Source organism: Bacillus nitroreducens (assembly GCF_964021195.1).
In genome coordinates this window covers 2211349-2326691 of record NZ_CAXHYI020000003.1, presented here as the reverse complement: position 1 = coordinate 2326691, position 115343 = coordinate 2211349, and the positions used below count along the sequence as shown (strand labels likewise).

At 37.1% G+C, this 115343-nt stretch carries 105 protein-coding genes, 1 tRNA gene, 1 riboswitch and 5 other annotated features (2 of these 112 only partly in view); of the genes, 9 read left to right on the top strand and 97 right to left on the bottom strand.

All coding sequences use genetic code 11. The annotated features are described in order from the left end of the window. The 19 genes from minD to ACWPVE_RS15010 all read right to left on the bottom strand — a co-directional run. Nucleotides 1-266: the beginning of a septum site-determining protein MinD gene (gene minD / locus ACWPVE_RS15100; RefSeq protein ID WP_453994691.1), read on the bottom strand. It extends 535 nt beyond the left edge of the window; the window shows 266 of its 801 coding nt (coding positions 1-266); the start codon lies at nucleotides 264-266; its stop codon lies off the left edge, out of view. 2 nt (nucleotides 267-268) lie between these two features. After that, nucleotides 269-961 carry a septum site-determining protein MinC gene (gene minC, locus ACWPVE_RS15095; protein ID WP_453994689.1) on the bottom strand — a complete coding sequence of 231 codons (693 nt, stop codon included), beginning with the start codon at nucleotides 959-961 and terminating at the stop codon, nucleotides 269-271. A 108-nt stretch (nucleotides 962-1069) separates the two neighbouring features. Next, nucleotides 1070-1579 (bottom strand): rod shape-determining protein MreD, encoded by a 510-nt coding sequence (gene mreD / locus ACWPVE_RS15090; RefSeq protein ID WP_453994687.1) that lies wholly within the window; start codon nucleotides 1577-1579, stop codon nucleotides 1070-1072. Further along, nucleotides 1576-2445, bottom strand: coding sequence for a rod shape-determining protein MreC (gene mreC, locus ACWPVE_RS15085; RefSeq protein WP_453994685.1), 870 nt, complete (start codon nucleotides 2443-2445; stop codon nucleotides 1576-1578). The genes mreD and mreC overlap by 4 nt, the downstream gene beginning before the upstream one ends. 271 nt (nucleotides 2446-2716) lie before the next feature. Then, a complete protein-coding gene (locus ACWPVE_RS15080; RefSeq protein WP_453994683.1) occupies nucleotides 2717-3739 on the bottom strand; it encodes a rod shape-determining protein in 1023 nt (340 codons plus the stop codon). A 234-nt stretch (nucleotides 3740-3973) separates the two neighbouring features. Continuing rightward, nucleotides 3974-4645: a RadC family protein gene (radC, locus tag ACWPVE_RS15075; RefSeq protein WP_453997564.1), complete on the bottom strand. Its 672-nt coding sequence runs from the start codon at nucleotides 4643-4645 to the stop codon at nucleotides 3974-3976. A 123-nt stretch (nucleotides 4646-4768) separates the two neighbouring features. After that, nucleotides 4769-5341: a Maf family protein gene (locus ACWPVE_RS15070; RefSeq protein WP_453994681.1), complete on the bottom strand. Its 573-nt coding sequence runs from the start codon at nucleotides 5339-5341 to the stop codon at nucleotides 4769-4771. A 216-nt stretch (nucleotides 5342-5557) separates the two neighbouring features. Further along, nucleotides 5558-6670: a hypothetical protein gene (locus tag ACWPVE_RS15065; protein ID WP_453994679.1), complete on the bottom strand. Its 1113-nt coding sequence runs from the start codon at nucleotides 6668-6670 to the stop codon at nucleotides 5558-5560. A gap of 446 nt (nucleotides 6671-7116) precedes the next feature. Then, nucleotides 7117-7932, bottom strand: a complete 816-nt coding sequence (locus tag ACWPVE_RS15060; protein ID WP_453994677.1) for a PRC-barrel domain-containing protein — start codon at nucleotides 7930-7932, stop codon at nucleotides 7117-7119. Between the two features lie 70 nt (nucleotides 7933-8002). Beyond that, a complete protein-coding gene (locus ACWPVE_RS15055) occupies nucleotides 8003-9517 on the bottom strand; it encodes a hypothetical protein (RefSeq protein WP_453994675.1) in 1515 nt (504 codons plus the stop codon). Between the two features lie 176 nt (nucleotides 9518-9693). Continuing rightward, a complete protein-coding gene (locus ACWPVE_RS15050; protein ID WP_453994673.1) occupies nucleotides 9694-10461 on the bottom strand; it encodes a pilus assembly protein PilO in 768 nt (255 codons plus the stop codon). A 1-nt stretch (nucleotide 10462) separates the two neighbouring features. Further along, the gene (locus ACWPVE_RS15045; RefSeq protein WP_453994671.1) at nucleotides 10463-11146 is read right to left on the bottom strand and encodes a PilN domain-containing protein; all 684 of its coding nucleotides are present in this window, start codon (nucleotides 11144-11146) and stop codon (nucleotides 10463-10465) included. Next, nucleotides 11147-12121 (bottom strand): type IV pilus biogenesis protein PilM, encoded by a 975-nt coding sequence (gene pilM, locus ACWPVE_RS15040; RefSeq protein ID WP_453994669.1) that lies wholly within the window; start codon nucleotides 12119-12121, stop codon nucleotides 11147-11149. 17 nt (nucleotides 12122-12138) lie between these two features. Next, nucleotides 12139-12894 carry a prepilin peptidase gene (locus ACWPVE_RS15035; protein ID WP_453994667.1) on the bottom strand — a complete coding sequence of 252 codons (756 nt, stop codon included), beginning with the start codon at nucleotides 12892-12894 and terminating at the stop codon, nucleotides 12139-12141. Between the two features lie 82 nt (nucleotides 12895-12976). Next, the gene (locus ACWPVE_RS15030; RefSeq protein ID WP_453994665.1) at nucleotides 12977-13456 is read right to left on the bottom strand and encodes a pilus assembly FimT family protein; all 480 of its coding nucleotides are present in this window, start codon (nucleotides 13454-13456) and stop codon (nucleotides 12977-12979) included. A 138-nt stretch (nucleotides 13457-13594) separates the two neighbouring features. After that, complete coding sequence (locus ACWPVE_RS15025) at nucleotides 13595-14800, bottom strand: type II secretion system F family protein (RefSeq protein ID WP_453994663.1); 1206 nt, start codon at nucleotides 14798-14800, stop codon at nucleotides 13595-13597. Beyond that, a complete protein-coding gene (locus ACWPVE_RS15020; RefSeq protein ID WP_453994661.1) occupies nucleotides 14793-15839 on the bottom strand; it encodes a type IV pilus twitching motility protein PilT in 1047 nt (348 codons plus the stop codon). Before ACWPVE_RS15020 ends, ACWPVE_RS15025 begins: the two co-directional genes overlap by 8 nt. A gap of 12 nt (nucleotides 15840-15851) precedes the next feature. Further along, a complete protein-coding gene (locus ACWPVE_RS15015; protein ID WP_453994659.1) occupies nucleotides 15852-17507 on the bottom strand; it encodes a GspE/PulE family protein in 1656 nt (551 codons plus the stop codon). 12 nt (nucleotides 17508-17519) lie between these two features. Beyond that, entirely contained in the window at nucleotides 17520-18848 is a 1329-nt protein-coding gene (locus ACWPVE_RS15010) for a G5 domain-containing protein (RefSeq protein WP_453994657.1), read from the bottom strand. 334 nt (nucleotides 18849-19182) lie between these two features. Here ACWPVE_RS15010 and ACWPVE_RS15005 point away from each other — a divergent pair, with 334 nt between their 5' ends. The 3 genes from ACWPVE_RS15005 to ACWPVE_RS14995 are packed head-to-tail and all read left to right on the top strand — an operon-like array spanning nucleotide 19183 to nucleotide 21409. Next, complete coding sequence (locus ACWPVE_RS15005) at nucleotides 19183-19593, top strand: type IV pilus modification PilV family protein (RefSeq protein WP_453994655.1); 411 nt, start codon at nucleotides 19183-19185, stop codon at nucleotides 19591-19593. A gap of 14 nt (nucleotides 19594-19607) precedes the next feature. Next, the gene (locus ACWPVE_RS15000) at nucleotides 19608-20024 is read left to right on the top strand and encodes a prepilin-type N-terminal cleavage/methylation domain-containing protein (protein ID WP_453994653.1); all 417 of its coding nucleotides are present in this window, start codon (nucleotides 19608-19610) and stop codon (nucleotides 20022-20024) included. 8 nt (nucleotides 20025-20032) lie between these two features. Continuing rightward, nucleotides 20033-21409, top strand: coding sequence for a DUF7305 domain-containing protein (locus ACWPVE_RS14995; RefSeq protein ID WP_453994651.1), 1377 nt, complete (start codon nucleotides 20033-20035; stop codon nucleotides 21407-21409). A gap of 48 nt (nucleotides 21410-21457) precedes the next feature. On the opposite strand, the gene ACWPVE_RS14990 is transcribed toward ACWPVE_RS14995, so the two are convergent. Then, nucleotides 21458-22768 carry a bifunctional folylpolyglutamate synthase/dihydrofolate synthase gene (locus ACWPVE_RS14990; protein WP_453994649.1) on the bottom strand — a complete coding sequence of 437 codons (1311 nt, stop codon included), beginning with the start codon at nucleotides 22766-22768 and terminating at the stop codon, nucleotides 21458-21460. Nucleotides 22769-22837: 69 nt separating this feature from the next. Further along, the gene (locus ACWPVE_RS14985; protein ID WP_453994647.1) at nucleotides 22838-25480 is read right to left on the bottom strand and encodes a valine--tRNA ligase; all 2643 of its coding nucleotides are present in this window, start codon (nucleotides 25478-25480) and stop codon (nucleotides 22838-22840) included. A 59-nt stretch (nucleotides 25481-25539) separates the two neighbouring features. Next, nucleotides 25540-25767: a binding site (T-box leader), on the bottom strand. Between the two features lie 220 nt (nucleotides 25768-25987). On the opposite strand from ACWPVE_RS14985, the gene ACWPVE_RS14980 reads away from it, so the two are divergent. Beyond that, a complete protein-coding gene (locus ACWPVE_RS14980; protein ID WP_453994645.1) occupies nucleotides 25988-26182 on the top strand; it encodes a hypothetical protein in 195 nt (64 codons plus the stop codon). Between the two features lie 13 nt (nucleotides 26183-26195). Here the strand turns inward: ACWPVE_RS14980 and ysxE are convergent, their stop codons facing one another. From ysxE to hemA, 10 genes are all read right to left on the bottom strand, one after another. Then, entirely contained in the window at nucleotides 26196-27233 is a 1038-nt protein-coding gene (ysxE, locus tag ACWPVE_RS14975) for a spore coat protein YsxE (RefSeq protein ID WP_453994643.1), read from the bottom strand. A 76-nt stretch (nucleotides 27234-27309) separates the two neighbouring features. Continuing rightward, nucleotides 27310-28533 (bottom strand): stage VI sporulation protein D, encoded by a 1224-nt coding sequence (spoVID, locus tag ACWPVE_RS14970; RefSeq protein ID WP_453994641.1) that lies wholly within the window; start codon nucleotides 28531-28533, stop codon nucleotides 27310-27312. Between the two features lie 388 nt (nucleotides 28534-28921). Continuing rightward, nucleotides 28922-30199, bottom strand: a complete 1278-nt coding sequence (locus tag ACWPVE_RS14965; RefSeq protein WP_453989956.1) for an IS110 family transposase — start codon at nucleotides 30197-30199, stop codon at nucleotides 28922-28924. A gap of 425 nt (nucleotides 30200-30624) precedes the next feature. Next, nucleotides 30625-31950 (bottom strand): group II intron reverse transcriptase/maturase, encoded by a 1326-nt coding sequence (gene ltrA, locus ACWPVE_RS14960; protein ID WP_453990916.1) that lies wholly within the window; start codon nucleotides 31948-31950, stop codon nucleotides 30625-30627. A 750-nt stretch (nucleotides 31951-32700) separates the two neighbouring features. Continuing rightward, the gene (gene hemL, locus ACWPVE_RS14955) at nucleotides 32701-33990 is read right to left on the bottom strand and encodes a glutamate-1-semialdehyde 2,1-aminomutase (protein WP_453994639.1); all 1290 of its coding nucleotides are present in this window, start codon (nucleotides 33988-33990) and stop codon (nucleotides 32701-32703) included. A gap of 81 nt (nucleotides 33991-34071) precedes the next feature. After that, nucleotides 34072-35061 (bottom strand): porphobilinogen synthase, encoded by a 990-nt coding sequence (hemB, locus tag ACWPVE_RS14950; protein ID WP_453994637.1) that lies wholly within the window; start codon nucleotides 35059-35061, stop codon nucleotides 34072-34074. Continuing rightward, nucleotides 35062-35865, bottom strand: coding sequence for a uroporphyrinogen-III synthase (locus tag ACWPVE_RS14945; protein WP_453994635.1), 804 nt, complete (start codon nucleotides 35863-35865; stop codon nucleotides 35062-35064). After that, on the bottom strand, nucleotides 35865-36797 hold the full coding sequence (hemC, locus tag ACWPVE_RS14940) for a hydroxymethylbilane synthase (RefSeq protein WP_453994633.1): 933 nt from the start codon (nucleotides 36795-36797) through the stop codon (nucleotides 35865-35867). Before hemC ends, ACWPVE_RS14945 begins: the two co-directional genes overlap by 1 nt. Then, nucleotides 36797-37645: a cytochrome c biogenesis protein CcsA gene (gene ccsA / locus ACWPVE_RS14935; protein ID WP_453994631.1), complete on the bottom strand. Its 849-nt coding sequence runs from the start codon at nucleotides 37643-37645 to the stop codon at nucleotides 36797-36799. Before ccsA ends, hemC begins: the two co-directional genes overlap by 1 nt. A 16-nt stretch (nucleotides 37646-37661) precedes the next feature. Beyond that, the gene (gene hemA / locus ACWPVE_RS14930; RefSeq protein ID WP_453994629.1) at nucleotides 37662-39011 is read right to left on the bottom strand and encodes a glutamyl-tRNA reductase; all 1350 of its coding nucleotides are present in this window, start codon (nucleotides 39009-39011) and stop codon (nucleotides 37662-37664) included. A gap of 250 nt (nucleotides 39012-39261) precedes the next feature. Here hemA and ACWPVE_RS14925 point away from each other — a divergent pair, with 250 nt between their 5' ends. Next, complete coding sequence (locus tag ACWPVE_RS14925) at nucleotides 39262-39747, top strand: LiaI-LiaF-like domain-containing protein (protein WP_453994627.1); 486 nt, start codon at nucleotides 39262-39264, stop codon at nucleotides 39745-39747. A gap of 94 nt (nucleotides 39748-39841) precedes the next feature. On the opposite strand, the gene ACWPVE_RS14920 is transcribed toward ACWPVE_RS14925, so the two are convergent. The 28 genes from ACWPVE_RS14920 to ACWPVE_RS14785 all read right to left on the bottom strand — a co-directional run bounded on the left by ACWPVE_RS14920 (nucleotide 39842) and on the right by ACWPVE_RS14785 (nucleotide 71247). Further along, a complete protein-coding gene (locus tag ACWPVE_RS14920) occupies nucleotides 39842-40564 on the bottom strand; it encodes an amino acid ABC transporter ATP-binding protein (RefSeq protein WP_453997562.1) in 723 nt (240 codons plus the stop codon). Nucleotides 40565-40592: 28 nt separating this feature from the next. Continuing rightward, nucleotides 40593-41255 (bottom strand): amino acid ABC transporter permease, encoded by a 663-nt coding sequence (locus ACWPVE_RS14915; RefSeq protein ID WP_453994625.1) that lies wholly within the window; start codon nucleotides 41253-41255, stop codon nucleotides 40593-40595. An 88-nt stretch (nucleotides 41256-41343) separates the two neighbouring features. Further along, complete coding sequence (locus ACWPVE_RS14910; RefSeq protein ID WP_453994623.1) at nucleotides 41344-42126, bottom strand: transporter substrate-binding domain-containing protein; 783 nt, start codon at nucleotides 42124-42126, stop codon at nucleotides 41344-41346. A gap of 214 nt (nucleotides 42127-42340) precedes the next feature. After that, nucleotides 42341-42922: a ribosome biogenesis GTP-binding protein YihA/YsxC gene (gene yihA, locus ACWPVE_RS14905; protein ID WP_453994621.1), complete on the bottom strand. Its 582-nt coding sequence runs from the start codon at nucleotides 42920-42922 to the stop codon at nucleotides 42341-42343. Then, a complete protein-coding gene (lon, locus tag ACWPVE_RS14900) occupies nucleotides 42919-45243 on the bottom strand; it encodes an endopeptidase La (protein WP_453994618.1) in 2325 nt (774 codons plus the stop codon). The genes yihA and lon overlap by 4 nt, the downstream gene beginning before the upstream one ends. 605 nt (nucleotides 45244-45848) lie before the next feature. Beyond that, nucleotides 45849-47528: an ATP-dependent protease LonB gene (gene lonB / locus ACWPVE_RS14895; protein ID WP_453994616.1), complete on the bottom strand. Its 1680-nt coding sequence runs from the start codon at nucleotides 47526-47528 to the stop codon at nucleotides 45849-45851. 540 nt (nucleotides 47529-48068) lie between these two features. Then, nucleotides 48069-49331 (bottom strand): ATP-dependent protease ATP-binding subunit ClpX, encoded by a 1263-nt coding sequence (clpX, locus tag ACWPVE_RS14890; RefSeq protein ID WP_453994614.1) that lies wholly within the window; start codon nucleotides 49329-49331, stop codon nucleotides 48069-48071. Between the two features lie 351 nt (nucleotides 49332-49682). Beyond that, a complete protein-coding gene (gene tig / locus ACWPVE_RS14885; RefSeq protein WP_453994612.1) occupies nucleotides 49683-50969 on the bottom strand; it encodes a trigger factor in 1287 nt (428 codons plus the stop codon). A gap of 203 nt (nucleotides 50970-51172) precedes the next feature. Further along, a complete protein-coding gene (locus ACWPVE_RS14880) occupies nucleotides 51173-52198 on the bottom strand; it encodes a tetratricopeptide repeat protein (RefSeq protein WP_453994610.1) in 1026 nt (341 codons plus the stop codon). Nucleotides 52199-52331: 133 nt separating this feature from the next. Next, on the bottom strand, nucleotides 52332-52919 hold the full coding sequence (gene leuD, locus ACWPVE_RS14875) for a 3-isopropylmalate dehydratase small subunit (RefSeq protein ID WP_453994608.1): 588 nt from the start codon (nucleotides 52917-52919) through the stop codon (nucleotides 52332-52334). A gap of 2 nt (nucleotides 52920-52921) precedes the next feature. Beyond that, nucleotides 52922-54349 (bottom strand): 3-isopropylmalate dehydratase large subunit, encoded by a 1428-nt coding sequence (gene leuC / locus ACWPVE_RS14870; RefSeq protein WP_453997560.1) that lies wholly within the window; start codon nucleotides 54347-54349, stop codon nucleotides 52922-52924. Between the two features lie 92 nt (nucleotides 54350-54441). After that, nucleotides 54442-55551 (bottom strand): 3-isopropylmalate dehydrogenase, encoded by a 1110-nt coding sequence (leuB, locus tag ACWPVE_RS14865; RefSeq protein WP_453994606.1) that lies wholly within the window; start codon nucleotides 55549-55551, stop codon nucleotides 54442-54444. Nucleotides 55552-55612: 61 nt separating this feature from the next. Beyond that, the gene (locus ACWPVE_RS14860) at nucleotides 55613-57157 is read right to left on the bottom strand and encodes a 2-isopropylmalate synthase (protein WP_453994604.1); all 1545 of its coding nucleotides are present in this window, start codon (nucleotides 57155-57157) and stop codon (nucleotides 55613-55615) included. Beyond that, nucleotides 57144-58172: a ketol-acid reductoisomerase gene (gene ilvC, locus ACWPVE_RS14855; RefSeq protein WP_453994602.1), complete on the bottom strand. Its 1029-nt coding sequence runs from the start codon at nucleotides 58170-58172 to the stop codon at nucleotides 57144-57146. Before ilvC ends, ACWPVE_RS14860 begins: the two co-directional genes overlap by 14 nt. A 172-nt stretch (nucleotides 58173-58344) precedes the next feature. Beyond that, nucleotides 58345-58863, bottom strand: a complete 519-nt coding sequence (gene ilvN, locus ACWPVE_RS14850) for an acetolactate synthase small subunit (protein WP_453994600.1) — start codon at nucleotides 58861-58863, stop codon at nucleotides 58345-58347. Continuing rightward, complete coding sequence (ilvB, locus tag ACWPVE_RS14845) at nucleotides 58860-60578, bottom strand: acetolactate synthase large subunit (protein ID WP_453994598.1); 1719 nt, start codon at nucleotides 60576-60578, stop codon at nucleotides 58860-58862. Before ilvB ends, ilvN begins: the two co-directional genes overlap by 4 nt. Before the next feature lie 86 nt (nucleotides 60579-60664). After that, nucleotides 60665-60921, bottom strand: a binding site (T-box leader). Between the two features lie 607 nt (nucleotides 60922-61528). Continuing rightward, a tRNA-Arg gene (locus ACWPVE_RS14840) sits at nucleotides 61529-61605 on the bottom strand. A 257-nt stretch (nucleotides 61606-61862) separates the two neighbouring features. Further along, a complete protein-coding gene (locus tag ACWPVE_RS14835; protein ID WP_453994596.1) occupies nucleotides 61863-62390 on the bottom strand; it encodes a metallophosphoesterase family protein in 528 nt (175 codons plus the stop codon). Beyond that, nucleotides 62387-62992, bottom strand: coding sequence for an XTP/dITP diphosphatase (locus tag ACWPVE_RS14830; protein WP_453994594.1), 606 nt, complete (start codon nucleotides 62990-62992; stop codon nucleotides 62387-62389). Before ACWPVE_RS14830 ends, ACWPVE_RS14835 begins: the two co-directional genes overlap by 4 nt. Before the next feature lies 1 nt (nucleotide 62993). After that, nucleotides 62994-63743, bottom strand: a complete 750-nt coding sequence (gene rph, locus ACWPVE_RS14825; RefSeq protein ID WP_453994592.1) for a ribonuclease PH — start codon at nucleotides 63741-63743, stop codon at nucleotides 62994-62996. Nucleotides 63744-64111: 368 nt separating this feature from the next. Further along, entirely contained in the window at nucleotides 64112-65182 is a 1071-nt protein-coding gene (locus tag ACWPVE_RS14820; protein WP_453994590.1) for a GerMN domain-containing protein, read from the bottom strand. A gap of 313 nt (nucleotides 65183-65495) precedes the next feature. Then, entirely contained in the window at nucleotides 65496-66290 is a 795-nt protein-coding gene (gene racE / locus ACWPVE_RS14815; protein ID WP_453994588.1) for a glutamate racemase, read from the bottom strand. 10 nt (nucleotides 66291-66300) lie between these two features. Continuing rightward, nucleotides 66301-66759, bottom strand: a complete 459-nt coding sequence (locus tag ACWPVE_RS14810; protein WP_453994586.1) for a MarR family winged helix-turn-helix transcriptional regulator — start codon at nucleotides 66757-66759, stop codon at nucleotides 66301-66303. Nucleotides 66760-66992: 233 nt separating this feature from the next. Next, nucleotides 66993-67217: a spore germination transcription factor GerE gene (gene gerE, locus ACWPVE_RS14805; protein ID WP_010678342.1), complete on the bottom strand. Its 225-nt coding sequence runs from the start codon at nucleotides 67215-67217 to the stop codon at nucleotides 66993-66995. A 152-nt stretch (nucleotides 67218-67369) separates the two neighbouring features. Further along, nucleotides 67370-67849 (bottom strand): acyl-CoA thioesterase, encoded by a 480-nt coding sequence (locus tag ACWPVE_RS14800; protein WP_453994583.1) that lies wholly within the window; start codon nucleotides 67847-67849, stop codon nucleotides 67370-67372. 192 nt (nucleotides 67850-68041) lie between these two features. Further along, nucleotides 68042-68800 (bottom strand): succinate dehydrogenase iron-sulfur subunit, encoded by a 759-nt coding sequence (sdhB, locus tag ACWPVE_RS14795; RefSeq protein WP_453994581.1) that lies wholly within the window; start codon nucleotides 68798-68800, stop codon nucleotides 68042-68044. A 1-nt stretch (nucleotide 68801) separates the two neighbouring features. Then, nucleotides 68802-70562 (bottom strand): succinate dehydrogenase flavoprotein subunit, encoded by a 1761-nt coding sequence (gene sdhA / locus ACWPVE_RS14790; RefSeq protein ID WP_453994579.1) that lies wholly within the window; start codon nucleotides 70560-70562, stop codon nucleotides 68802-68804. 76 nt (nucleotides 70563-70638) lie between these two features. Further along, nucleotides 70639-71247, bottom strand: coding sequence for a succinate dehydrogenase cytochrome b558 subunit (locus tag ACWPVE_RS14785; RefSeq protein ID WP_453994577.1), 609 nt, complete (start codon nucleotides 71245-71247; stop codon nucleotides 70639-70641). 398 nt (nucleotides 71248-71645) lie between these two features. On the opposite strand from ACWPVE_RS14785, the gene ACWPVE_RS14780 reads away from it, so the two are divergent. Then, on the top strand, nucleotides 71646-72101 hold the full coding sequence (locus ACWPVE_RS14780; protein ID WP_453994575.1) for a YslB family protein: 456 nt from the start codon (nucleotides 71646-71648) through the stop codon (nucleotides 72099-72101). A gap of 136 nt (nucleotides 72102-72237) precedes the next feature. Here ACWPVE_RS14780 and ACWPVE_RS14775 read toward each other — a convergent pair whose 3' ends face one another. The 15 genes from ACWPVE_RS14775 to zapA form a co-directional block, all read right to left on the bottom strand. Next, nucleotides 72238-73590, bottom strand: a complete 1353-nt coding sequence (locus ACWPVE_RS14775) for an IS1182 family transposase (RefSeq protein WP_453994573.1) — start codon at nucleotides 73588-73590, stop codon at nucleotides 72238-72240. Nucleotides 73591-73780: 190 nt separating this feature from the next. Beyond that, entirely contained in the window at nucleotides 73781-75025 is a 1245-nt protein-coding gene (locus ACWPVE_RS14770; RefSeq protein ID WP_453994571.1) for an aspartate kinase, read from the bottom strand. 87 nt (nucleotides 75026-75112) lie between these two features. Next, a riboswitch (Lysine riboswitch) is annotated at nucleotides 75113-75291 on the bottom strand. Between the two features lie 67 nt (nucleotides 75292-75358). Then, nucleotides 75359-77131: an excinuclease ABC subunit UvrC gene (gene uvrC, locus ACWPVE_RS14765; protein WP_453994569.1), complete on the bottom strand. Its 1773-nt coding sequence runs from the start codon at nucleotides 77129-77131 to the stop codon at nucleotides 75359-75361. Between the two features lie 155 nt (nucleotides 77132-77286). Next, nucleotides 77287-77601 (bottom strand): thioredoxin, encoded by a 315-nt coding sequence (gene trxA, locus ACWPVE_RS14760; protein WP_453994567.1) that lies wholly within the window; start codon nucleotides 77599-77601, stop codon nucleotides 77287-77289. Between the two features lie 335 nt (nucleotides 77602-77936). Further along, nucleotides 77937-79157, bottom strand: a complete 1221-nt coding sequence (locus ACWPVE_RS14755) for an ISL3 family transposase (RefSeq protein ID WP_082090051.1) — start codon at nucleotides 79155-79157, stop codon at nucleotides 77937-77939. 313 nt (nucleotides 79158-79470) lie between these two features. Continuing rightward, nucleotides 79471-80448: an electron transfer flavoprotein subunit alpha/FixB family protein gene (locus tag ACWPVE_RS14750; RefSeq protein WP_453994565.1), complete on the bottom strand. Its 978-nt coding sequence runs from the start codon at nucleotides 80446-80448 to the stop codon at nucleotides 79471-79473. Nucleotides 80449-80519: 71 nt separating this feature from the next. After that, complete coding sequence (locus tag ACWPVE_RS14745) at nucleotides 80520-81296, bottom strand: electron transfer flavoprotein subunit beta/FixA family protein (RefSeq protein ID WP_453994564.1); 777 nt, start codon at nucleotides 81294-81296, stop codon at nucleotides 80520-80522. A gap of 70 nt (nucleotides 81297-81366) precedes the next feature. Beyond that, nucleotides 81367-82140 (bottom strand): enoyl-CoA hydratase, encoded by a 774-nt coding sequence (locus tag ACWPVE_RS14740; protein ID WP_453994562.1) that lies wholly within the window; start codon nucleotides 82138-82140, stop codon nucleotides 81367-81369. Nucleotides 82141-82452: 312 nt separating this feature from the next. Continuing rightward, on the bottom strand, nucleotides 82453-83043 hold the full coding sequence (locus ACWPVE_RS14735; RefSeq protein ID WP_453994560.1) for a TetR/AcrR family transcriptional regulator: 591 nt from the start codon (nucleotides 83041-83043) through the stop codon (nucleotides 82453-82455). Nucleotides 83044-83241: 198 nt separating this feature from the next. Next, on the bottom strand, nucleotides 83242-84930 hold the full coding sequence (locus tag ACWPVE_RS14730) for a long-chain-fatty-acid--CoA ligase (protein ID WP_453994558.1): 1689 nt from the start codon (nucleotides 84928-84930) through the stop codon (nucleotides 83242-83244). Between the two features lie 339 nt (nucleotides 84931-85269). Beyond that, nucleotides 85270-85689, bottom strand: a complete 420-nt coding sequence (locus ACWPVE_RS14725; protein ID WP_453994556.1) for a DUF350 domain-containing protein — start codon at nucleotides 85687-85689, stop codon at nucleotides 85270-85272. Nucleotides 85690-85724: 35 nt separating this feature from the next. Beyond that, nucleotides 85725-88082: an endonuclease MutS2 gene (locus tag ACWPVE_RS14720; RefSeq protein WP_453994554.1), complete on the bottom strand. Its 2358-nt coding sequence runs from the start codon at nucleotides 88080-88082 to the stop codon at nucleotides 85725-85727. Between the two features lie 34 nt (nucleotides 88083-88116). After that, nucleotides 88117-89841 carry a DNA polymerase/3'-5' exonuclease PolX gene (gene polX / locus ACWPVE_RS14715; protein ID WP_453994552.1) on the bottom strand — a complete coding sequence of 575 codons (1725 nt, stop codon included), beginning with the start codon at nucleotides 89839-89841 and terminating at the stop codon, nucleotides 88117-88119. A 204-nt stretch (nucleotides 89842-90045) separates the two neighbouring features. Next, nucleotides 90046-90573 carry a CvpA family protein gene (locus tag ACWPVE_RS14710; RefSeq protein ID WP_453994550.1) on the bottom strand — a complete coding sequence of 176 codons (528 nt, stop codon included), beginning with the start codon at nucleotides 90571-90573 and terminating at the stop codon, nucleotides 90046-90048. Between the two features lie 6 nt (nucleotides 90574-90579). Continuing rightward, a complete protein-coding gene (gene zapA, locus ACWPVE_RS14705) occupies nucleotides 90580-90864 on the bottom strand; it encodes a cell division protein ZapA (RefSeq protein WP_453994549.1) in 285 nt (94 codons plus the stop codon). A 656-nt stretch (nucleotides 90865-91520) separates the two neighbouring features. Between zapA and rnhC the strand changes: the two genes are divergently transcribed. Next, a complete protein-coding gene (rnhC, locus tag ACWPVE_RS14700; RefSeq protein ID WP_453994547.1) occupies nucleotides 91521-92456 on the top strand; it encodes a ribonuclease HIII in 936 nt (311 codons plus the stop codon). 68 nt (nucleotides 92457-92524) lie between these two features. Here rnhC and pheT read toward each other — a convergent pair whose 3' ends face one another. From pheT to ACWPVE_RS14675, 5 genes are all read right to left on the bottom strand, one after another. Then, entirely contained in the window at nucleotides 92525-94939 is a 2415-nt protein-coding gene (gene pheT, locus ACWPVE_RS14695; RefSeq protein WP_453994545.1) for a phenylalanine--tRNA ligase subunit beta, read from the bottom strand. A gap of 14 nt (nucleotides 94940-94953) precedes the next feature. Continuing rightward, nucleotides 94954-95988, bottom strand: a complete 1035-nt coding sequence (gene pheS, locus ACWPVE_RS14690; protein ID WP_453994543.1) for a phenylalanine--tRNA ligase subunit alpha — start codon at nucleotides 95986-95988, stop codon at nucleotides 94954-94956. Nucleotides 95989-96146: 158 nt separating this feature from the next. Continuing rightward, nucleotides 96147-96379, bottom strand: a binding site (T-box leader). A 78-nt stretch (nucleotides 96380-96457) separates the two neighbouring features. After that, a complete protein-coding gene (locus ACWPVE_RS14685; protein ID WP_453994541.1) occupies nucleotides 96458-97018 on the bottom strand; it encodes a small multi-drug export protein in 561 nt (186 codons plus the stop codon). A gap of 43 nt (nucleotides 97019-97061) precedes the next feature. Then, a complete protein-coding gene (locus ACWPVE_RS14680; RefSeq protein ID WP_453997558.1) occupies nucleotides 97062-97754 on the bottom strand; it encodes a YwaF family protein in 693 nt (230 codons plus the stop codon). 41 nt (nucleotides 97755-97795) lie between these two features. Continuing rightward, complete coding sequence (locus ACWPVE_RS14675) at nucleotides 97796-98545, bottom strand: TrmH family RNA methyltransferase (RefSeq protein WP_453994539.1); 750 nt, start codon at nucleotides 98543-98545, stop codon at nucleotides 97796-97798. A gap of 122 nt (nucleotides 98546-98667) precedes the next feature. On the opposite strand from ACWPVE_RS14675, the gene sspI reads away from it, so the two are divergent. After that, nucleotides 98668-98877: a small acid-soluble spore protein SspI gene (gene sspI / locus ACWPVE_RS14670; protein ID WP_453994536.1), complete on the top strand. Its 210-nt coding sequence runs from the start codon at nucleotides 98668-98670 to the stop codon at nucleotides 98875-98877. Between the two features lie 53 nt (nucleotides 98878-98930). Here the strand turns inward: sspI and ACWPVE_RS14665 are convergent, their stop codons facing one another. Both ACWPVE_RS14665 and dut read right to left on the bottom strand, forming a co-directional pair. Beyond that, complete coding sequence (locus tag ACWPVE_RS14665; RefSeq protein WP_453994534.1) at nucleotides 98931-100016, bottom strand: M42 family metallopeptidase; 1086 nt, start codon at nucleotides 100014-100016, stop codon at nucleotides 98931-98933. Between the two features lie 81 nt (nucleotides 100017-100097). Continuing rightward, entirely contained in the window at nucleotides 100098-100535 is a 438-nt protein-coding gene (gene dut, locus ACWPVE_RS14660) for a dUTP diphosphatase (protein ID WP_453994532.1), read from the bottom strand. Between the two features lie 110 nt (nucleotides 100536-100645). Here dut and ACWPVE_RS14655 point away from each other — a divergent pair, with 110 nt between their 5' ends. Beyond that, complete coding sequence (locus ACWPVE_RS14655; protein ID WP_453994530.1) at nucleotides 100646-101041, top strand: sigma-w pathway protein ysdB; 396 nt, start codon at nucleotides 100646-100648, stop codon at nucleotides 101039-101041. A 15-nt stretch (nucleotides 101042-101056) separates the two neighbouring features. Here ACWPVE_RS14655 and ACWPVE_RS14650 read toward each other — a convergent pair whose 3' ends face one another. The 16 genes from ACWPVE_RS14650 to mutM form a co-directional block, all read right to left on the bottom strand. Further along, nucleotides 101057-101638 (bottom strand): TVP38/TMEM64 family protein, encoded by a 582-nt coding sequence (locus tag ACWPVE_RS14650; protein WP_453994528.1) that lies wholly within the window; start codon nucleotides 101636-101638, stop codon nucleotides 101057-101059. A gap of 70 nt (nucleotides 101639-101708) precedes the next feature. After that, nucleotides 101709-101975, bottom strand: coding sequence for a DUF1294 domain-containing protein (locus ACWPVE_RS14645; RefSeq protein WP_453994526.1), 267 nt, complete (start codon nucleotides 101973-101975; stop codon nucleotides 101709-101711). A 106-nt stretch (nucleotides 101976-102081) separates the two neighbouring features. After that, complete coding sequence (gene rplT, locus ACWPVE_RS14640) at nucleotides 102082-102438, bottom strand: 50S ribosomal protein L20 (protein ID WP_453994524.1); 357 nt, start codon at nucleotides 102436-102438, stop codon at nucleotides 102082-102084. A 38-nt stretch (nucleotides 102439-102476) separates the two neighbouring features. Continuing rightward, nucleotides 102477-102677, bottom strand: coding sequence for a 50S ribosomal protein L35 (gene rpmI / locus ACWPVE_RS14635; RefSeq protein WP_453994522.1), 201 nt, complete (start codon nucleotides 102675-102677; stop codon nucleotides 102477-102479). A 21-nt stretch (nucleotides 102678-102698) separates the two neighbouring features. Continuing rightward, the gene (infC, locus tag ACWPVE_RS14630; RefSeq protein WP_453997556.1) at nucleotides 102699-103217 is read right to left on the bottom strand and encodes a translation initiation factor IF-3; all 519 of its coding nucleotides are present in this window, start codon (nucleotides 103215-103217) and stop codon (nucleotides 102699-102701) included. Between the two features lie 65 nt (nucleotides 103218-103282). Further along, nucleotides 103283-103420: a sequence feature (ribosomal protein L20 leader region), on the bottom strand. Between the two features lie 127 nt (nucleotides 103421-103547). Then, nucleotides 103548-105479 carry a threonine--tRNA ligase gene (gene thrS / locus ACWPVE_RS14625; RefSeq protein WP_453994520.1) on the bottom strand — a complete coding sequence of 644 codons (1932 nt, stop codon included), beginning with the start codon at nucleotides 105477-105479 and terminating at the stop codon, nucleotides 103548-103550. 168 nt (nucleotides 105480-105647) lie between these two features. Continuing rightward, nucleotides 105648-105896 (bottom strand) — a binding site (T-box leader). A 77-nt stretch (nucleotides 105897-105973) separates the two neighbouring features. After that, nucleotides 105974-106825 (bottom strand): putative sporulation protein YtxC, encoded by an 852-nt coding sequence (gene ytxC, locus ACWPVE_RS14620; RefSeq protein ID WP_453997554.1) that lies wholly within the window; start codon nucleotides 106823-106825, stop codon nucleotides 105974-105976. A gap of 306 nt (nucleotides 106826-107131) precedes the next feature. Then, on the bottom strand, nucleotides 107132-108061 hold the full coding sequence (gene dnaI, locus ACWPVE_RS14615) for a primosomal protein DnaI (RefSeq protein WP_453994518.1): 930 nt from the start codon (nucleotides 108059-108061) through the stop codon (nucleotides 107132-107134). 23 nt (nucleotides 108062-108084) lie between these two features. Beyond that, nucleotides 108085-109482: a replication initiation and membrane attachment family protein gene (locus ACWPVE_RS14610; RefSeq protein WP_453994516.1), complete on the bottom strand. Its 1398-nt coding sequence runs from the start codon at nucleotides 109480-109482 to the stop codon at nucleotides 108085-108087. Between the two features lie 144 nt (nucleotides 109483-109626). Continuing rightward, on the bottom strand, nucleotides 109627-110085 hold the full coding sequence (gene nrdR, locus ACWPVE_RS14605; RefSeq protein ID WP_453994514.1) for a transcriptional regulator NrdR: 459 nt from the start codon (nucleotides 110083-110085) through the stop codon (nucleotides 109627-109629). A gap of 283 nt (nucleotides 110086-110368) precedes the next feature. After that, nucleotides 110369-110746, bottom strand: coding sequence for a cytosolic protein (locus ACWPVE_RS14600; RefSeq protein ID WP_453994512.1), 378 nt, complete (start codon nucleotides 110744-110746; stop codon nucleotides 110369-110371). 106 nt (nucleotides 110747-110852) lie between these two features. Continuing rightward, a complete protein-coding gene (gene speD / locus ACWPVE_RS14595; protein ID WP_453997552.1) occupies nucleotides 110853-111233 on the bottom strand; it encodes an adenosylmethionine decarboxylase in 381 nt (126 codons plus the stop codon). 639 nt (nucleotides 111234-111872) lie between these two features. After that, nucleotides 111873-112904, bottom strand: coding sequence for a glyceraldehyde-3-phosphate dehydrogenase (locus ACWPVE_RS14590; RefSeq protein ID WP_453994510.1), 1032 nt, complete (start codon nucleotides 112902-112904; stop codon nucleotides 111873-111875). Between the two features lie 203 nt (nucleotides 112905-113107). Beyond that, nucleotides 113108-113710: a dephospho-CoA kinase gene (coaE, locus tag ACWPVE_RS14585; protein ID WP_453994508.1), complete on the bottom strand. Its 603-nt coding sequence runs from the start codon at nucleotides 113708-113710 to the stop codon at nucleotides 113108-113110. A 30-nt stretch (nucleotides 113711-113740) separates the two neighbouring features. Beyond that, complete coding sequence (gene ytaF / locus ACWPVE_RS14580; protein WP_453994506.1) at nucleotides 113741-114376, bottom strand: sporulation membrane protein YtaF; 636 nt, start codon at nucleotides 114374-114376, stop codon at nucleotides 113741-113743. A 341-nt stretch (nucleotides 114377-114717) separates the two neighbouring features. Then, nucleotides 114718-115343, bottom strand: partial view of a DNA-formamidopyrimidine glycosylase gene (gene mutM, locus ACWPVE_RS14575; protein WP_453994504.1) — the 3' portion only. Its footprint extends 211 nt past the window's final position; only the last 626 of its 837 coding nucleotides appear in the window; the start codon falls outside the window, past its right edge; the stop codon is at nucleotides 114718-114720.

Below are 115343 nucleotides of genomic sequence, written 5' to 3'. Positions count from 1 at the left end.
GCTGGCAGTAAATAAAGATGGTCATCGAATCTTTTATCTTTTACTAAGGCTTGTTTAAGTTTACAACGACCTTGAACAACGTCAACTAAATCATAGATGATGCGGTTCTCTAAGCCCATGACAACATCTAAATTTCGAAGGCCAATATCTGTATCTATTAAACATACTCGTTTCCCCAGCACAGCCAAGGAAGTGCCTACGTTAGCTGACGTGGTCGTCTTACCGACTCCACCTTTTCCTGATGTAATAACAATAGCCTCTCCCACAGCTAGATTCCCCCTTCTAACCTCGTTAAATTAGGTCTTATATGAGTTAACTGTTGCAATCTATCGACTACAATTGTCTCATTTTCATCCACATACGCACATTCCATAATATTTTCCTCTGATTGGATGGAATCTGGCGCTCTATTCATTATATCACCAATTCGAAGCTGCGTTGGTTTCATCACGGACGCTGTAATAATAGCATCTTGTCTTCCATTGAAACCAGCATGTGCAATTCCACGCAAAGTTCCTAATATAAAAATATTGCCTCCAGCAATCACTGTCGCACCAGGATTCACATCACCAATTAGCATTAGGTCCCCGTCCACTTTAAGAACTTGTCCAGAGCGTACGACTTTAGCAACAGAAACGATTTCATTCTTCTTTTTCATCTCTTCTGCTTCTTGTTTTGTAATGACATTACTATCAATTTCATCTACTACTAGATGCTTTTTATTTCGAATAATAGAGCGTATTTCTTCTTCCTGATCTTGAGTTAATAAACGATTGCCAATTTGCACTTTAACAGGAACAATCGGTACATCATCATTCGTTTTACGATTCAAAGAAAGCTTGATCTCCAAATCCGAGATTAGTTCTTTAAATGAACATGAATCATCGAGATGCAACGTAAGTCCGTCTTTTGTCCCTTTTATTGTCACATATTGCTGTTTTTGTCCTTTCACGACGTTCACCTCAACGATATATACTTCAACAAGAGACTCCCTTTTTCCTGTTAAAATTCAAATTTTTTTACTGAGACTTAGTCAATCGTAATATGTACATTTGACTATAAAATCTACTTATTTTTCACTATGTAGCTTCCCTAGTAATTTTTTAAAAGGGTAAGCAAATAATAGGATAAAAATACTATTTAATAGAATTGTCGGTAACATGCGTATTTGAAGAAACCGTTCAACAGAAATCGCTGTTGTACCAATTACTAAATTCACTAGATACACACAGAATTCCAACGCAAAAACTCCGACAAGACTTAGTAATGAAATGACGAAGATATTTGTTTGCAAAATTCGACTTGCCCAGGAAATAAGATAGGCCATAATGGTATATAGAAACAAATAAACACCCAACACTTCTGTGTAAACAATGTCGTATACCATACCAAAAATCGCCCCATATAGAAGTCCCATGGCTTTATTATAATATACTGTAATAAAAGTAACTAAAATAAATAAAAACCGTGGAACATAAACATTTTCCTTATGGAAGATTTCAGCTGGTACTAAATCAACAAAGCTACTCTCAAGTAAAAAAACGAAAGATAAGATAAGGGGAAGAACGAAACGCCTCACGATTCTTCCTCCTCTTCGTCATCGTCGGGAACAATCATAGTTCTTTCAACAATTATAACATGATCGATCTCATAAAAATCAGCGGCGGGCTTGACATATGCTGTTTTTGTTAATCCATAATCATCAGGAACAACATCCATGACCTCACCAATATACAATTCACTAGGGAAAATACCACCTAATCCAGAGGTGAGTACCTTTTGGTCCTTTTCAATTTTGGCATCTGGTGTATTAATTTTAAAGAGAAGAGCTTCTTTCTCTTCGTCGTATCCTTCAATCAACCCCATGATTTTCGTTTCCCCTTGTATATAAGCAGAAATACGATTAATACGGTTAGGAGAACTTAATAACTGAATAGTAGACGTAAATGTATTTGCGTGCTTTACTTTGCCAATTAACCCTTTTGAGGTAACAACTGCCATGTCTACTTTTACTCCATGTCGCGTTCCACGATTGACCGTAATGATTTCATGCCACTGATCAGGGTTCCGTCCAATTACAGTCGCTTGAATTTTATTAAATTGACTAAGCGATTCCGTTTTTTCCAGTACTTCCCGTAATTCTAGATTTTCTTTTTCTAACTCTTGGACTTTCGCTTCTAACTGGCCAAAGGAGTCAAGCTTTTCCTTTAACAGCTTATTCTCTTCATATGTATCTTGAATTCGATTGATATTGTCAATAATTCCAGCGATGGCTTGAGACGGTTGATGAAAAATACTTTGGACCCAGCCAACCGAATCTTTTAAAAACTGTTCAGGCCAAGACAATTTGTTACGGTCCTGTAAGGAAAACCCAATTAATGCCACTAGAACGATGATGCAAACAAGTAAAATGATAAGACGTTTATTGAGAAAAAATTGTGGCATGTGTTACACCCTCTAACTAAACTTTTAATTTCAACACATAAAGTGGGGATGATTCATTCCCCACTGCATTACCGTCATTCCCACGCATTAATGTACAGTCACTCATCAATTCAATTGAGGAGTGAACTGTCCCTAAAATCCCGATTAAAATAAAGGAACAAAGACTAACAACGCTATTCTTTGTAACAACGTTATTTGAACCTACTCCTTTTGGGCCGCAGGCTATCCATCAATAAGGATCAAAACGACCCCTACTGATGTAAATGTTATGTTATCGCAAATCCTTTGATTTTCCCTTAAATAAATGAATATGGTCAAGTGCCTTACCAGTTCCAATTGCTACACAATCCAATGGATTTTCTGCAATCAGAACAGGCATACTCGTTTCTTCACTAATAACCTTATCTAAATTTCGTAAAAGGGCTCCTCCACCAGCTAGCACAATTCCCCGATCCATAATATCTGCTGCAAGCTCAGGTGGTGTCTTTTCAAGTGTATTTTTAACAGCATCAACAATCGCATACACTGTATCATGTAGTGCACGAGAAATTTCCTCCGCACTAATTTCAATTGTTTTTGGTAATCCAGTTAATAGATCTCTTCCTCGAATTTCCATATTTTCTACACCTTCGGGAGCACCCGCTGAACCAATTTCTACCTTAATCGCTTCGGCCGTGCGGTCACCAATCATTAAGTTATAGGTTTTACGGATATATTGAATAATTGCATCATCCATCTCGTCCCCAGCAATTCGAATCGACTGGCTTGTAACGATTCCTCCTAAAGAGATGATCGCAACTTCCGTTGTTCCACCGCCGATATCAACGATCATACTACCAGTTGGTTCCCAAACAGGAAGGTTCGCTCCAATGGCTGCAGCAAAAGGCTCTTCAATTGGGTATGCATCCCTTGCACCAGCTTGTCGTGTAGCATCAATGACCGCGCGCTGCTCAACAGCTGTAATTCCTGAAGGCACACAAACCATAATGTATGGTTTTCTTGATAGAAACCCTTTCGTTTTTACTGCCTGGTTTATGTAATATTTCATCATTGTTGCTGTTGTTTCGTAATCTGCAATGACACCGTCCTTCATTGGACGAAGTGCAACAACATTACCTGGTGTACGTCCGATCATATTTTTCGCGTCATTTCCCACTGCCACAATTTGTTTTGTGTCAGTTTGCATTGCAACTACAGATGGCTCTCTTACTGCAATTCCTTTACCCTTTATAAAAACAAGTGTATTAGCTGTTCCTAAATCTATTCCAAGGTCTCTTGTACCTATTCCAAACATATATGTATCTTCCTTTCTGATACGCAAAGAGTGTTAACATGCGAAAAACTCATAACCAATATTATATCGTACTAAATAAAAAATTAATAGTGGATGTTAAAAAAGTCGGCAAAAAATGATATATTGAATTTCTACGTGTTCAATTTCTGGTACTATAAGCTGTACGACTTGAAATTCCGATGTATTAGTCGGACATCAACGCAGCCCTTTTACCCTCTTTTTAACACATTAATGTTATACATAACCCTTTTCTTTAAGACTTACATATTTATGTTCACCAATGATCAAATGGTCCAAAAGTTCAATTCCGATTATCCTACCACATTCAACTAGTCGCTTTGTTACCTCTATGTCTTCCCTACTTGGTGCGGGGTCTCCACTAGGATGATTATGGGCACAAATGATGGATGCTGCTGACCTGCGAAAGGCCTCCTTGTATACCTCACGCGGGTGTACGATTGAAGCATTTAAACTTCCAATAAATACCGTTTGACGGTGAATTACCTGATTTTTGGTGTTTAAATACAGACACACAAAATGTTCTTGTGTTAAAAAGCGCATGTCTTCCATCACATATTTAGCACCATCCTCAGGAGACCTGATTACATATCGATCCTCATACTGAAGTTTGCCAATTCGGTGGCCCAGCTCAATTGCAGCCATAATTTGAACGGCTTTTGCTGTTCCAATTCCCTTAATTGATGTGATTTCTTCAACTGACGCATCCTTTAATAATCGCAATCCTTCGAAATGATGTAATAAGCGGTTAGAAAGTTGTATAACAGATTCTTCCTTTGACCCTGTCCGAAGAAGAATTGCTAATAGTTCATGGTTTGAAAGAGCTCCTGGACCATCGGAAATCAGACGTTCCCGTGGCCTTTCCTCTTGAGGATAATCACGAATCATTAGTGCAGATGATTTCAATTAGGTTCCTCCTATCTAATGAGAATAGATACTTGGACCTCACCCACAGGTATTGTGAAAGACTAACCCTTGTAATTTTAGACTATTATAGGATTCGTTCGTTTATTATAAGTGCCCCTTAAATCCAAGATTACGCAGTTCACGAAGTGTTCGTGACACTGGCAATCCTACTACAGAGAAATAGTCTCCTTTAATGTGTTTGACGAGTGCAGATCCAAGTCCTTGAATTCCATATGAACCTGCTTTATCCTTTGGTTCGCCTGAAGCAACATATGCTTTAATTTCCTCATCCGTTAGATCCCAGAATGTCACTTCTGTTCTTTCGAAGAATGTTTTTTCGGTATCCTTAAAAAGGATTGCAACTCCTGTTACGACTTCGTGTGTTTGATTTGAGAGAGTTTTTAAGGTGTGTATTGATTCTTGTTCGCTTTTAGGTTTTCCTAAAAATTGGTTTTGAAACACGACAGCTGTATCCGCTGCAAGAATATAGGAATCTGGGTATTGTTTTGAAATTGCTTTTGCTTTTTTATAGGCAATTGTCATAACTTTATCCTCAGGAGTAAGAGTTTCGTCAATGGATTCATCAATATTACTGACGGAAACATCGAAGGAAAGTTTCACATTTTTTAGAAGTTCTTTTCGTCGTGGAGAACCTGAGGCTAAAACGAGGTGTTGCATGTTTTTTCACCCTTTTTTCATTATTTTCAGATTGGAAGATACTTGTTTATCGTATCAAACAAAACATCACTCGACAATTATATAAAATTGAATTTTATAGATGATTTATTGTTTGAGTTAATTTGTCGATTTATGTAAAACATGAGAAATTCAAGACATAAAGAAGGAAAGGGTAAATGCCCCCTTTCCCTTTTACTATGCAAAATTGAATTTTGGTTATTGTATTTTTGAAACCCAAACCGTATAGTTTTGAAATGCATTCAAGAGTGATTGCTGTGATTGCCACAATGACTTTTGGTCACTATTATTCGCAAATGCTTTTATTTGAGTAAAGGCCGTCTCAATTTCAGAATGGAATTTCTTAAGATCGTCATGGAGTTTATCCGTATTCTTTTCTTTTACAGCATTTATTTGCGTTGAGAGATTTTCTAACTGCCCCTTATCAAGTGCACCAGTACTAAATGCTTCTGACGATAAGGCTACTAATTCTTTATAAACTGGAAGACTCACTTTGATTGCTTCGGAATCGCCTTGTCCTGCATTTGAGTATGAACCGCCAGGAACTTCAAACGTTTTCGCAAAAAAATCTGGAAAAGATTCTTGATATTCGTTTTTTATCCCACCAACCGAACCTTGCTCATTGCCGATACCTGCAATGACAAAAAACGCGCCATCCATTTCTACAGAAGTAGCAGCAAAACCTTTTGCTTTAATATCGCTTACGGTTGTATTTGCTGATTCAGCAGTAGAAAACTTACCACCCTGAATGATCCCAGCTGAAAAAGTTTCTAAATCAATTGCAGCTTGACTGTTTGCAGGAGTCTCTTCCTCGTTTCCTGTAGCAGGTGTTTCTCCATTAGAAGTCGAAGGTTGAGATGGAACTTCCGTCTCATTCGGTCCTGCATTCACATCATCAACTACTTTTAAAATCATAAAACCAAAGCCTGTCCCTAGGATAATCGCTAAAGCAATAGACACAACAAGTTGTTTTAGGGTAAATAGCTGAAATCCTGCAGTAATTTTGGGTTTTTTCGGTTTATTTGGTTTAAACGGAACTTTACTCGGACCTTTTGTTTTTGGATGGCGTAAATCTTCAATCGGAATTACCGGTATATCTTTTTCCTTTGAGGTTTGGCTTTTTAAGCTTTCATCTGGAAGTACCCAAGTAAAGTCATCCTCTTCTTCCTCATGTGCAGCTGCAACCTCTTCATTTTCAATAACAATACGAGGTTTTTTTGTTTCGACAAAATCAGTCTTTTCTTTCTGCTCCTTCTTAACCTTTGGCTGTTTGCCGTTAATTTTAATCGAAATCTGTTTGTGCTTGTCCATTTTATCACCACCTATTAAGGTACGTGTTCAAAAAGGAGGATGAAAATGACCATGTCGATAAAAACGACACTACAGCATTATCAATACTTACATGTTACGTATGTCGAAAGTTTAACGTAATGTAAGCTTTATGGGCCGATTATGTATGCCATTAAATACATAAGATTGGCATAGACAGCCAAGCGTCCTACAATAGAGGTGTTCACTTCAACGTTTGACACAGGAAATGTCAACTCTTAGTCAAAGTTCCTCTAATGATGAGCCATTTTCATCAGACTTTTTTGAACATCCTTAAGGAAACGACCTATTTTTTGTCAATGCTACCATAAGAATAAAAAAAAAGAACAAGACATTTGTCGTCTTGTTACTAAAGGTTTTCGTCAAATACTTACAAATATTTATTTTTGATGGTTTTAAAGTCCTAACATCCTTTGTGTATATAGCTTTTATTCTTCTATATTCATTGATAATTCAACAAAAACACTTGGTCCTTGATCCTGCGCTTTCATAATATCATCTACGGATAGATGCGTTCCAGCTGGAATTAATACATTTCCTTCATTGTCCAAGATGTCTTTCTTGACCACTTTTCCGTACAGGAGATCAACTTGTTTTAAACGTAATGCTTTAGCTTCAGACTCTTCATGTTCATCAATAGAAGCATTTATTTCGTCAAAAGGATTTTTTTCAGTAGTTGATTCTGGTAGGATCTCTTCAATGATTTCTTCATGTACAATGTCTTGAGTAGTTTCTTGTTTCGGATTTTCTAAGTACTCTACCGATTCAAGGAATTTAGCTGATGCATCTTCCTGCACGATAATAATATCTTTACCATATGTAAGTACAGATTCAGAAGGTAGCACCACTTCTTCTCCCGAAACATTTAATAATGTTCCTAATATGTTACCCGTTTCGTCGTCGATGTAATATTCAATAACTTCCCCTAATAACTGCCCTTTTCGTGTCATTACCTTCGTATTTGTAATTTTGATTTTCTTATTTACAAGTGAATTTGCAATCGGTATCTCATTAAGATCGATAACAGAGCTATCACTTTCAATGGTAACCGCATACTCACCGATTCCAACAACTCTTTTAAATGGAATAGCTTTAACACTAACTTGCCAATCTTCGTGTTCAATTGTTAGAAAGTCTACTGAACCTTTTTCGGGATTAATCACTAAAGATTTTACTTTTCCAATTTCAATTCCATCTATAATACTAATAATCGGTAACCCAACGATTTCAACACTTTTTTTCATTACATTCACCACACCTATTCATGTTTACGGCTGTTTTATTACATTTTACCATGCTTTTCGCCATTATTCGTCATATTCCGCAATATTCTTTTAACAAAAAGTTAACTTCCTGTAAAATAACAGGATATTTCTCAAATCGGTTCATATTTTGAGAAATTAAAGTAGATAATTCATCATATTTTTTCGTTTCTAGGTAATGTTCAATTAATAAACTAACAAACGTATAATATTCATGATCTGAAATTTGTGGATGCAGATGGTCCATGATTAATTTCTCATATTCTTTACTAGTTAATTGATTTCGAGACAGTTTAATTTGAGACACCATTGTGTGAAAGAGTAATTGTTTCGTCTCTTTATTGGTATTGGTAAATCCTGGTTGTTGTTCCTTAGTCGTTTCTTCCTCAATGGAATCAATACCCTCTATAGTCATTGTTTCATTTTCTAACGGTTCGATACTCGCTATATTTGTTATATCTTCATCTTTCATTTCACTATTATCCATGAAGGATTCTGAAGTAGGTTGAGTAGGATGTACGACCTCTACTTCAATCTCTTCCATTTTTGTAAGTTCTGTATCATATATTTTCTCTTCTGTATCTGATTCAAGACCGTCTAGTACAGACTCTTCAGTCACTGATAACTCAATATCTTCTAATTGACCTTCATACGATTCTTCGACTTTATTTGAGTTGTCTACATCATGAACCTCGGTTTCGTTCATTACTTGTAAACTATCAATTTCACTATCGTCAAGTTCAAGTTGTGGATTACGTAAATCTTCAAACTCCATTTCGTCTAGTTCCACACTCAATTTCGAATCACTATCTGAAATAGTAATGACGCCATTGTTTTCCTTGTTTTCGTGATTGCTATTTTCTAATTCAAGTTCTAATTCTTTAAGTAAATCATCTAAATTAGATTCATTACTCGTAATCTTGTCGTTATTGACTACGCTATTATGTATGACCTCTTCATCCATTATTAACTCTTCTGGCCTGTTTTCATCAAGGTTTTCTACATGTAAAACATCCTCTAAAAGTTCCTCTTCCTTCGTTTCACTTTGTGAGACTGCGGAAATTTCTAGACTTTCATCTATCGGTACCTCAGAAACATCGGCTGGGGATACTTGACCCGTTTCTATCGTATCCACTGGAACGTATGAGGAAACTTCTTGATTTCCCAAGAACTCTGCTGGTAAGGATGATGAATCTACCTGTCGAGTTTCAAGTAACATTTGATCAACTTTCGGTGAACCTTTGCTACGAATTTCATCTTCTATCCCATCTTCCAGTTCAAATTTAATCACTTTATCCTCTGAACGTTGATTTTTTTCGTTATTTTCAAATAATTGACTTCCGAATCGGGTTGCCAATATATAGGTAAAACCTATTGCTAGCAGTATTAACACAATCCCAGTCTGCCATACACCTAGGATAGTTCTTGCAGCTATACCGACCATAAAAACAATAAAAGCAGATATAAGAATGAGTAATTTTCCCCTCTTTGAAAAGCCAACAGGCAAAAAATATATGATCGGGAGTATGATAAGAAGTGAAATAATTCCAAACACAAGATCTTCCAAGCTGTTCTCACATCTTTCTTTAATTTCTTAAGTGAACATACATTCTTTAAATCCAACAATTTACCTAGAATTAAAGCGACTCCTAGTTATTTTATACCAATAAAATCTTTTTATAAAGATATACTACGATAAATCCACTAAAAAACGAGACAATTCATGCCTCGTGCCATATAAGATTATTCATTATCATCCTCTAATCCAGTAGCTAAAGGATTTTTCTTATTACCAGGTGGAGGAACCGTGAGCTTTGGTGCCTCTTCTGCCAATTCTTGATATTTAGGTGCGTAAAACGCTGAGATGGTTACATTGTAAACAAGTGGTCCCGGCACTTGCTCGATCGAAGTTAGTTCAGATGTACCAGTGAAACTTAAAGCGTCTACTTTTGTTATTCTAGTTTGATGTTCAACCGCAGAGAGAAACTTTTCTAGTTCTTTATAATTAGGAGATTCAACACTTAATGTTACCGTTATTAAGCTTAATCCATCTACAAGTTCTGGATCTATTGCATTCTCTTCCTCCGTTGAGGAATTCTCATTAGTAGAAACCTCCTGATTGGTATCTGTTGTATTTTCAGTAGCAGTTTCTTCAACTTGATTCTCAGAATCAGTGAATACAAACTCACTCTCACTATAAGACATACTTGTAACTTTACTTTCTGATAACGTTTCAGCTCGTTCAATGTCTAAAATAATTTGCTCAACTAACGGAATAACTGGTAGTTTCTTTTGAACCTCAGTTGAACTTACAATTGGTTCATCGGTAGCTTGTTTTTGGGATACCAACTCTAACAATCTTTGTTCAGTTTTAAGACTATTTTCTAGCTGTGAAATTTTTTGATTAACTGGACTTACGAATAAAAAATAAGCTAAATAGGCGATCCCAAGGATAACAACGATCGATAAAAGTAAAATAGTGAACTGTTTTCTTGATAATTGGAGAGTCATATTAATTGCCCTCCTTCTGTATGCTATTGAATGCAGCTTTATTAATCGTTAGTTCAAATTGAGCAAAATACCTTGGTAAGACGTTTTTATTTTCATCCGTTTCAGTCTGATCTTTTGGTGAGAGAACATTTTTGTTTTCCTCGTTCGCCTCATCCTTTGTCTCATTATTTTGTGTGTCTTCATTGTCAACCTCTGTATCTTCCATCAATTGACTAGTCGATACAGAAAACAACTGAACTGATTCAAAGTGGCTCGATTCATTAAGCGATGCTAGATAGTGTGCTACTTCAGCATTTGTGTCAAATTGAACTTGTAAGGATACGAAATCAGTATCCGTATATGAGAAGGATTGAACAAATCCTCTTTCTGGTAATAATTCTGTTATATGATTTAAAATGGGTACTGTTTCAACAAAATAAGCATCTGCCCATTCTGCTGTTTTTTCTAACTGAAGCACACTACTTGAGTGGTTTGATAGTGTTCCTTCCTGTTCAGCAGCCATCCGAGCGGCTTGGATCGTTGCAAGTTGGTTTTGAAGATCCTCTTCAATTGCATTCGCTTTATTTAGTTGTAAAAATACAAAAAGAAAACTAACGAAGACAAACATCGTAATGATTATCCCAAGTAATAGATTCGTTCTATTTTTATATTCTTTTCTTGGAAGTAAATTAATATCTACAAGCATCTATTGCACCTCTTTGAGTGCTAATCCTAATGGCAAATAGTAGTGGGCAGGTAGCTGTTCAATTTTTGAAATAGAACGAACTGGGATTTCATATCTTTGATTTAGGATTGACATGATGTAAGAAAGATATGGATGGTCCCCACTTATTAATATTGTAGAAACCTTTTCCTTCCCTTGAGTTATATTAAAACTATAGAAATTCATGACATGCTCAATTTCCTTTAGCAGCTCATCAATCATAACCTCTAGTTTACTACGATGACCATTCCATATAATATCAGCGATGGTATGGGAGTGATTTTGTTGAATATCCCAATCATCTATTGATGTCTCTAACGAAATATGTCTCGTAAATAATGGTATATCCTGGTGGAAGATACTTAAATTAACTGATTGTAAATCAAATTGTATAAGTAATGTGTGCTCTTCTTCATTCGTTTGATCACAAAAATGAAAGAGACGATACATACAAAGTGGTGAAATATCAGCAGCTATTGGCTTTAGATCTACCTCCTCTAATAGAGCAGAGTACTCATTTGCAACGTCTTCTGGTGCAGCAAATACAAGGACCTCTTTTCTCTTTTCATCCTCTGATAGCTTTTTAAAATCTAAAACAGGTTCCTCAAACGGAAGGTGAATCGTTGTTCCTAACTCCAAATAGATATACCCAATAATTTCATCATCTTTTACCTCATTTGGAATCGAAATTCTACGAATCACAACAAAAGGATCTGGGATGACAAATTGAACACGATTACGTTTGATTCCCCAATCTGAAACACATTCATCTAGTATGAGGAGTAAGGTGTCCCGTTCAATAATCCGCCCATCTTGGACAATACCAGGTGGTAAGTATTTTTCACGAAACTTTTGAACAGTAATTGGGCTTGTCTGCTTTACACCGACATATCGAATCACATGATCCTTTATAATAATATTTGCCATTTTGTTTGATGAAAAAAGTGTAAATGCCATATGTATCCCCTTAATTATCAATGTACAATAAATTCTATATACCAGGTTATAAAGTCTTGACCAAAGTAATAAGCAATTAGAGTCCCGACGACGATAGAAGGACCAAAAGGCATCGGTTTGCCTTTCTTAACTTTTCCAATAGTCATACCAAATAGTCCAATAACTGTACCAATGATCGTAGCGAAGAAAAACGATAGAAGAACGAGTTTCCATCCTAATACGAGCCCAAGCACAGCATAAAGCTTAATATCTCCACCACCCATACCACCTCTACTACCAACAGCGATCAGATAAAGTAGGAGAAATCCAACCGCACTGCCCACAAGCATATCCCACCATGGGTCTAATGGGATAAATAGGCGTTCTAGTACGAAAACGGGTACAAAAAATAACAGCACTTTATCAGGAATGATCATGTAGGTAATGTCTGAAACGAAGATGATCATTAACAGTGAAATCAAGGTCCAAGCGACAATCAATTCTTTTGACCATCCCACCAACAATGGTGAAATCGTAAAAAGAATTGCTGTAACAAGTTCAAAAGAAGCATAAATTGGTGAAATACGAGTCTTGCAATTTCTGCATTTTCCACCTTGGAATATGTAAGAGAAGACTGGGATTAATTCGACTGCTGTAAGCTGATGCTTACAAGTCGGACATGCTGATCTGGGACGAACGATGGATTGACCAGCTGGTATGCGTAGGCCTACTACATTAAAGAAGGAGCCTAGAACTAAGCCTATAGTAAAAATATACAAATATATTATAAACATAGATTTCCCTTTCACTTTAAGAATAAGCTAGTATAGATAAATAATTGCTATACTAGCTGTAAACTGTTAAAAGTACTACTATTTAATTATCTTTCACAACTCCTCGTTCCAGAGCAGTCTCTCCTGTTAGAGGAATGTTTCTTTTACTACCTACTAATTTTACAGAATAATTTAAATTACCACTAGTGTTTGCTATTTCTACATATGAACCCTCTGTTGGTGGAGTATCTGTTATACCATCTGTTCCTCCCTTTCCAGCTGTATAGGTTCCGCCATCTGGATCTTTTTCAATATCAATTAATCCTTCTTCTTCTAAGTATTGTAATGTAACGTATTTTTCTTTACCCGAATCAGGTTTAATATTATCGTTACCAGCAATTGCAAGTTTCGCTGAGTTTATCATTTGCTGAGCATTTGCAACATGTGCATCTGCCCTCGAATTATCAATTAATTTACCTATACTAGGAACTGCTATTGCTGCAATAATCCCTAAAATAACAACAACTGCTAACAATTCAACTAAAGTCAAACCCTTTTGATTCTTTAAATGCTTCTTCAACATTCTTTTCCTCTCCTTTTATTAACTAGTCCATTTATACCGTTATTATAATAGTAACCTGTGTATAAAGCACTATATTCTTGTTAGTTTTTTGTAAATTTTGAACAATTTTTGTCATTAATTGCAACTTTCACTGTCAAATCATTGTATTTGGTTAAAGATATCAAACATCGGTACAAGGATAGCTGTCACAATAGTCCCTACTATACCACTTAGGAATACGATCATGAGGGGTTCGATTAGGGACTTCAACTGATCTGTTGTATTTTCAACGTCATCCTCATAGAAATCAGCTACTTTCCCTAGCATTTCATCGAGTGAACCCGTACTTTCACCAATGGCAATCATGTGCGTAATAAGTGGAGGAAACACCCAATGTTTTTTCATAGGTTCCGTCATGGATTTCCCTTGTTCAAGTGACTTCCTAGATTGTTTGATAACCTCAGCAATCACCTCATTTTCAACTATCGTTTCCACCACTGCTAGTGCCTGTAAAATAGGTACAGAGCTACTTAACATAGAAGCCAATGTTCTTGTCATTCGTGCAAGCACAGCTTTTTGCATTAGTGTTCCGAAAATCGGCATTTTTAATAATAAAAAATCAAGATAATACTTTGTTTCTTTTCGTTGTTTAATGACCATGAAAAATAAAAAAAGAAGAATCAAGAATAGAATGACAAGCCACCAAAATTTCTGCATGAACACACTAGCATTTAAGACAAATTTTGTTATTGCGGGAAGTTCTGCACCAAAGTCAGCAAACATATCAACAAACGTTGGTACAACAGATACTAGTAAAAAGATGACCACAGCAATCGCGACGATCGCAATCACTGATGGATATGCCATTGCAGACTTTACTTTTTGCCTTGTTTTATTTTGCTTTTCATAATAATCTGCTAGGTTTTCAAGAGTGTCGTCGAGATTTCCTCCAACCTCACCTACACGGACCATATTGGTAAAGAGCGTTGTAAAAATTCGTTTATGCTTTGCTGTAGCCGCAGAAAGGGAAATCCCTTCCCTTAAATCTACTTCTACCTCTAGTAATGCATTTTTTAACGGTTTACTGCTTGTTTGATTCGCCAAAATGTTCATTGTATCAACAATGGATACTCCTGCTTTAATTAAGGTGGAGAACTGTCTCAAAAAAATGACAAAGTCTTTCAGTTTTACTGGATTGCCAATAGTGATTTCTTTAGTAAGTAGTGTTTCAGGGAGTTCATTAATACTGATCACACGAATCCCTTTTTGCCTGAGATTTGCGACTGCATCCGTTTTGGAGGTACCTGAAATTGTGCCAGATTTTTTCCCGAATTTATCTCTACCTTCATACTTATACCTAGGCATTGGTTGTTCCCTCCTGCAAATATGGCTCGGCAACATCCTTTGCTACTGTCCCCGCACGAACTAATTCTAGCAGGTCATTTTCCAGGGTGTGCATTCCTTCTGCACGACTTGTTTGCATGACATTTTTGATTTGGTGGTTTTTCTCATTACGAATCAAATTCGCAACCGCAGCATTATTTAGCAGTATTTCAGTTGCTGCTCTTCGACCTTTTCGATCAACTGTCGGAAACAGTCGTTGGGAAATCACACTAACAAGAACATTTGCAAGTTGGATTCTAATTTGTGGTTGTTGTGAAGGTGGAAATACATCGATAATCCGGTCAATTGTTGACGGTGCATTCACTGTATGTAATGTCCCCAACACAAGATGACCCGTTTCAGCTGCTGTGATGGCAGTATGGATCGTTTCTAAATCTCTCATTTCCCCCACAAGAATGACATCTGGATCCTGTCTAAGAGCTGCACGTAGACCGTTTGCGAAGTTAAGTGTGTCACTTCCAATTTCCCGCTGTTCAATGATACTTGCACCATGCCTATGCAAATATTCAATTGGATCCTCCAACGTAACAACGTGTTTACTCATCGTTTGGTTAATGAATTGTATCATAGCTGCTAATGTCGTTGATTTTCCACTTCCGGTTGGACCTGTTACAAGTACCAAGCCTTGTGGCTTTTGACATACTTTCTTTAGAACTTGAGGGAGTTTTAAATCCTCAATGGTTGGAATCGAAGTTGGGATGACTCGAAAAGCAATTGCTAGAGTTGTTCTTTGTTTATAAACATTTACTCGAAAGCGCGAGACTCGTTCGATTCCATATGAAAAATCAAGCTCTCCCTTTTCTTTGAAATAGTCCCACATATCTTCAGGAACTATGGCTTTAGCGATTTCTTCAATCATTGCTGGCCTTATTATGTCTTTTCCATATCTCTTTAAATCACCATTTATTCGAAAAATGGGTGGAACACCAGCGGTGATATGAATATCAGAAGCTTTCAATTCATGTGCTGAACGTAATATTTTATTTATTTGATCTTTCATTTTACTCTCCACCTATTCAGCAATGGTAACTCTAAGGATTTCCTCAGTTGTTGTAATTCCTTGTTTCACCTTTAATAGACCATCATCAATCAAAAAGATTGTCCCATTTTTGACCGCTACTTCACGTAGCTTAGAGTAGGACTCTTTATTCATAATCATTCGTCTTAACTCATTATCAATCACTAACAATTCATGAACAGCTACTCTACCTTTATATCCTGTTTCATTACACGTTCCACACCCTTTACCTCGATTCACTTTATCAACGGTGATTCCTCGTTTTGCAAAGATTTCTTGTTCACGGATGGTTGGTTCTTCTAATTGTCCACAATCTCGGCAAACACGCCGAACTAATCGTTGAGCAACTACACCTGACAAGGATGAAGCTACAAGAAAAGGTTCGACCCCCATATCAATCAATCTGGTGATCGTTCCAAGGGAATCATTTGTATGTAGTGTACTTAATACCAAATGTCCTGTAAGCGAGGCTCTAACCGCAACATCTGCTGTCTCGCGGTCTCGAATTTCCCCCACCATAATGATATTTGGATCTTGACGTAATATTGCACGCAACCCATTAGCAAATGTCATCCCAACATTCGCATTAACTTGGATTTGGTTTATTCCTTCGAGTTGATACTCGACTGGGTCTTCAACGGTAATTATATTTACATCCTCTGAGTTTAACTGGTTTAAGGCTGCATAAAGTGTTGAAGATTTACCCGATCCAGTTGGACCTGTTATTAATACAATTCCAGTCGGCTGCTGAATCAACTTCTTGAACCGTTGTAAATTCACTTTATTAAAACCTAACTGAGAAAGATTATTTAAAGAACTACTTAAGTCTAGAACCCTCATGACTATCTTTTCGCCATATACCGTTGGTAAGGTCGATACCCTCAAATCAATATGATGGGCTTCCAAACCTACTTTAATCCGCCCATCCTGTGGGACACGACTTTCGGTAATATCCAGGTTTGCCATAATTTTAATCCGTGCAGTTAATACATTTTGCATGCTACGTGGTAACGCTCTTTCAGTGCGCAAGACACCATCTACACGATAACGAAGGACGACCTTTGTTTCATGAGGGTCTAGATGAATATCACTTGCACGCTGCTGTACAGCATTTTGCAGGATTTGATTGACTAATTTAACAACAGGTGCATCCTCATTTGTAATCTTTTCTTCTTGTATGTCAGTTGGAGCCTCATCAAGGAATTCTTTTACACCATCATCTAAATCATAGAACTTATTAATCGCCCGTAAAATCTCATCCTTTGAAGCAATCGCAGGTTCAATATGAAAGCCTGTCCTTAGACGCAAATCTTCAATTGCATAAAAGTCCATTGGGTCTGCCATTGCGACATATAGCTTGTCCCCTTCTTTTCGGAGAGGTATAAGTTGATATCTTCTTGCCATTTCTCTAGGAATTAACGAGATGAGTGACGTATCAATTGGATAACGGAATAAACTTACATGCGGTATACCCAATTGAAATTCTAGCACCTCAATCAGTTGCTGCTCTGTTATCAATCCTTGTTGAAGAAGTACGTCACCGAGCTTTTGTGATTCCGATTTATTTTTAAGAGCTTGTTGCAATTGCTCTTCTGTTATTAGCCCTGCCCCAACCAGTAAATCTCCCAAACGTTTTCGAGTATTCCGCATGGTATCCCCTCCCTAAGATTTTTGCAAATGCAATGGATCAGGATCTTCCCAAAGGTCTGTTTCAGAGTTATCTTTAGAATTCTCTTCTCCGTTCTCACTTAACGGATTTTCATTCGGTAGATTCGGATCTACATCAGGATCTGTTCCATTCGAATCCTCATCTAGAGAATTCGTTTGTTGCTCCTTCTCAGGAACTAGAATACTTTGAACTTCAATGATTGGAATTGGTGGATAATAATCTTGTGCAACCAAAACACGTTGTTCTAATTGCCCTCTTTCTTTGATAATGCGATATATTTTTCCTACTTTGCCTTCTACACCTTTTTGTTTCACAATACTTTGGCCTCTTTTTAAGGTACTATCAAATTGCTTAATTTTTTTGGGATCAAATGACTCCTCATCTTTGATTACAATACTGATTTCTTGTGGCATTTCAGCACCTGTAAGTTGTACCTCGAAACCTTTGTCTATTAAGGAAAAATTAAGTTTATATTCGTATGGATTTTTATTGTAAATGATAAGATCCTTCTTTTCCTTCTCAATCATCGCTTCATGACCAAAAGCTGCATATGAGGGTAATTTATCACTTACATGGCGTTCAACTATATCAAAATTCGTTGATAATATAGTTGAATAGATACCTGTTGCAATTATGCTTAATGTCTCATTGGAATATTTATTTAATACATCATTTTCTAACAGTAATTTTGACAAGGAAAACGGACTATTTGCGGGAATTGTTACATTCCCGAACTCCTTAACCCATTTCATTAGACCACTTTCATCGTTTATATGGTTTATGGTAACTTGTGATACTACATTACCTTCATTTACCGTTGTATAATGTCCAAGGTTAAAAGCTAATTCCCCTGGATGTAATGTTTGGGCTGGTTGCTGCAATTCGCTTTTCAACTTCTCCATATCGATTTCCTGCTCATTATTCTGTTTCAGTTCATTGACTACTTGGTTAAGTACATTTTCATTGATAGTTGCCAGCAAGGGATTCTGTTTCCCAGCCTCAGCAGTATTTATGCTGTTAAGAATATCAAAACTAAATACTTGACGTTTCTCTAATACATACACTTCTTCCTCACCTGAAATAATTGAAAGTTTGCCCACGTCATACCATGTTTCGATATCACTTAAGATGTATGTTTTTGCTTCCTCTTTTGTTAAGCTTGATACGTCTACTGGTCCAATCTTTGTACCTTTTTCGAAAATACCATTTGCAAAAAAGGCATGGTATGTAGTTGCTCCAACGGTCGAGAAAAGTGAAATACATAATACACTGATTAAGAGTAAACTAAAAATTTTCACCAGAATTTTCTTTTGGATTCGCATATTTCTTCCCCTCACAACCAACCGTATTGTTATAAAAATCAAACGTAACTGTAATTAAATTGTAGTGTCCCCAGTTAAATCACATGATTATCTGTTATGGGTATAAAGTCTCTTAGTAATTTATTCCTATACTCATCTTCATTCTATCTGAAAATATGAAAATACAAAAGTAGCATTTACATACATTTTGTAGTAATTTGTTGATTGTTGTAAATTTGTAAAAAAACTTTAATCTCCTATTGCTGCATATTTAAAATAATGTCGTATAATAATCTAAAATAGGTAATTAGTCATGTAATAAAAAATTTTATGGTATAAAGGGTGATGATTAGAAATGGATAAACTCTCTTTTAAATCAGTATTATCTGATAAGGGGATAAGTTTAATTGAAATACTCGTTTCAATCGTCATTCTTTCCATTATCGTTGTCTCTTTCATAACTTTATTTGTGCAATCTGCAAAAACGAATCGAGTTTCAGAGGATATTATTGATGCAACTTATGTTGCTCAAAGTACGATTGAAAATATTTATAATATAAGTAAGTCTTCTACAAGTTATAATGGCAAAAATGTAGTAGACGAAGATGCTTGCAAGCCTAGCTGCCAGTTCATAAAGAACGAAAGTGGATATGAAATACAGATAACGATTGAAAATAATGACTTACATACAGTTCTAGTAGAAGTTTATAATCGTACAACTGGCAGAAAGGAAGCCCAGATGGAAACACTATTAAATTGGAAATAATAGAGGGTGTTTTGATGACAAGAAATAATAAAGGGATTACATTAATTGAATTATTAGCAGTTCTAGCCCTTTTATCTATGGTTCTTCTTTTAGCGACTTCAGTTCATCTTTTCGGCCAAAAACAAATGTCGAATCAAACCTCTCAGATTGAAAACCAGGCGAATGTTCGATTAGCGATTAATATTTTGACCAAAGAAATACGAAAAGCTAATAGGACGGAAGTTTCTAATAATGTTCTAACAATTAACAATACAGATACTTATACCTTAGAAAAAAATGAAATCACAAAAAATGGAGTAGCCATCATTTCGTCAATTAAGGACCTAAAAATAAGTAAAGATGGCAATAAAATTAAAATTGACGTCACAAGTATTCCAGATAAAAACAATCAAGAAGTAGGTTTATCGACGGAGATTTTTATAAGAGAGTAGGTGAAGCCGTGATAAAAAGGGAGAGACTTCACAAGTATATTCAAAATGAAAATGGTGTTGCCTTGTATGTTGTATTATTAGTGCTAATTGTCATCTCTCTTTTGGGACTGGGAATCATGGGATTGGCAGTAAATAATGTAAAAATGAGTTCCAATGAGCGGAATCATCAATCAGCATATTATATTGCTGAAGCAGGTGCAACCAAGGTTTTAAGTAATATTAGTAAAAATGCATGCACAACTGATTTTGAAGAACAATATTTGAATAAAGAGATCCAATATGATTCATTTAAAGAATCTTTTGGTGAGAAACCTAAGGCATCTATTACGATAAAACCACTCGCTAATGAAACATATCTTTTAAATTCAGAAGGAGAAATTGGAAAAAGCAAAAGAACAGTTGAAAGTACATTTAAAATAAATTGTGAAGAAGATGGTAAGGTACCCATCGAAATATTAAGTGACCTTGCTGTTTTTTCTCACGGTGAAATGAATCTAATTTCAACTGTTACAGGAAATATCGGTACAAATTCAACTGCTAATGGGTCCATATTTATTGATTGGGGTATGGCAAATTATACAGGAGTGATCAATCTAGCACCTGGCGCAAATCCCAATAATATTATTGATACTGCATATACAATGTCTGGTTTAAAACCAACTTTCAATCATATGCCAGAAGCTAGGTTATATACACTCCCAGATTTCCCTAACTATCCAGAAGGTCTTCCAAGACATCCCAATATTTATCTTAGTGGAAATATGAAAGAAATAATCAATTTAACTGAAGATCGTTTTTATAATGAAATCAAATTAGCTTCTGATACAAGTCTTACATTTTATCTCAATCAAGACCGAATGATTCGAGTAAAGAGTTTGGAGTTACCTCAAGGACATATAAATATTACTGGTAATGGAAAATTAACATTATATATAGAAGATCAATTCATTATGACAGGTAGCAGTACAATTAATAAAAATGAACCGAGTGACAAATTAAGTATTTTTTATAAAGGAGCAAAGAAGCTCGACTTTGCAAATGATATTAGAATAAACGGTTCTCTTTATACCCAAAATAGCGACCTTAATTTAGGTGGAAGTGGCGCTATTACCGGGCATATTTTATCTGGGGGGAGTACTATTACTGTCGGTGGTGGAGCCAATTTAAAAAGCAGAGTCATTTTAGCACCTAGCGCGTTTGTTCATGTAAAGAACGGAACTGTTAAAGGGTCCATTATTTGCAATACTTTTAAAATCGATGGTGGAGGTAGAGTCATATTTGAGGACTTCGGTGAGGATGAATTAATCCCTTATTATCCTCCAACTGAAGGTTCAGGTGGCTCAAATTCACTCATTCAAATAGAGCCGATTAGGGAAAAAGGTTGAATAACGATAGCCCAAGAATATTTGCTTTCAAATAATCTTGGGCTTTTTTTATCCATTCTTTTTTACAAGATATGATCTTACTTCGGCAATAAAATAAAGGGATCCTGTTACCACTAACACTGCATTTTCTTCTGAGGCAACATGTTCAATCTCATGATCAAGTGCCTCATGCCAATTATCAATAGTACGTATTTTTTCACCACGCGATGAATTTTCATAAAGTTCGCTAGTCTTCGCTGCTCTCGGAAATTCGAAGCTTGTGAATGTTAAAGTGTGTGCGACCTCTTCAAGCTGTTCAATCATCACATGTAGTTTTTTGTCTGCTAAGGCACTAAAAATCAGATGTACTTTTTTATCGCTTAAATGAGTCTTGATCGTATCTACTAAACATTTAACTCCTTCGGGATTATGTGCACCGTCTAAAATCACTTGTGGCTCTTTTGAAATTTCTTCAAATCGACCTATCCATTTTGTTTTTGCTAACCCTGCCACAAGCTGGCTATCCCTTACCTGCAAGACACCATTCGATTGTAAGATCTGAACTACTATCACTGCAATGCTTGCATTACGAACCTGATGTGCACCTTTCATTGTAATGGTAAGATTCTGAAACGTTTTATTATGTGCTTTCAGAGTAAACGTTTCCCCATTATTTGATTGATGGTTAAGAATAAAGAAGTCTTGTTCTAATTGATAGAACGGACTCTTCTCTTCTTTTGCTTTGTTAAAAATAATATCGATTGCTTCTTCTTGACTGACGGCTGATACGACAGGAATATTCTGTTTGATAATGCCCGCTTTTTCACTGGCAATCTCCTCTATTGATTCACCTAGTATATTCATATGATCCAAACCAATACTCGTGATAACGGATGTGAGCGGCTTGATGATATTGGTTGAATCAAATCTTCCCCCTAGCCCTACTTCCATTATGACAAAATCTATATCTGCTCGTTCACCAAAGTAATAAAGGGCCATTGCAGTTATTACTTCAAATTCAGTTGGTCCACCAAGCTCTAATTCTTCTAGCTCTTCGGCTAATGGTTTTATTGCATTTAATAATGAAACAATTTCATCATCTGAGATCGGGTATCCGTTGACGCTGATTCGTTCATTAAACGTTTCAATATAAGGCGACGTAAATGTCCCAACCTTATACCCAGCTTCCTGTAGGATATTTCGTAGATAGCTAACAGTTGAGCCCTTACCGTTTGTTCCTGCCACATGAATGGCTTTTATCTTATTTTCCGGATGTCCTAACCGCTCCATCATCCATTCCATCCGAGACAGTCCAGGTTTTATACCTAGTCTTAATCTTCCATGAATCCATGATAGCGCCTCTTCATATGTATGTATCATATGCGTTCCTCCACATATCTTTTGAATAAAGGAAAGACGAATCTGTAAAAAGATTCGCCTCTTATTCCTCTAGCCTTTTAATTCAGCAATACGTTCACGTACAGTTTCACGCTTTTCTAGATAATCTTTTTCTTTCGCTCGTTCTTCATCTATTACTTTTTGAGGAGCTTTCTTTACGAAACCTTCATTACCAAGTTTCTTCTGTACTCGTTCAACCTCTTTATCAAGCTTATCTAGTTCTTTTTCTAAACGTTTAATTTCTTCATCAATGTTGATGAGTCCTTCAAGTGGTAGGAATAATTCCGCACCTGTTACTACTGATGTCATAGACTTTTCAGGTGAAGTAATTTCAGTTGCAATGACTAGTTCACTCGGATTACAGAATCTTTCTAAGTAAGAGCGATTCTTTTCTAACTGTGCAAGCACTGTGTCATCTTTCGCCTTAATATGAAGTTTGATTTGCTTACTCATTGGCGTATTTACCTCTGCACGGATATTACGAACAGAGCGAATGATATCGACTAATAGACGCATTTCTTGTGCAGCTTGATTGTCAGACTGTTCACTATTAACTTCTGGCCATTTTGCAATTGTGATGGATTCGCCATAATGCGGCAGGTTTTGCCATATTTCCTCGGTAATAAACGGCATGAATGGATGAAGCAATCTCATTGTGTTGTCTAATACATAAGCAAGAATCGATCTAGTTGTATGCTTCGCTTGCTCATCCTCCCCATATAATGGAAGTTTTGCCATTTCAATGTACCAATCACAGAAGTCATCCCAAATGAAGTTATATAAAACTCTTCCAACTTCACCAAATTCATATTTATCAGCTAGCTTTGTTACGGATTCAATTGTTTCATTCAAACGAGTTAGGATCCACTTATCTGCAACTGACTTTTCACCACTAAAGTCAATGTCCTCATACTTTAGGTCACCCATGTTCATTAAGGCAAAGCGCGATGCATTCCATATCTTATTAGCAAAGTTCCAAGTCGCTTCCACTTTTTCCATGCTAAAGCGTAGGTCCTGACCAGGTGAACTGCCAGTTGATAAGAAGTAACGTAATGAATCGGCACCGTACTTTGCGATGACATCCATTGGATCGACACCATTTCCTAGTGACTTACTCATTTTACGACCTTCTGCATCACGAACAAGACCGTGAATGAGAACGTCTTTAAATGGACGCTTACCTGTAAATTCTAATCCTTGGAAAATCATTCTAGATACCCAGAAGAAGATGATATCATAACCCGTTACGAGAGCGTCTGTTGGGTAGTAGCGCTTAAAGTCTGCTGCTTCCTTATCAGGCCACCCCATCGTAGAAAAAGGCCATAATGCAGAGCTAAACCAAGTATCTAGTACGTCTTTGTCCTGTTCCCAGTTTTCAATATCTGCTGGTGGTTCATGGTCAACATATACCTCACCAGTTTCTTTATGGTACCAAGCAGGTATTCGGTGTCCCCACCATAGTTGACGTGAAATACACCAGTCACGGATGTTCTCCATCCAGTGAAGATATGTCTTTTCGAAACGTTCTGGAACAAAATGTACTTTGTCTTCTTGCGATTGTAGCTTAATTACTTCGTCCGCTAATGGCTGCATTTTTACAAACCACTGTGTCGATAGGTATGGCTCAACAACAGCTCCACTTCGTTCACTATGACCTACTGAATGTAAGTGCTCCTCAATTTCGAATAGTACGCCTTCTTCTTGAAGATCCTTTACAATCTGCTTTCTGCATTCAAATCGATCCATACCTTGGTATTTACCAGCATTGGCATTCATTGTTCCATCTTCATTCATGACTAGGACACGCTCTAAGTTATGGCGATTTCCTACTTCAAAGTCATTCGGGTCATGTGCAGGTGTAATTTTTACAGCACCAGAACCAAATTCCATATCAACATAGTCATCACCAACGATTGGGATTTCTCTTCCAACGATTGGGAGGATGACTGTTTTACCAATTAAATGTTTGAATCGTTCATCATCTGGGTGAACTGCAATCGCCGTATCACCAAGCATTGTTTCAGGACGAGTTGTCGCTACTTCAATTGACCCGCTTCCGTCTGCTAGAGGATAACGCATATGATAAAATGCGCCTTGAACATCCTTATAAATAACCTCGATGTCAGAAAGGGCTGTTTTTGTTGCTGGATCCCAGTTAATTATATATTCACCACGATAGATAAGGTCTTTTTTATATAGGGTAACGAATACTTCACGAACTGCTTTTGATAATCCTTCATCAAGAGTAAATCGTTCTCTTGAGTAATCTAATCCAAGACCTAATTTAGACCATTGCTCACGAATATGGCTTGCATACTCCTCTTTCCATTTCCACGTTTCTTCAACAAATTTCTCACGACCTAAATCATAACGTGACTTTCCTTCCTCACGAAGCTTTGCCTCCACTTTTGCTTGGGTTGCAATCCCCGCATGGTCCATACCTGGTAACCAAAGAACATCATAGCCTTGCATTCTTTTAATGCGAGTAAGGATATCTTGTAATGTTGTATCCCACGCATGCCCAAGGTGTAGTTTTCCTGTTACGTTTGGTGGTGGAATTACAATTGTATATGGCTTTTTCTCAGCATCGTCTTTTGCTTCAAAAAACTTTCCATCCAACCAATATTGATAGCGTCCCGCTTCAATCGCTTGCGGGTCATACTTTGTTGACAATGTCTTTTCAGTTCCTTCCACAGAAATTCCTCCTTAAACTTACTTCAATCTGAATAAATAAAAAACTCCACTCATCCTACTAAAAGGACGAATGGAGTGTATTCGCGGTACCACCTTTTTTCATAGACAAATAACTCATCTATGCTCTCAAGAAAAGATAACGGCTTTTCACCGGCTTTTACTACTTTTGTTTCATAAAAGCTACTTAAGGGCGACCTTCCATCGATACGTTCCTAAGAAATCTCACAGCTATTGATTCCTCTCTCTGAAGGGGTTTTCGATGTACTCTTCCCTCTCATCGTAAATGACACTTATGTAATTTTAAAACTCATATAAGTTTCTTTAATGAATTTTACTACTTATTTTGATGAATTTCAATAGGTATTGTCATAAGGATAGCCAAGATTATTATACTTTATTCTCCTTCATGTATTTTGTTACAGATTTATAATATTGTCCTGATTAGGAACTAATCTGGGTTTTCAGTCATATTTTAGTTATAGGATTCCTTTGAAAGGAGAGAGCTACATGAAAAGACATCCTTTTAGAAAATATTCGTATCCACACTGGCTACGAACTTGTAGAGATGTGTGTCACCAATTTATTATCCCAGTCACAATTGTTCAAGCTGTTCGAACCATCTTTCTTCCGACATCGTTTGATGTACTCTTTTTAGCCATCTTAATTTTACTTGCTATAGCATTCTATTTAGATATGATTTAAAAAATCCCATACTTTATTCTGTATGGGATTCTTCTTCCTGCTCTTTTCTTTTTTCTTCAGCTTCCAATAGTTTCACTGAGACAAACTCAATATTTTTCATTTGCCAATAGGCTCTTTGTAACAGTTGGACATGCTCCCGTTCTGATTTCGTTTGTTTATGTTCGATGTAATAGCGTACGCACCGATATAGACTTTCTGGATAAGCCAAATAACTTAAAAAAAGATGAAATTCTTCTTCCCTTAATGGACAACGACTTTGATAGGTATCAATCCACTCAAGGCAATCAGTACAATGAGTTGGAAAGGTTTTAAGGACCTTATAATAAAGACTGACTAAATCATTGCTTGGATTTGCATATCCAGCCTTTTCAAAATTTGATAGATAGCCTCTTCCTTGTTCATCGTATAAAAAATGGGAATCTGATAGATTATTAAGCGTGAGTGCGGTACGATAGGATTTCTTCTCCAGCATCAATTCTTGCCATTTCCCTAGCTGTGTTCGTGCAAACGAAGCGGCTAGACTTGACTCATAAAAATAAGTACAGAACTGCAGTTCAAATGGAGACATATACCACTTACGCTCTGCCTCTTCAACAAATCCTTCTAAAAACTGATTCCGTTCTTCCCATTTTTTAATGACTTCGTCGTAGTGTTTCGTAATCTCATTGTCATCGTGAATTTGTTCTTTTCTCATTGTTGTAAGGTGAATCCTTGCAACCTCTTTAAAAATGGAATGATAATGATCCCCACGGTATTCAGGAGCATTTCTTTTAAGCCATGGCATGAGGTAATGATATCTCTGATTATGGTAGACAATGTATCTCCCTTCAACCGTTGGGTAGATAGGCACTGCCCTTGTATAGCCTTGATGGAATAATTGCTGTAGAAAAGTAGGAAAGGATGGATTGATTTTATGTGAAACAGATTTCAAAGCATAAACTCCTTTGTCCGTCACAATTTTGGTTACTTTTCCAAGCTGTTCTAATGATAAGGGTTGCAGATTATACTTTTTTAAGATGGGCCCGATTTGACTACTATCATTTTTATTCATTGGGCCATCACTCACTTTCTACAAATTTAGGTTATAAAGAAAACAGGGCGAGGTTTTCCTCACCCTATCACTGCTTTTAATGATTAACATGGACAGGAATATATAAGAGCTGTCCTTCCGAAACAGAATCCGTGTTAAGCGAATTAACACGCACTAATTGTTGTACGCTTATTTCATATCGTTCTGAAATTTTTTCTAGTGTATCTCCATTTTGAACAATACATATTTTCATTGTCGTATGATCATCTACTTCATCTCTACCAAAAATACTCGTGAGTAATAAATCATTTTCGTCTCGTTTTACTGATTCCTCCGCCTGTTCCTCTCTTTGTGCTTTTTGACCTTCTTTATCTTGTACGGCAGTAGGACTCTTTTTGTCTTTGTCATCCTTATCAGAACCAAAGGATAGATGGTTATCGTGTCTAGCCTTTACCTCAAATGAAGGCGTTAAGACCGGCTGAATGTTTTCTTCTTCTTCATCTTCTTCAATCGCTTCGATAATCTCAACCTCATCTTCTTCCTGATAGACTTCTTTTCTAGCTTCTACTTCAAATGGAACAAATAAATCTGCGTCAGTCTCATCCTGTTGCTCACTTGTTGCAATGACTTCTTGCTCCTCATTATGTAGCACTACTTCCTCTTGGTTTTGCAGCACTACTTCACTTTGTTCTGTTCGGCTTTCTTTATCCCCTTCATTTGAAGCCGTATTCTCTTCTTCAGGTGGACTACTTCTAACTAGTTCTAATTCCTCTTCATCAGATTGCTCCGCCACCACTTGTGGTGCTTCTTCTTCTGATTTTCCAACAACTTCTGCATCTTCTTTTGGTCTTTCGGCTACTATTGAGGTAATTTCCTCTTCCCGTTTTTCTTTTTGTGGTTGAGTTACACCTTGAATACCACTAATTGATAAATCAGCAACAATTTGTAAACAACCACGCTTTGGAATTTCATAATCAAATGTTTCAATCGAAACATACACTTCATCCAAGCTTTGAACACGGTTTTGTGGTATTGTAATATCGACAGGGAAACGATGGTTTAATTCACTAATCCCATCTTCACGTGTAAGTACTTCATTCACGAGTCGTACTGATGCAAAATCACGCTCTTCCTCTTCGTGAATGTTGTCATCTATTCGATATTCACCTGTAAGCTGCAATGCACCGCGAATGGACACGTACTGGTCATGCTCTTGTATGACAATATCGGGGTCAAGTGATATTGAAATGAGCTCTGAGACTTCCTGTCCCTTTTGAAACCATACTGATTCCTCAACTGAAAAGCGTAAGTTTTCAGACATCGCTATTCCTCCCTCTATAAATGTTGATTTACCAACGGTTTGATCCGTTAGTGGGGTGTCAAAAAAATATTTTTCGACACAATTCCTAACAGTATTTTTAAAATATGTGAAACTATTCCAATACATGGGTACGCTACGCGGTCACTACTGGATAATGCTGGTAAGTAGTGCTAGGGAATTATACGATGCACAATGGATCTCTGCGTAGCTTATGATGACGTACCCTCCCATGTCTCTTGGCATCTAAGTGCCTACATTCCTTCGTTCGGTCTAGTCATAAGGCAGAGGCTAGCGAAGCTCCTTTAGGGACTCTAGGTCGAATGGAAAAAAAAGTGCCAGCTTCTCCGTGTCATCCTGATGTCTAAGTCTAATTTAGGGGTGTAAGGACTTATACAGCCTCTTCGAGACCAGGAATATCCCTCATCATTCGCTGTGCGTCAAACGCTTTGTGCTTCGTGCAAATCCCGTGTAATACTTTTAATAGTTTTCCGCATAGAACCACGATGGATTGCTTCTTACGTAAAGGATTAACCTGACGGTTTGTGTAATACTCGTGTAGCTTTTTGAAAGCTTCATTGTGACGAATCATGGGCATCATTACTCGGAACAGGAGGGCACGTAGTTTCCTTCTGCCTCGTTTAGAGATGCGTTTTTGTCCTTTATGCAGTCCAGAGGAATTTTCGCGTAACGTTAATCCCGCAAGTTTGATTAATTGGCGTGGATTCTCGTAGTCTGAAAAGCTTCCTATTTCGGCTAATAGATCGACAATAGTGTTATCTCCAATTCCTTCAACCGTTGATAGCCATTCGTATTCTACTGATGTTTTTACAAGTTCAACTAAGCGTTGAGTAATGCTTTCAATATCTTTTTCTAGTTGATAGTAACGGCGGACAAGTGTGGTGATTTCAATTCGAGCCATCTCATGTCCTTCTGTTACTCCGATAGAATTAGCAGCGACTTCAATAAGGCGCACTGCTTTAGGCCTTTGGGGAGATTTAAGCCCCTCAACCTTTCGATAAAGGGATAAAACTTCATCGGGTTGTTTCTGTTGAAGATCACTTGGAAATGGAGTACATTCAAGTGCAGCCAAAGCCATTTTTCCGAATGACGGAAACACCTGAGTGAATTCAGGGAAATAGCGATCTAACCAGCGAATCATCATGTTTTTGACAGCGCCTAATTCCTCAGTCAGCTTACTTTTGAAAGTTGATCCAACGCGAAGTTCAGCTTCCATACCTTTTAAGATACGGGGATAGCTGAAGCGACCATCTTTTACGAGACGAGCAATCACTAATGCATCCTTACGATCATGTTTAGTCGGAAGATTATCATCCAACTCTTTTGACCGTCTGACATGCATTGGATTAACCATTACCAAAGGTATGCCTCGTTCCTCAAGGAAGTAAGCTAAATTCAGCCAATAGTGGCCAGTTGGTTCAATCCCAATGATAACCTCTGTTTTTTCGTTTTCTTCCATTGCATCCAGAACGCGTTTATAGAAATAATCGAAACCATTTCCAGCCTGGGATACGGAAAACGATTTTTGGAGCACACGGCCGCGATCATCAACAAAGCAAGCAAAATGTGTTCGCTTAGCAATATCGATTCCGACCACTAGTGTTTTTTCAGTGACTTGATTAATTTTTTGATTTTGTTTAAAATCCATTATGGAGTCCTCCTTGGTTAACAAATTAGGGGTCAATTTCTGCAGATCTTGACACCCCGTATCATACCAAGAGGGCTCTTTTTTGTTCAAGTCCCCGAAAATCCTTCTAACAGGAATGCTCCTTTCAGTCCCCTTCTACACAGATTTACTATGACATTACAATTTTTATGATAAATTCTAGGCATTTATGATACTTTCTTTAAATAAATGAAACTTTCACATACTGTAGGTTCTGCATCTTTTACTAATTGTTTTAATTTTATGTACGGGTTTTACTGTAGTTGTCCAGATTCTTTTAACTTACACAGAATTTTTGCATGGATGTAACTAACTAGCCCTGAACAAAATAGAGTAGGCGCATGAATTTATTCATGCGCCTCTCACAGATCCGTACGTGCGGGTCATCGCATACGGCTCCTCCATGATTATCCCCGTTGGGGATGATGTTCATTGTAAATATCCACTAAAGATATGAGACCAATTTCTTTAAACCATTCATTTGGAAGTGCTACATGCACTGGGGTAGACATAGAACTTCTCCAAGCATACATGCGCAACTGTGGAAGTTCTCCTTTCCACTTTCTTCTTCGTAGTTCTCTGTGCAATTTTCTTATCTTTCGCCAGCTCCTCAATTGAACGGACCGTAGTCTCCTCCGAATCCACTTGTCAAACTCCGTAAATAGAGTCTTGGAATGCCAGTATCCGAAGTAGTTAGCCCAGCCACGCAGGTATGGATTAAGTTTCTCTTTAATTAGCTTCTCCATGTTTATTGTTTGATTTCGCTTTGTAATTTCCTTTACCTTATTCTTAAATTTCTTTATCGATTTTTCTGACGGCTTAACCCAATAACCTTGTTTAAATTCATATCCTAAGAATACAAAGGATTCTTTCATATTATCAACAATCTTAGTCTTTTCAGGATGTACAGTTAAACCGAGTTTTTGTTCAAGAAATCGAGTAACGGATTTAAGTACTCTTTCTGCACCCTTTTGTGATTTACAACAGATGACGAAGTCGTCTGCATATCTCGTAATGCGATGTCCACGCTCCGTCATTAATTCATCTAACGGATGCAAGTATATGTTCGCAAGAAGCGGACTAATAACACCACCTTGCGGAGTACCTTTTTCATTTAAGTGGAAACTTCCACCTTCCATGATTCCTGCTTGGAGGAAACTCTCAAGTAGTCCAATGACACTTCCATCCACTATTTCTTCTCTAACCAGTGACATTAGTTTGTCATGTGGAATTGTGTCGAAGTATGATTTTAGGTCTGCATCAATTACATACACATAACCATCCAATAAATCCTTTCGGATTTTATCCAATGCCATATGTGCACTTCGGTTCGGTCGAAAACCAAAACTACAATCAAGAAATTTAGCTTCAAAGATTGGCTCTATTATTCTGCGTACAGAAGCCTGTACTATTCGGTCTCTCACGGTTGGGATACCTAGAGGTCTTTTTGAACCATCAGCCTTTGGAATATATACTCGTTTCACTGGTCTCGGCTTATATGTCTTATCTCGTAATTCACGTTGAAGGATTTGTACATTATCCTCCACACCAAATTCAAAAGCCTTAATTGTTACTCCATCTATCCCTGCGGCACCTCGATTTCTTTTAACCTCTTTAAAGGCTTCCTCCATGTTTGGCATTGCCCATATTTTATCTATAAGACTATACCACTTTCTCTTTTGTGGAATCCTTACTCCCTCACGAAAACCTTGTTTGCCTTCTTTTCCGTTCATGTTCCGTATCTTTCCTTTCAGTCTGATGATTGACTAGCCCAATTTCCGCAATATCAACAGGTCCACAAAGTACTGCGCCCCCATACGGTCTACCCTTCTGTTCGACCCCGATTCTATGGATTTGTCCTATCGGTTTCTGTATGGACATGACGTATTCTAAGATAACTCGGTTTTTTTTCTTCCATGGACAGACGGGCTTCGCATAGAGTCCCTACCTTTTGGGTTAAGGCTCCTCTTAATAACTTGTATTAAGTCACTCACCATTGCGACCTTTCCGGTAAGCTTCTTCACTACTATCCCCTGCTCTGACTTCTCACCATTCATAATCTTATCTTATCCATCACGGACTTGAATAAGGGTTACCGTATTTCGGAAACGATGAGACCTCCTTGGGTCACGTCATCGGGCTTTCACCTGAATCCAGTCCTCTTAACTAACAGAGCCCTCTTGTGGCTTTGGACACTCCCTTCTTTTGCAGGGTTATCCGACTCTGCCAGCCAACATGGTTAGATTGTCACCTGTTCCAGGTTTTGCCTTCAAGTCCTCTGCACATTGCCTCACGGCAATGCACTACTTGTCAGCTATACACTTCCGCCACTACGGTGTGTTCAGGACTTTCACCTGTTAGTCCGATGCGCTGCCAAGCGCACAAAAGGCAGACTCATATTTTTATGAGTCTGCCTTATCCATATATTTACTAAAATTTATAGTGGTTTCTCTTGCACTGTACTTAACAAAATAGGACGTCGATTACCCTTTAAGTTTTGAAAATGCTTTTTCAGCGGCTTGAATAGTTTTTTCAATATCTTCATCACTATGTGCAGTTGATAGGAATAGTCCTTCAAATTGAGATGGTGGTAGAAATACTCCTGCATTTGCCATTTCACGATAGTACGTAGCAAAGTACTCTAAGTTAGATGTTTTTGCTACATCATAATTAATGACTTTCTCATCTGTAAAGAAGAAACCAATCATCGAACCTGCTCGGTTAATGCAATGTGGGATCTCGTATTTCTTAGCAGCTTCAGTAAGACCAGCTTCAAGTCGATCCGCTTTTTTCTTGAATTCAGTGTAGTGATCTGGTGTTAGCTGTGAGAGAGTCTCATAGCCAGCAGCCATTGCTAATGGATTTCCAGAAAGTGTTCCTGCTTGATAGATTGGTCCAGCTGGTGCGATATTTTCCATAATGTCTGCACGTCCACCATATGCACCAACTGGCAATCCTCCACCGATTACCTTACCAAGGCAAGTGAGGTCTGGTGTAACACCATAGTAGCCTTGAGCACAATGATAATCCACACGGAATCCAGTCATTACCTCGTCAAAGATAAGCAATGTGCCATTTTGAGTTGTGATTTCACGTAGTGCTTCAAGGAATCCAGGTTGTGGCGGAACAACTCCCATGTTTCCTGCAACTGGTTCTACAATTACGCCAGCAATATCTTCACCGAATTGCTCGAATGCATATTTTACAGCTTCTAAATCATTATATGGAACAGTAATTGTATTTTTTGCGATTCCTTCAGGAACTCCTGGACTATCAGGTAAACCTAGTGTAGCCACACCTGAGCCTGCTTTAATTAATAGTGAATCACCATGACCATGGTAGCACCCTTCAAATTTTAGAATTTTACTGCGACCAGTATAACCTCTTGCTAGGCGCAATGCACTCATTGTTGCTTCCGTACCAGAGTTAACCATACGAACAACTTCAATGGAAGGAACTCTTTCAATGACAAGCTTTGCTAATTCATTTTCCGCTAATGTAGGTGCACCAAAGCTAGTACCTAATTCCGATGCTTTTTTTAGTGCTTCAACGACTTGGTCATTCGCATGCCCGTGAATGAGTGGTCCCCATGATAAAACGTAATCTATGTATTCATTACCATCGATATCGTATATTTTGGAACCTTTCCCTCGCTCCATAAAAATTGGGTCCATGTTTACGGACTTGAAAGCACGAACAGGGCTGTTTACTCCACCTGGCATAAGCTTAAGAGCGTCCACAAAAGCCGCTTTTGATTTTTCATAACTTCTCATCTTCGTATCCCCTTTCTTTTGTAGCTTGTCCCCACTGAAGATAAAAACATTACTACAGTGGGAATTGATATCAAATGTGTATTATTTCTGTTCTTGTAACCAACGAGCAACGTCTTTTGAGTGATATGTAATAATTAAGTCAGCACCAGCACGTTTCATACCAGTTAGCATTTCCATGACAATATCTTTTTCATTAATCCATCCGTTTTGAGCAGCAGCTTTGATCATTGAATATTCGCCACTCACATTGTAGGCAACCACTGGCGCATTAAAATGATTTTTGACATCACGTACGATATCTAAATAAGATAATGCTGGTTTTACAATTAAGAAATCAGCACCCTCTTCAATATCAGATTCTGCTTCTCGTAATGCCTCTAAGCGATTCGCATAATCCATTTGATATGTTTTACGGTCACCAAATGAAGGAGCACTCCCCGCTGCATCACGGAATGGGCCATAAAATGCAGATGAATATTTAACAGCGTAAGACATAATTGGAACATTTTCAAACCCTGCTTCGTCAAGACCATGACGAATCGCTGTTACAAATCCATCCATCATATTGGATGGAGCAATAATATCTGCACCAGCTTTCGCCTGACTTACGGCTGTCTTTGCTAATAATTCAAGTGATGGATCATTTAGAATCTGTCCGTTCTCGATAACCCCACAGTGGCCATGTGATGTATATTCACAGAGACAAGTATCTGCTATAACCACTAATTCTGGATATTTTTCTTTTGTTAGTTGAGTTGCTTTTTGAACAATCCCATGATCATGAAAAGCCCCTGTCCCTACTTCATCTTTTTCATTTTCATGTGGTACACCAAATAAGATGACTGATTTAATGCCTAACGCTACAATCTCATCAAGCTCTTGTTCTAGTAAATCTAAAGAGATATTATATACACCTGGCATTGATGCAACTTCTACTTTTTTATTTTCACCTTCTGCAATAAATAGAGGGTAGATTAAGTCATCTGTATGTAGATGGGTTTCACGTACTAACGCTCGAATGTTTGCAGTTTGACGTAATCTTCTATGTCTAGCAAATTGTAACTTTTCCATCTATTCTTCTCCTCCTTGCTCTTTTAAATAAGCAATGATATCTGTTAATAAATAATCTACTGTATAGTTTGCAGGACAGATATGAATCGGAACTTGTAAGTTATCTGCACTCTTTTTTGTTTCAGGTCCTATACAAGCAAATATCACGTCTTTTGTCCATTCTTGCCAATCCGATTGTTCCACCATTTTATGAAATTGTTTCACTGTCGATGGACTTGTAAAGGTTATAATATCTATTCGCTTTTCCTTTAACAGCTTTATTAAGCGCTCTTTTTCACGAGCATTTCCAACTGTCTCATAGACAATTAAATCGGTAACCTGCGCACCATGCTTAATTAGTTCTTCAACCAAATAGGATCGACCTAGATTTCCTCGTGCGAGTAAAAAGCGAGCACCCGATTTTACAAAAGGTCTTAAACGATCAAACAAACCTTCTGCTATAAATTCATCAGGTACAAGCTCTGCTTTATGACCTTTCGAGTTCAAGGCTTGTTCTGTCTTTGTGCCAACTACTGCAATTTTTGGCAACGGTAGCTTATGGTCTTCTTTTTCATTCACACAATCATAATAATCGAAAAAGCAATCAACACCGTTTTTGCTTGTAAAAATGAGCCAATCAAATGTATGTATATTTTTTATAGCTTCCTCTATTCCTGCTGATTCTTCTGGTTTTTGGAAAGTAAGCAATGGAACTTCAATTGAAGTTCCACCAGCTTCAATGATTTTACGAGAAAATTCGGCGGCTTGCTTTTTACCTCTTGTATTTAAAATTGTTTTGCCTAGAAGAGGTTGTTCGCCTTCCATTACTGGTTAAGCTCCTCTTTTACTTGGTCGATTAATTTTTTCGCACCAAGTTCTGATAATTTATCGGCTGCTTGATGTCCAACCTCAATTGGATTAAATCCGTATACTTGTTCTTTGTAAATCGTTTTTCCATCAGGAGATCCAACTAATACGGTTAAAGCAATTTCTTGATCGTCTGACATCGTCGCATAAGCTGCAATTGGAATCTGACATCCACCCTCCATCTTATGTAGGAAAGCACGCTCGGCTGCAACTGTTTTTTCTGTATACTCATCATTAAATTTAGATAATAATTCTAAAACTTCCACATCATCTTCACGACACTCAATGGCAAGTGCTCCTTGACCGACAGCAGGTAAGCACACTTCTGGTTCTACAAACTCTGATACAACCTCATCAGACCAGCCTAATCGTTTTAAGCCAGCTGCAGCTAAAACGATTGCATCATAATCTTCGTTTTCAAGCTTTGCTAGTCTTGTATCAATATTTCCACGAATCCATTTAATTTCGATATCGTCTCTTTTTGCTAACAGTTGTGCACTTCTTCGTAAACTGCTTGTTCCAACGATTGCCCCACTTGGAAGTTTATCAAATGGTACATTCCCTTTCGAAATAATCACATCTCGATGGTCCTCACGTTTCGGAACACAACCAATGATTAAACCTGCAGGCATTTCAGCAGGCATATCCTTCATACTGTGGACTGCCATATCAATTTCCTTATCATACAAGGCTTGCTCAATTTCTTTTACGAAAAGACCTTTTCCACCAACTTTAGATAATGTTACATCCAGAATTCGATCTCCTTTTGTAACAATTTCTTTCACCTCAAACTCATATGGGACACCAAGATTCTTAAGTTGCTGAATTACCCAGTTTGTTTGTGTAATAGCTAATTTACTTCTTCGAGAACCTACAATTATTTTTCTCATCATGTACCTCCTGTGTATGTATGCCAGAAATGGAAACTAGATAAGCTTCCAAACAAAAAGAAATTAATAAGTAATAGTAAAAATGCCCCTATATTCCAATAGGCAATTGTCTTCCCTTGAAGCTTTTGTACGACCCTTTTATATAGGTACCAAGAATAGATAAGTAGAACAAAAAAGGACCCTAATACTTTTGCGTCATAGAAATAAAAATTTTCCACCTTTATAAAAGCCCAAAGCACACCTAAAATAAGTGATAGTAAAAGCATGGGCACTCCAATGAGGTTCAATACATATGCCATATGATCAAGCTTCGATAAATCGTCAAGACGAAGTAGACGCTTTCCCCATTTTTTCTGTTTTAATAGATTGTGCTGAATTAAATACAAAATGGAAAATATGAACGATATCGAAAAAGCTCCATAAGACAGAATGGCGATTATGATATGTATTATGAGCAGTTCTGAGATGAGTTGACTTTCTACTGCACTTGAACCATGCTGTCCAGGAGCAAATGTGTGTAATGCCATCATAAAGAATCCCAATAAATTTGTAAAAAAAACAATGAAATCTACTCTTAAAAATTTATTTAAAATTAATGAGAGAGTAATCAAAACCCAAGAATAAAAATATAGTCCTTCTATCATGGACAGAATCGGCAACCTGCCCGTATCCAGCATTCGAGTAATTAGAAAAATCGATTGAATTAACCATACAAATGCAAGTAACCAGAAGGCAATCTTATTCACCTTCCGGTTATTATGAAGAAAGTCTATAAAATAAAGTAGGACACTAAGGCAATAGAGTATTACAGTGAACTCATGTAACCTCATTACATTCATCTCTACCATACCCATTTTCTCCTCATTATGACTGTAGAGAAGGCTGCTGACTACTTGCCACTTTGTTCAACTTACCTTTTTCCTTCTGCATCCCATACTCAGAAACAACAGCTTCTTCGATATCAAAAATTTTCATGAATAATCCTAGAGACTCGTCTGCATTCGGTTGTGCAGCAAGTTCTTTTGCTTGTAAAATAGGATCTTTTAATAGCTGATTAATGATACTCTTTGTATGCTTGTTTAACACTTTTTTCTCTCGTTCAGAAAGATTAGGTATTTTGCGTTCAATGCTCTCCATTGTCTCAGCCTGAATGGCTAATGCCTTATTACGTAGTGCTGATATAACTGGTACGACACCTAACGTATTTAACCAATTCTTAAATTCAACAATTTCAGCTTCAATCATCAATTCAATTGCTTCAGCTGCAACTTTACGCTCTTGAAGATTGGCTTCCACAATTCCTTCTAAATCATCGATATCATATAAAAAGACACTTTCTAAATCTGCTAATTCTGGGTCTAAATCTCTTGGTACGGCGATATCCACCATAAACAAAGGTCGACCCTTTCTCATCCGCTCAACATCCTGCATCATGTCTTTTGTAACTACATAGCCTTTTGCACCAGTTGAGCTAATTAATATGTCAGCGTCCACTAGTGCACATTGCAACTCTTCAATAGCCTTTGCTTCACCTTGGAATTTCTCAGCAAGGTTTTTTGCTTTTTCAAATGTGCGATTCATAACTGTCACTTTACCTACACCTGAACCGTGTAAGTTTTGAACAGCTAATTCACCCATTTTACCTGCACCTAATATGAGTACTTTTTTATTTGCAAGATTACCGAATATTTTCTTCGCAAGCTCAACTGCTGCATAACTTACTGAAACAGCATTTGATCCAATTTCAGTTTCAGAATGTGCACGTTTTGCTAGTGTAATCGATTGTTTAAATAGGTGATTAAAAACTGTCCCTGATGTTCCTTTTTCTTGCGCAGACAAAAAGCTTGAACGAACTTGTCCAAGTATTTGTGTTTCACCAAGAACCATTGAATTCAGACCACTTGTAACTCGAAATAAATGTTCAACAGCACCATCATCTTCGAAGATATTTATATATGGTGTGAATTCTTCTTTGTCGATCCCAAACCATTGTGAAAGGAAATCTTTTATATAGTAGCGTCCTGTATGGAGTTGGTCGACAACAGCATATATTTCTGTTCGATTACATGTTGAGACAATTACATTCTCTAATATACTTTTTTTTCCTTTCAATTCTGCCATTGCTTGTGCAATGCTTTCTGAATCAAAAGTTAATTTTTCACGTATTTCGACAGGGGCTGTTTTATAATTTAGTCCGACCATTAATGTATGCAAATCTCTCACCCCAACCTTTTAATAATGAATGGATCATAATTCGTCCACAAAAACTATTACTATTATACCATGTCCGATGAAAACGATTTTCGAAAAAAGTGTGAACAGTTTCATTTAACCTATGCTAAGATAAATGAATAATAAGATAAGTGTATTTCATGCGTTTTTATATAGAGTAATTTATAATGACTTCAATGGTTACATTAACAAAAAAATATTGTCAAATCAAGTAAGTAGCACGGGGGATCTTATGAAAAAAAATACGATGTTTACTGGTATCATTCTTGTCGGCATTGGTAGTTATCTACTACTTCAACAGTTACACCTACCAATATTTACTACCTTCTACTCGTGGCAAACACTCGTTATCATTGTGGGCCTTGCATTTTTATTTCAAGCCTATATAGAAAATAATCCGAGTAGCATACTTCCTGGTATCATCTTAACTGGTTTTGGATTTCATTTTCATAGTATCAATCAACTTAGTTTTTGGCCAAAACAATCAGGCACACTATTATTAATTGTTGGGATTGGAATGTTGTTAACCTACTTTAAGACTAAAAGTGGTTTAGCTCATAGTGTTGTTATCATACTTATTGCCTTACTCTTTCTGAACTATAGCCGATTTATGGGATGGATGGGGGTTTTTGAAGGTGGTTTTTCCTATATTATAACCTATTGGCCCCTTCTACTTGTCGGTATCGGTTTTTATTTATTATTCTTTAAGCGAAAGTAATTTATACCAATCTACCCATGAGGAAAATCTTCTCGTGGGTTCTTCATTAAAAAAGGTACCTCAAGTTTCATTCCTTAAGATACCTATCCTCCTATTATAGAATTGAGTTGAGAAAATCCTTCGTTCTTTGTTCCTTTGGTTTTTCAAAAATTTCCTTAGGCTTCCCCACTTCAACAATTTTTCCATCATGCATGTATATGACTCGGTCCGCTACCTCTCTAGCAAAGCCCATTTCATGGGTAACAACAACCATCGTCATACCTTCATTTGCCAATTGCTTCATTGTATTCAGTACCTCACCAACTAATTCTGGGTCAAGGGCAGAGGTTGGTTCATCAAATAACATGATTTCAGGTTTCATCGCCAAGGCTCTGGCAATAGCAACGCGTTGCTTTTGGCCACCTGACAATTTTGATGGATACACATTCACTTTATCAGCTAATCCGACCTTACCGAGAAGCTCCTTGGCTTGTTTCATTGCTTCTGGTTTTGGTATCTTTTTAACATGTGTAGGGGCCTCAATCACATTATCAAGTACAGTCATATGAGGGAAAAGATTAAAGTGCTGAAACACCATCCCAACCTTTTGCCGAATTTCGTTTAGGTTATGGCTATGAGGTTCTATTTTTTCATCCTTAATAATAATTTCTCCACTTTCCTTGATTTCTAAAAAGTTCAAACAACGTAGCAACGTACTCTTACCTGAACCACTTGCTCCTATTAAACAAACAACTTCACTTTCTGTCACGGACATATTTATATCTTTTAGTACATGTAAGTCACCGAAAGATTTATTTAAATTGGTGACCTTTATCATGTCTTTCTTTTCCATTATTTCACCTTCCTTATTTGTCACTAGCAGCCAATTTTTTCTCCAACATCCCAACGAGTATAGTAAATAGAAGCACAAGAATTAAATAATATATAGCGACTATTAGCAAATACGTCATATAGTCAAAGTTATTTGATCCTAATGTTGTAGAAACATTGAAGAGCTCGTTCAAGCCGATAAATGCGGCAAGTGAGGAATCTTTTAATGCGATTATAAATTGATTTCCTAGTGGTGGTATTGCTCTACGAAACGCTTGAGGGAGTATGATTCTTCTCATGGTTAACATTTTACTCATCCCTAAAGACTGCCCTGCCTCCATTTGACCGCTATCAATAGATTGAATAGCCCCCCTAAAAATTTCTGCAATATATGCCCCATTATGGAACGCCAACCCTAAAGTTACCGACCAAAACATCGAAATATCTAAAGCCGATAAACCAAAATAAAACACAAAGATTTGAACAACTAAAGGAGTGCCTCTCACTAAATAAATATAAAGGTCTGCGATCCTTACTAAAATGGCTCTCCCAGAAATTTTCAAAAACGAAAATAGTAAACCAATGAAAACTGCGATTATAATAGCAACAATCGTGACTTGCAGTGTAATGAGCATTCCTTTAAAAAACACTGGATAGGATTCAATTAATTGCTTGGTAATATGACTAAACTCTGGCAATTTCTCTCAACTCCTTTATAAAAGTACTCACATTAGAAAAAGAAACGAATGCGTAGGAAAAACACATTCGTTTCGATGATGTATTTATTCATTCTTCAGGATTCGTCGTTATATCTTCGTTGAAGTATTTTTCACTTATTTTCTTCAATGTTCCATCTTCTCTAAGTTTTTCAAGTGCTTCATTGATTTTTTTCAATAATTCATCATTATCTTTTGCTACCGCAACCGCTTGTTCACTCAAACCAAGAATATCTTTCCCCTCAATTTCCACACCGTTCCCGATGGCTTCTTTTCCCGTTAAGAAGTCTGTAATAACCGCATCATGTTTACCGATAGCCAATGCTTCTAATGCAGTAACGTCACTGTCATATTGGATGACATTCCCTGTTACCTCTTGCGCCGTTTTTGCATATGTAGATCCTTTTGAAACGGCAACTTCTAAATCTTTCAGGTCCTCTAGGCTTGAAAGGTCACTATCTGGTCTTACAAATATTTGCGGGCCAGAATAATAATAAGGAGTTGAGAAATTCACATGCTCAGCACGCTCTTCTGTTATCGTGTGACTAGCAACCGCTGCATCAAACCTCCCTGTCTTTACGCCTTCTACAATACTGTTAAATTTAAATCTCTTTTGATTAGCTTCTAAGCCCAATTCCTTCGCAATTGCTTCTGCTACTTCAATATCAAAACCTGTCATAACACCATTTCCATCTGTAACACTAAATGGATTGTATTCACCAGATGAAGCAAACGTAAACTTTCCATCCTCGACTAATTTCATTCCATTTGAAGAAGATTTCTCACTACTACATGCACCCAACACACCAACAATTAAAAGTAAAACAAAAATAGAAGTCAGCCTCTTTTTCACTTTATTTTCCCCCTTTCTATCTCTACAAATTGATTTGATGATTTACTAGTAGAGAATACCTATCATTCCTTATATCCTTATTAGTCCTACCCCTTGCATATAACCTAATCGGTAAATTAAGCCTTGAATCCCGATTATTCTACATGCATTTTATATAATAAATCCAGATAAATAAAAAACAGCTAAGGCGTCAATGCCTTAACTGTTTCTTTCATTACATATAAGATTGTAGAACAGACCATGCTTGCTCTTTACCTAGACCAGTTTCTGATGAGAATTTAATGAGATGGTCATCTGGCTCAAGCTCAAGTGTTTCCCGTACGACCTTAAGGTGTTTATCCCATTTTCCTTTTGGTATTTTATCAGCTTTGGTTGCGATAACAACCACAGGTAGTTCGTAATGCTTTGCAAAATCATACATCAGAACATCATCACTTGTTGGTGGGTGACGTAAATCAACGATTAAAACAACAGCTTTAAGTTGTTCACGGGTTGTTAAATACTTTTCAATCATTTTGCCCCATGCTTCTCTTTCTTTTTTAGATACCTTTGCATACCCATAACCTGGAACATCGACAAAATGTAGTATTTCATTTATCAAATAAAAATTTAATGTTTGTGTTTTACCTGGTTTTGAAGATGTACGTGCCAAAGCTTTACGATTAATCATTTTATTGATAAACGAAGATTTCCCAACATTCGAACGTCCTGCTAGTGCGAATTCTGGTAAATCCCCCTCTGGATATTGTTCTGGTTTAACGGCACTTATAACGATTTCTGCACTTGTAACTTTCATACTTTCCCCTCTGTTAATGCGTGTTTTAGTACCTCATCTAAATGTGAGACTGGAATAAACTCAATTTCTTCCCTTACACTTGCTGGGATATCATCAAGGTCTTTCTCATTTTCCTTTGGAAACAAAATTTTGGTTAACCCAGCTCGATGAGCACTTAATGACTTTTCCTTTAGCCCACCAATTGGTAGAACGCGCCCTCGTAAAGTAATTTCACCCGTCATACCTACTTCCTTACGAACCGCCCTACCCGTTAATGCAGATATAAGAGCAGTAGCAATCGTTATACCCGCTGATGGACCGTCTTTTGGAACAGCACCTTCTGGCACGTGAATATGGATATCATTTTTCTCATTAAAATCTGGATCAATATCTAATTCCTTTGCCTTCGAACGAATATAACTAAAGGCAGCTTGTGCGGATTCTTTCATGACATCACCTAGTTTACCTGTAAGAACAAGTTTACCTTTCCCAGGTACAATCGATACTTCGATTGACAGAGTGTCACCCCCGAAGGCTGTATAGGCAAGACCAGTAGCTACACCAACCTGATCCTCAATTTCTGCCTGCCCATATCGGAAAACTGGTTTACCTAAAAACTCAACAATATTTTTCTCAGTGATTACTACACGCTTCTTTGCACCAGAAACGATAATTTTGGCAACCTTGCGACAAATTTTCGCAATTTGACGTTCAAGTCCCCTAACACCCGCTTCTCTTGTGTGATGACGAATGATAATTAGCAACGCATCCTCGCGTAATTGTAATTGTCCCTTTGTTAAACCATGTTCTTCAAGCTGTTTTGGTAATAAATGATCCTTAGCAATATGCACCTTTTCAAGCTCTGTATAACCCGCAATCGTAATAATTTCCATACGATCACGAAGTGGTCCTGGAATGGTTGCTAAATTATTTGCTGTAGCAACAAACATAACCTTAGATAAATCATAAGGCTCTTCAATATAATGGTCACTAAAGTTAAAATTTTGTTCTGGATCCAACACTTCAAGCATAGCAGATGACGGATCCCCTCTAAAATCGTTGGACATCTTATCAATTTCATCTAATAAAAAGACTGGATTAATTGTTCCTGCCTTTTTCATTCCTTGAATGATACGACCAGGCATTGCCCCTACATATGTTCTGCGGTGGCCCCTGATTTCAGATTCATCACGAACACCCCCAAGAGAAATACGTACAAATTTTCTCCCTAGTGATTTAGCAACTGATTTTGCTAACGATGTTTTACCCACCCCTGGTGGTCCAGCTAAGCAAAGAATAGGCCCTTTTAAGGAGTTTGTTAATTGTTGTACAGCTAAATATTCCAGCACTCGTTCTTTGACCTTTTCAAGACCAAAATGGTCCTTTTCAAGGATTTCTTCTGCACGATGAATATCAAGTCGGTCTTCGGTTGCTTTTGTCCATGGTAATGAAACCAACCATTCAATATAGTTCCGAATAACTGCACTTTCCGCAGATGTTTGTGGGATTTTTTCGTAGCGGTCTAGCTCCTTTAATGCCACTTTTTTCACATGTTCTGGCATTCCAACTGCTTCAATTTTCTCTTTAAGTGAGGAAATTTCTCCGGTTTTCCCCTCTTTATCTCCCAATTCTTTTTGTATTGCCTTCATTTGTTCACGAAGATAATATTCTTTTTGGGTTCGTTCCATTGAACGTTTAACACGCTGACCAATTTTCTTTTCAAGACTCAGAACTTCTTTTTCATTATTGATGATGGTGATAACTCTGTTCATTCTTTCACGAACATCAATTGTTTCAAGGATCTCTTGTTTTTCTTTTAGTTTGAGTGGAATATGGGAGGCAATAATATCAGCCATTCTTCCAGGTTCCTCAATATCTTGTACAGACGTGTATGTTTCAGCAGTAATTTTCTTCGATAGTTTTATGTATTGTTCGAAATACTCCAGCATCATTCGCATAAGGGCTTCTGTTTCAACGTCTTTTGATTCGTCTTCTTCAAATGTTTTAACTTTCACCGAATAGTAGGTCTCATTATCATAGGTTTCCATAATTTCTGCACGATGAAGACCTTCGACTAAGACACGAATTGTTCCATTCGGTAATTTTAACATTTGTTTAACTTGTGTTAATGTTCCAATGTTATAAATATCGTCCACAGTTGGATCGTCAATTTCCACATCTTTTTGGGTTGTTAAAAATATGATATGGTCTTCTACCATTGCTTTTTCCAATGCTTGCACCGATTTGTCACGGCCAACGTCTAGATGCAAGACCATTGTAGGATAGACGAGCAATCCGCGAAGTGGTAAAAGAGGAACAATGATTTCTTTTTTTCTTTTCATTGCTAACACCTCAAAATTGAATATAGTTCTTAAAGTAGATGTTCAAAAAGCCTGGTAAAAAAGACACATTGATATAGGTACTTCGACTAATAGCCGACACATCCTGTGAAAGCTCGTTGGCTTGCTGATATCGTTCCTCACGTATTTTTTAAAAATTACGCTCCATTACTCACAGCTACGTCACCTTGGACTTCGGAAGCACAGGACGTCGCGTACTTGTCGACGAGGTCCTTTTTTATCTTCCTTTTTGAACACGTTCTTAAATGTAAATTTTATCTTATTTAAATGCTAGTGTCTATTTTAGGGATTATCCTTTTAAAATAATACAACTGGACAAGGTTCTAAAGCTTCCTGTGGGGTCTCATGTCTCACTTTTCTGAGATGGACAATGAGAAGCTTCCTTAAGTAATCCCACATACGAAGAAAATACTTGCATTTTCGAGGATTACCGCCTTCTGCTTAAATCAACTGGGTTTACACAATATATTATCCGAAAGCTACTATCTATTGAAAACAAAAGAACTAACAAAAATGAAAACATAAAAAAGACTTCGACGTTCTTTTTATAGTATGTCGAAGTCTACCTAATTTAAACGATTAATGTCTTAAACGGATTCGGTCTTTGAATAGTTCGTAGATGCTGGTATAATTGATTGCTTAGATTGCTTCTGGCGTTCAGGTGTTTTTATGGCAATCTCAAAGACTTCTTCCAGGCTCGTAACTGGAATGATTTCGATTCCCTCAATATCCATCAAAATGGATTGCATATTTTCTTGTGGGATGATGACCTTTTTTGCCCCAGCTTGTTTTGCTGCCTTTATTTTTGGTACCACTCCACCTATTGGTTTTACATTTCCATGAATACTGATTTCGCCAGTCATCGCCACCTTGTGGTCTACTGGGAACTTGTGTATAGCTGAATAGATGCCTGTAGCCATCGCAATTCCAGCAGAAGGTCCATCAATTGGAATACCACCTGGGAAGTTAACATGAATGTCATAATCATGAGCTGGAACACCCATTGAACGAAGGACCGTAATGACATTTTCAATAGAGCCCTTTGCCATACTTTTTCTTCTGATTGATTTCCCACGATCCCCAATACTTTCTTCTTCAACGATACCTGTTATGTTAATTGTTCCTTTATCTTTTGCAGGAATGACGGTTACCTCAATTTCTAGCAATGCCCCTGTATTTGGACCATATACGGCTAATCCGTTAACTAAACCGACTCGTGCACTCGGATAAATCTTTTTATCATAGCGTGGGGTTAACTGACTGGAATGGAGAACCCATTCAATATCTTCATCCCTTATAAAATCACGATCCTCTGATATCGCGATTCCAGCTGCAATTTGAACCATATTTACCACTTCACGGCCATTTCGAGCATAGGAAGCAAACGTGGAAATCCCCTTATCCGTTGCCTTCATATTTACCTTATCAAGGGCTTTTCTCGTTACAATTGCTAGTTCATCTTGATCTAATTCACGGAAAAACACCTCAAGGCAACGCGAACGGATCGCTGGTGGTATTTCACTTGGAGTACGCGTTGTTGCACCAATCATCCGGAAATCAGCTGGTAATCCATTCTTAAAGATATCATGAATATGCGTCGGTATTTGTGTGTTTTCTTCACTATAATATGCACTTTCAAGAAATACTTTGCGATCCTCCAACACCTTAAGCATCTTATTCATCTGAATCGGGTGTAGCTCTCCAATTTCATCAATAAATAAGACACCACCATGTGCATGTGTAACTGCACCTGGCTTCGGCTGGGGTATACCGGCTTGTCCCATTGCACCTGCGCCCTGATAGATTGGGTCGTGGACAGAACCGATCAATGGGTCGGCTATTCCACGTTCATCAAATCTTGCAGTTGTTGCATCTAACTCTACAAAAACAGCTGACTGTTTAAATGGAGATTTAGGATTACGCTTTGCTTCTTCCATTACTAGTCGAGCTGCAGCTGTTTTACCTACTCCTGGTGGTCCATAAATAATAACATGTTGAGGATTCGGCCCACAAAGTGCTGCCTTTAAAGCTTTAATACCATCCTCTTGTCCAACAATATCTGAAAAACTAGTTGGTCGTACCCTCTCAGCTAATGGTTCTGTTAAAGAAATGGACCTCATTTTACGAAGTTGCTCCATTTCTTTTTTAGACTCTTTATCTATAGATACCTTTTGTGTTCGTTGATTTTTAAGGAGATTCCAAAAGTATAGCCCAATGATGATCCCAAAAAATAGCTGTACGAATAAAACAATACCTGTCCAACTCATATTATTCCTCCTGCTCTCGAAGATAGACTCTACTTGCTATTATCTCCTGAGTAAAGGAGGAATAAACCAATTTTGACGGATTTTTGAATAGCCATTTAGCTCTAATTAATAAGTAAACACAATCTTCGGAAACCAATAATAACCTTCTTATTGGATTTTTGTAAAATATGTACGCTTCCTATACCTAATAAGAAGAGGTGAAAATCTATCCGTAAAAAAAGCTTGAGGAGCTCAACAGAACGATTTTCATATTAACGATATCCTGAACCAAGCTGCTTAGAGAGAATGAAAAAGTTATAGGAGACAGCCAACATTTTAGGCTGCTAGAGAGAAAGTAGTAGTATTATTTTTGTAGCAAAGCTTGAGTACACCGAAAAAATATGAGGTTGAAGAAACACTATACAATAAGGTATTGAAAAATGAATCAAGTACATGGGCTAAACATAGGAATATGATTTTAAAAAAACAAACGAAAAGCACATTACTTACCTTGTGTTAATAAAAAATCCCAAGGTATATCATACCTAGGGATTTTTACTCTTATGCGGAGATTTCTTTGTATTCAATAACAGTACCATCATCTAAAAGAAGCTTTGGAGATGTATTTTTTGCCACAGTATCTCCTGTGATGATGCATTTCTTTATATCATCTCTTGATGGAAGGTCAAACATTACATCAAGCATGATTCCTTCGATAATGGAGCGCAATCCACGTGCTCCTGTTTTTCGCTCAATTGCTTTTTTCGCAATTTCTTTCAGAGCATCCTCTTCGAATTCTAACTCAACCTCATCTAATTCAAGCATTTTTTGAAATTGCTTTACTAAAGCATTTTTAGGTTTTGTTAGAATATCAACTAATGCATCCTCATCTAGTGGCTGAAGGCTTGCAATAACTGGAAGACGTCCGATAAATTCAGGAATTAACCCAAACTTTAATAAATCTTCTGGTAATGATTTAGAAAGAAGAGTTTTTTGATCTAATTCTTCTTCCACAATGCTAGAACCGAATCCAATTACTTTCTTACCTAGACGACGCTTGATAATCTGCTCAATGCCATCAAACGCTCCACCAACAATAAACAAGATATTTGTTGTATCAATTTGAATAAATTCTTGATGTGGATGCTTTCTTCCACCTTGTGGAGGCACACTAGCTACGGTTCCTTCAAGAATTTTTAATAATGCTTGCTGTACACCTTCACCAGAAACATCACGTGTAATAGAAGGATTTTCTGATTTACGTGCAACTTTATCGATTTCATCGATATAAATAATGCCTTTTTCAGCCTTTTCAACATCATAATCCGCTGCTTGGATTAGTTTTAAAAGAATGTTTTCTACATCTTCTCCAACATATCCAGCCTCTGTTAATGAAGTTGCATCTGCAATCGCAAATGGCACATTTAATATACGAGCCAAAGTTTGTGCTAACAATGTCTTCCCACTACCAGTAGGTCCAATCATACAAATATTACTTTTAGATAGCTCAACATCATCAATTTTGCTGTTTGAATTTATACGTTTATAGTGGTTATAAACTGCAACAGCTAAGGACTTTTTGGCAGCGTCCTGCCCAATTACATATTCGTCAAGGATTTCTCTAATTTCTTTTGGTTTTGGTACATCTTTGAATTCAACTTCTTCCTCAGTACCTAATTCCTCTTCAACGATCTCAGTGCATAGTTCGATACATTCATCGCATATATAAACGCCAGGTCCTGCAACTAATTTACGAACTTGATCTTGCGATTTACCGCAAAAAGAACACTTAAGCTGACCCTTTTCATCATTAAACTTAAACATTATGTCACCCCTTATTTGTTTCTTCTCTCTACACTATAGGCCTAATTTATATTTACTAGGCAATTTTTTCATTGGCCCTTACTTTTAGTTCCAATTCTTTGTCATTATGTATTGCACATTGTACCATATTTCTCTTTGGATAGGTAATAATAACTCTTTTCTTCCATTTATGTAAGTATGTTATGTTGAAATTGCCTAACGAAATATGTGCTAGTCCGCCCTCCTTTTTCAGTGTTCCCTTTTTCTTAAGAATAAAACTACTACGAAATGCTTATTGTATGTACTACTTCCAAGTTTTGGGTATAAAACAAGGCACGATGATATCGCGCCTTGATATTCCCTTATTAATTATTATGCAACACTTTTGCTATTTTCTACAAGAAAATCGATTGCTTTTCTAATTTTTAAATCTTCTTTGATTCCGTCTACGCCACCAAGCATTTGCTTAAGCTCTTCAGCAGAAACACCGTACATGCTTGACATTGATTCAAGTTCTGCGTTGACTTCTTCTTCAGTAACCTCAATATTTTCAGCTTTAGCAATAGCTTCTAACGTTAGGTTAACACGTACGCGCTTGCCAGCATCTTCTTTCATTTGCTCACGTAAAGCATTTTCATCTTGACCTGAGAATTGGAAATATAAGTCAAGGTTCATACCTTGCATTTGTAGACGTTGTTCGAATTCACGAACCATGCGATCTAATTCAGTGTTAACCATAGCTTCTGGAATGTCGATTTCAGCATTTTCAGATGCTTTTTCGATTAAAGTATCTTTAAGGTTGTTTTCAGCGTCACGTTTTTTCGTTTCTTCTAAACGAGTTCTTGTTTTAGCTTTTAACTCTTCTAAAGTTTCAACTTCATCATCAACATCTTTTGCGAATTCATCATCAAGCTCAGGAAGTTCTTTTCCTTTAATTTCATGAACTTTTACTTTGAATGTCGCTGGTTTACCTGCAAGGTTTTCAGCATGATACTCTTCTGGGAATGTAACTTCTACATCCTTTTCAGCTCCTGCTGCAACACCCACTAATTGCTCTTCAAAACCAGGGATGAATGAACCTGAACCAATTTCTAATGAATGGTTTTCAGCTTTTCCACCTTCAAATGCTTCTCCATCTACGAAACCTTCGAAATCAATTACAACAGTGTCGCCATTTTCAACTGTACCATCTTCTTTAACAACAAGTTCAGCATTGCGCTCTTGTAATTGTTTGATTTCTGCTTCCACTTCTTCATCAGTAACTGTTTCGTCTAACTTTTCAACTTCAAGACCTTTGTACTCGCCAAGTTTCACTTCAGGCTTAACTGTTACTTTTGCAGTGAAAATAAGGCTTTTGCCTTTTTCAATTTGCTCAACATCAACTTCTGGACGGTCAACTGGCTCAATACCAGTTTCTTTAATTGCATTTTCATATGCATCTGGAAGTAAGATATCGATTGCATCTTGATATAGTGATTCAACACCAAAACGCTTTTCAAACATTCCACGAGGCATTTTACCTTTACGGAATCCAGGTACGTTTACTTGCTTAACTACCTTTTTGAATGCTTCATCTAAGCCTTTGTTAAATGTCTCTGCGTCAACTTCAATAGTTAAGACACCTTGGTTTCCTTCTAATTTTTCCCACTTTGCGGACATAATTCTTTCCCTCCAACTATCTATTTACTAACTATTTAGTTTGATATGTAAACTTGTCATTTATTACCATTTAATAGGTAACCTAGCATTTTACAACCATTATATTATAACATAGAATAGACACCTTTCAACAGATAGAATATTTTTATATTGTTAGAAAGTTTACCCAATAAATCCTAATAATAAAATCTATACTGATTCTTTTATTCAATTAAAGAGAATCTTTCTACCATTTCTAGCTTTTCAAGTGTATGCTTAATTTCAAATAAACTTACATCATAATTTTGCTCAAGTGTATGAGTTTCGATTTCAAATCCTTGTAATTCTGCACTATATAAATGTAAAGCTGCAGCGTATGCAGAAGGGTCTTCTTCTTCCAATGTAAATGGATAGAGCACAAATAGATGTTGTAACCAAATCGCTTTAGCTGTCTCAAATAGAGTAGGGTTTTCATTTTGCAAGTTCTCATCTAATAGTGATAGAACTCGATTTGTAAAAGGTGTCATAGATGGGTCTACTAAATTTGAAGGGTTTACCTTCATGGTGTTCCCTAATTTCTCCACTTCAATTTCCTGATCGACTTGATTTGAAACAAGTAATTGAATAATGATTGTTTTTACAACTGGATGTTTCGTAGGCATCGATAAAAACGGAACAAGAATGTCAAGATATTTCCGTACATTCAAATCCTTCAAGGATTGGACAGCGGAAATCTGCTTTCCGATTATTTCTTCATTATATAAGGTATTCTGTATCATTTCCTCTACATTCTCATCCGAGTTATCTTCAATCTTAACGTCATCTTTGAACAGCATTCTTTTACTTAATTCTAACAGCTGTGACAAGTGCTCAACATATTCGGGAGGGACTGAACCTTCCTCGAATACCGCTTCAATCGTTGATTTCACTTCATCGTATTGACCTAATTGAATAAGAATGGTTACATAAATTTGAAGCACATGAAAATAATCGCCGACATCTTCTTTCAGCATGGCTAAACAATTTTCTTTTGCTTGCTCTAAGTCTCCTAATTCAAAAAGACAGAGTACGATACCTAGTTCAATTTCATGGTTGCCCTTTTCAATCGTCTGTGCTTGTCTTAATAATGTTAATGCCTCATTAAATTGTTTGTTTTTTAGAGAATCTAGCCCTTTTTCAATTAACCTTTCCTTTAATTTAGGAAAGGGGATCACTTTATCATCATTTGTATTTATAGATTTTTTTTCCATAGAGTTTTTCCAACCCCAAATCGTTTTTCTTTCTTGAGCTATAAGTTTACCAATGATAAAAAGAGAAAACAATAGGAGCTGCATTGTGTTATGCAAAAAAATAGACAAAGTCAAGTTGACTTTGTCTATTTTTTTAGTTTGCTGCTCTCATTTCATATTCTCTAATTTGTTGCTCATAGGATAAAGTTTTATCAATTTCATCCCAACCATTGATCAACATTTCCTTCCAGTAGGCATCAATTGTAAATTCTGTTTTAAAACCTTTTGAATCTACGATTGTTTGCTCCTCTAACGAAATAGTACATTGATAATCAGCAGCTTTTGCTTCTTTTAGTAGATATTCTATGATGCTTTTGTCTAAAACAATTGGAAGCATTCCATTCTTCAAGCAGTTATTGTAGAAAATATCTGCAAATGAAGGAGCAAGAATCGCCTTAAAACCGTAGTCCTGTAAAGCCCATGGAGCATGCTCACGTGAAGAGCCGCATCCAAAGTTCTCATTCACTACTAAAATGCTTGCCCCTTCATTCTCTTTACGATTTAACTCAAAATTTGGATTTGGACTTCCATCCGCTTCAAAGCGCCAGTCGAAAAAGGCATATTTTCCAAACCCAGTTCGTTCAATACTTTTTAAAAATTGCTTCGGGATAATTTGATCGGTATCGACATTGCTTCGATCCATTCCTGCAACTTTACCTTTATGTGTAATAAATGGTTCCATAATTATGCCTCCTCCCCTGCTGCTACTTTTTGAATTTTACGAACATCTACAAATCTTCCATATATTGCTGCTGCCGCTGCCATAGCAGGACTTACTAAATGCGTACGAGCACCCTTTCCTTGTCGTCCTTCAAAGTTACGGTTAGACGTAGAAGCACATCTTTCCCCAGCAGGTACAACGTCAGGGTTCATACTTAGACACATACTACATCCAGCATCACGCCATTCAAATCCTGCTTCACGGAACACATCAGCAAGACCTTCTTCTTCAGCTTGTTTCTTAACTTGTTGTGATCCTGGAACTACCAATGCTCGTACTTTTGGAGAAACTTTTTGACCGCGAATAATTTCTGCAGCTTCTCTTAAATCTCCAATTCGTGAATTCGTACAGGAACCAATAAAGACATGCTGTATTTCAATCTCGTTAATCGGAGTTCCTGGGGCTAAGTCCATATACTCATAGGCACGTTCTGCAGATCTTTTATCAACTTCTGAATTGAAATCCTCAGGATATGGAACTGTATCATCAATGGTTACACTCATGGACGGGTTTGTTCCCCAAGTAACAGTTGGTAAAATCTCATCTGCATGAATTTCTAGAACTGTGTCATAAACTGCACCTTCATCCGTCGCAAGTGCCTTCCATCTTTCCACTGCTTTATCAAACTCTTCACCAGCAGGACTATATTTTCTTCCTTTTAAATAGGAGAAAGTCGTTTCGTCTGGACTAATTAATCCAGCTTTAGCTCCACCTTCAATGGACATATTACAAATCGTCATTCTTTCTTCCATTGACATGTTTCGAATCGCTTCACCTGTGTATTCTATAACATGCCCTGTACCAAAATCGATACCAAACTTACGGATGATCGATAAAATGACGTCTTTTGCATAGACACCAGGTGACAACGTTCCAATTACATTCACTTGCATCGTTTTCGGTTTTTGTTGCCATAGTGACTGGGTTGCAAGAACATGTTCTACCTCGCTTGTCCCAATACCAAATGCTAATGCTCCGAATGCTCCATGTGTAGATGTATGGCTATCACCACATACAATTGTTTTTCCTGGCTGTGTCAATCCAAGTTCAGGTCCAATTACGTGAACAATTCCTTGTTCAGGACTATGAAGGTCTGCTAAAGGAATATTAAATTCCTTACAGTTTTTTTCTAGAGCGCTCATTTGTTTTGCTGCAATCTCATCCTTTGTCTGGAAGCGATCACTTGTAGTAGGCACATTATGGTCCATTGTTGCAAATGTTAAGTCAGGCCTACGAACTTTTCTATTTTTTAGACGTAACCCTTCAAAGGCTTGTGGTGAAGTTACTTCATGGACAAGATGTAAGTCAATGTACAGAAGACTTGGTTTCCCCTCTTCATGATTGATAACGTGCTGATCCCATATTTTTTCAATAATTGTTTTCGGTGCCATTAGTATCTTCATCCTCCTTTTTTACTGTTTTTGAAAAGACGAGCTCGGTATATACCGAGCTCTAAGTGGTTTTTGCTTGCATAAAAATCGTCTTATGCATAAGCAGACATAATATTAGAAATTGCCCCGTCTTCAACTAAGGCTTCTTTAATTTTTTCCACCATCTCAGTTGTTGAAATTGCTTTTTCTGTTCTCGCAACATCTGCGGTACGGTAACCAGTATTTAATACTTCATCCACCGCTTTTTCTATTGCTTTTGCTTCGTCCTCTAAACCAAATGATAATCGTAACATCATTGCGGCAGATAATATTGTTGCAATTGGATTTGCAATATCTTGACCTGCGATATCTGGAGCAGAACCATGTATTGGTTCATATAGACTTGGTCCATCTGTAGATAAACTTGCTGAAGGAAGCATTCCCAAAGATCCTGTTAACATTGATGCTTCATCACTTAAAATATCACCAAACATATTTTCAGTTACAATTACATCAAATTGTCTAGGATTTCGGATAAGCTGCATTGCTGCGTTATCGACAAGCATATGTTCTAAGGTTACATCAGGGTACGAAATTGCTACTTCTTCTGCTATTTCACGCCACATTCTACTTGATTCCAAAACATTTGCTTTGTCTACGGATGTTACTTTCTTCTGCCTTGACGAAGCCATTTCGAACGCTTTTTCGATGATTCGCTTCATTTCAGAACGTTTATAAGAAAGAGTATCAACAGCTGTTTCCTCTCCATCTACTACCGATCTTCCACTTGGCTTTCCAAAGTAAAGTCCACCTGTTAGTTCCCTTACAATTACGAAATCTGCGTTCTCGATTACTTCTTGTTTAAGTGGAGATGCATCTAGTAAACTATTAAAACAAGTAACAGGTCGTACATTTGCATATAAGTTTAATGCTTTACGAATTTGTAATAATCCTTTTTCAGGACGTAGATGTGGAGGATTTGAATCCCATTTCGGTCCGCCCACAGCACCTAATAATACCGCATCACTTTGTTTACATATCTCCAGTGTTTCCGCTGGAAGAGGAGTGCCTTCAGCGTCGATTGCTGCACCACCTATTAACGCGTGTTGAAATATAAACTCGTGATTGTATTGTTCGGCAACGGCCTTCAACACTTCGATTGCCCCTTTTGTCACTTCTTTACCAACGCCATCTCCACGAAGTACGGCAATACTTTTCTTCATTTTGACTCCTCCTCTTGTTTCTTTTAAACACTGAAAATAGATAAATAGAATTTAATAAGGTTTAAACTCCAACCTTTTCAAGTGATTTTTTATTCTTTTCAACTGCTAGCAGTCGATTTACTGCGTTCACATACGCTTTTGCAGATGCTTCAAGGACGTCTTGAGCTGATCCTCTTCCACTGCTTTCGACATTGTCATGCTTCACTTTAACGAAAACTTCAGCTAGAGCATCACGGCCAGCACCAACTGATTGAATTCGATAGTCGTCTAAAGTAATCGTGATACCGAAGCAGCGCTCGAGTGTATTATAAAGTGCTTCAACACTACCTGATCCAGTAGCAGCTTCTTGAATTTGATTTCCATCACGATCTGTTAACGTAATAGTTGCAGTTGGAACTTGATTTGTACCGTATTGAACCTGCAGTGATGTTAATTGGTACAAATCTTCTACGTTTGCTACCTTTTCATCGACTAATAACGTGATTAAATCTTCATCTGTAATTTCTTTCTTTTTATCAGCTAAATTTTTAAATAACTTAAATACGCGGTTCACTTCTTCATCTTCTAATGTATATCCCAATTCAAAGATACGATTGCGGAATGCGTGTCTTCCGGAGTGCTTTCCAAGCACCATCGAATTAGATTTAACTCCTACTAATTCTGGAGTGATTATTTCATAGGTTGTTTTTTCCTTTAACACACCATCTTGGTGAATTCCAGATTCGTGTGCAAAAGCATTTCTCCCAATAACGGCTTTGTTTGGTGGAACAATCATACCCGTTAATTTACTCACTAAATCACTTGTACGTTTGATCTCATCCAGCTTAAGTCTAGTATTTGCTTTATAGAAATCTTGACGAATGTGTAGAGCCACTGCAACTTCTTCTAAAGAAGCATTTCCTGCTCTTTCACCGATACCGTTAATCGTACCTTCCACTTGTAAAGCGCCATGTTCAACAGCTGATAGTGAATTCGATACCGCCATTCCCAAATCATCATGACAGTGAGTAGAAAGAATGACTTTATCTATATTTGGAACATTTTCTAGTAAATAAGAAAACATTTTTCCATATTCCTCTGGAGCACCATAACCAACTGTATCAGGTAAGTTAATGACATTCGCTCCCGCATCAATAACCTCTTTTACAATTTTAGCTAAAAACTCTAATTCCGTTCGGCTAGCGTCTTCAGCAGACCATTGAATAATCGGGAAGAATTTTGATGCATATTTTACACTTTCTACAGCAGATTGAATCACTTGGTCGGGTGTCTGCCTAAGTTTATATTTTCTATGGATAGGGGATGTAGCAATAAAGGTGTGGAGACGAGGCTCCGCTCCACCCTTTAAAGCTTCCCAAGCAGCATCGATATCGCCTTTTACCGCTCTTGCTAAACCCGTAACAGAAACATTTTTGATGGTTTCAGCAATTTGTTTAACTGACTGAAAATCACCTTCAGAGGCAGCTGGAAAACCTGCCTCCATAACATCCACATTGAGTCGTTCCAGTTGCTTAGCTATTTCAAGTTTTTCATGTTGATTTAAATTTACTCCAGCAGACTGTTCGCCATCTCTTAATGTAGTGTCAAATATATTAATTTTCCGCACGCGCACCCACCACTTCTTTCTGTTGTCTTTGCTTCACGAATGGCATCATTGCACGAAGCTTCTTACCAACAACTTCAATTTGATGTTCAGCTTCTAGTTTATTAATTGCATTGAATTCTGGGCGATTTGCTTGGTTCTCTAAGATCCAACCCTTAGCAAACTTACCTGTTTGGATATCTTTTAATACTTCTTTCATTTCTGCTTTAACAGCGTCATTTACGATACGTGGTCCAGTTACGAAATCTCCCCACTGAGCTGTATCAGAGATTGAATATCTCATTCCAGCTAAACCATCTTCATACATTAAATCAACAATTAGTTTTAATTCATGTAAACATTCGAAGTATGCAACTTCTGGTTGGTAACCCGCTTCTGTTAAAGTTTCGAATCCTGCTTTAACTAACGCAGATACTCCACCACATAGAACTGCTTGCTCACCGAATAGGTCCGTTTCAGTTTCTTCTCTAAATGTAGTTTCTAGAACACCCGCTCTAGCAGATCCAATACCTTTTGCATATGCTAATGCGATGTCTTTTGCGTTTCCAGTTACATCTTGCTCAATTGCAAATAATGCTGGAACCCCTGCACCTTCTGTATAAGTACGACGTACTAAGTGTCCTGGTCCTTTTGGAGCTACTAAGAATACGTCAACGAAGCTAGGAGGTACGATTTGGCTAAAGTGAATGTTAAAACCATGTGCAAATACTAGTGCATTTCCTGGCTTTAATCCTGGCTCGATTTCTTCTTTATATACTTTTGGTTGGTTTTCATCTGGTAGTAATACCATAATAACGTCCGCTTGTTCAGCAGCCTCACTTACAGAATAAACTGGAAGTCCATCATTTTTTGCTTGCTCAAATGATTTACCTTGACGAAGACCAACAATTACATCAATGCCACTTTCGCGTAAGTTTAATGCATGTGCGTGTCCTTGTGAACCATAACCAATGATTGCAACCTTTTTATTTTGTAGTGCTAGCTCATTTACATCTCCGTTATAATATACCTTTGTCATTTTAAAATCTCTCCCTTGTTAGAATTAAATTATATATATTAATGTGATTAATACCCTTAGTAATGTTGTTCAAAAAATCTGATGAATATGACACGTCGAGTTTCTTTGTTGGCTTATTTTATGTCTGACGTTTTTGTCGACGTGTTCCTCTTCACCGCCCTTTGAACAGTATTTAAACTATTGAATAGGACTTTTGATTTGATGCTGTTTTTTGGTTACCTCTTGTGAATGCAGTTGTACCAGTACGGGCAACTTCTTTAATACCGTATGGCTTCAAGAGGTCAATTAGAGCTTCTACTTTATCAGATTCTCCCGTAACTTGGATAACCAGGCTATCCTTACTGACATCAATAATCGTTGCACGAAAAGGATCTATTAAACTATAAATCTCATTTCTATTTGATGGACTGGATGCTACTTTAATGAGAGCTAGCTCCCTAGCCACAATGGCTTGATTTGTAATATCCATGACCTTAATAACATCTATTTGTTTGTTTAATTGTTTCGTGATTTGTTCTACAACACTTTCCTCATCAACATGTATAACAAATGTCATTCTCGATAGACCTTCTGTTTCGGAATGTCCTACAGTAATACTTTCAATGTTATAGTGACGCTTTGTTAACAGGCCAGTGATTCGATTTAGGACACCTGCACGGTTATTTACGAGTAATGTAATAATTCGTTTCACAACTTAACACCTACCATTTCGTGGTGACCCTTTCCTGGTGCTACCATCGGGTATACATTTTCAAAAGGTGTCACACTAAAGTCCATTAGAACAGGTCCTTCATATTCGAGTGCTTCTTTCAACACTTGTTCTGCTTCTTGCTCATTTGAAGCTTTCATTCCTTTGATTCCATATGCGTCAGCTAATTTCATAAAGTCTGGTTGATTAGGAATTAAGGAGTGTGAATATCTTTCTTTGTAGAAAATTTGCTGCCATTGTCTAACCATTCCTAGTGCTTTGTTGTTAAGTATGACAATTTTGATTGGTAGATTTAGTTCTTGAATGACTGAAAGTTCTTGTGAAGTCATCTGGAATCCACCATCCCCTAGGATAGAAACAACTGTTGAAGATCTTTCTGCTAGTTGAGCACCAATACTTGACGGTAATCCAAAGCCCATTGTTCCAAGTCCACCTGATGTTACCCAACGATTCGGTTTTGAAAATTGATAATATTGGGCTGCCCACATTTGATGCTGTCCTACGTCCGTTGTTACAATTGCCTCACCGTTTGTATATTGGTAAATGAGTTCAACCAACTTTTGTGGTTTTAGCTCATCTTCAGATGGTTTGTAAACAAGTGGATATTCTTCTTTCCATCCAGCAAGTTTTTCCCTCCATTCTAGAGAGTTACCAGGCTTTCCATTTTGGTGAATCAAGCTCTTAAGAACTTCCTTTGCATCACCAACAACTGGAATTTTAGTTGGTATATTTTTTCCAATTTCAGCAGGATCAATATCAATATGAGCCACTGTTGCATTTGGTGCAAAGTGTTCCAAATTCCCTGTTACCCTGTCATCAAATCTTGCGCCAATACTAATTAATAGGTCGCATTCATGTAATGCCATATTCGCTGTGTAAGTTCCATGCATCCCAGCCATTCCTAAGTAAAGTGGGTGATCAGCAGGGAGTCCGCCTAGACCTAAGAGTGTATGGGCTACTGGAATATTTTGTTGTTCAACGTATTCTCTTAACTCCTCCGCTGCTTTTGCAAATATAACCCCAGCACCAGCTAGAATAACTGGCTTTTTCGCTTGGCTTACCGCTTCAACAAGCTTACGAATTTGAAGGTGATTCGGATGAATGGTTGGTTGGTAACCAGGCAAATGAATTTCTTGATCATATTCAAATTCTGCTTCTTTAACTGTCATGTCTTTTGGAATATCAATTAATACAGGTCCTGGTCTTCCAGAAGTAGCAATGTAAAATGCTTCTTTAATAATCTTTGGTAGGTCTTTAACATCCCTTACCTGGTAACTATGTTTTGTAATTGGCATTGTAATACCAAGTACATCTGCCTCTTGGAATGCATCGGAGCCAATTACTGTAGTAGCAACCTGACCTGTAAATACAACAAGTGGAATTGAATCAATCATTGCATCTGCTAATCCAGTAACAATATTCGTAGCACCTGGTCCAGAAGTTGCAATAACGACACCTGGTTTTCCTGAAATTCTTGCATACCCTTCAGCTGCGTGTATACCACCTTGCTCATGTCTTGTTAGGACGTGAAATATACCAGAATCATATAAACTATCATAAATATTTAGTACTGAACCACCAGGATATCCAAAAATGACTTCTACGTTTTCCCTTTTTAGTGCTTCGATTAGCATTTGGGAACCATTCATTTTTGTAGAAGCTTTTGCTTGTTCTTCCACTTTTGCATTTACGCTCATTTTTTCTTACATCCCTTCCTTAAAGAAAATAATAGTTAGATGAAAATAAAAAAACGCCAATCCACCCACTAGACCAATTTCTTGGTCGAAGGGGTGAAAAGGCATTTGTCACTTTTCACGGTACCACCCTTGTTCACGATCAAAATAGATCGCCTCAGGAACAACATATGTTGTTCTTTTGATAACGGGTGAGCTGTTACCAAACACCCGGCTAGCCCTACTAAAAATTTCAAGCTAACACTCCGAGGTGAGTTCATCATACGGGATAACACCGGCTTCCACCAATACCGGCTCTCTGTTGTTATCTTTACGTAAGACTACTTATCCTCTTCAACGTTTATGAATATTCAATCTTTTTGAATTGTGCTTTTATAAAGCAATATGCTATCTACGTTTCTTTAATACCTAAAAACTTAAACGCTTTACACTATTGAAAACTAAGTTTACAAAAAATAATCCATATGTCTTCCTCAACCAGAAGGTTAAGGTGTTATATTTAGACTGTAATTATATTAATCATATCCTCTTTTGTGAGTAGAATATGTTTTATATTGAGACCTATATTACTCTCATTTTTTCTAGGAGTCAACACCATTTTAGAGAATTGTTTGATTATTTTGATTTGCGAATCTCATTGTACACGCTTACAACTTTGATATTATGCGGTTTTTTTGAATTGAAAAATTTCTCGAAAAATTTGCGAAAAAAAGTGAAGTTTATTTAAGCTTAATTAACTTTCATTAGTTTACCTGTAATGAAAGAATAGAGGTTGTTAGGGAAGATCTATTCCTCTATTTAAAAAACTTTTTTAATGCGAATATTGTTATTATTAACACAATTTACAATCACCGAATCAATAAGTATATTCATTAGCACATACTCTTTTAGAAAAAACAAAAAAACACTTCAATTCATTTTTAATGAAAAGAAGTGTTTGGATTATTATGTAATGGCGTCCCAGGAGAGATTCGAACTCCCGACCGACGGCTTAGAAGGCCGTTGCTCTATCCAGCTGAGCTACTGGGACATTATAGTAATTTGTTTGCTACAACTCATTAGCGACATTTTTTATTATAGTCACATAGGAATCATATGTCAACACTTTTTGTTTATTTTTTTATAAAGTTTTTTAACTCACTTTATTATTGTAACATAAAGTAAAACTTCCGTCAGTAGAAGATACTATTCATCCCCCCTACTGACGGTTTGGTTGAGGCCTTTTTGATGTGAGTGTCACTTGATGTGCCGCATTTTGTCTCTTCTCGTTATGATAACATAATAGTCTTATTGCCCGTTAAAACGGGGTAAGTTTACCGTTGTTGATAATTCTTCAACCACATTTCCTTCACGATCATAAAATGCGATGTCTACTTTATTATCCGCGATTTCCAGTATAATATATGTTTTCTCCCTACGCTTAACTGGGATGTGATAACTCCCTGGGTTTATAAACAATGCATTTTCTATCATTTCAGCACCTGCAATATGAGAGTGCCCAAAACAAACAATTTGTGCCCCTACTTCCTGAGCACGATATGTAAGATTCATTAAAGACATTTTGACATTATATAAATGTCCATGTGTTAAGTACACCTTAACCCCATTTATAAGAATTACCATTTCATTCGGATATTCCGAGTCAATATCGCAATTTCCTCTTACAGCAGAAAAACCTCTCATTTCTTCGGATTGGAAGGGTAACTCAGAATCTCCAAGATGGAGCATAAATTCTACTTCATCTTTATGACGTTCTTTAACATCAAGTAATTCTTTCGTTAGCCCATGTGTGTCACTAATTACAAGTACCTTCATCTTTGAAACTCCTCACGATCTTTTAGTAAAACATCTAACTTCCTAAGTGCATGACCACGGTGACTGATTTTATTCTTTTCATCTTTTGACAATTCAGCCATCGTTTTCTCTAGTTCAGGTACATAAAAAATCGGGTCATAACCAAATCCATTATCTCCAACAGGCTGTTCAGTAATCTGACCCTCACAAGTCCCCTCTACGATTTGGGTTTTCTCTCCAGGTATTGCTAGAGCCAAAGCACAATGAAACCTAGCTGTTCGTTTTTGTTTAGGAACGCCCTTTAACTCTTCTAAAACCTTATTTAGGTTATCAAGATCACTTTTATGCTCACCCGCATATCTTGCTGAATAGACACCGGGCTTCCCATCAAGATAGTCAATTGAAAGTCCAGAATCATCTGCAATAACTGGTATATGAAGTTTCTTTGCAATTTCCTCAGCCTTTATTTGGGCATTTTCTGCAAAGGTGACACCCGTTTCCTCGATATCCTCAATAGTCGGATAATCAGCCAAAGATTTTACATTTACACCCCTACTCATAAATAAGGTTCTAAATTCTTTTACCTTCCCTTGATTTTTCGTAGCAATCATAATTTCTTTCATGTTAGGTATCCTTCTTTCCAATTAAGTTGCTTACATCACCTAAAGCTTCCTTCTGAATTTGTATCAACTCATGAATTCCTGTTTCAGCTAATTCTAATAAGGTTTGTAGCTGATTACGGGAAAAAGTCGCTTCTTCTCCTGTTCCTTGAAGTTCAACAAATTCTCCTTCTCCCGTCATGACTATATTCATATCAACATTTGCAGCTGAATCTTCTATGTAATTCAAATCAAGTATTTCTCCTATTTGAGGATCTACCCCGACAGAAATTGCCGCTAAAAAATCCGTAATTGGAAACGAACTCATTTTTTTATCTTGGTAGATTTTATGTACAGCTAGAACCATTGCAACAAATGCTCCCGTAATTGATGCTGTTCTCGTACCCCCATCAGCCTGGATGACATCACAATCAATCCAGATTGTTCTCTCACCAAGCTGTTCAAGATTCACAACTGAACGTAAAGCACGTCCTATTAAACGCTGAATCTCCATCGTTCTACCCGAAATCTTTCCCTTAGTCGATTCTCTCATATTCCTCTGTTCAGTTGCCCTCGGCAACATTGAATATTCCGCTGTAATCCAGCCTTTTCCAGAGCCTCTCATAAATGGAGGAACCCTTTCGTCTAGACTAGCATTACAAATCACTCGTGTATCCCCAACTTCTATTAAAACAGACCCTTCCGGATGTTTAACATAGTTCAATTCAAACTTAACTGGCCTTAATTGATTTGTAAGGCGTCCATCTACTCTCAAAAACAAAAACCTCCTGTGTATTCAGTAACAAGGTGGGCTACCTGCAGCCCAACCTTCCAGTATATAGTATAGCAAAATTTTCGATATCCTATCGACATGCATTAGAAAAAGGACATGAACTCTGTTCACATCCTTACAGACTGTTGTCAAACACTCGCATACTTCGTTGCTAACCTCACTCGTCCTCATGAAGACAACTTCTATTCGCGTCTTCGATCGGTGAGCGCGCCTTGTCTGACAAGCGTTTTCAAGACAGTCTGGGAAAGTAAATCTTACTCGTGTTTCCTATAAAAATGTGTAGACAAAGTCAAGTTTGACTTTGTCTACACTCTGAAAAGGACGTGAACTCTGTTCACATCCTTATATTTCTAAAAACTTCCTGTATTCACGTTTGATGGTCGAGTAACTGGTTCAGTAAGGGACTTCCCATCCTCAGTTACAACATCTTCACTTCCATTAACTGTAATCGCAACACCTTCAACCTCAGGTTGTTCCGTTAATGATAGTACTAATGAGTTAATAGTATGCTTTGAAATCATTTTCTCATTAAAAGCACCAAAGATAGCCTCGTTAAAGTCTAGTGTAACTTTCCCTTCTTCCATTTTTGCACCTAATAGTTTTGCATCCTGATGGATATCACTAATTAGATGTGAGTTCATGCCTGGCCCTTCGATTAGCGCATTTACTACTGCCGTAACGTTATCAACACCAGTATTTTCAATACGTTTCGTTACTGGGACATAGTACTCTGCTTCTTCGTTTTGCACATAGAAATATAATGTCACTGGGCGACTATTTGTGATATCCACAACACCACTGTTATCAATGTTAATTCCGTCAGCCCTACTTAAATCCGCAGGAATTGGAGTTCCATTTACTGGCATTTCATCTAACGGATAACCATTGACGCTAATCACGACATTGTTTACATTATCAAATTGGGTTAAAGTCCACGTGATTGCTTGCAGAATTTTTTCCTCATCTTCAGGATTATACGTTCCGAACTCCTTTGAGAAATCAGCCGTTAACGTACCATCTTTTAAGTTAACATCTACAACTGTATCCTGTGGAATAACCGCTCTAAATCCATCTGGTAACATTTCATTCAATGGACCACCTGCAACTAAATATTCAAGAACTTGTCTTGCAGCCGAATCAGTCTTTGGAAGATCTACAGTATAAGGAACCACCAGTCCGTTGTCATCAATAAGATAGAGGTCACGTTTTACTGTTTCAGTAGTTGCCTCTTCTTGACCATTGTTCTCCTTATCTTCAGCAGCAGGGTTTTCACCTTTTGCTACAGTTTCATCCACCGTTTGGTTTTGTGGCGGATCCATCTGTGAGACCTCTTCCCCTCCACCAAATAAGCCACATCCTGAAAGTAATACGGTTGAAGTAACAACTGTGGCAACTATTGTAGATTTTGTAATTTTACGCATTCTTTTCCCTCCTAAGGCAGTTTGTACTACTATGTATACGAGCCCTTTTTTCAAATTAGACCGCTTTTTCATGAAAAAAATGGACAATATGTTTTGATATCAAAAGTGAATAAGGAGGTTTATTATTACTCTTCATTTAGATCTCCAATAAAAGCAAAACCTAAAAAATGATTCTCTGTGTCACACTCCAAGTTGTTCACCTCGGACTAAAAGAACAGTTAAAGTCACAATAGATACTAGCCAGATTAGCTTTCATCTTTCATCTTAAAATCATTTGAAGACATAAAAAAAATGCCCCCACTAGGGGGACATTCTACACTTTGACAGATTTCACATTATAGACAGGCTCTTCAAACCAATTGGTTGCAATTTGCTGGAAGATCTCTTTTTCACCTGTTGTAAGGAACATGTGACCTTTTTTAGATGGTTTGCTATTTAGCATTCCACTATAGAATAGCACTGTACTCACTTCTCGGGCAGTTTCAGCACCTGAATCAATCAGTTTAATTCCATCGCCAAGATAGGATTTGATTGTATCGTGAAGAAGTGGATAATGCGTACAACCTAATATCAAGGTGTCGATTTCTTTAGTTCGTAACACCTCGAGCGATTCTGCCACAATTCGTTCAGCATTAGGGCCAGCAAACTCACCAGCTTCTACAATTGGAACAAAACGAGGGCACGCAAGACTTTCGACAAGAATTTGATTGTTAATTGATTTCAGTGCATCTTCATAAGCACAACTTTGAATTGTATTCACAGTCCCGATAACACCAACATAATTATTTTTTGTAACCTTAAGGGCGGTCCTAGCTCCTGGGTAGACTACACCGATTACTGGAATTGAAAGTTCTGCTTGGATTTCATCTAATACTAAAGCAGTTGCCGTATTGCATGCAATAACAAGCATTTTGATATCATGTGACAATAAATAGTTCGTCAGCTCCCATGTAAACTGACGAACTTCCTCTTTAGGTCTAGGTCCGTATGGACATCTGGCGTTATCACCTAAATATATAATCTCTTCATTTGGTAATTGTCTAATTATTTCCCGAGCAACGGTCAAACCGCCAACTCCAGAATCAATAACTCCGATTGGTCTATTCAAATACTTCGCCTCATTCTACTCGCATTTCTTGATGTAATTTTCTTAGACTCTTTTCTAGTTGGATTACTTCTTCCTCAGAGAAGTTTTTCATTATTTCACTTAAATAATCTTGTCGCTTCTTTATTACTTCTTCTATGATGCGCTCCCCTTCTTCCAATAAATGAATTCGAACGACACGTCGATCTTTTGGGTCTTTAACACGCATAACTAAATTATTTTTTTCCATTCGGTCGACAAGATCTGTTGTTGTACTGCATGCTAAGTACATTTTATTCGATAATTCCCCGATTGTCATATCCCCGTGTTCAAGTAACCATTGGAGGGCGATAAATTGTGGTGTTGTAATTGTGTAGTTACTTAAGATTTCTCGGCCCTTTTGTTTCAGTATTCCTGAAATAAAACGAAGAGATTTCTCAATATCTGCGATAATCTGGAAGTCTTTTGTTTCATTGCTCTCTTGAACGGTCATTACATCCCTCTCCTAGTAGGTTAGTGTATGATTAGCCAACTGTTACGGTTGAACGCACTGTAACAGTTGATAATTATCTATTGTAAGAATTTTTCTTTTTAAAAAAAGATATAGTATTCTTATTTTCTACTTTTTTTTCACAAAAAGCAAGTTGAAGTTATTTAGGTAATATGTAGATATTGACTAAATAAGTAACCGGCTACCTTACTTTGCGTAATGGTAGCCGGTAATACTTAAAGTTCAAGTTCTCCCATACGAAGGAGCTCTACAACTGCTTGAGAACGCCCCTTTACTCCCAGCTTCTGCATCGCATTCGATATGTGGTTACGAACTGTTTTTTCGCTTATGAATAACTCACTTGCGATATCTTTCGTTGTTTTATCTTGAACTAGTAATTCAAAAACTTCTCTTTCTCTCTTTGTTAGTAGCGGTTTTGGTTGAAACTCTTTCTCCTTCAAGTATTGTAACCCTCCTTGCTAAGGTTCGAGCTGAACTACTGGATGGGTATATATTTAGTCACAATATAGTATGAGAAGGAGAGTGGTACTGTGACTGGTAAAAGGTTGATATGTAGACTTTTTTGCGTCCATTTTTTGATCTACTGGTCTTTTTATTCTACTTCACTCATACAATTTAGGTTAGCTGCATTTGTAAACATTTGCTTTATATCTTCTGACCATGGTTCACTTTTTCCTGTTGACTTTGACATCTGAACAAGTGTACTCCTACCGACAAAACAAATGCTACCCTCATTGTTCTTCGCCATATAATGGATATCCATTGATGATTTTCCGATTTGATGAATTTTCACATACAATTTTAGCTGTTCATCAAAAAAGACTTGCTTAAAATAATCACATTGTTGGCTTGCAACTACTGGGATTGTTTCACTCGATTTTGTCGTCCACTTCTGCATAAATCCTAAATGGTTAAAATATTGAATCCTTGCTTCTTCAAAATAGGTAAAGGGTACTGTGTTATTTAAATGTCCAAACATATCTGTTTCAGAAAAACGTACCTTAATAGGTTGATAAAATTCAAATGCTGTTTCCCATTTCTCAATATCATCGACATACGATAGATGCTTCATTCCAATAGCTCCCTTACATAAGATTATTCAATTTGAAGGAAAGTGGTACCTTATTCTAACTATGAAAACAGGGAATTTTCGCCTAATTTAATGAGGAAAATTGTAATCGATTGGTGTGTAAAAAGGAATTCCCGAAAATGTATTTTAAAAAAGCACCCCTTACTTTTAATGTAGGAGTGCTTCTGATATCTATTAGACTTCGTCACTACCAAACATATTTCTGAATGCTTGGATGGATGTGTCTCTGTTTAGAGCTGCAATTGATGTGGTGAGTGGAATACCTTTTGGACAAGACTGTACACAGTTTTGTGAGTTACCACAGTTTGCAAGGCCTCCGTCACCCATAATAGTCTCTAAACGTTCACCCTTATTCATTGCACCAGTTGGGTGTGCGTTAAATAGACGGACTTGTGATAATGGTGCAGGCCCAATGAAATCAGACTTGTCGTTAACATTTGGACAGGCTTCAAGACATACACCACATGTCATACATTTAGATAATTCGTATGCCCATTGACGTTTTTTCTCAGGCATACGTGGACCAGGACCCAAATCATACGTTCCGTCGATTGGAATCCATGCTTTTACTTTTTTCAATGAATCAAACATTCTACTACGGTCGATTTGCAGGTCACGAACGATCGGAAATGTTTTCATCGGTTCTAGCTTAATTGGTTGTTCAAGTTGATCAATAAGTGCAGAACATGATTGACGAGGTTTACCATTGATAATCATTGAACATGCACCGCAAACCTCTTCTAAACAGTTCATATCCCATGTAATTGGGGCAACTTGTTTTCCGTCGATATCAACTGGATTACGACGAAATTCCATTAACGCTGAAATAACATTCATATTTTTACGGTATGGAACCTTAAATTTTATTACATATGGTTGAGAATCTGGAGTATCCTGACGAGTTACATGAAATTCAACAGTTTTTTCACTCATCTTACTTTTCCTCCTTCTTCTTAGTATAGTCACGTTTACGTGGTGCGATTAATGACGTGTCTACTTCTTCATAATGGAATGCAGGTGCAGAATCTTTACCAGTAAATTTAGCCATAGTTGTTTTTAAGAATTCCTCATCATTACGTTCAGGGAATTCAGGCTTATAGTGTGCCCCACGGCTTTCATTACGGTTATAAGCACCAATTGTTATGACACGTGCAAGTTGTAACATATTTTGTAATTGACGAGTAAATGTAGCACCTTGGTTGCTCCACTTAGATGTGTCATTGATGTTAATATTTTTGTAACGTTCCATAAGCTCTTGAATCTTTTCATCCGTCTTTAATAGCTTGTCATTGTAACGAACAACTGTTACATTATCAGTCATCCATTCACCAAGCTCTTTATGCAAGATGTAGGCGTTTTCTGTACCATCCATCGACATAATGTCGTCCCATTTTTCTTGCTCTTGTTTTACATAACTATCATACACAGTTGAAGAAATAGAATCAGATGCTTTCTTCAAGCCTTGGATGTATTTAACCGCATTAGGACCAGCAACCATACCACCGTAAATTGCTGATAATAATGAGTTCGCACCTAAACGGTTTGCTCCGTGTTGTGAGAAATCAGCTTCTCCAGCTGCGAATAAGCCAGGTATATTTGTTTGTTGATGATCATCAACCCATAATCCACCCATTGAATAGTGAACAGCAGGGAAGATTTTCATTGGTACTTTACGTGGATCATCACCCATGAATTTTTCATAGATTTCGATAATCCCACCTAGTTTAATATCAAGCTCTTTTGGATCTTTATGAGAAAGATCTAGATAAACCATGTTTTCCCCATTGATACCCAGCTTCAAATCAACGCACACATGGAAAATTTCACGTGTTGCAATATCACGTGGAACTAAATTTCCGTATGCAGGATATTTTTCTTCCAGGAAATACCAAGGCTTACCATCTTTGTAAGTCCATACTCGTCCACCTTCACCACGTGCAGATTCACTCATTAAGCGAAGTTTGTCATCACCAGGAATTGCTGTTGGATGGATTTGTATAAATTCACCATTCGCATAATAAGCACCTTGTTGATAAACAATTGATGCAGCAGAACCAGTGTTGATAACAGAGTTAGTTGTCTTACCAAAGATAATCCCAGGTCCACCAGTTGCCATAATAACAGCATCACCAGGGAAAGATTTAATTTCCATAGATTTAAGATCTTGTGCTACGATACCACGACAAATTCCTTCATCGTCTTGAACTATCCCTAAGAATTCCCAACCTTCGTACTTTGTAACAAGTCCTGCAACTTCATGACGACGAACTTGCTCATCTAGTGCATATAACAATTGTTGACCAGTTGTAGCACCAGCAAATGCAGTACGGTGATGTTGAGTTCCCCCGAAACGACGGAAATCAAGTAAACCTTCTGGTGTACGGTTAAACATAACACCCATACGGTCCATTAAGTGAATGATTCCTGGAGCCGCTTCACACATTGCCTTAACAGGCTTTTGGTTTGCAAGAAAGTCTCCACCATATACTGTATCGTCAAAGTGAATCCACGGAGAATCCCCTTCACCTTTTGTATTAACCGCACCGTTAATCCCACCTTGTGCACAAACAGAGTGAGAACGTTTTACAGGTACGAGTGAAAATAAATCTACTTGTGTTCCTTCTTCAGCTGCCTTGATGGTAGCCATCAAACCAGCAAGTCCACCACCAACTACAATAACTTTTCCTTGACTCAAAGTAACTCACTCCCCAATAAAGAGATCGTTCAACTTGTGTGTTAACTAAAATGTGAACGTTCTTATTTTATAATACTTAAACAAATGCAAATATTGTTGTAACTCCTACGTATGATAATGCAAGAAAAATAATGATCGTTACATAAGTTGCAACCTTTTGTGAACGAGGAGTTATTGTTAGCCCCCAGCTTACAGCAAATGACCATAAACCATTAGAGAAATGGAAAATGGTAGAAATCACACCAACTAGGTAGAATACAATCATTGCTGGTGAACTAAAGATGTCTGCCATCATATCAAAATTAACTTCCGCTCCTAAAGCTGCCTGAACTCGCGTTTCCCATACATGCCATGCAACAAAAATAAGAGTAATGATACCAGTTATACGTTGTAAGTAGAACATCCAGTTACGGAAAAAGCCATATTTACTCACATTGTTCTTTGCAGTAAAGGCGATGTAGAGACCGTAAATTGCATGAAAAAGTAAAGGTAAATAAATAACAACTACCTCTAAAAGAATTCTAAACGGTAGACTCCCCATAAAACCAGAAGCACTGTTATACGCCTCTTCTCCTCTTGTCGCAAAGTTGTTCACTACTAAGTGGAGTATTAAGAAAACCCCTACTGGTATCACACCTAATAATGAATGAAGTCTGCGATTAAAAAACTCACGATTACCTGCCATACTTTACTTTACCCCCCCTTAATAATAAACCGCGCCCTTTTAAGGCACTCCATTTTTAATTCCTCATCCTGCAAAATAATGTATTAGGACGATATAAAAACTGATAATTGAAAACCTTTGCAGAAAACTACAGATTACTTTTTTAATAGATAAAAAGACAAATGTAGCCTCAATTTTCTTTTATCAGTATAATGTAACAAGTTCATTTTACTCCCTTAAAGCAAGAGCGTCAAGGAAACAAGGTCACAAATTATTCATAAAAATGCTAATAATTGTACACAGTTCTCTAAAAAAACTTGAAGTCAAAATGAGAAATTATGACAAAAAGAAACAAAAAATTTTATGTGTTTCTTATCCCCAATAGTTTATAATAAATAGTGGAGAAAGAGGGGAATGCCATGAAGAATGTTAACATCAAAGAACAAAATGTAAATTCAACTGAGCAGACGGTCTCGGTCTTTGGATATGAACTCATCCGAGAAATTGTACTTCCTGATTTACTTGGAAAAGAAACTCCACAAATTTTATATTGGGCTGGAAAAAACCTTGCAAGAAAGTTCCCTTTGCCAACGATTGAAGAAATTATTGCATTCTTTCATGATGCTGGTTGGGGAGACCTTACAGTGGAACGTTCCGACAAAAAGTCCATCGAGTTTCACTTGGATGGTGCAATCATCTCATCACGATTAAAACGAAAGGACATGTGTACTTTCCAACTCGAATCTGGTTTTATTGCTCAACAAATACAACAACAAAAAAATCTAGTTACAGAAAGCTATGAACAACAAAAAAGACGAGCACAAAAAATTATATTTACGGTAAAGTGGGATCAAAAAGACATTACCGAAGAATAAAGCCTGCACCTAACGTGCAGTCAGAGTGTAGAGAAAGGGGTATTTTTTCTCTACACTTTTTGTTTTCGGTGGTTTTTGTAGTTGTAAGTTGACATTATTCTTTATCAAAAATCTTGAAAATATCACTCCCAACCATCTAGCCTTGTTTGGCTAGGTGGTTGGCAATCTTTTTCATGTTCTGGCAGGCTGCTGTAAGTAATACCTGCTCACTAGCATTTTTAATTCCCCGTAACCTACAGTAGCGAAGCCCATGCAGCTCTTTTGAGTCTGCGAAGCTTCGCTCTACGGTTTCTTTTCTAAACTTATAAAGAATTTTCCCTTCCAGAGAGAGGCGATTTAGCCTCACCTTATCTTTATGATCTTCCCAAACATGACGAGTAACAACTTTTTGCTTATTCCGGGATCTAGTGCATTGTTCAAGAAGAGGGCAGGTTGAACATTTCTTGGGATCTGACTTGTACTCTCGGTAACCTTCTCTTGTAGTTGAACGATATGTTAGTTCCTCGCTATTTGGACAAACATAAATGTCATTTTCTTTATTATATTTAAACTTCCATTTTGGAAAGAGTCCTTTTGTTGGTTGATACCTTCTATGGGCAATAACTCCAAAGATCTTACGATCTGATAATCCTTTGCAAATCGGATTAGTTAAGTATCCAGAGTCAAGAGCAACAACTTCCACATTAAAGTTAAATCGTAAGATTTGACGATCTAAACGGCTAAGATATGGTATTGAATCATGGACATTACCTGGAGTTACGAATGCATCAGTTATAATGTTAAACTTCAAATCTGTTGTCCGATGGTCTAAATAACAGAACATCTCTTGCTTATTGTCTCGCGACATAAACCCACTTTCTGGATCTGTGGTACTTACTCTAATCTCTTTTGTTTCTTTCACCTCCTCCTTTTCCTTTAAAGGCTTTTTTCCATGTTCAGCACGATCTTCTTCAATTGCCTTATTTAACTCATTTAAATATTCACGAGTTTCTACTTCAACTTCTTCCCTTGTAAATTTATGTTTATTCGCATTAGCTTTGAGATGAGTGGAGTCCGTAAATAAGACTCTTCCGCCAACCATTTTGTGATTCATTGCAAGAAGAACAATTTCATCAAAGATTTCTTGGAAGATGTCTGTATCTTTAAAACGCTTATGACGATTCCAGCTTATTGTGGAATGATGTGGTACAGGATCTTTAAATCTGAGACCTAAAAACCAACGATATGCGACATTAAGTTTTATCTCTTGTTCAAGCTGTCTTTCGGAACGGATACCATAAAAATATCCAATAAACATCATTTTAAAAAGAACAAGAGGGTCGATCGAAGGTCGACCATTATCTTCAGAGTAGTAAGGTTTTACTCTCTCAATTATAAAAGAAAAATCTATGTATTTATCTATTTTTCGTAACAGATGGTTATCTGGAACAAGCTCGTCAATTGATACAAATTCAATTTCATTTTGTGTATTTTCCCTAGTATTTAACACAATATCACCAACCCTAATTTATTAAATATATTATAACATATTAACGCGGTGAATTATTAAAGTGTATCAAAAGAATAAAGGCTGTCGAGACTTTCTCGACAGCCTGCCTGCACCTAACGTGCAGTTTTTTTATATAAAAAAGGGCCGCCCCAAAGTAAAACATTACCTTAAGAACGAACCCCGTTACTCATTATAGTCTAACTTTTTCTTTTTCTTCTTCAACTGCTGCAAGATTGAATGAATCATGTAACGCTTCAACCGCACGAACCATTTTTGCTTGTTCTACTACAGTTGACACTTTAATTTCAGACGTACTAACCATTTTTACTTCAATATTTTCACTTGCAAGTACACGGAACATGTCAGCGGCAACCCCTGGATTTGAAACCATACCAGAGCCGACAATTGAAACCTTCGCTAGCCCGTCTTCATGTTGAATTTCTTCATACTTCAATAAATCCTTATTATTTTCTAAAACAGTAAGTGTATCACGTAAATCTTGTGTTTTTACTGAAAATGATATATTCGTATGATTTTTATCTGTCATGTTTTGAATAATGATATCAACATTTAAGCCGTTTTTTGCAAGTGTACCAAAAATGGTTGACAATGTGTGTAATTCATTTGGTAAGCCAGATACTGTAACCCTTGTAATCTGGTCTTCAAAAGCAATTCCCCTAACAACTAGATTCTTTTCCATTGAAACTTCCTCCTCAATAATGGTGCCATTTTCTAACTCGATGCTTGAACGAACTTCAAGTGGCATTTCAAAGTTTTTTGCAAATTCTACTGCGCGTGGATGGAGTACACCTGCTCCTAAATTGGCGAGCTCCAACATTTCGTCATACGAAATAGAATGAAGTTTCCTTGCTGATGGAACAACGCGAGGATCTGTTGTATATACACCTGTTACATCTGTGTAGATATCACATTTATCTGCATTTAGTGCTGCAGCAAGTGCGACCGCAGTTGTATCTGATCCACCGCGACCTAGTGTAGTTATATCTCCAGAGCTACTGATTCCCTGGAATCCAGCAACGACTACGATTTTACCTTCTTTTAAGCTATCATGTACCCTTGATACTTCAATCTTTTCAATGCGGGCATTGCTATGTATTGATTCTGTTTCAATACCAGCTTGCCAACCTGTAAAGGAAACAGATTCATGCCCTGCTTCTTGTAAGGCCATCGACAAGAGTGCAATTGTAACTTGTTCTCCTGTACTTAAAAGCATATCCATTTCACGCTTACTCGGTGTACTTGTGATTGCATTTGCTAAGCTTACTAATTGGTCCGTTGTTTTCCCCATTGCCGAAACGACAACTACCACCTGGTTTCCTGCCTGCACTTCTTGAATTACTCGATTTGCGACATTTTTAATTTTTTCTGGTGAACCTACAGAGGTGCCTCCAAACTTTTGAACAATGATCCCCATGATATACCCTCTCTTTCGATAATAAAAAAAACAGCAATGAGAGATTCTCATTGCTGTGCTGTACGTAATTTGTTACTACGTGTCACATCGTGAGATAGCCCTCCAAGATTAACTAATCTTGACAATCTTACGTCTCTTAAACATAAGACCAGCAAAAAAAGGTATGAGCCTCTTTTCACTTCGGCGAACTTTCCTTTCTGCAATAATCATAAGAGCTCATCCCCCTCCTATTGCATACTAATAAAGGTCGCACCTCTATCATCACTTCAACGTATTGAAGTGTAATATTATATTATTAAGGATTATATCAGACAATTTTTAAAATAGCAACGATTATTCTTTTAATTTTTCAAAGATAGCTTCTGCAGTAGGTCGAGGAATATTGGCCTGTTGGATTTCCTCAATACTAGCTTCTTTTAATTTTTTCACTGAACCAAAGTGTTTTAACAAAGCTTTCTTGCGCTTTTCCCCGACACCAGGAATATCATCAAGAACAGATTGAAAAGCACTCTTACCACGTACTTGTCGGTGGAAGGTAATGGCAAATCGGTGCACTTCGTCTTGTATTCGTTGAAGCAAATAAAATTCCTGACTATTTCTTGGTAGTTCTACTATTTCAGGAGGGTCACCAATCAATAGTTCAGAGGTTCGATGTTTATCATCCTTTGCTAATCCTGATAATGGAATCTCAAGACCCAACTCATTTTCAAGAATGTCTCTTACGGCTGCAAGATGGCCTTTTCCACCATCTATGATGATTAGATCTGGTAAGGGAAGGTTTTCTTTTAGAGCACGACTATATCTTCTACGTACGACCTCCCTCATAGATTCATAATCATCAGGACCTTGCACTGATTTAATTTTGTATTTTCGATATTCTTTTTTATCAGGTTTTCCATCCGTAAATACAACCATTGCTGAGACAGGATTTGTTCCCTGGATGTTGGAATTATCGAACGCTTCAATTCGATGAGGTGTATAAATCCCTAGTCTTTTTCCAAGATTCTCAACCGCCTTTATTGTCCGTTCTTCGTCTCTTTCAATTAAGGCGAATTTTTCCATTAAAGCAATTTTGGCATTCTTAGCTGCCAAATCAACAAGCTGTTTTTTCTTCCCTCTACTTGGCTGTTGCACAGTAACTTCTAGCAATTGCTCTGCTAGTTCTCTATCAACCGAACTTGGAAGTAGTACTTCTTTCGGTTTGAAATGATTGGCCTTTAAATAGAATTGACCTAGAAAGGTTAAGAAATCCTGTTCAGGCTCATTGTAAAAAGGAAATAGTGAAACATCCCGCTCTATCAATTTCCCTTGTCGAATAAAAAATACCTGAACACACATCCACCCTTTATCATATGAATAGCCGAATACATCGCGGTCAATAAAATCTGTCATGGTCATTTTTTGTTTTTCCATTGTAGTTTCGATATTTGCGATTTGATCACGGTACTCTTTTGCTCGTTCAAAATCAAGTTCTTCAGATGCCTTTATCATTTTATCAGTTAACTCATCTTTAATTTCTTTATATCCACCATTTAAAAAACGGATAATGTCGTCTACCATTTTTTTATTGGTCTCATCTGTTACTTCATTCACACAAGGTGCAAGACATTGTCCAATATGATAATAAAGACACACTTTATCAGGTAAGGTCGAGCACTTTCGTAATGGATAAATTCGATCCAATAGTTTTTTGGTTTCATTTGCTGCTTGTACATTTGGATATGGTCCAAAATATTTTCCCTTATCCTTTTTTACTTTACGAGTGATCAGTAACTGGGGATGCTTTTCAGCTGTTATTTTAATAAAAGGATACGACTTGTCATCCTTTAACATGATATTATATTTGGGGTCATGTTTTTTGATCAAATTGATTTCAAGTAATAGTGCTTCAATATTTGAAGAGGTGACAATATATTCAAAGTCTTCAATCTCATTTACAAGCCTCAAAGTTTTCCCATCATGTGAACCTGTAAAATAAGAACGAACCCGATTCTTTAGTATTTTTGCTTTTCCTACATATATAATGGTTCCCTGCCTGTCTTTCATTAAATAACAACCAGGCTGGTCAGGTAATATCGCTAACTTTTCTTTAAGATGTTCGTGCATCATCACCACTCCATCTGTTTAATCAATGCGCCTTTTTGTTTTTTTCCATACCTATTATTGTAACATTTTTAAGGTTAAGGTGTAGGTGTAAAAAAAAGGATTGCCTTATAAAACGGCAAATAAAAAACAGCCTTAAAGGCTGTCTCTTATGTGTATTAGTAGTGGTTAGCAAGTCTTTCAGCAAGTGCTTCTTTTGGTTGGAAACCAACAACTTTATCTACTACTTCACCATTTTTCATAACAAGTAAAGTTGGGATGCTCATAACGCCAAACTTTGCTGCAGTTTCTTGGTTATCATCTACATCAAGTTTTACGATTTTTACTTTGTCGCCAACCTCAGAGTCTAACTCTTCTAATACGGGTGCAATCATTTTACAAGGCCCACACCATGGTGCCCAGAAATCTGCTAATACTAATCCTTCTTTTGTTTCTGCATCAAAATTTTGGTCTGTTACGTTTGTAATAGCCATTATAACCCCTCCTATTATTAACAACTTTGAAATTCTACAAAGAGTATACCATCTCACTTTTCATTTTACGAGTGATTTGCTTCATAAGTGAATGATTATGTAATCCGCAAATATTATGTTATGACTTTTCGTCATACATTATTTTCTCCTATTATTCAATTGGTTATGTATAAAACAAATGAAGGAATTTTTTAGTTGTCCCAAAAATCGATTTAATTCGGTTCTAAATCAAATGTTGGGGTTTTAGGCTACCGCGCTACGCTTGGTGGCCTCTATAAAAAATGATGGATGGTACCATTCATCATTTTTTATAGAGGAGAATCACACCAACTCGGTTAACCAATATGTACCCCAATTCTTTTATACTTGTGTGTTAATAAAATCTTCGCCCTAAAGCGTTCAAAAACTCTAAATCCATAAGCATTTCTCTTTAGAACTTTGGTTGAATTATTAATTCCCTCTAAAAACCCATTTGAATATTCATAGGCAAAGCTATTTAATACTTCAACTTGCCAATTTTGTATGGTCTTTATTGCTTTAATCATTTCAGGTATCTTTGAATCCTCAATTAACTTATATAGTTCTTCCAATTCCTTTTTAACCAAACTGATACTGTTTTTTCCGTTTTCTTTGGCACGTAAAAACCAAGAACGATATGCCTCTTTAATTTCATATGCTTGTTTGAGTTCATTCGACATCTCCAAGTAACGATTTAAATGCCATTTCTCATCCTTAGTTAAGCGTTGGCAGTCTTTATGAAAGACATGTTTCATACGTTTACACTTTTTACGGTCGTAGCCATGAAATTGGTTTTGTACTCGACGTCTTACTCCATCAAGCCCCCAATAGATGTAACGACAAAAATGAAATCTATCAGCTACAATAACAGGTTTACCCAATGCCTCTTGAACGGCTGCTTTAAAGGAATGATTCATATCCATTATGACTATTTGCACTCTAGATCCGTGCTTTCTTAAGTAGTCTTTTATCGTACGTTTATAACGATTTGGTAGAATATCAATCGGTTCTTTTGTTATCCCATTCGCAATGATTAACTGGTATTTCCCTTCGCGGGTATCACCCTTGTATTCATCAATAGCTATAACTGTAGGTAATTCTTCCACCGGACGAATTTCACTTCGTGAAATTTGATCGAATCGACGTATAATGGTTGAAGATGAACACCCGTAGATTTCAGCTGTTTCCTTAAATGTTTTTCCTTTAATCGCTTTAATTGATATAGCTTGATTCCATTCTATTGAGGTACGTTGATAACGCATGACAAAAGGATTTTTCTCTGAAAAACGTTTCCCACATTCACAGACATATCGTCTTCGCTTATAAAAGATTTGGGTTTTTCTTTCAAACCACTTTAAGTGTTGAATTTTTTGTATACGATAGTCATGAATTTTACTCGTCCTTTGATTACATTTAGGGCACCGATGTACTTTTCGCTCCATTTCAACGTACAGGCGGATAACTTCGCCTACTTCTTCAACATTGGTTAGGATAGACCCTTTTAATCCAGGAATAATCATGGTAAAATCCATATACACGCAACTCCATTCTTTAGACTTGTTTCTAGACAATTCAAGTATAAAAGAATGTGGAGTTTGCGTGTTTTTTTATGCACACAAAATTTTGTTTAAACCCCAACAAATATTATAGAGCCTTTAATTCAAGGTTATAGAAAAAGACGTCCAAAAAGGACGTCTTTTGGCGTATTGCGGCGAGAAACAGCACTCCACATAGTGCTTTGCCAAACGGCGTGTCAACTCGACTTATGCAATTTAGCTCATCGCTACGTTAGTATAACATGTTTTTATAAAAAGTAAAATGGAAGAATTTATAATTTGATTAGTATTTGTTTTATGCGTTGACTTTTAACTTTTTAAATTCTTCAGTAAGCATTGGAACAACTTCAAACAAGTCGCCAACGATTCCATAATCAGCAACTTTGAAGATGTTTGCCTCTGGGTCTTTGTTGATCGCAACGATTACTTTTGAGTTTGACATTCCAGCTAGGTGCTGTATTGCTCCTGAGATACCGCAAGCAATATAAAGATCCGGTGTTACCACCTTACCTGTTTGACCGATTTGAAGTGAGTAGTCACAGTAATCAGCATCGCATGCTCCACGGGAAGCACCAATTGCTCCTCCAAGGACATCCGCTAATTCTTTTAATGGCTCAAAGCCTTCTGCACTTTTCACGCCACGGCCTCCCGCAATCACTACTTTAGCTTCTGATAAATCTACACCTTCTGTGGCTTTGCGTAATACTTCTTTTACAATCGTTCGTAAATCTTTAATTTCTACGGATTGGGAAGTAACTTCTCCCGTGCGCGATTCGTCTTTTTCAAGTGGTGCGATATTGTTAGGACGAACAGTTGCAAAAATAATGCCGTCTGTCACTATTTTCTTTTCAAATGCCTTACCAGAATAAATTGGTCTAGTAAAGACAATATTTCCACCTGCCACTTCAATTGCCGTTACATCTGAGATTAAACCTGAATCTAGTTTAGCCGCTATTTTCGGTGAGAGGTCTTTTCCCAAAGCTGTATGACCTATTACTAAAGCTCCAGGTGCTTCAGCGTCAATAACTGCTTGCAATGCTTGTGAATAACCATCTGGAGTATATGAAGCTAATTTTGGATCTTCTACTGTTACAACACGATCAGCACCATAATGGATTAATTCACTAGCTAAGGAACCTACAGATTCACCTATTAAAACAGCAACAACTTCACCGCCTTCTGACACTGTTTTACCAGCTGCAATTGCTTCAAAAGATACATTTCGTAACGCACCATCACGTGTTTCCCCTAGAACTACTACTTTTCTTGACATTATGCGTAACCCCCTAGATTAGTTGAGTAAAATTTGAAATCGCATACAAAACAATATTTTTAGAATATACGTTATACCACCTTTGCCTCCGTATGAAGGAGTGAAACAAGTTCTTTCACTTGATCTTCTAACTCACCTTCAAGTACTCTACCTGCTTCTTTCTTTGGTGGAAGATAAATTTCAATTGTTTTTGTTTTTGCTTCTACATCATCTTCATCAAGATCTAGATCATCTAACTCAAGTTCATCAAGTGGTTTTTTCTTTGCTTTCATAATCCCAGGTAATGATGGATAGCGTGGCTCATTTAGACCTTGTTGACATGTAACGAGGAGTGGTAAAGTTGTTTCAATTACTTCTGAGTCACCCTCAACGTCTCTTACTACCGTTACGTTTGATCCATCTACATCAAGCTTAGTAATCGTTGTAACATAAGGAATATTTAAGATTTCAGCAACACGTGGACCAACCTGACCTGAACCCCCATCGATAGCAACGTTTCCACCTAAAATTATATCTGCATCTTTATCTTTTAAGTACTCAGCCAAAATTTTTGAAGTTGAATATTGATCTCCATCTTCAAGATCATCTTCTATATTAATTAATACAGCTTTATCGGCCCCCATAGCTAAAGCGGTCCGTAACTCTTTGTCTGCCTCATCGGTAGTAGCCACTGTTACGACTGTAATCTCTCCACCGCTTGCATCTTTTAGCCTAATGGCTTCTTCAACAGCATACTCATCATAGGGGTTAATAATAAATTCAGCACCATCTTCACTTATTTGACCATTATTTAAAACGATTTTTTCCTCTGTATCAAATGTTCTTTTTAAAATAACAAAGATGTTCATATGTTTCCCTCCTAAAGGTTTGCAATTTATATACAGTCTACTGTTTACTTACATATAAAATAGTATTCTATTATTTCCCCTTAAATGTTGGTTGACGCTTTTCAATGAAGGCTGATATTCCTTCCTTACCATCCTCTGAAATGAACATCTCACCAAATAATTCAGCCTCTCGCTTTACTGTTTCTTCATATTGTTCATTCTTCATCGAATTGAGTAATTCAATCGTCGCTTTAACAGATAATGGGCTTTTTTGTGCAATTTTTCTAGCAATCTTCATTGTTTCTTCATGTAATTTTTCTTCAGGGAACGCTTCGTTTGCTAAGCCGTATTGTACAGCCTCCACACCACTAACTGGGTCACTTGTCCAAAGCATTTGTGCTGCTTTCGCAATACCAACATAGCGAGGAAGACGCGCTGTACCAGCAAAGCCTGGAATGAGGCCAAGCTGTAGTTCTGGTAATCCGAGTTTTGCATTTTCACTCACTAGTCGAAAGTGACAAGCCATTGCAAGTTCTAGACCTCCACCTAAAGCTGCACCATGAATACTAGCAATGATTGGCTTTGGGTATCGCTCCATTCTCTCAAATAAGTCTTGACCTTTTCTAGCAAGTTCTGAAAATTCTTCGCCTGAATTTATTGTCGTAAACTCTTTAATATCAGCTCCAGCTGAGAAGAAACGCCCTTCACCATGAATAACTAAAACCCTTACATCATCATTAGACTCGATGGTATCAAGTAAACTTGTAAGCTCTTTCAAAACATTTGATGATAATGCATTTGCTGGTGGACGATTAAACGTTATAGTTGCAATGTACTCATCAATTTTTACTTTAAAGAACTCCACCTGCACATCCCTCCTAAATATGTATATGTATACACACCTTATTCAAATACGCCTTGGCATACTGTGCCCCGATTTTTAAGACCACAAAAAATGGCGTATTAAAATCTTAGGCCAATCATGATAAATCTTCTTAAAAAAATCAAGGCATACGCCATTAGCTTTTGGCGGACAAAATGCAGGGTCACTCAGACGTTGGATTTATCATCTGAGTGCCTAATTTTCAACTAGGTTTGAAACCCAAGCCATTTTATCCTATAGCATTTTTCCCAACTAATAAGCTAAGGGACATAGCTAAAATAAAATATAAAATTACTAGAGGTGTGTCTTTCCACAACCATTAACTAATAGGGCGTGAACTTCTTTTGCCAAGGCAGGCAAGTCATATTTTTGTTCGTTCATTACCCAGGTGGTAGCTGTTTCATCGATTGAGCCGAAAATCATTTGTCTTGCTAAGCGTACATCTAGGTTAGGATTAAACTCACCATTTTCTTTCCCAAATTGGATAATAGAATCAATGGTTTTTAAATATCCTTTTAAGACTTCATTAATCCTTAGTCGTAATTCCTTATTTGATTGTCTTAATTCTAGCTGTGTTACGATCGCAAGATGATGATCCGCAGCTAATAGTTCAAAATGTTTTTCAACCAATGTTAATAACTTCTCTGCTGCGCTCGATTTTCCTGCTATTTCAGCTTCAATTTTTTCGATAAATTCACCCATTTTTTCATGGAATAACGAAACAAGAATATCTTCCTTGTTTTTAAAATAAAGATATATCGTACCGTCTGCTACTCCTGCTTGCTTAGCAATCCTTGAGACTTGGGATTGATGATATCCATTCTCTGCGATGACTACCACCGCCGCGTCAATGATTTGCTTATATTTTGGTTTTGTATTTTTCAAGACCTTACTTCCTTTCAGAAAAATGAATGAATAGTCATTCATAATTCTATAATAGATCCTTTTTTAATTACTGTCAATCTTATTACATGTTATATTTCAAAAAAAATAAGAGCCATTGGCTCACATCATGGCTCCTCACTGTTGTTCACACTTAGATGTCTATAGAGCTGATCTGACCCTAAACAATAGTACCATTTATCACTGAATCTTTTTTAATTTTTCCTTTTCTTCTTCAACTAATACTCGACGTAGTACTTTTCCGACGATGGTCTTAGGTAATTCTTTTCTAAATTCATAAACCCTCGGAACTTTATAAGAAGCCAAGTGCTTTCGACAATGTTGATCTAGTTCCTCTTCTGAACATTGCTGACCTTCTTTAAGTACCACGTATGCCTTTACGGTTTCCCCACGATAAGGGTCAGGGATACCCGCTACAACGGCCTCCTGTATCTTTTCATGCTCAAATAGTACTTCCTCAACTTCTCTTGGGTATATATTAAATCCACCCGCTATAATCATGTCCTTTTTACGATCCACTACATAGAAGTAGCCATCTTCATCCATATAACCAAGATCACCTGTTAATAACCAGCCATCCCGTAGTGTAGCCTGGGTCTCTTCTGGCTTATTCCAGTACCCTTTCATAACCTGTGGTCCTTTAACGACTATTTCACCAATTTCTCCAAAACCTACAGGTTCACCCGTTTCCATTGAAATGACAGCAGCATCTGTATCAGGCCACGGTAAACCAATACTTCCAGTTACACGTTTACCCCAAAGTAGATTTGCATGTGTGACTGGAGAAGCTTCTGATAATCCATAGCCTTCTACAAGTTTTCCCCCCGTGACTTTCTCAAATTGTTCTTGTACTTCAAGTGGCAATGCTGCTGAACCACTAATACATGAATCAATAGACGATAAATCATATTTTTTTAGATCAGGATGATTTAAAATCCCAATATACATCGTTGGTGCACCTGGGAACAAAGTCGGTCTCTGCTTATGGATCGTTTTTAACGCGCTTCCTACGTCAAATTTTGGCATGAGAATCATTTTTGAAGCCATCATAATTGAAAGGTTTAACACTGTTGTCATTCCGTACACATGGAAAAATGGTAAAATCGCTAAAACCGATTCTTCTCCTTTTTTGCATTTATATAACCATTTTGAACACATAATAGTATTTGCAACTAAGTTTTTATGTGATAGCATAACACCTTTCGGAAAACCTGTCGTACCTCCTGTATATTGTAACAATGCCAAATCTTCGTCTGGATCAATATCGATCGCGATTTCCTTTGCTTCCGATGTCTTGATTATTTCTCTAAATAAGTGGTTTGTACCCTCATGTTCAACTTTTACTACAATACCATATTGTTTCTTTTGAATGTAGGGATAGATCATATTTTTCGGGAAAGGCAGATAATCTTTAATTTCAGTTACAATTACATGCTTGAGTTGTGTTAGCGCTTTCACTTTTGTGACTCGTGGAAAAAGAATATCGAGTGTAATGATTGCTTTTGAACCTGAATCATTCAGGTGATATTCAAGTTCTCTTTCCGTGTACAATGGATTTGTTTGCACAACGATTGCACCAGCAAATAATATTCCGTAATAGGCAATAACTCCTTGTGGGCAGTTAGGTAGCATGATCGCAATTCGGTCACCTTTTTTAATTCCTAGGTTCACTAAATAGTTTGCAAGCTTTAGAGATTCTTCGTAAACTTGCCTGAATGTTAATTCTTTCCCTTGAAAATGAACAGAGATCTTATCGGGAAATTCAGTTGCAGTTCTCTGCAAATATGTTTGAATTGGGATGTTCTCATATTCAAGTTCATGTGGAATTTCTTTAGGATACTGCGATAACCACGGCCTTTCTAACTCCATCTTATTACCCCCTTTGAATTTTGGTTTTTAGAATACGATGACGTATCCATAATTCAGTTTGAATTTTCAAACCATTTATACTCATTATATTATAATGAATATTCCGTGACAATTACAATCATGAATTGTTGTAATAGTTTCGGTCGTTTTTTAACAAATCTTTGGCCAATTATGAGAAATTAGTTTGAATTCATGCTTTTTACTAAAACAATATTTGCAAAAGTAAAAAAAGCTGTTGGGGTTCCCCAACAGCCTTAATGTTACAAGACCAAGTACAATATTCCAATGACAACAAATATTCCACTTACAATTAATAAAATCTTTGCTAGCTTTTCCATATTAAAAACCACCATTTCCAATACCAGCGCCAATAACATATGAAAGCCCTACTGATATAACCATTGATATGAACCCTATTGCACGATTATCTCGTTGTAGTTCAACATCAATATTGAACTTTGGTGTTAAGAATTCAAAAATAAAGTAGCCAACTAAAAGTAGGAAGAAGCCGAATGCCCCCCAACCAATCAAAACAAATAAAGAATCATGGTTTTCGATGGAATAGCGGAATATGTTTGCGATTCCGAATATCTTCCCTCCTGTTGCCATTGCTACTGAGAGATTCCCATTTTGGATTTCTTCCCAATTTTTATATTTTGTAACCAATTCAAATATAGCCATAAAAAGCACTAAACACAATATAACAACACTATAATTAGCGGCTGTTAACACGTATTCATTATCCCAAAATTGATCCATAGTCTACTCTCCCTACAAGAGATTTCCGTTTATTGTTATTTTAGTTCAACAACTGTGACGCCTGTACCACCTTCTCCTGCTTCTCCAAACCTTGTTGATTTTACAGAGCGGTGATTTTTCAGAAATTCTTGAACTCCCTGGCGAAGGGCTCCTGTTCCTTTACCATGTATAATTGAGACACGTGGATACCCGGCAAGTAAAGCATCGTCAATGTATTTTTCCACTCTTACCAATGCGTCTTCATATCGTTCCCCACGTAAATCAAGCTCAAGACTAACATGGTAATCCTTGCCTCTAACTGTCGCAAGTGGTTTTGTTTCCACTGGTTTCGGACTACTGACATATTCAAGGTCTTTTTCTTTTACCTTCATTTTTAAAATTCCAATTTGTACCTGCCATTCATTATTAGTCGTCTTTTCAATTAGATGTCCCTTTTGATTTAAGCTTATCACTTTCACTTCGTCTCCAGGTACTAATTTTCTCTTTGTTTTTGTCGCAACAACTTGATTACCTTTTTGGGACAGTTGTGGGACAGCATTCTCCAACCGTTTCTTCGCGTCAATTAATTGATGTTCTTTCACAAGCGATTGTTGCTCTAGCTTCATTTTACGTAAATCACGAATAACTTCTTCCGCTTCAGCTAATGCATTCTTGATTGTTTCGGCTGCTTTTTGTTCTGCCTTTTCGTATAGTTTATCACGCTGTTGATTGAACTCGATAATTTGTTCCTGAAGCTGCTTATGAAGTTTTTCTGCTTGCTTTCTAATTTCTTCTGCCTCATCAAGCTCATGTTCTGCATCCTTTTTGCTTTTTTCTAAGGAAGCAATCATATTTTCAACCGTGTTTGTTTCCGAACTAATATGATTTTTTGCAGTGTTTATAATGATGTCAGAAAGTCCGAGTCGTTTTGAAATTTCAAATGCATTACTTCGTCCAGGTACACCTATCAAAAGCTTATAAGTTGGACTTAAAGTTTCAACATTGAATTCAACACTTGCATTAACCACACCTTCTCGATTGTATCCATATGCCTTAAGCTCTGGATAGTGGGTGGTCGCCATTACCCTTGCCCCGCGATTATATACTTCATCCAGAATGGATATAGCAAGGGCTGCACCTTCTTGAGGATCTGTTCCAGCGCCTAATTCATCAAAAAGAACTAAGCTATTTGAATCCACTCGTTTTAAAATATCAACAATATTTACCATATGAGATGAGAACGTACTTAAGCTTTGTTCGATTGATTGCTCGTCCCCAATATCTGCATATATCGATTCAAAAACAGCAATCTCCGACTCTTCCTCTGCTGGTATTTGTATACCCGATTGGGCCATGAGCGTTAATAAGCCGATTGTTTTTAACGTGACTGTTTTACCACCTGTATTTGGTCCAGTAATAACAATTGAAGTATAGTCCTTTCCAAGCTCAATATCATTTGGAACGACTTCTTGTGGGTCAATTAAAGGGTGACGACCTTTTTTAATGGAGACGTAACCATTCCCATTAATGATTGGCTTTGAACCTTTTACCTTTTTACTATAGTTGGCTTTTGTAAACATAAAATCTAGTTCTCCAAGAGTGTCCACATTTTGATAGAGAGACTCTGCTTCAGCCGCCACTTCATTTGAAAGTTCCAATAGAATACGGTCGATTTCTTGTTTTTCCTTGCCTCTTGCTTCCTGTAAGACATTGTTAAGGTCTACAACGGATTGTGGCTCGATAAACAATGTTGCTCCTGAAGAAGATTGATCGTGAACAATCCCACCGTATGTTCCACGGTATTCTTGTTTAACTGGTATTACATAACGCTCATTTCGAATTGTGATAATTGCATCTGATAAGGTTTTTTGAGCTGATGAGGAACGAATGATATGCTCTAGCTTTTCTCTAATACGTGCTTCACTGCTACGTAGCTGCTGACGGATACCGCGCAATTTGTCACTCGCACCGTCCATCACTACACCATTATCATCAATACAATTTTTTATTTTTTGTTCAAGCTCAAATAAGGGTGTAATCGATGCAACAAGTTCACCTAGTATAGGAAGTTCAATATCGTCCTCAATCATACCTTCAACAAATTTTTTCATCTGTCTACCAGCATATATCGTTCCTGCGATATCTAATAGTTCCAGCGTATTTAAAGCCCCACCTATACTAGCACGTTTAACAGCAGCCCTGATATCTGTTAACCCACCAAGTGGAACGTTCCCCTTTAACCGTAATACTTTCGCTGCTTCATCCGTTTGTTCTTGTAGAAAAATAACCTCATCTAGATTTGTTGATGGAATCATTTTTTCGACCTTTTCTCTTCCTAAAGAGGATGAAACATGTTGCTTTAGTTGTTCTTTTACTTTATCAAATTCTAGTACCTTTAAAACTCTTGGTTGCATGTCGTAACTCCCTTCTTGCTACCAACTACTTTTTTCACCCCTGAAAATTTCGTTTTAAATATGCGAGTAATTCATCCTTTTCCCATGTATTAATAACACTTTCCTTTTTAATCCAACCTTTTGTAGCTGCAGAAATGCCGTAGACCATATCCTCTAGCATATCTATATTATGTGCATCCGTGTTAATAACTAGTTTTACGCCTGCATCTTGTGCTTTTCTAATATATTCTGAAGAAAGGTCTAATCGATTCAAGTTCGCATTTAACTCTAGTGCTGTGTTTGTTTCTTTTGCAAGCTCAATTAACATATCTACATCTACGTCATATCCCTGTCTTCGCCCAAGTATTCTTCCGGTGGGATGAGCAATGATATCCACATGTAGATTTTTCAATGCGTTTTTTAAACGATGCATAATTTTCTCTCGCGGCTGTGAGAAGCTTGAATGGATCGATGCAATCACAACATCAACATCCCTAATTATTTCGTCATCATAATCAAGTCTTCCATCAGGAAGGATATCCATTTCTACACCTGTGAATATCGTAAAATCTTCATATTTTTCGTTAAGTCTTTTAATTTCTTCATGTTGGGCAAGTAAACGGTCTGGGGTAAGGCCGTTTGCAACTCGAAGATATTGAGAATGATCAGTAATAGCCATGTACTGATAGCCTTTCTTCCTGCATGCTTCAACCATTTCTTCAATACTAAAAGCTCCATCACTCCAGGATGTGTGCATATGGAGGTCACCTTTAATATCTTCGAGTCGAATATGGTCAACTTCCTTTTGGAATGCTTCTACTTCTGACCCATCTTCTCTGAGTTCTGGCGGGATAAAAGTCAGTCCAAAATATTGATAAAATTCTTCTTCTGTTTCAAAGGTCTTAATCTCACCTGTTTCACTATCTTCCACACCATATTCACTAATTTTTTCACCACGTTCTTTAGCTAATTGCCTCATTCTGACATTATGATCTTTACTCCCTGTAAAATGATGAAGTGTCGTTGCAAATTCATGTGGCTTCACTAGACGAAAATCCACTGAGATATCATAACCATATGAAATCTGTACGGAAACCTTAGTATCACCATTCGAGATAATACCATTAATGTCATTTAACTGTAAAAGTTGTTCCCGAACCTTGCTTGGGTCATTTGTTGAAATAATAAAATCAAGGTCTTTAATTGTTTCTCTCATTCGGCGTAGGCTTCCTGCACGTGAATACGAAATGATTCCATCCATCGTACTAAGTTGTTTTTCGATGTCTTCCGCAAGCGCAAGCATAAGAGCAATAGGCAAACGGTCTGGCCGTTTCCCATGTTCCTCTATCGCAGCCAGTATCTTTTCTTCTGTTTTTTTCCCAAATCCTGCTAAATGTTGAATTTTTTCATTTAAACACGCTTGCTTTAACATTTCCATATCTTCAATGCCTAGTTCTTTATAGAGTTTGGCTATTTTTTTACCACCAAGTCCTGGCAGGTTTAATAAAGGAATCAGTCCTTCTGGAACTTGTTCCTTCAATTCATTTAGCACATCAGATTTTTTGGTTTGTATATATTCTGTGATAACCGCCGATGTACCTTTTCCTATTCCTGGTATTTTAGTGAAATCATCGATAGCTGACAAGCTACGGTCATCATTTTCAAGGGCAGCAGCTGCTTTACGAAAAGCTGATATTTTGAAAGGGTTGTCCCCTTTTAATTCCATATAAATAGCGATCGTTTCTAATAGTTTTATTACATCTTTTTTATTGATTGTCATTGTGTAAACACCTACCTATATTCCATACGATTAACTATCCAAAATGATACAGATATTTTGCAAAAAAGTCACTTATTGTGAGAAAAATGATATTTTCATAAAGCAACATAAAAAAAACTTCCCCATAAGAGAGAAGTTAAAGAAGGTTATAAAAACACATATGGCTTATCACACTTTAAGCACCGAGACTTCTGTTACATATCTTTAAATCCACATATCTTTAATTTTTCCTGCAAAAAAAGGTGTATGTTGAACGATTATTTTGGCCATAAATGAATCATTAATATTAGACTGGACCAGCTCTACAGGCAGTAGTGCTCCGATATAAAGGACGATAAATACAACTAAATACACTTCAACAAAACCTAGTAGTCCTCCGGCCCAACCATTAATTTGTTTTAAAAATGGTAGATTTGCAAGGAAATCTAACATTGAACCAATGATTTGCCAAACAAACTTTGTTCCAAAGAAAATAATCGCGAAGGCAATTGCTCGATAATAAGCCGTTTCTAAATTTGTGCCTTCAAATAAAAACTTCATGGTTTCAGTGTCACCGAACGTTGGATATGGAATCCATAATATTATTTTCGGCATAAGATCATCATAATATAGATACGCGACAATAAATGCTACGATAAAACCAGTAAGATGAACGATTTGAAGGATAAACCCTCTTCTTACACCGATGATGAATCCCATTAGGAGGATGATGATTAAAATTAAATCGAACATACTTCGTCAATCCTTTTCATTTTTTGCTTGTTCTAACATTTTTTCCAGCTTTTCATAATCTTCCTTCAGCTTTAAATGTTCATGAACAATATTCACAGCTGTTAGTACTGCTAGTTTATTAATATCAAGCGTTGAATTCTTAGCGCTAATTTCTCTCATTTTATCATCGACAATTGAGGCCACGAGGCGTATATGACTTGTGCTCTCAGACCCGATAATCGAATATTGTTGTCCATATATATCTACAGTGGTTCTTGTTTTTTGTGGCTGTGACAAGTAATTGGCCTCCATTCTAGTCAATCCTAAACAAGGGTGTTCAAAAAGTCCGGTAAAATGACACATCGGTTATGGAAATACGACTTGTTACCGACACGTCCTGTGTCGAACGTCGAATTCACCACATCCTGTGAAAGCTCGTTGGTTTGCTTTTATAGTCCCTTGGAAAAGAACATCTGCTCACGTATCAACACCATACGTTTTCGTTCCTCAAAGCAGCTCCACCTCGAACTTTCGACGCACAGGACGTGCTAGTGTCCACAATGCGACAGGACATCGCGTCCTTGACGCGGTCCTTTTTATCCTCCTTTTTGAACCGTAATATAAATAATAATACCACGAACACGATATTTATGGAAAGAAATCTCAACAAACGTTATGATAGAAATAAAAGCGCACCTTGTAGGAGGAACATCGACTAACTACTGCCACGTCCTATGCCAAATGTCGATATCAGCACTGCATCCAAAATGCTTTGCATTTTCTTCGTGCGATGGTAATGCTCTCGAAGCCCTCCTTGTCCTGTACAAATCCGACAAAAATCAGGGACAGCCTGGCTACAAGGTTGTTCTTTGACCTTCTTGACGGATTGACTTGTGACCTGGAGGGGCTAGACGCTGGATCTGGCAACGCAAAATAGAATTTATCCATTTTATAAGGGGTTGTTATTTTTGTCAAATTCCGTCTTAAAATGTACCCCTGGTACAATCGAAAAAATGAAGTCTCATTATAAACGTTACTTACAGGACAAAGTCCCACAGGGTGGAATATTTGTTGCCAAACTTCCAAGCTGTACAATAACTGCATATAAGTCTGGAAAAGTCTTATTTCAAGGAAATCAAGCTACCACAGAGGTGGAAATATGGGGAAGTTCAGAAACACCTACTAATACAGGCACTCCTAAAAAAACGACAGCTAAGAAAAGTAGTTTACCAGTTAATATCAGTACGCTTTCGATGATTGGCTCTGATGAAGTTGGAACTGGAGATTATTTTGGACCAATGACCGTCGTTGCTGCTTATGTGTCTAATGACAAAATTGCATTATTAAAGGAACTTGGGGTGAAGGATTCCAAAGACTTAAATGATAAACAAATTTGTGAGATTGCAGAATCCATTATTCATGTCATTCCATATAGCCTCTTAATTTTACATAACGAGAAATACAATGAGATGCAAGAAAAAGGCATGACACAAGGAAAAATGAAAGCATTACTCCATAATCAGGCCATTGGACATGTACTAAAAAAAATTGCTCCTATCAAGCCAGATGGCATTTTAATTGACCAATTCGCTGTTCCTGATGTGTATTTCAAACATTTATCAGGTCAAAGAGAAATTATAAAGGAAAACGTCTTTTTCAGTACGAAAGCCGAAGGTGTCCATCTTTCTGTAGCTGCTGCATCGATAATTGCACGTTATTCTTTTATAAAAGAATTTGATAAATTAAGCAAAAAAGCAGGTTTGGAATTAAAAAAAGGAGCAGGAGCTCAAGTAGATGTAGTTGCAGCAAAGCTTATCAAGAAGCAAGGCATTGATGCATTACGTGCATTTACAAAATTTCATTTTGCTAATACAAATAAAGCAAGGAAAATTGCTGGAGTATAAGAAGTGCCCGGCAGTTCGCGCTAGAAATTATTAAAAAGGAGTGGGAAATTGAACCCACTCCTTTTACATTATGAACGCAATGTTGCGTCAAATCTATCTGCTACTGCTTTTAATACTTTTTCGTGCGCTTTCGTTACTTCTTCTTCGGTTAAGGTGCGTTCAGGATCAAAATATTTGATTGAATATGCCACTGATTTCTTGCCTGGTTCCATGCGCTCTCCTTCGTAAAGGTCAAAGATCGTTACTTCACGAAGTAGTTTACCTCCCGCTTCAACAATAGCATGTTTCATATCACCAGCAGCTACTGTACTGTCTACCACAAGGGCAATGTCACGAGTCATAGATGGGAATCGTGGAATTGGTTCATATATAACTTCCTCAACATCCGCTTCTAACACATCTTTTAATGATAATTCAACCACATAAGTTGGTGTTAGATCTAAGTCTTTTTGAACATTTGGATGAATTTGACCAATAAATCCAATTTCCTTGTTATCTAATAATACAGTCGCAGTACGACCAGGGTGCATCCCCTCTACTCTTGCTTGAAGGAATGACGTTCTGTTTCCAAGGCCAAGCCTTTCAAACAGACCTTCTAGGATTCCTTTTACTACATAGAAATCTACTGGCTTTTTCTCACCTTGCCATGTAGGTGATAACCACATGCCTGTAAGAGCAATCGCTAAGTGCTCTTTTTCTTCTGGTAATACTTCATTTGGTCTAGTAATGAATACAGAGCTAGTTTCATACGTACCTACACTATCAATTTGGCGAGCAAGATTATGTGAAACGACCTCTAATAAGTGTGGTAGAAGGCTTAATCTTAAGACACTGCGTTCTTCACTCATAGGCATCTTTAAGCGTATTGGCTCACTTACTTCAAGAGCGTATTTATTTACTTTCTCAGAACTTGTAAGTGAATAAGTGGTGCTTTGATATAATCCAACACCTTCTAAATATCTTCTTACGATACGACGCTTCGCTTGATAGTCTGTTAACCTTCCTGGATTTGATTCACCAACTGGAAGAGTTGTTGGTAATTGATCATAGCCATAAAGCCTTGCAACTTCCTCTATTAAATCCTCTTCGATTGTAATGTCAGGTCTGCGAGTAGGAGCAGTAACATGGAATACATCATTATCGACTGTATATGCGAATTGAAGATTTGTAAAAATCTCTTCTACTTTTTCTTTTGTAATGTCAGTTCCTAACACTTGATTGATTCGATCAAGAGATACTGAAACATCCACTGGTTTTACATCAAGTGTGTCAACAGCTACAACACCTTCGAGCACTACACCACCTGCAAGTTCGACCATAAGTTCAGCTGCTCGGTCCGCAGCTTCACGCGTGCGATTCGGATCTATGCCTTTTTCAAATCGTGCACTAGCCTCACTACGTAAACCATGATCTTTAGACGACTTACGGATGGTTGAACCTGCAAAATAAGCAGACTCAATTAGTACAGTTGTTGTGTCATTTTTCACTTCAGAATCAGCCCCGCCCATTACACCAGCTAATGCAACTGGAACGGTACCATTTGTAATAACAAGATGTTCATCGGTTAATGTACGTTCTGAATTATCTAATGTTGTAATCTTCTCACCATTTTTTGCACGTCTTACAAGAATTTCTTTAGATCCTAGTCGGTCATAGTCAAACGCATGTAATGGTTGACCATATTCTAATAAGATATAATTCGTAATATCAACAACATTGTTATGTGGACGAATTCCTTCAGCCATTAAGCGTGTTTGAAGCCATAATGGAGATGGACCAATTTTTACATCCTTTACTACTCGAGCCACATATAATGGATTGTCTTCTTTTGCTTCGACTGAAATGGATATATAGTCTTCTGCTTTTTCAGTTGTTGTTGTTACTGTAGGTTGTGGAAGTTTCACTTCTTTTCCTAAAATTGCTGCAACCTCATAGGCAACCCCTAACATGCTTAAGCAATCTGCACGGTTAGGTGTTAGACCTAATTCAAGAACTTTGTCATCTAGATTTAATTCAGCTATTGCGTCCGCACCTGGTTCAACATCATGTGGGAATACAAAGATTCCTTCCGCATATTCTTTTGATACAAGTTTTGATTCAATACCAAGCTCTTGAAGTGAGCAAATCATCCCATGAGATTCCTCACCACGAAGTTTCGCCTTTTTGATTTTAAAATTACCTGGTAACACGGCTCCAACTTTTGCTACGATGACTTTTTGCCCTTGCGCAACATTTGGTGCACCGCAAATAATTTGAACAGGTTCGCCTTCACCTATATCCACAAGACATTTATTAAGCTTGTCCGCATTCGGGTGTTGTTCACATTCAAGGACATGACCAACAACAATTCCGCTAATACCTTCACCTAAGTGGTCAACACCTTCAACTTCGATTCCACTTCTAGTAATTTTTTCTGCTAAGTCTTCTGCATTGATACCTGATAAATCAACATATTCCTGCAACCATTTATATGAAACAAACATATTGTTCTCCCTCCTTAATTCCGACTAAATTGCTTGATGAAACGATTATCATTTGTATACAAATGACGAATATCATCAATCCCATATTTCAACATGGCAATACGCTCTGGTCCCATCCCGAAAGCGAATCCTGTGTATTTCTTTGGATCAAAACCAGACATTTCAAGTACATTTGGATGAACCATACCTGCACCTAAAATTTCAATCCAACCTGTCTTCTTACATACATTACAGCCATCTCCCCCACATTTAAAGCAAGAGATATCCATTTCAACTGAAGGTTCTGTAAATGGGAAAAAGCTAGGACGTAGACGAATTTCACGGTCCTCACCAAACATTTTTTTCGCAAATGTATTAAGTGTTCCCTTTAGGTCACTCATACGGATATTTTCATCAACTACTAAACCTTCAATTTGTGTGAATTGATGAGAGTGTGTCGCATCGTCGTTATCACGGCGGTACACTTTACCAGGACAAATAATTTTCACAGGACCTTTGCCTTTATGTTTCTCCATTGTTCTTGCTTGAACTGGAGAAGTTTGTGTACGAAGAAGAATATCCTCTGTGATATAAAATGAATCCTGCATATCCCTTGCTGGATGATCTTTAGGTAAATTTAAAGCCTCAAAATTGTAATAATCGGTCTCTACTTCAGGACCTTCCGCAATCGAATATCCCATTCCTAAGAAAAGATCTTCAATTTCTTCAATGACCTTAGTTAATGGGTGCGGCCCTCCTACCTTTATTGGTCTTCCAGGCAATGTAACATCAATTGTTTCAGAGGCTAATTTTCTCTCAACCTCTTCTTTTTCAAGTAATTCTTGTTTTGCTGTTAAATTTTCAGTGATTTGCTCTCTTACCTCGTTAACGAGTGCCCCCATCTTTGGACGCTCTTCAGCAGAAAGCTTGCCCATTCCTCTTAGGACTTCTGTAATCGGTCCTTTTTTCCCTAAATAAGCAACACGAATATCATTTAATTCTTTCAGATTCGTTGCAGCTTCAACTTTTGCTAAAGCTTCATCTTTAAGCTCAAGTAATCTCTCTTGCATTGTTTTTCCTCCTTTTTCTTAGAAAAGCATAAAGGCGATCGTTCTTCGTGGATCGTATAGACAGTAGGCGTTTTTTTGCCTTCCGTAGTGGCTTATTCCCTCGAGCCGATTGCGCCTTGAGCTAGACAATAAGACAAAATAAAAAACCCCAATCCCAAAAAAGGGACGAGGTTTAGATTCGCGGTACCACCCTTGTTAACAACTACACAAATTGTAATTGTTCACTTCGTTTCGATAACGGCAAATGCCGGTACACCTTTACGATTAGATCGGTCCTGGTGCCAACTCAAGAGGTGAATTCACTTTCTTCTACTATAAAAATGCTTGCAGTCACGGCATTTTCTCCCTAGATAGTGAGTGGAAAGCTACTCTTCTCTTTCATCGTTTTTACGATATGTAAGCATATAAATTATATTATACGTATTCTCGTTAAGCAAATCAAACCCATTTTAACATAACGCGATAATATTTATTTAAACATACGCACTAAAAATCCATTTTCCTGGATTTCTGGTGCAAAAAAGCTGATTCCAGAACCTGCCAACACTGTAAACACAACAGTCCATAATAATAAACTCGCAATCATCCAGCCTGTTACTAACTTTCTACTCGAACCAAAACTCATGCTCATCAAAGCGGAGATATGTGAGCCAACGAGTAATGGGCCGAGAATCGTTAAGCCTGGTAAACCATACTTGTCAAAAATAGACCGTGCACGTTTTTCTTTTTTGGACTCCACTTCAGAATCAATCTCTACACTTTCTTGGGTCATAATCCCTTCACCATTTAGAGCCTCCACTCGCTCCCCTTCTCTTACTGGAACCTTCTTTCGCTTTCGAGCTTTCATCCAAATCTTAATTTTATCAACAAATAAAATTAACAGTAGAACTGTTAGTAAGTTTCCTAAAAATCCTAGAATTGCTACAGGTATAGGAGACAACCCACCAATAATTGCAATTGGAATAACTGCAATTAGTTCGAATAAGGGTACAGCAGCCAGTATAAAGACTAACAGATAGGATATTAACACTTAAAACACCTCATTTACTAAGTTCATATCCTTATATACGAACTTAGTTCTTAAAAGGTTCACTCTTTTTAAAAACAAACGGTAAATAAAGTATAAAAAATATAGCGAAGGCGACAACTTCTAATGATAGAATATACCACGGATACGGACCAAGAAGGTCAATTAAACTCGGATTGGATGGTTTTCTAGCAAGAAACATATAATTACCTCCTGTCACTTTGTTAATGAAAAAGACAACAAACGCAAGTATGTTTAATGCCACAAACGCCTTCCACACCGATTTAATTGTTGGTCTACACTTCTCATACCAGAGCATATATAAACTCGAAAGAATAATCGCAATATGAGCCAGAAAGAAATGAAAATACCGATAGTGCGGAAAGTCATAGGCGAGCTCTGGTGTTACCATTGCCTGTAACGCTCCTCCTATGGCTAAAAAATAAGTAATCTCAAACCAAAAATAACTTCGCGTCAATAACATGATGATACTTAATATTAACGAAATGGAGCAGAGGTGAAATGGAAGGGAATCAACTAGATCCCAGAACCCCGTATGCACGTACCAAACATATAGAGTCAACTCACTTATCAATAAAATAAGCGCTAGGAAAAATCGTATGATGTCTTTTCCTTTTGAGAGCCTTGCTCGCAAACAATATAATAAAACCCCTGATCCTAGCAATACACCTAGCATGATGATATGTGAAGTAGATAACCATTGAAATGGGTCTCCAATGACTGACCTTCCAAAAAAGTCGCTAATTAGTCTCCCTCCCTTTATCGCAAATGATAAAGTAAGATTCCAGCTGCTACCGCTACATTTAGTGATTCGCTTTTTCCATAAATGGGAATATATAAATTTTGATCTGTCTTTTCTAGTAATTCGGGATGAACTCCATTCCCTTCATTTCCAACAATGAGTGCAAAGGAATCTCCAATAGTCGCTTCTTTATAGTCAATTGCATTTTTTAAAGATGTTCCATAGACTTTAACACCATTTTGTTTAAGTCGTGCAATGGTTTCATGTAAATTCTCTTTCATAATAGGTATATGAAAAATAGAGCCTTGAGTAGAACGTAACACCTTAGAATTATAGACATCAACGCTTCCATCACCAATAATCACAGCATCTATACCTGCTGCATCAGCAGTCCGAATCATCGTCCCAAGATTACCAGGGTCCTGTACAGCATCAACTAAAAGCACCCTGGAATAAGAATCAGCTTCTATTTTAGAATATTGCTCACAAATAGCGGCTACTCCTTGAGAGGTATCCGTATCACTGATTTCCTGCATGATTTTATCAGTTACAATAGTGATCGCCAGATTGTCTACATTCCAGTTCTTTGGAATCTCAATCGTTTCACTAATAATCAACTCACGGATTATTGCATCATTATTTAGAGCCTCTTCAACTAAATGAAATCCTTCAATCATAAATATGCCATTCTTGTCCCGCTCTTTTTTTGTATGTAGTTTTTTCCATTGTTTTATTTGGGGATTTTTATTAGATTCAATTCGTTTCAACGTACCAGTAGCTCCTTTATGTCAATTCTTTTTCCATTATATCCTAACAAACATACATAAAAAAGCAGCACAACGTAAAACATACTAAAGAAAAAGTTACATAAAGAAAGGTGTGCATGTGAATGAATTTGAATTTAAGACATGCGATTAAGCACAATGTCGCGGGAAACTCGCAAGCTGAATTAGAGGATACAATTGTAGATGCCATCCAAAGCGGAGAAGAAAAAATGCTTCCAGGTCTTGGTGTATTATTTGAAGTGATTTGGCAAAACGCAAGCCAAGAGGAAAAGCAAGAAATGCTTTCGACATTAGAGGATGGATTAAAGCAATAAACGCAAAAGGCCGATGATAAATCTCATCGGCTTTAATTATTTCGGGTAGATATTTAATCAAATTTGATTTTATTGACAGTTTCTTGGTCTAACCTTTTAATAACCTCTGCAATTAGCTTAACAGCATTTTCATAATCATCACGGTGTAGTATTCCAGCATGTGAATGAATATAACGAGTAGCTATCGTTATCGCTAATGATGGAACACCTTCTAACGTAATATGGATGGCACCTGCGTCAGTTCCTCCACCCGCAATGGCATCAAATTGATATGGGATTTTGAGTTCATCTGCTACCCCAACTACAAAATCACGCAAACCTTTGTGGGAAACCATTGACGCATCATAAAGAATAATTTGTGGTCCATCCCCCATTTTACTTAACGCTTCTTTTTCTGAAATTCCAGGAGTATCGCCTGCGATTCCTACATCAACAGCAATCGCAATATCAGGCTTGATCATCGTTGCAGCTGTTTTTGCACCACGAAGACCAACTTCTTCTTGAACAGAACCGACTCCATAAACAACATTCGCATGTTCTTCATTCTTCAAATATTTTAATACATCAATCGCAATAGCACAGCCAATACGGTTATCCCATGCTTTCGCTAACAACATTTTTTCATTGTTCATGACAGTGAATTCAAAATATGGGACAACTTGATCACCAGGTCTCACTCCAAATTCTAGAGCCTGCTCCCTGCTTGATGCGCCGATATCAATAAACATATCTTTAATGTCAACCGGCTTTTTACGTGCTTCAGGGGATAAAATATGGGGTGGTTTTGAACCAATAACACCCGTTATATCTCCTTTACTAGTAACAACTGTTACACGTTGTGCAAGCATGACCTGTGACCACCAACCGCCAACTGTTTGAAAACGTAAAAATCCTTTATCATCAATTTGGGTAATCATAAAACCTACTTCATCAAGGTGACCAGATATCATAATTTTGGGTCCGTTGGCTTTGCCTTCTTTTTTCGCAATTAAGCTTCCAAGCCCATCATACAAAATTTCATCAGAGTATGGTGTTATGTATTTCTTCATGACTTCACAAGGCTCACGTTCATTACCTGGGATACCTTTTGCATCAGTTAGATCTTTAAGCATCGTTAATGTTTCATCAAGCTTTGTCATTATTACATCACCTAACTTTCGTTAATTTAACGATTTCATTATACAGAAAATATTGGTAATCGAGCAATGATAGGTGATCTTTTATTTTACTCCACTAGATCCAAACCCACCTTCTCCTCTTTCGGACCTTGTGATTTCATCAACCTGATGCAAATTCACCTGTGCAACCGGGGCTATCACCATCTGTGCGATTCTCATATGCTTTTCCACTATGAAGTCCTGTTTGCCGTGATTGATTAAGATAACACCAATTTCTCCACGGTATCCCTCGTCAATCGTTCCCGGGCTATTCAATACGGTTACGGAATGCTTGAGTGCTAGTCCACTTCTTGGTCTGACTTGTGCTTCTGTTCCAGGTGGCAGTTCCATTTTAATTCCTGTTTTGATCATTTGCGCCTCACCAGGTTTAATCTTTTTTTCTTCGGCAGAAAATAAATCTAATCCAGCATCACCAGGGTTCGCTTGTAATGGGAGTCTTGCATCTTCATTTATCAACATGATCTTTACGTTAAATGTCATGTAATCTCGACCTCCTTCGAAAGAAATTATAACAAATAACAAAAAACTTGAAACCTTTTCCGTATGTAAATCGTATATGTTGGCATATTGAGAATGGAGGGAGTCCTCTTATGTTTGTCCTACTTATTCGTTTTGTACTAATACTTCTCATTATTTTCCTACTATATCGGATTTTTAAGTATGTTTTGAATCCAAAGAGGAAACTTGAACTTGCTCATGAAAAAGGTGAATTCTTCTGGTACGATGATCAAGAAAATGTCCATAAAAATTTTTTATTAACGTACAAAGGTGTATTATTCGAAGGGGAAAAATATTTAGGAACAACTCAAAAATCATTTGAGATTGTGTCCATTTTTATTTGGGCCAAAAAAGACAATCTTAAGGGATTAACATTGACAGATTTTCAATACATTGAACGTCGAATTAATGAAATTTATCCACATGCAAAAATTGATTGGAAAAGTCCGATTAAGGAACTTATTAGAGAAAACAGTCGTGAACGCTAATTCACGACTGTTTTTTCATTGATAGGATTTACTTGGTTTAAAAAATTCATGCCACTTGATAATCACCTGTTTTTCTCTGAGTAAATAGAATAAGAGAGTGAGTGCTAGGAGAATTGTGAGTATAACAGTTGTAGAAAATTCACGGATAAATTGACCGAAAACAGTGTAAAGAAGAGCAACTGGGATATTTGAATAGAAGGAGCCTTTGGCATATTCGCGAAAATTTCTCGAAACATCCATGAGACATAAGGATAATAGATGAAAATTAATAAAAGGAATAAGTCGTAAAATAGCAATTTGCCCAATGGTAAAATTCACTTTGTCACCCAACCACTTTAGTTTGAGTGTGTTAATTTTTTTTGCTAGTTTGGGGACTTGCCTATATAAAAAATAAAAAACAATGCTGAGCGTGGTTAAGCCTAGTAATGAATAGATTGTTCCAAAAACAGATCCAAATAAAATCCCCCCAACGATACATATGACAGGTACAGGTATGAATAGGACGGGCCGGATAAGATGTAACGCAATAAATATAATGGGGGCGAGTAGTCCAGTGGATTCCATCAAAACAAACAGAAGTGTCATTGTTTCATCCAATCGTCCGACTCACCTCATTTCTAGTGTGCTAATTCAAGTGCTATTTAAGCATATACAATCGTACAAGTAGTTATGACAAGTTCATGTAAATATATAAGTAGAGTGCAATTGTAAGGACGGAAAGAGCTGGAAGGAGGATGACAAATTGCCTATGTTTCGTCTTATGGCGGAATTGCTTCATTCCTAAAGTAACTCCTAAGGCACCACCTAAAACGGATGCTATCCAAATGTGTTTTTCTGAGATTCGCCATTTGTTTCTTCTTGCTCTATTTTTGTCGACATACATGAGTAAAAATCCATAAAGATTTAAACTTAAGTAGATTATGAGAATTATCATTCTAGTACCACCTTCGTCTAAACTAAATTCTGTTCTATACCAGACATGTTGTAAAAATAAAAAAGGTTACTCTCATTTTACAATGGGAGTAACCTTTTACCTAAACTTATTTTAGGTTGTTTTTTGCAACTGTTGCTAATTCTGCAAATGCTTTTTCATCGCTAACAGCTAGGTCAGCAAGCATTTTACGGTTTACTTCGATACCAGCAACTTTAAGACCGTGCATTAAACGGCTGTATGAAAGACCGTTTTGACGAGCAGCAGCATTGATACGAGTAATCCATAGCTTACGGAAGTCGCGTTTCTTTTGACGACGGTCACGGTAAGCATACATTAATGATTTCATTACTTGTTGGTTTGCTACTTTATATAAAGTGTGTTTTGAACCGAAATAACCTTTAGCTAATTTTAATACCTTTTTACGACGTTTGCGTGTAACTGTTCCGCCTTTTACTCTTGGCATTTTGTTTCCCTCCTAGAATCTATATCAATCGATCACGATTATTTAATGTTGTCTAACATATGACGAATACGTTTGAAATCGCCTTTGCTTACTAATGAAGCTTTACGAAGCTTACGCTTTTGCTTTTGAGTTTTATTTCCAAATAAGTGACTTGTATATGCATTTGAACGTTTAAGTTTTCCAGATCCTGTTTTCTTAAAACGCTTTGCACTACCACGGTGTGTTTTCATTTTTGGCATAGGGAGTTCCTCCTCGATTTATTACTTTTCAGTTTTTGGTGCTAGTACTAAAAACATACTTCTTCCATCCATTTTTGGATGTGATTCAATTGTTGCAACTTCTGCACAAGCTGCAGAAAAGCGATTTAAAACACGTTGACCGATTTCTTTATGTGTAATCGCACGACCTTTAAAGCGAATTGATGCTTTAACTTTGTCGCCCTTTTCAAGGAATTTGATCGCGTTGCGAAGCTTAGTGTTAAAATCATGCTCATCAATTGTTGGACTAAGTCTAACTTCCTTGATGTTAATAACCTTTTGGTTTTTACGAGCTTCTTTTTCCCTCTTCTGTTGCTCAAAACGATACTTACCGTAGTCCATAATACGACATACAGGTGGTTTCGCATTTGGCGCAACCATTACAAGGTCCAGATTTGCTCGAGCAGCAATTTCTAATGCTTCATTTTTAGATTTAATTCCTAGTTGATCACCATTTTGACCAATCAAACGAACTTCACGGGCACGGATGCCTTCGTTTACCATCATGTCTTTGCTAATAATTAGCCACCTCCAAGGTTTTTTAAAGAATTGCCTCGTTTGAAATCTTGCGCATATTACAGATTAGAGACAAACAAAAAGTGTGGATGTATACACACCCACACTATTACAATTCATCATTTCAACATTAATGATTAATGAACGTAAAACCTACCAACTGCAATTTGCGTCAATCAGGTGAGAAGCGGGTGCTTCTACTTTCTCAAACAAGTATTCAATTACCTATAAAAGTATAACATCTATGATGATAACTGTCAAACGGTGCAACTAGAATAACACAACGAGGTTTATTCTAGCATGCACAGTTATCTTTGACAAGCTTTTTTTAGTTTTTTACTTTTTTACTTCCTGCAGGATGTTTGCAAGGAATGTATCAAATGCATGAGTCTCTGATTTTTGTTGGCCATATCTACGGACGTTTACAGCATTCTCCTCAATTTCATTATCCCCTACTACAAGCATATATGGTACTTTTTGCATCTGTGCTTCACGGATTTTATATCCGATTTTTTCATCGCGGTCATCAATTTCCACACGTAATCCTTCGGCTTGAAGTTTTTCTTGAACACTCTTCGCATAGTCTAAATGCGCATCTGGTGATACAGGAATTACTTGGACTTGGACTGGTGCTAACCAAGTTGGGAATGCGCCTTTGTATTCTTCAATTAGATAAGCTACAAAGCGTTCCATAGTGGATACAACACCACGGTGAATCACGACAGGACGATGTTGTTTTCCATCCTCACCAATATACGTTAGGTCGAAGCGTTCAGGTAATAAGAAATCAAGTTGAACAGTTGATAGTGTCTCATCTTTTCCAAGTGCTGTACGAACTTGAACGTCTAACTTAGGACCATAGAATGCCGCTTCACCTTCTGCCTCGAAATAATCAAGGCCAAGGTCATCCATTGCCGCTTTTAACATCGATTGCGCTTTTTCCCACATTGCATCATCATCGAAATATTTTTCAGTATCAGCAGGATCACGATAAGAAAGACGGAAGCTGAAATCTTTGATATCAAAGTCTTTGTACACTTCTAATATCAGATTTACAACGCGTTTGAACTCTTCTTGAATTTGGTCAGGTCGTACAAAGATGTGCGCATCGTTAAGAGTCATACCTCGAACACGTTGTAGTCCAGATAACGCTCCACTCATCTCATAACGGTGCATAGTTCCCAATTCTGCAATTCGAATTGGAAGTTTTCGATAGCTGTGGATTCCATTTTTATAAATCATCATGTGATGCGGGCAGTTCATTGGTCGCAATACAAGCTCTTCATTATCCATTTCCATTACAGGAAACATATCTTCTTGGTAATGATCCCAGTGTCCTGAAGTTTTATATAGATCAACATTTGCAAGTACAGGTGTATACACATGGTCATAACCAAGTCTTACTTCCTTATCCACAATATAGCGTTCAATAATGCGACGAATTGTAGCACCTTTTGGAAGCCAAAGTGGTAAACCTTGACCTACTTTTTGAGAATTTGTAAACAAGCTTAGTTCTTTACCTAACTTACGATGATCACGTTCTTTAGCTTCTTCTAGTAAACGAAGATATTCATCTAGGTCAGCCTTTTTGAAAAATGCAGTCCCATAAATACGTTGAAGCATCTTATTATCGCTATCGCCTCTCCAGTAAGCTCCAGCAATGCTCAACAGCTTAAATTCTTTAATTTTTCCTGTTGAAGGAACATGAACTCCACGGCAAAGATCAAAGAATTCACCTTGTTCATAAATTGATAATGTTTCACCCTCAGGAATATCTTGAATTAATTCAAGCTTTAGTTCATCACCAATTTCCTCATAACGACGAATCGCTTCATCTCGTGTAACCTCAACACGGTGAATTTCAAGGTTCTCATTCACAATTTTCTTCATTTCTTTTTCAATAATTGGTAAATCTTCAGGTGTTAAAGATGTTTCCATATCAATATCATAATAGAAGCCATTTTCAATGACTGGACCTATTCCAAGCTTTACGTCTTTGTAAAGGCGTTTAATTGCTTGTGCCATTAAGTGAGCTGTACTATGTCGCATGATCTCTAATGCTGCATCCGTATCTTGGATAATAATAGCAATTTCACCATCTTCATGGATTTCAGTACGCAAATCAATTTCTTGACCATTGAATTTTCCAGCCATCGATTTTTTCTTCAGTCCTGGGCTGATTGAGCCTGCAATTTCTTCTGTTGTGATTCCTTTAGGAAACTCCTTCACTGCTCCGTCTGGGAATGTAATTTTTACTACCTCTGACATCAGTTTCAACTCCTTTAATTTTAAAGCTCTAGGCGCTAAAGCCTTTGACGACAAGCATAAGATGAGTGCTGCTAAGAAGGTACATCTTACCTTACGAAGCGATTAGTCAAGAGAGGCGATGGCGCCTGGAGCTAGATAAAAATAAAAATAAAAAATACCCGTCCCTAAAAAAGGGACGAGTATATGTATCGTGGTTCCACCCTTGTTCCCATGTCAAACATACAAAAAAGTACGTCTTGGCATGGCTCAAGAAAAAAATAACGGTTTTTTCCGTCAGTAATTACAACTTTGCATACAAAGCTTCACTACTGAAGTTTAGAGGTGGTAATCATATTATTCGTGTTAGAAAGCTTCCAGCCTAGGCTTCCTTCTCTGATAAACCGTAATAATTGATCGTGTCCTCATCATAACTTTTACACTATTTAAGTGAATATTGATAATATGTAGGTATTATAGTCCTATTTAAAAGTTAAATCAAGGCCACTTCACACATTTTATATGTTTTTTGCTTTTAGACGACGATTTTCAAATGATTTTTTAGTGTATATCGTAACATTTTCCAAAAAAATATTATGAATGGTCTGGACCATTCCATTATCAATTTGGTCAGTATATATTGAAATTGATTTAGGTGAAATAGAAACTAAAGGTGCTAATACCGCAGAATCAATATACATCGGTTGATGTAAAATTAATTTTCGATCAATATACTTAAATAACTCATCTCGCTTGATTTCTGTAAAATCTGGATTAAAAAAGTAAAATTGTTCATCGTGTAAAATATGTAATTCGTCAAGGAGTGGTTCACGGTTTTCCCGAAATTCACGTAATCCTTGAATAAATGTTTGATATTCCTGCTCCAGCTTATATTCATCTATAGCCGCTTCTACAACTTGCAATAACGCCTCATTATAGGAACGCATACGAAATTTAATAAACGACTCGAATGAAAATGAAATAGGTATCTCTAAAAAATCATGGAGTGCCTCCGCAATTAGTTGTTCGCGCGGAACAACATCCTGAACTGTTGGAATCTCAGGGTTACTCCCATCCATTAATGCCTTTGCAATCTCTAAAATTTGTTTTTTCTCCTCGTAATCCGTAAAGTAAAATATATTTTCAATGTAATCGAGGATCCAATCGTCCTCTCTATTTTTGATTATAAATTCAATCATCACTGGAATAATCACAACTTGAACTGCATATTGGATCTTTTCTGATATGTAGACAGACACCACATTCTCTTCTTCATGTTCAACCCGTATGTAATCTATAGAAAGAGCTTTTACTTTTTCTAGTAAGCCCTTAAACATTTTTTGTGCCTCTGTTGGTTCTCTAAAATGCATTTCAATCAAGCTAGTCCCCCCCTAATAACCAATACCATTACCCTGTTACATGTATATGGTAAGTGGGACAACTTTAGAATATAAAAAATGACTATCTCAGTTATGAGATAGTCATTTTTATAGGAAACACTCGTAAGATTTACTTTCCCAGACTGTCTTGAAAACGCTTGTCAGACAAGGCGCGCTCGCCGATCGAAGACGCGAATAGAAGTTGCCTTCATGAGCGGACGAGTGAGGCTAGTAACGAAGTGTGCGAGCGTTTGTCAACAGTCTGGGACTTTCTCAGTTATGAGATAGTCATTTTTATTAGTATCGTCTGTTCTTTCCTGTGAGTTCAACTGGTTTTGCTAAATATCTGATTCGCTCCATAATCCGAAGAGCTTTCATTTTTTCCTCTTCTCCACGTTGTGTATAGGTGAGATGATGTTCAAGACCTTTGAAATCAAAGTTGGATGTGAAAAAGGTAGGTAAGTTTTCCAGCATACGATATTGAAGAATACTTCCGAGTATCTCATCTCTCACCCAACTTGACATAGCTTCAGCACCAATGTCATCAAGCATTAATACTGGAACTTCTTTTACTGCGTCAATTTTAGAATTGAGAGATTGATCTTGCATAGAGCCCTTTATTTCCCTTATAAATTCCGGAACATACACAAGCATCGATGCCACTTTTTTGCGAGCTAGTCCATTCGCTACTGCCCCTAAAAAATAGGTTTTACCAATACCAAAAGACCCATGTAGATATAATCCTTGCATTCGTTTACCAGGTTCGTAATTATCTAGAAATTCTTGTATTAATAAAATGGCATCTGAACGCCCTTCATCAAATTCAAGAGACTCAAGGGAAGCTTCTAGAATATCTTTTGGAATATACATGCTTTTAATTAATGATTTATATTTAATCCGCTCGTCATGCATAACCTTTTTCGGACATCTTTCATATCTCAAATCGATTGTACTTCCTTTAAGTTCAAGCTGTGGATGATAACCCTGCAACATATTTTTACATGTTTCTAGACTCTCACATTTATTACATTCTTTACTCTGATTAATGTACTCGTACAATTTTACAAGATTTCGATTAATCATATCACTTGTAATTTGATCTTGATGGCTATTAATAAAGTCCCTTATGTCTGTATGATTTAATACTTCATGTTTAATTTTTTCATAGCGTTGCTGAAAATCAGACGGATTCGAAAGTCTTCTTAAAGAATCTTGGATTGGTTTCATATAAATCACCCCCTATTAGGAAATTATGATTTCTGCTGATTTTTTTTCAATCTTTCCTCAAATAAGCGCTTCTTTTCCTCAAACGAAGGATCTTGCATTTTCTTCTTTTTTGGGGTTTCTTGTTTTGTACCTTCGTCATCTTGCTTTAACCAATCTGGTAATAATTCTTTGCGGATTGGTTGTCTTTTATTTTTGTTGGATTTCTTATCAGCGTTCCAATTATGCTTCTTGGCAGTTTCCATTGCTTCTTTTACTGTTTTAATATTTAATCTCGCCCAGTTGCTTGCAATGGTTTCAATATAAGACCTTGTAAGCCTCATGTCTGATTTTAACATGACATAATACAACAGTACATTTACAACACCTGGAAGAAGATTTTGTTTGAACATTATTTCTTCCACAATTTTCAATTCCGATACAGATGGCTGTGCACCACCAGATACATCGATTAAAAACTCTTTTGGAGAGATTCTTTCAAGCTTTTGTATCAATTCTTCTTCCTTTGTTTGTGGTACTTTATTTGTCATTGTCTGATTTGACAACGGTTGAATTCTTTCTGACAAACTAGGTAGTTCATTACCTGTTTCAAATTGATACCAGTCTCTTGACGCTTTTCTCAGTTGTTCGATGTCGACTTTTTCATTTGGATCAAGGGCACTCATGACAATTCCTTGCATGTCAATCGGATTGATTCCATATAGAAAGGATAGTTTTATAATCGCTTCTTTCACTTTAGGTGTAATGGATTGTTTCGGTATCATGACATCTGAAATGCCTGCAAAAAACAAATCAAAATCAAAGCTTTCATTTTCAATAACTAATTTTTTATCCTGACTTCGGTCCATGAAATCTGTATTATCTTCCTGTTCAAGATTATTTTTCATTTCATCACTTATAGTAGAAATCATTTGCGAAACATTTACAGAAGCAAATACCTCGTTAAATGTCTTAGTAATCGGTTTATACGTATCTAAATCCGGATTTTGATCCGAAAAGAATTGCTTCAGTTTAAAAAACTTTGTTTTTCCAAGCCGGTTATATAAGTAAACATTAAGAACTCCATCGGTAAAAAAAGCTCTTGGTGAAAGAGGTGCTTGCAATTCGTAAATAAAGCTTCTAGAATCATCGCTAGACTTTACAAATGTTTTTAATAAACCAATCCCCTCAAGCTTTAATCGTTCTCGATAAATATCTTCAAGGTTCGTTTGGAGTAGTGCCATTAATGTATAATGGGTACTCTCCTCCCCCCATAGCCGGTTTTGCTCCAATTCGCTCCATAGAGTCATATATAGACTGAAGGCTTTCATTCCAATTAGAGGTTGGTAAAGCAAAGACACAATTTTCCGGTCATAATCATGCAATAGGTCCGCAGCATGCACGATATAGCGATCGACTGGTACGATTTCCTTCCAATGCTCCATTTCATCAAGGCCTTCCATTTCATTATAGAGATTGTTCAAAAATCGGGCCGAAAAAGACGCATGTGTCAATTCGGTCCTTTTCACCCTCTACTTTGAACACACATTTATCGTTTAAAAAAGAGCTTAAAAATGTATCTAAGCCCTTTAACGTTCCCTTTTAATCAATTCTTTTAATTCATCTATAAATACATTGATATCTTTAAATTGTCGATAAACAGATGCAAAACGTACGTAAGCCACTTCATCCACTTTAGCAAGATGATTCATTACATACTCACCGATAATATCGCTTTTCACTTCTGCAATCCCTTGACTGCGTAATTCTTTTTCAACTTCTAGTGTAATATCTTCCAATTGTTTCAAGGAAACTGGTCGTTTTTCGCAAGCCTTAATAAGCCCACGTAGCATCTTTTCTCTGCTGAATTCTTCCCGTGTCCCTTCTTTTTTAACCACGATTAACGGGATTTCTTCCACTTTTTCAAATGTAGTGAAACGATATTGGCATTTTTCACATTCTCGCCTTCTTCGAATTGATCGACTATCATCAACAGGACGCGAATCCAGCACTCTCGTTCCATTATGTTGACAAGTAGGGCATCTCATTTGTTACAACTCCCTTCTTAGGAGAATCAAATACACCTTGGCGAATATGGCTCAGATTTTTAAAAAACATACATCATAAATTCTCTTAAAAATCTGAAGTATCCTCCTGAGGTATTATCATTATTTGGCATAGACTTAAATGTATACAAAGACTTTACTTCTTTTATTACGATAATCTCACCATATATACAGAAAGACTCCTGCTGAATAAAGTTTATGTATTTATCTTATAAGAAAGATTTTTTCAGGACAAGGAGTTTCCCCTCATTAATTAAGCTTTCATTTATTTACGATTTACGAGTGGAAGTTCCTTATCTAATTGTTCATATAATTTCAAAACGACTTTTCGACTGTAGCCAAAGTCGATTGGAAATAATACTGTTTCTGTTGTGACAGCGAAATCAACGGCAGTTTCAAATGGTCTGACAGAGATGATGGTTGCAACAATAAAAGCTTTTCTACCTTTTTTAATCGTAATGCTCATTTCACCACGTTCTTCTGATATAGAATTAATATGGTATCCATCCATATTGTTTATAACCTTTTTTACTGCTTCAATCGCTTTTTTGTTCGTTGTTTTATAATAATGACTTCTTAAAAGCTCGTCCGTATGTTCGTCTCTCGTTTCTGTATGATTTGTAAAAAACGTTTTCAAGCCCATTTCTCCCACTCCTATTTTATTTATATAATGTTTTTTTGAATTGATAATGTAAAAAAAGAGGTGTATATATACACCTCTTACTATTTTAGTTGATTCGTATTTATTTTTAAAGTACTTTCACTTGTGCAGGCTTTACTTGGACTGGACCCATGCCACGTGGAAGTTCAATATTTTCTCGTGTCTGTGCCCCTAGTGCCTCAGCAATATAGTCTGCAGCCACATTTGGATCTAAATCTCCACATGTATAAACATCAATACTTGCGTATCCATGTTCAGGAAAACTGTGAATCGTTAGATGAGATTCCGAAATAATGACAACACCACTTACTCCCTGTGGAGCAAATTTGTGAAATGCTACCTCTCGTATCTCTGCACCTGACTTTAATGCAGCTTGCACAAACGTTTCCTCAATACCTTGCATGTCGTTTAATTTTTCAAAATCGCAACCCCATAATTCTGAGATTACATGACGTCCCATTGTTTCCATCATTTTGTTGTTCCCCCTCTTACAATAGTTTCGGGTGAGTTCTTCGCGTAAAGCATGAGCATAACTACCACGGGGGAAAGTTAGTCCAAAGAGGTCCTAACCCTTTAAGTAGTTACAAAAGCATAGGCTTTTAAGAAGTTCACGAAATCTAGTATACTTCGTTTATATATTTTTAGCAACAATAATTAATAAAATAAAAGGATGTTTTTTCGTAAACTTTTCGATATTTTTATACCGTTTACAAATATGAAATTGATTTTGAGTTGGGATAGTTTGAACCTTTAACGAAGTAAGGAGGCTCCACAGGAGTCTACGTATGTATCCTCAACTATCTGTTTGATTGTAGTGGTGGGTGGCGACCCTTGAAAATACATTTTCTTCGTGCTTGGGAATACTCATGGAAGGTTCTTAAGTATCTGGTGAGAATAGCATGAGCCGAACCAAAAGCGTACGAGCTTGCGAGACGAGAAAGCAAGTCCACGCCCGAAGAAAATCGTCCATCCGCAATAGAAATCAAAACAGGATTACCTTCTATTTCCATGAACTAAGAGGCTTAAAGAGCAACAATAAGTGCGAAAACAGCCTAAAGCAAAAAATGACAAAAATAAACCCTCCCGTAAATTGGGAAGGTTTGGATTTTTAACCTACTTTGGCTTCCGTTTTATGAATGATTTTTTCTCCAACATATTTCACTAAATCTACCACTCTACAAGAATATCCCCATTCATTATCATACCATGCCAATACTTTTACTTTACGCTCACCTATAACCATTGTCGATAGACCATCGATAATGGAGGAATGTGGGTTTGTATTAAAATCAATGGACACTAGTGGCTCGGTTGTAAAATCTAATATCCCTTTTAAAGGTCCCATGGACGCTGTTATGAATGCCTCATTAATTTCTTCAATCGTAACATCCCGCTCAACATCTACTACCAAATCGACTAATGAGACATTAGGAGTTGGGACACGTAATGCCATACCATGCAATTTTCCTTTTAACTCTGGCAATACAAGTGACAATGCTTTTGCTGCTCCAGTTGAAGTAGGGATAATGGATTGTGCACAAGCTCTTGCTCTTCGCAAATCTTTATGTGGATTATCAATATTTTTTTGGTCATTTGTATATGCATGAACAGTCGTCATTAAACCGTTTACAATTCCAAACTGTTCATTTATGACTTTCGCAACTGGCGCTAAACAATTTGTCGTACAAGATGCATTTGATATGATTGCATGTTTTTCATGGTCATATTTTTCTTCATTTACACCCATAACAATCGTTATATCCTCATCCTTACCAGGTGCAGTTAAGATAACTTTACTTGCTCCAGCTTGTAAATGAAGGTCTGCCTTTTCTCTCGAGTTAAATTTTCCTGTTGCTTCAATCACAATATCTATATTTAATTCTTTCCATGGCAACTGTAACGGATCTCTGAAATTCAGCAGTTGAATACGCTTCCCATTCACCAACAATGAATTGTCCTGTGGAATAACCACTGCTTCGAATTTTCCATGATTTGTATCATATTTGATTAAATGTGCGAGTGTTTCTGCAGGGTAACTTGCATTAATTGCAATGATGTCTAATGAATCTTCCATAATAGCCTTTCTAAAAACCATTCTACCAATACGGCCAAATCCATTGATTGCGATTCTTGGCTTCATCAAAAAACCCCTCCAACATATATGTTATACTTTATATACTTGTTCTTCACAAATAGTATAACACATTAATTTATATATGTAACACCTTTATTTGTTTTTTACGAAAAATGTTCATTTATACATCCTATTTATGTTTCGAATATCTCCAACTAAAGATAAACATAAAAAAGGCATCTCGTAATCGAGATGCCCGTTTTTCTCACTTATAAAATAATACCCCATTTTCTACAAACATCATGTAACTGTGCTTTAGTTTCTTCAATTGTACCGTTATTATCAATCACCGCATCTGCAAGTTGAACTTTCTCTTTGAGTGGCATTTGTGATTTGATTCTAGCTACAGCATCCTCCTCACTTAACTGGTTCCGACTCATAAGTCTTGTTAATTGTGTCTCATAATCGACGTATACCAGTAGTGTTCGATCAACTAATGCTGTTAATTTGCTCTCAAATAACAATGGAATATCCATTATGATCGTATTTTCTCCGTTATGAATATGTTCTTCTTTTTCCTTAAGCATTTGTTTACGAACTGCAGGATGGACAATTGAATTCAGTAACAACCGTTTTTCTTCGCTATGGAAGACGATTGAACCTAACTTCTGCCGATCAATCGTCTTGTCAGGTAATAAAATTTGCTTGCCGAATGACTGAACAATTTGTAGGTAGGCTTCTTCTCCAACCTCAACAACTTTTCGTGCAATTAAGTCGGCATCGATAACTACAATTCCTTTATCCTTAAACATCTGGGAAACGGTGCTCTTCCCACTTGCAATTCCACCTGTTAAACCTATAGTGATTGCCACGTATTCTTATCTCCTTATCCTTATATCCTGTTAAATTTTCCATATTCCAATTAGTATGAGTAAGAGTCCTGGTAAAAAGGAAAACTTTTGAACCCACTTTTTCTTTGAAAAGATTGCTCCACTCTTAATTCCTGTATAAACAAAAAGTGAACTCATCACGGCAACCAACAAAGCCATTATGAATGGCGAATATCCTAATAAAGCAGCTCCAATTCCCGCTCCAAAAGCATCAAGCGAAAGGGCGAAACCTAGTAAAAAAGCTTCCAAACCAGTAATGGTTCCTGATTTATCAAGGTCAGCAGTCATTGGCTTCTTTAGAATATTTATGACAAGTCCAAGTGATTTTATTTCAACATTTACTAACATTTTTTCTTCATTTTGTTCAGTAGCTTGGGAAGATGGACGAAAAAATTGAATTAATACCCAGGCCCCAATTAACACAAGGACGATTCCACCGAGTCTATCCGCAATTGTAGGAGATACAAAAAGTGAGATAGAATTACCAAGACCCATAGCCGCTGCCATCGTTACCGCTGAACAACATGCTATTGTAATAATTGATTTAAGAGGTAATTTCATTTTTCTCATTCCATATGTGAATCCAACACTAAAACTATCCAAGCTTACAGCAAATGCTAATAACATGAGTGTTGCGAATTGGGACATCCTATAGAGCTCCTTCCTATCGATTGCTACGATAGTATATGTTGGAGCCCAATTCATGTGAAATGTCCAAGAAAGTCAAAAAATTTGAAGGTGATGCGTCTGAATGCTACGTCATTTCTCTGAAACATAGTGTATATCTAGTTTATGTATTTGCATTTACAGATTTATTTGACTAACGTAAAATCCGCATTGCTTAGCTGCTGGACTGTTCATTCAATCATGAATTGCTCGCAGCAACACCGCTTTAAACTTTCTATGATAGGGTGAGTTTTTGTCAACAAGGCATGGTGGCGTATTATTTTTGTTTACAGTTCCTACTCTTCCTCCGTAATAGCCTTATGTTAGATCTTTTTATTCTTTTGACATTTCGGACAGTAGTGAGTACCTCTGCCACCAACGACTGTTTTTTCGATCTCGGTTCCACATCTTTGGCATGCTTTGCCGTTTTGCCCATAAACAAATAGCTGTAATTGAAACATTCCAATGTCACCTTGTGTATTGACATAAGAGCGAATCGTACTTCCACCTTTTTCAACAGCTTCATTCAATGTTTGTATGATTTCATGGTGGAGCAATTTTATTTCCTTTTTACTTAGAGATTTAGCTACTCGTTCTGGATATATGCCCGCTCTAAACAAGGCTTCGTCAACGTAAATATTGCCTAAGCCCACTACACTTGTTTGGTCGAGTAATGCAACCTTAATTTTTCGATTTGTCTTGGATAGTTTATCTTCTAAATATTTCACTGTAAACTCTTTAGAAAAGGGTTCTGGTCCCAATTGAGATAGAGGAAGACTCTCTTCTTCTTCCCCTTTTTTAAAAAGGTGCATCGTACCAAACTTTCGTACATCGCGATAGCGTAACTGAGTTCCATCTGTAAAAGCAAACAATACATGGGTATGTTTGTCGTAAGGTTCATCTTCGCTATATAGGCCATACCTACCCTCCATACGCAAATGAGAAACCA

Coding starts and splice junctions, on each gene's coding strand:
- lon (WP_453994618.1), bottom strand. CDS start 45,243: ATGAAAAGAAAAAAAGAAATCATTGTTCCTCTTTTACCACTTCGCGGA.
- ACWPVE_RS15045 (WP_453994671.1), bottom strand. CDS start 11,146: ATGCTTGTAGATATTAATTTACTTCCAAGAAAAGAATATAAAAATAGA.
- rpmI (WP_453994522.1), bottom strand. CDS start 102,677: ATGCCAAAAATGAAAACACACCGTGGTAGTGCAAAGCGTTTTAAGAAA.
- ACWPVE_RS14750 (WP_453994565.1), bottom strand. CDS start 80,448: ATGTCAAGAAAAGTAGTAGTTCTAGGGGAAACACGTGATGGTGCGTTA.
- hemL (WP_453994639.1), bottom strand. CDS start 33,990: ATGAGAAGTTATGAAAAATCAAAAGCGGCTTTTGTGGACGCTCTTAAG.
- rplT (WP_453994524.1), bottom strand. CDS start 102,438: ATGCCAAGAGTAAAAGGCGGAACAGTTACACGCAAACGTCGTAAAAAG.
- ACWPVE_RS14800 (WP_453994583.1), bottom strand. CDS start 67,849: ATGAAGCATCTATCGTATGTCGATGATATTGAGAAATGGGAAACAGCA.
- ACWPVE_RS14830 (WP_453994594.1), bottom strand. CDS start 62,992: ATGAAAGAAATTATGATTGCTACGAAAAATCAAGGGAAGGTAAAAGAA.
- mreC (WP_453994685.1), bottom strand. CDS start 2,445: ATGCCACAATTTTTTCTCAATAAACGTCTTATCATTTTACTTGTTTGC.
- hemC (WP_453994633.1), bottom strand. CDS start 36,797: ATGAGAAAAATAATTGTAGGTTCTCGAAGAAGTAAATTAGCTATTACA.
- ACWPVE_RS14990 (WP_453994649.1), bottom strand. CDS start 22,768: ATGATACATACATATGAAGAGGCGCTATCATGGATTCATGGAAGATTA.
- ACWPVE_RS15000 (WP_453994653.1), top strand. CDS start 19,608: ATGACAAGAAATAATAAAGGGATTACATTAATTGAATTATTAGCAGTT.
- uvrC (WP_453994569.1), bottom strand. CDS start 77,131: ATGCACGAACATCTTAAAGAAAAGTTAGCGATATTACCTGACCAGCCT.
- ACWPVE_RS14710 (WP_453994550.1), bottom strand. CDS start 90,573: ATGTTCGATTTAATTTTAATCATCATCCTCCTAATGGGATTCATCATC.
- ACWPVE_RS15030 (WP_453994665.1), bottom strand. CDS start 13,456: ATGTTGAAGAAGCATTTAAAGAATCAAAAGGGTTTGACTTTAGTTGAA.
- thrS (WP_453994520.1), bottom strand. CDS start 105,479: ATGTCAGAGGTAGTAAAAATTACATTCCCAGACGGAGCAGTGAAGGAG.
- speD (WP_453997552.1), bottom strand. CDS start 111,233: ATGGAAACAATGGGACGTCATGTAATCTCAGAATTATGGGGTTGCGAT.
- ACWPVE_RS14645 (WP_453994526.1), bottom strand. CDS start 101,975: ATGATAATTCTCATAATCTACTTAAGTTTAAATCTTTATGGATTTTTA.
- trxA (WP_453994567.1), bottom strand. CDS start 77,601: ATGGCTATTACAAACGTAACAGACCAAAATTTTGATGCAGAAACAAAA.
- ACWPVE_RS14785 (WP_453994577.1), bottom strand. CDS start 71,247: ATGGCAGGTAATCGTGAGTTTTTTAATCGCAGACTTCATTCATTATTA.
- dut (WP_453994532.1), bottom strand. CDS start 100,535: ATGACATTTAACGTAAAGATCATGTTGATAAATGAAGATGCAAGACTC.
- ACWPVE_RS14880 (WP_453994610.1), bottom strand. CDS start 52,198: ATGGAAAAAAAATCTATAAATACAAATGATGATAAAGTGATCCCCTTT.
- dnaI (WP_453994518.1), bottom strand. CDS start 108,061: ATGAAACCAATCCAAGATTCTTTAAGAAGACTTTCGAATCCGTCTGAT.
- ccsA (WP_453994631.1), bottom strand. CDS start 37,645: ATGGTAGAGATGAATGTAATGAGGTTACATGAGTTCACTGTAATACTC.
- tig (WP_453994612.1), bottom strand. CDS start 50,969: ATGTCCGCAAAGTGGGAAAAATTAGAAGGAAACCAAGGTGTCTTAACT.
- yihA (WP_453994621.1), bottom strand. CDS start 42,922: ATGAAAGTTACAAGTGCAGAAATCGTTATAAGTGCCGTTAAACCAGAA.
- ACWPVE_RS14655 (WP_453994530.1), top strand. CDS start 100,646: ATGTTTGTCCTACTTATTCGTTTTGTACTAATACTTCTCATTATTTTC.
- ysxE (WP_453994643.1), bottom strand. CDS start 27,233: ATGAATAAAAATGATAGTAGTCAAATCGGGCCCATCTTAAAAAAGTAT.
- ltrA (WP_453990916.1), bottom strand. CDS start 31,950: ATGAACGGAAAAGAAGGCAAACAAGGTTTTCGTGAGGGAGTAAGGATT.
- ACWPVE_RS15070 (WP_453994681.1), bottom strand. CDS start 5,341: ATGCAACACCTCGTTTTAGCCTCAGGTTCTCCACGACGAAAAGAACTT.
- ACWPVE_RS14810 (WP_453994586.1), bottom strand. CDS start 66,759: ATGACCGTTCAAGAGAGCAATGAAACAAAAGACTTCCAGATTATCGCA.
- sspI (WP_453994536.1), top strand. CDS start 98,668: ATGAATTTGAATTTAAGACATGCGATTAAGCACAATGTCGCGGGAAAC.
- sdhB (WP_453994581.1), bottom strand. CDS start 68,800: ATGAGTGAAAAAACTGTTGAATTTCATGTAACTCGTCAGGATACTCCA.
- ACWPVE_RS14665 (WP_453994534.1), bottom strand. CDS start 100,016: ATGACAAAGCTTGATGAAACATTAACGATGCTTAAAGATCTAACTGAT.
- nrdR (WP_453994514.1), bottom strand. CDS start 110,085: ATGAGATGCCCTACTTGTCAACATAATGGAACGAGAGTGCTGGATTCG.
- radC (WP_453997564.1), bottom strand. CDS start 4,645: ATGATTCGTGATTATCCTCAAGAGGAAAGGCCACGGGAACGTCTGATT.
- ACWPVE_RS14590 (WP_453994510.1), bottom strand. CDS start 112,904: ATGAAGCCAAGAATCGCAATCAATGGATTTGGCCGTATTGGTAGAATG.
- ACWPVE_RS14945 (WP_453994635.1), bottom strand. CDS start 35,865: ATGGAAGGCGAACAACCTCTTCTAGGCAAAACAATTTTAAATACAAGA.
- polX (WP_453994552.1), bottom strand. CDS start 89,841: ATGACAATCAATAAAAAAGATGTAATAAAACTATTAGAAACGATCGCT.
- ilvC (WP_453994602.1), bottom strand. CDS start 58,172: ATGACAAAGGTATATTATAACGGAGATGTAAATGAGCTAGCACTACAA.
- ytaF (WP_453994506.1), bottom strand. CDS start 114,376: ATGTCCCAATTCGCAACACTCATGTTATTAGCATTTGCTGTAAGCTTG.
- ACWPVE_RS14980 (WP_453994645.1), top strand. CDS start 25,988: ATGAAAAGACATCCTTTTAGAAAATATTCGTATCCACACTGGCTACGA.
- ACWPVE_RS15015 (WP_453994659.1), bottom strand. CDS start 17,507: ATGCGGAATACTCGAAAACGTTTGGGAGATTTACTGGTTGGGGCAGGG.
- ACWPVE_RS15050 (WP_453994673.1), bottom strand. CDS start 10,461: ATGACTCTCCAATTATCAAGAAAACAGTTCACTATTTTACTTTTATCG.
- ACWPVE_RS15060 (WP_453994677.1), bottom strand. CDS start 7,932: ATGAAAAAAAGTGTTGAAATCGTTGGGTTACCGATTATTAGTATTATA.
- ACWPVE_RS15080 (WP_453994683.1), bottom strand. CDS start 3,739: ATGTTTGGAATAGGTACAAGAGACCTTGGAATAGATTTAGGAACAGCT.
- hemB (WP_453994637.1), bottom strand. CDS start 35,061: ATGGAAAAGTTACAATTTGCTAGACATAGAAGATTACGTCAAACTGCA.
- ACWPVE_RS15005 (WP_453994655.1), top strand. CDS start 19,183: ATGGATAAACTCTCTTTTAAATCAGTATTATCTGATAAGGGGATAAGT.
- leuB (WP_453994606.1), bottom strand. CDS start 55,551: ATGAAGAAAAGTATTGCCGTACTTCGTGGAGATGGCGTTGGTAAAGAA.
- ACWPVE_RS14600 (WP_453994512.1), bottom strand. CDS start 110,746: ATGGGCTTGAAAACGTTTTTTACAAATCATACAGAAACGAGAGACGAA.
- ACWPVE_RS14965 (WP_453989956.1), bottom strand. CDS start 30,199: ATGGATTTTAAACAAAATCAAAAAATTAATCAAGTCACTGAAAAAACA.
- ACWPVE_RS15020 (WP_453994661.1), bottom strand. CDS start 15,839: ATGAAAGATCAAATAAATAAAATATTACGTTCAGCACATGAATTGAAA.
- lonB (WP_453994616.1), bottom strand. CDS start 47,528: ATGAGTTGGACAGGTATTGTTTTATTCGTACAGCTATTTTTTGGGATC.
- leuC (WP_453997560.1), bottom strand. CDS start 54,349: ATGGCACCGAAAACAATTATTGAAAAAATATGGGATCAGCACGTTATC.
- ACWPVE_RS14820 (WP_453994590.1), bottom strand. CDS start 65,182: ATGCGTAAAATTACAAAATCTACAATAGTTGCCACAGTTGTTACTTCA.
- ACWPVE_RS15010 (WP_453994657.1), bottom strand. CDS start 18,848: ATGCGAATCCAAAAGAAAATTCTGGTGAAAATTTTTAGTTTACTCTTA.
- ACWPVE_RS15025 (WP_453994663.1), bottom strand. CDS start 14,800: ATGCCTAGGTATAAGTATGAAGGTAGAGATAAATTCGGGAAAAAATCT.
- ACWPVE_RS15065 (WP_453994679.1), bottom strand. CDS start 6,670: ATGGACAAGCACAAACAGATTTCGATTAAAATTAACGGCAAACAGCCA.
- pilM (WP_453994669.1), bottom strand. CDS start 12,121: ATGGCATTTACACTTTTTTCATCAAACAAAATGGCAAATATTATTATA.
- ACWPVE_RS14835 (WP_453994596.1), bottom strand. CDS start 62,390: ATGAAGGTACTTGTAATTAGTGACACACATGGGCTAACGAAAGAATTA.
- ACWPVE_RS14745 (WP_453994564.1), bottom strand. CDS start 81,296: ATGAACATCTTTGTTATTTTAAAAAGAACATTTGATACAGAGGAAAAA.
- ACWPVE_RS14720 (WP_453994554.1), bottom strand. CDS start 88,082: ATGCAACCAAGAGTTTTAAAGGTACTAGAATTTGATAAAGTAAAAGAA.
- ACWPVE_RS14770 (WP_453994571.1), bottom strand. CDS start 75,025: ATGGGGATCATTGTTCAAAAGTTTGGAGGCACCTCTGTAGGTTCACCA.
- clpX (WP_453994614.1), bottom strand. CDS start 49,331: ATGTTTAAGTTTAATGATGAAAAGGGTCAGCTTAAGTGTTCTTTTTGC.
- pheT (WP_453994545.1), bottom strand. CDS start 94,939: ATGTTTGTTTCATATAAATGGTTGCAGGAATATGTTGATTTATCAGGT.
- zapA (WP_453994549.1), bottom strand. CDS start 90,864: ATGGAGGCCAATTACTTGTCACAGCCACAAAAAACAAGAACCACTGTA.
- ytxC (WP_453997554.1), bottom strand. CDS start 106,825: ATGCATTTTAGAGAACCAACAGAGGCACAAAAAATGTTTAAGGGCTTA.
- ACWPVE_RS14925 (WP_453994627.1), top strand. CDS start 39,262: ATGAAAAAAAATACGATGTTTACTGGTATCATTCTTGTCGGCATTGGT.
- ACWPVE_RS15035 (WP_453994667.1), bottom strand. CDS start 12,894: ATGTTTATAATATATTTGTATATTTTTACTATAGGCTTAGTTCTAGGC.
- ACWPVE_RS14730 (WP_453994558.1), bottom strand. CDS start 84,930: ATGGAGTTAGAAAGGCCGTGGTTATCGCAGTATCCTAAAGAAATTCCA.
- ilvB (WP_453994598.1), bottom strand. CDS start 60,578: ATGAGCGTAAATGCAAAAGTGGAAGAACAAGCAAAAGCTTCTACAAAA.
- ACWPVE_RS14780 (WP_453994575.1), top strand. CDS start 71,646: ATGAAGAATGTTAACATCAAAGAACAAAATGTAAATTCAACTGAGCAG.
- pheS (WP_453994543.1), bottom strand. CDS start 95,988: ATGCAAGAGAGATTACTTGAGCTTAAAGATGAAGCTTTAGCAAAAGTT.
- ACWPVE_RS14920 (WP_453997562.1), bottom strand. CDS start 40,564: ATGATAAAGGTCACCAATTTAAATAAATCTTTCGGTGACTTACATGTA.
- leuD (WP_453994608.1), bottom strand. CDS start 52,919: ATGGAACCATTTATTACACATAAAGGTAAAGTTGCAGGAATGGATCGA.
- ACWPVE_RS14725 (WP_453994556.1), bottom strand. CDS start 85,689: ATGGATCAATTTTGGGATAATGAATACGTGTTAACAGCCGCTAATTAT.
- ACWPVE_RS14610 (WP_453994516.1), bottom strand. CDS start 109,482: ATGGAGCATTGGAAGGAAATCGTACCAGTCGATCGCTATATCGTGCAT.
- spoVID (WP_453994641.1), bottom strand. CDS start 28,533: ATGTCTGAAAACTTACGCTTTTCAGTTGAGGAATCAGTATGGTTTCAA.